The sequence below is a fragment of the Streptomyces sp. NPDC111656 genome (assembly GCF_055656965.1).
Genome location: NZ_JBVKCA010000034.1, coordinates 1 through 90,875, shown reverse-complemented (window position 1 = coordinate 90,875; position 90,875 = coordinate 1). Strand labels below are relative to the sequence as shown.

54 protein-coding genes and 4 pseudogenes are annotated in these 90,875 nt (G+C 67.8%); 36 read left to right on the top strand and 22 right to left on the bottom strand.

Annotation, left to right across the window (positions count from 1 at the left end; translation table 11 throughout):
- Window positions 1–152 precede the first annotated feature (152 nt).
- From ACZ7M3_RS48745 to ACZ7M3_RS48725, 5 genes and pseudogenes are all read right to left on the bottom strand, one after another.
- Window positions 153–446 carry a hypothetical protein gene (locus ACZ7M3_RS48745; RefSeq protein ID WP_472072705.1) on the bottom strand — a complete coding sequence of 98 codons (294 nt, stop codon included), beginning with the start codon at window positions 444–446 and terminating at the stop codon, window positions 153–155.
- Window positions 447–704: 258 nt separating this feature from the next.
- Window positions 705–1,133 (bottom strand): annotated as a pseudogene (locus ACZ7M3_RS48740) (transposase); the annotation flags it as partial.
- 53 nt (window positions 1,134–1,186) lie between these two features.
- A pseudogene (locus tag ACZ7M3_RS48735) lies at window positions 1,187–1,428 on the bottom strand (transposase); the annotation flags it as partial.
- 592 nt (window positions 1,429–2,020) lie between these two features.
- Window positions 2,021–2,641, bottom strand: a complete 621-nt coding sequence (locus tag ACZ7M3_RS48730) for a hypothetical protein (RefSeq protein WP_472072695.1) — start codon at window positions 2,639–2,641, stop codon at window positions 2,021–2,023.
- Between the two features lie 253 nt (window positions 2,642–2,894).
- Complete coding sequence (locus ACZ7M3_RS48725) at window positions 2,895–3,935, bottom strand: hypothetical protein (protein WP_472072693.1); 1,041 nt, start codon at window positions 3,933–3,935, stop codon at window positions 2,895–2,897.
- Between the two features lie 191 nt (window positions 3,936–4,126).
- Here ACZ7M3_RS48725 and ACZ7M3_RS48720 point away from each other — a divergent pair, with 191 nt between their 5' ends.
- From ACZ7M3_RS48720 to ACZ7M3_RS48660, 13 genes are all read left to right on the top strand, one after another.
- Window positions 4,127–4,390, top strand: coding sequence for a helix-turn-helix transcriptional regulator (locus ACZ7M3_RS48720; protein ID WP_472072691.1), 264 nt, complete (start codon window positions 4,127–4,129; stop codon window positions 4,388–4,390).
- Window positions 4,391–4,546: 156 nt separating this feature from the next.
- The gene (locus ACZ7M3_RS48715; protein ID WP_472072689.1) at window positions 4,547–5,413 is read left to right on the top strand and encodes a DUF6083 domain-containing protein; all 867 of its coding nucleotides are present in this window, start codon (window positions 4,547–4,549) and stop codon (window positions 5,411–5,413) included.
- Window positions 5,410–5,892, top strand: a complete 483-nt coding sequence (locus ACZ7M3_RS48710; RefSeq protein ID WP_472072687.1) for a hypothetical protein — start codon at window positions 5,410–5,412, stop codon at window positions 5,890–5,892. Before ACZ7M3_RS48715 ends, ACZ7M3_RS48710 begins: the two co-directional genes overlap by 4 nt.
- Window positions 5,889–7,367, top strand: a complete 1,479-nt coding sequence (locus ACZ7M3_RS48705) for a UvrD-helicase domain-containing protein (protein ID WP_472072701.1) — start codon at window positions 5,889–5,891, stop codon at window positions 7,365–7,367. The genes ACZ7M3_RS48710 and ACZ7M3_RS48705 overlap by 4 nt, the downstream gene beginning before the upstream one ends.
- Before the next feature lie 255 nt (window positions 7,368–7,622).
- Complete coding sequence (locus ACZ7M3_RS48700; RefSeq protein ID WP_472072685.1) at window positions 7,623–8,255, top strand: DUF6417 family protein; 633 nt, start codon at window positions 7,623–7,625, stop codon at window positions 8,253–8,255.
- A gap of 103 nt (window positions 8,256–8,358) precedes the next feature.
- On the top strand, window positions 8,359–9,051 hold the full coding sequence (locus tag ACZ7M3_RS48695) for an HNH endonuclease family protein (RefSeq protein WP_472072683.1): 693 nt from the start codon (window positions 8,359–8,361) through the stop codon (window positions 9,049–9,051).
- 264 nt (window positions 9,052–9,315) lie between these two features.
- On the top strand, window positions 9,316–9,987 hold the full coding sequence (locus ACZ7M3_RS48690; RefSeq protein WP_472072681.1) for a hypothetical protein: 672 nt from the start codon (window positions 9,316–9,318) through the stop codon (window positions 9,985–9,987).
- 912 nt (window positions 9,988–10,899) lie between these two features.
- The gene (locus ACZ7M3_RS48685) at window positions 10,900–13,380 is read left to right on the top strand and encodes an NACHT domain-containing protein (protein WP_472072679.1); all 2,481 of its coding nucleotides are present in this window, start codon (window positions 10,900–10,902) and stop codon (window positions 13,378–13,380) included.
- A 258-nt stretch (window positions 13,381–13,638) separates the two neighbouring features.
- Window positions 13,639–15,246, top strand: coding sequence for a serine/threonine-protein kinase (locus ACZ7M3_RS48680; protein ID WP_472072677.1), 1,608 nt, complete (start codon window positions 13,639–13,641; stop codon window positions 15,244–15,246).
- Complete coding sequence (locus tag ACZ7M3_RS48675) at window positions 15,243–15,953, top strand: hypothetical protein (protein WP_472072675.1); 711 nt, start codon at window positions 15,243–15,245, stop codon at window positions 15,951–15,953. The genes ACZ7M3_RS48680 and ACZ7M3_RS48675 overlap by 4 nt, the downstream gene beginning before the upstream one ends.
- Before the next feature lie 224 nt (window positions 15,954–16,177).
- On the top strand, window positions 16,178–16,645 hold the full coding sequence (locus ACZ7M3_RS48670) for a transposase (protein ID WP_472072699.1): 468 nt from the start codon (window positions 16,178–16,180) through the stop codon (window positions 16,643–16,645).
- Complete coding sequence (locus tag ACZ7M3_RS48665) at window positions 16,638–17,120, top strand: hypothetical protein (protein ID WP_472072673.1); 483 nt, start codon at window positions 16,638–16,640, stop codon at window positions 17,118–17,120. The genes ACZ7M3_RS48670 and ACZ7M3_RS48665 overlap by 8 nt, the downstream gene beginning before the upstream one ends.
- A gap of 457 nt (window positions 17,121–17,577) precedes the next feature.
- Window positions 17,578–18,285 carry an LmeA family phospholipid-binding protein gene (locus tag ACZ7M3_RS48660; RefSeq protein WP_472072671.1) on the top strand — a complete coding sequence of 236 codons (708 nt, stop codon included), beginning with the start codon at window positions 17,578–17,580 and terminating at the stop codon, window positions 18,283–18,285.
- Here the strand turns inward: ACZ7M3_RS48660 and ACZ7M3_RS48655 are convergent.
- Both ACZ7M3_RS48655 and ACZ7M3_RS48650 read right to left on the bottom strand, forming a co-directional pair.
- On the bottom strand, window positions 18,282–18,587 hold the full coding sequence (locus ACZ7M3_RS48655) for a hypothetical protein (protein ID WP_472072669.1): 306 nt from the start codon (window positions 18,585–18,587) through the stop codon (window positions 18,282–18,284). The two genes, ACZ7M3_RS48660 and ACZ7M3_RS48655, sit on opposite strands and share 4 nt — an antisense overlap.
- Window positions 18,588–18,692: 105 nt before the next feature.
- A complete protein-coding gene (locus ACZ7M3_RS48650; protein ID WP_472072703.1) occupies window positions 18,693–18,851 on the bottom strand; it encodes a hypothetical protein in 159 nt (52 codons plus the stop codon).
- A 124-nt stretch (window positions 18,852–18,975) separates the two neighbouring features.
- On the opposite strand from ACZ7M3_RS48650, the pseudogene ACZ7M3_RS48645 reads away from it, so the two are divergent.
- From ACZ7M3_RS48645 to ACZ7M3_RS48615, 7 genes and pseudogenes are all read left to right on the top strand, one after another.
- Window positions 18,976–19,203: pseudogene (locus tag ACZ7M3_RS48645) on the top strand (hypothetical protein); the annotation flags it as partial.
- Between the two features lie 160 nt (window positions 19,204–19,363).
- Entirely contained in the window at window positions 19,364–19,957 is a 594-nt protein-coding gene (locus ACZ7M3_RS48640; RefSeq protein ID WP_472072667.1) for a hypothetical protein, read from the top strand.
- On the top strand, window positions 19,954–20,616 hold the full coding sequence (locus tag ACZ7M3_RS48635) for a hypothetical protein (RefSeq protein ID WP_472072665.1): 663 nt from the start codon (window positions 19,954–19,956) through the stop codon (window positions 20,614–20,616). Before ACZ7M3_RS48640 ends, ACZ7M3_RS48635 begins: the two co-directional genes overlap by 4 nt.
- On the top strand, window positions 20,616–25,385 hold the full coding sequence (locus ACZ7M3_RS48630) for a putative T7SS-secreted protein (protein WP_472072663.1): 4,770 nt from the start codon (window positions 20,616–20,618) through the stop codon (window positions 25,383–25,385). The genes ACZ7M3_RS48635 and ACZ7M3_RS48630 overlap by 1 nt, the downstream gene beginning before the upstream one ends.
- Window positions 25,386–25,411: 26 nt before the next feature.
- Window positions 25,412–25,843, top strand: a complete 432-nt coding sequence (locus ACZ7M3_RS48625) for an SMI1/KNR4 family protein (RefSeq protein WP_472072661.1) — start codon at window positions 25,412–25,414, stop codon at window positions 25,841–25,843.
- Between the two features lie 111 nt (window positions 25,844–25,954).
- Window positions 25,955–26,131 (top strand): hypothetical protein, encoded by a 177-nt coding sequence (locus tag ACZ7M3_RS48620; protein ID WP_472072659.1) that lies wholly within the window; start codon window positions 25,955–25,957, stop codon window positions 26,129–26,131.
- A gap of 162 nt (window positions 26,132–26,293) precedes the next feature.
- A protein-coding gene (locus ACZ7M3_RS48615; RefSeq protein WP_472072697.1) for an IS5 family transposase occupies window positions 26,294–27,093 on the top strand; the annotation gives its coding sequence in 2 pieces (ribosomal slippage) (window positions 26,294–26,633 and window positions 26,633–27,093; 801 coding nt in all).
- On the opposite strand, the gene ACZ7M3_RS48610 is transcribed toward ACZ7M3_RS48615, so the two are convergent.
- Window positions 27,065–27,400, bottom strand: coding sequence for an ankyrin repeat domain-containing protein (locus tag ACZ7M3_RS48610; RefSeq protein WP_472072657.1), 336 nt, complete (start codon window positions 27,398–27,400; stop codon window positions 27,065–27,067). The two genes, ACZ7M3_RS48615 and ACZ7M3_RS48610, sit on opposite strands and share 29 nt — an antisense overlap.
- 645 nt (window positions 27,401–28,045) lie before the next feature.
- On the opposite strand from ACZ7M3_RS48610, the gene ACZ7M3_RS48605 reads away from it, so the two are divergent.
- Window positions 28,046–31,639, top strand: a complete 3,594-nt coding sequence (locus tag ACZ7M3_RS48605) for a LamG-like jellyroll fold domain-containing protein (protein ID WP_472072655.1) — start codon at window positions 28,046–28,048, stop codon at window positions 31,637–31,639.
- 70 nt (window positions 31,640–31,709) lie between these two features.
- Window positions 31,710–38,747: a polymorphic toxin-type HINT domain-containing protein gene (locus ACZ7M3_RS48600; RefSeq protein ID WP_472072653.1), complete on the top strand. Its 7,038-nt coding sequence runs from the start codon at window positions 31,710–31,712 to the stop codon at window positions 38,745–38,747.
- Between the two features lie 662 nt (window positions 38,748–39,409).
- Here ACZ7M3_RS48600 and ACZ7M3_RS48595 read toward each other — a convergent pair.
- Window positions 39,410–39,610: pseudogene (locus tag ACZ7M3_RS48595) on the bottom strand (site-specific integrase); the annotation flags it as partial.
- 908 nt (window positions 39,611–40,518) lie between these two features.
- Here ACZ7M3_RS48595 and ACZ7M3_RS48590 point away from each other — a divergent pair.
- The 6 genes from ACZ7M3_RS48590 (at window position 40,519) to ACZ7M3_RS48565 (ending at window position 52,706) form a co-directional block, all read left to right on the top strand.
- A complete protein-coding gene (locus ACZ7M3_RS48590; RefSeq protein ID WP_472072651.1) occupies window positions 40,519–42,744 on the top strand; it encodes a DUF262 domain-containing protein in 2,226 nt (741 codons plus the stop codon).
- Between the two features lie 554 nt (window positions 42,745–43,298).
- Window positions 43,299–43,583 (top strand): DUF6207 family protein, encoded by a 285-nt coding sequence (locus tag ACZ7M3_RS48585; protein WP_472072649.1) that lies wholly within the window; start codon window positions 43,299–43,301, stop codon window positions 43,581–43,583.
- Between the two features lie 313 nt (window positions 43,584–43,896).
- The gene (locus tag ACZ7M3_RS48580) at window positions 43,897–45,720 is read left to right on the top strand and encodes an ATP-dependent nuclease (protein WP_472072647.1); all 1,824 of its coding nucleotides are present in this window, start codon (window positions 43,897–43,899) and stop codon (window positions 45,718–45,720) included.
- Window positions 45,721–46,097: 377 nt separating this feature from the next.
- On the top strand, window positions 46,098–47,252 hold the full coding sequence (locus ACZ7M3_RS48575; protein ID WP_472072645.1) for an exonuclease SbcCD subunit D: 1,155 nt from the start codon (window positions 46,098–46,100) through the stop codon (window positions 47,250–47,252).
- On the top strand, window positions 47,252–50,254 hold the full coding sequence (locus ACZ7M3_RS48570) for an AAA family ATPase (RefSeq protein WP_472072643.1): 3,003 nt from the start codon (window positions 47,252–47,254) through the stop codon (window positions 50,252–50,254). Before ACZ7M3_RS48575 ends, ACZ7M3_RS48570 begins: the two co-directional genes overlap by 1 nt.
- A 199-nt stretch (window positions 50,255–50,453) precedes the next feature.
- The gene (locus tag ACZ7M3_RS48565) at window positions 50,454–52,706 is read left to right on the top strand and encodes a helicase associated domain-containing protein (protein WP_472072641.1); all 2,253 of its coding nucleotides are present in this window, start codon (window positions 50,454–50,456) and stop codon (window positions 52,704–52,706) included.
- Between the two features lie 512 nt (window positions 52,707–53,218).
- On the opposite strand, the gene ACZ7M3_RS48560 is transcribed toward ACZ7M3_RS48565, so the two are convergent.
- Together ACZ7M3_RS48560 and ACZ7M3_RS48555 are read right to left on the bottom strand one after the other, a co-directional pair.
- Window positions 53,219–54,445, bottom strand: a complete 1,227-nt coding sequence (locus ACZ7M3_RS48560) for a sugar transferase (protein WP_472072639.1) — start codon at window positions 54,443–54,445, stop codon at window positions 53,219–53,221.
- A 44-nt stretch (window positions 54,446–54,489) separates the two neighbouring features.
- The gene (locus ACZ7M3_RS48555) at window positions 54,490–54,969 is read right to left on the bottom strand and encodes an RNA polymerase sigma factor (protein ID WP_472072637.1); all 480 of its coding nucleotides are present in this window, start codon (window positions 54,967–54,969) and stop codon (window positions 54,490–54,492) included.
- 1,341 nt (window positions 54,970–56,310) lie between these two features.
- Here ACZ7M3_RS48555 and ACZ7M3_RS48550 point away from each other — a divergent pair.
- Window positions 56,311–58,116 (top strand): helix-turn-helix domain-containing protein, encoded by a 1,806-nt coding sequence (locus ACZ7M3_RS48550; RefSeq protein ID WP_472072635.1) that lies wholly within the window; start codon window positions 56,311–56,313, stop codon window positions 58,114–58,116.
- 38 nt (window positions 58,117–58,154) lie between these two features.
- On the opposite strand, the gene ACZ7M3_RS48545 is transcribed toward ACZ7M3_RS48550, so the two are convergent.
- The 7 genes from ACZ7M3_RS48545 to ACZ7M3_RS48515 all read right to left on the bottom strand — a co-directional run bounded on the left by ACZ7M3_RS48545 (window position 58,155) and on the right by ACZ7M3_RS48515 (window position 69,964).
- Window positions 58,155–60,299 (bottom strand): tetratricopeptide repeat protein, encoded by a 2,145-nt coding sequence (locus tag ACZ7M3_RS48545; protein WP_472072633.1) that lies wholly within the window; start codon window positions 60,297–60,299, stop codon window positions 58,155–58,157.
- A gap of 77 nt (window positions 60,300–60,376) precedes the next feature.
- Window positions 60,377–60,865 (bottom strand): hypothetical protein, encoded by a 489-nt coding sequence (locus tag ACZ7M3_RS48540; RefSeq protein ID WP_472072631.1) that lies wholly within the window; start codon window positions 60,863–60,865, stop codon window positions 60,377–60,379.
- A gap of 370 nt (window positions 60,866–61,235) precedes the next feature.
- Window positions 61,236–61,586, bottom strand: a complete 351-nt coding sequence (locus tag ACZ7M3_RS48535) for a hypothetical protein (protein WP_472072629.1) — start codon at window positions 61,584–61,586, stop codon at window positions 61,236–61,238.
- Between the two features lie 103 nt (window positions 61,587–61,689).
- On the bottom strand, window positions 61,690–64,533 hold the full coding sequence (locus tag ACZ7M3_RS48530) for an RNaseH domain-containing protein (RefSeq protein WP_472072627.1): 2,844 nt from the start codon (window positions 64,531–64,533) through the stop codon (window positions 61,690–61,692).
- 32 nt (window positions 64,534–64,565) lie between these two features.
- The gene (locus ACZ7M3_RS48525) at window positions 64,566–67,835 is read right to left on the bottom strand and encodes an ATP-dependent DNA helicase (RefSeq protein WP_472072625.1); all 3,270 of its coding nucleotides are present in this window, start codon (window positions 67,833–67,835) and stop codon (window positions 64,566–64,568) included.
- Window positions 67,826–69,016, bottom strand: a complete 1,191-nt coding sequence (locus ACZ7M3_RS48520) for a restriction endonuclease-related protein (protein ID WP_472072623.1) — start codon at window positions 69,014–69,016, stop codon at window positions 67,826–67,828. The genes ACZ7M3_RS48525 and ACZ7M3_RS48520 overlap by 10 nt, the downstream gene beginning before the upstream one ends.
- A 210-nt stretch (window positions 69,017–69,226) precedes the next feature.
- Window positions 69,227–69,964, bottom strand: a complete 738-nt coding sequence (locus tag ACZ7M3_RS48515) for a winged helix-turn-helix domain-containing protein (protein ID WP_472072621.1) — start codon at window positions 69,962–69,964, stop codon at window positions 69,227–69,229.
- Between the two features lie 532 nt (window positions 69,965–70,496).
- Here ACZ7M3_RS48515 and ACZ7M3_RS48510 point away from each other — a divergent pair.
- Window positions 70,497–70,886, top strand: a complete 390-nt coding sequence (locus ACZ7M3_RS48510; RefSeq protein ID WP_472072619.1) for a peptidoglycan-binding domain-containing protein — start codon at window positions 70,497–70,499, stop codon at window positions 70,884–70,886.
- 388 nt (window positions 70,887–71,274) lie between these two features.
- Here ACZ7M3_RS48510 and ACZ7M3_RS48505 read toward each other — a convergent pair whose 3' ends face one another.
- Entirely contained in the window at window positions 71,275–72,537 is a 1,263-nt protein-coding gene (locus tag ACZ7M3_RS48505; protein ID WP_472072617.1) for a helix-turn-helix domain-containing protein, read from the bottom strand.
- Between the two features lie 623 nt (window positions 72,538–73,160).
- Between ACZ7M3_RS48505 and ACZ7M3_RS48500 the strand changes: the two genes are divergently transcribed.
- Window positions 73,161–73,367, top strand: coding sequence for a hypothetical protein (locus ACZ7M3_RS48500; RefSeq protein WP_472072615.1), 207 nt, complete (start codon window positions 73,161–73,163; stop codon window positions 73,365–73,367).
- A complete protein-coding gene (locus ACZ7M3_RS48495; protein WP_472072613.1) occupies window positions 73,367–74,050 on the top strand; it encodes a restriction endonuclease in 684 nt (227 codons plus the stop codon). Before ACZ7M3_RS48500 ends, ACZ7M3_RS48495 begins: the two co-directional genes overlap by 1 nt.
- A 112-nt stretch (window positions 74,051–74,162) precedes the next feature.
- Here ACZ7M3_RS48495 and ACZ7M3_RS48490 read toward each other — a convergent pair whose 3' ends face one another.
- Complete coding sequence (locus ACZ7M3_RS48490; RefSeq protein WP_472072611.1) at window positions 74,163–77,762, bottom strand: CHAT domain-containing protein; 3,600 nt, start codon at window positions 77,760–77,762, stop codon at window positions 74,163–74,165.
- Between the two features lie 240 nt (window positions 77,763–78,002).
- Between ACZ7M3_RS48490 and ACZ7M3_RS48485 the strand changes: the two genes are divergently transcribed.
- The 4 genes from ACZ7M3_RS48485 to ACZ7M3_RS48470 are packed head-to-tail and all read left to right on the top strand — an operon-like array spanning window position 78,003 to window position 82,089.
- Window positions 78,003–78,416: a hypothetical protein gene (locus ACZ7M3_RS48485; protein ID WP_472072609.1), complete on the top strand. Its 414-nt coding sequence runs from the start codon at window positions 78,003–78,005 to the stop codon at window positions 78,414–78,416.
- A gap of 1 nt (window position 78,417) precedes the next feature.
- Window positions 78,418–79,965 (top strand): hypothetical protein, encoded by a 1,548-nt coding sequence (locus ACZ7M3_RS48480; RefSeq protein ID WP_472072607.1) that lies wholly within the window; start codon window positions 78,418–78,420, stop codon window positions 79,963–79,965.
- Entirely contained in the window at window positions 79,962–81,320 is a 1,359-nt protein-coding gene (locus tag ACZ7M3_RS48475; protein ID WP_472072605.1) for a CHAT domain-containing protein, read from the top strand. The genes ACZ7M3_RS48480 and ACZ7M3_RS48475 overlap by 4 nt, the downstream gene beginning before the upstream one ends.
- The gene (locus tag ACZ7M3_RS48470; protein WP_472072603.1) at window positions 81,310–82,089 is read left to right on the top strand and encodes a hypothetical protein; all 780 of its coding nucleotides are present in this window, start codon (window positions 81,310–81,312) and stop codon (window positions 82,087–82,089) included. The genes ACZ7M3_RS48475 and ACZ7M3_RS48470 overlap by 11 nt, the downstream gene beginning before the upstream one ends.
- A 38-nt stretch (window positions 82,090–82,127) precedes the next feature.
- Here ACZ7M3_RS48470 and ACZ7M3_RS48465 read toward each other — a convergent pair whose 3' ends face one another.
- Complete coding sequence (locus ACZ7M3_RS48465; protein ID WP_472072601.1) at window positions 82,128–86,267, bottom strand: CHAT domain-containing protein; 4,140 nt, start codon at window positions 86,265–86,267, stop codon at window positions 82,128–82,130.
- A 671-nt stretch (window positions 86,268–86,938) separates the two neighbouring features.
- Window positions 86,939–89,197: a hypothetical protein gene (locus ACZ7M3_RS48460; RefSeq protein WP_472072599.1), complete on the bottom strand. Its 2,259-nt coding sequence runs from the start codon at window positions 89,195–89,197 to the stop codon at window positions 86,939–86,941.
- Window positions 89,198–90,875 lie beyond the last annotated feature (1,678 nt).

Sequence of the window (90,875 nt, the reverse complement as noted above, 5' to 3'; positions counted from 1 at the left end):
GCGACGCCGCCATCAAGCCCAGTCCCGCACCAGCCATTACCGGCGACAAGCCGCATCCCAGACATGAAGATCACGATCTACAGTTGGAGTATTAGGACGTGCGAGGGTGTCATGCGGAGTCTGCAAGCGGCTTACGAACGGCGAGGCGGACCTCAGCGGCGGAATCCGCGCTCGGGGGAGCGCGGGGGCACGCTGAGGAAGTCCTCGAACCAGTGGTCCGGCTGCAAAGCAGCTGGGACGGGCCGGGAGTTCTGTGCGCCCTCGGACGTATCCGGGGCATCGCTGTAGCGGTCGTCGTACAGCCACAGCATATAGTGGTCCTGGAAGAAGAACTCTGAGCAGGCGTCGAAATCGTAGTCGTCGCGATGCGTGGGCAGCGCCGTGTGTGACGGGCTGTCCTCGTCGGACTCCGCATCCTCAGCTGCGTCGTCGAGAGCGAGGTGCAAGACCGTCTCCTCGGCGGCGCACGTGGGTTGCGGCCAGCTGCCACGTGCGATGTTGCCTGCCAGGTCGTCGCAGGCGCGGGCCAGCGCGCCGCCACCGCAGACTCTGGTGCCGGGCGACGCGCGGCAGGCGGGAGAAGCCCCCCACGTGCCGTAGTCGTCCTCGGTGACGGGCCGTCTCTTGAGTTCGGCGTCGTCGTAGGCCGCATCCGCCAGCCGCGCCAGTGTGCCGAACAGCCGGTCGGCCGTGCGAGGGGTGAGCTTCTTGCCCAGTCCGGAGCCGTGCGGGGCACCTCGTCGGGCGATCCTCGATGTGATGCCTCGGCCGCGAGGAAGCCTGCGGTATTTGTCGAAGTCGTAGCCGCGGTCGACGAAAGTCGGCGGGGACGATGTCGGGGGCGTCCGCGCAGGCCCCAGATGCGGGGAATGACATCGAGCAGCTGGATGAGCTGGGTGACATCATGCCGGTTCCCGCCGGTCAACGACACTGCGAGCGGGGTGCCGTGCCGGTCGATGATCAGATGATGCTTGCTGCCCGGGCGGGCCCGGTCGACCGGGACGGCCCGGTGTGAAACCCCCTTTGAGGGCGCGGACATGCGAACCGTCGATGGCACAGTCGTCCATCCCCAGCAGACCAGCCGCCCGCAGTTCGGTGAGCAGGGCTGCATGCAGTCGGGGCCAGAGGCCAGCGAACTCACGACGCGATCCCGTGGCGCGCGTGCGGTAAAACCCTCGCACTTGAAGATGCTGAACGACGCGGAGATGTAGAAGACCCGTTGGAGTCTGCGGCTGTATCGCTGAGGGCGTCGGAGGTTGCCGCTGATCCGGCCGGAGTCGCGTGGGACCGGTGCGACGCTGAAGCCGGCCCGGCGGTCAGCAGCGCCGAAGACAGTCATGTCACCGCCGGTGGCTTCTAGGAACTCGGCGCTGCGGACGATGCCCAAGCTGGCATGATGGTGATCACTTCGAAGTCGTGATGCTCGCGCTCCTCCTTCCAGCCTGCTCGCCGAGGCCTTCGGATGACACGACACCCCTCCGTGCAGCCACGCCACGTCCTGCACCCCGGGCCCACACCCGTGCAGCGAAAGCCAGCACACGCCGCGGCCCCCGGCCATGCTCAGGCTGCTCTGCCTCCTGCTTTCGAGGCGTTCTGCGTCCTGCACCGGGATTGCCCTGGACTACGCGAGCGCTCGTTTGCCCGAGAAGGACGCGCACCGCGTGGTGCGCTGCGCACTGGGCGAACTGGCTGTCAGATAGCCCCACGTCGTCAGCCATCGCAACCCCGTCGGCCGGACATGGACGCTGCTGAGCGCCTACATCCGCACTCAGCGCCCCGTTCCGCCGCCGCTCAGAGACTGCCCAGCCCTGCAGTACGACGCTGCCTGCTCGACTACAACAGCACCGCGGCCGCCGAAGTCATGGGCCAGGACCCCAGCAATATTCGCTACCTGGTCTGCTCGGCACCGTCTCAGTCCCGCACCGCCGCGCGCAGGTTGCGCCCTTCGCGCTGATCTCCCGGTCGGGGCGCGCCACTGGGGTGCGGCAAGATGGCAGCTCGTTGAGCGGCTGGAGGAAGCTCAGCCGGCCGCTGCCTCCTGCTGCGGCTCGGCCGCAGCAGGCTCCGAGGCGGCCGCGGCGGTGTAGAAGACCGACGAGCCCTGCTTGGCGCGGTGAGCGTGGCTCTTGGCGACCAGTCCTTCGAGGGTGGTGCGCACGACCGTGGTCTTCACGCTCCGGTCGGGGTGGGCCTGCGTGAGCGCGGTGGTGATCTCGGCAGCGGAACGCGGCTCGCTCTGCTGCTCCAGGTGGCCTCGGATCAGCTCGACGAGAGTCGGCTTGGCCGCTGCCGTGGATGCCTTCTCGGGTGAGGCCTGGGCGGCGGGCTTCTTGGACGCCGCCTTTTTCGCGCTGGTGGCGGACGCCTTCTTCGGCTTGCTCTGCTTGGGCTCCGCGGAGGTCTGGTGAGGCACGGACGGTGCGGCTGCCGGGGCTGCCTCGGCGGGACTTGCATTGCCGAGTGCCTGCTGCATGTTCACCAGCACGGTGTGGTCGTGCTGCAGGGCACGCAACTGTTCCTGCAGGGCTTCGATCTCCACACCGATACGTTCCTGCTCCTTGGTGTTGCGCTCAAGATCGCCCGTCACCTGGGCGACGTACTGCGAGGTCAGTTCTGTGGAGTGGGTCTGGCTTTTAGGCATGGCATGGGCCTTTCTGCAGTCCGCGGGCACGGCGGTGAAAGCAGGAGCCATGTGCGCGAACGGATGGAAGTGGGTATCGCGTCTGAGATGACCGGGTCACCTGCAGGACACAACTGCCGCAGCATGCGGCAGTTTAGAGATACTACGCACGAGGGCAACCGGATGTTCCTGTCGAGTGATGCCTCACTCTCCCTTGCAGGGTGAGCAGCCGACAGGCGCGGGGCATGTGACACAGCTGCTGACCGTTGTGCTGTCACTGCTGAACCGCCGCGCGGCCTACCCTGACCTGGAGAGACAGGCGCCAGGCGACTTCATCGGTATCCCGGCAGTAGTGCCAGGCAGCCACCGAGCGCGAAGCCACCAGCCGGTCCAGGAGCTCCTCGGCCTGGTGGGGCGAATGGCCACACAGACGTGCGAGCACCTCCATGTCGGTACTGCCGACCGCACCCGATGTGTAGGTGGCCAGGACCACTGCGGTCAGTTGAACGGCCGGGGCCCACCCGCCCGGCAGAACCAGCGGGGCGGGGCGCAGAGCCCAATGGGCGGCACGGGCTCGCACGCGACGTCCTGGTCTCTGAGCGAAGACTGCGGCATCAAGGAGCTGTGCCTCCACGTGCGGGTACCTGCAGACCGTTCGGCGGAGCCAGCCGGCGTGCTCCAGTTCCTCCCACAACTCCCTGCGGCCGCACAGGCGCATGCCGCGCAACAGGCCTCCGGGCAGCCGGACGTAAGCGTTGGTGTCGGCGCGGAGCGCGCACTGCAGGGCCAGCAGCCGGGCGGCGGGGGAGGAGAAGCGCGGCAGCACGGCGGCGAGATAGGTGAGCATTTCCCGCACACGCCGCTGCTCGTCCGGCCCGTACGGCCGCGCGCTGCGCCCGGGATCCCGCCCGCTGGAGGCGGACTTCGGGCGGTCGGCACTCAGCAGTGTGGAGGGCACGATGGCGGTGTGGCTCATGGCGGCGGCGCACGCGGCGCAGGCATCCGCCAGCCGCCACGCACGGCCGCTGCGGTCGCAGGTCAGCGCCAGGAGCACCGGCCCAGAGCAGCCGCGGTGACGGGGGTGCCAGTGGCAGCCCCGCGCCCGGCACTGACAGGTGCGAAGGTGTCCGGGCAGCGCGTCGGCGCGGGCGTGGCGCGCCAGATGGGTCAGGGCGGCCGACCGTGCGGAGGCTGCCTGCAGCTGGCGGCTGCGCGGGGTGCAGCGGGGGCAGGCCAGGGTCGGCCCGCCCGTCTGCGGGCGCAGTTCCACCGTCCAGATGCGCTGCACCGCGGCGTGCGTACGGGAAAGCCGCATGGGCCCGTCGCCCTCCCCTTCAATGTGCGCCCGGGGGCGCTGCGTGGTCCCGGCAGGCACAAGCGGGAGTCGCGCGCACCGTAGTGCAGATTCCTGCACTCGCACATCGGCGGCACCCGCAGCGCCCACCTGCACAGATAGTGCAGAAGTCTGCACTGACAGGGCAGGGTCCTGCACCGTCGGATGGTGGAGTGACGATCTTGCCGCCCGACCCCGATCTCACCGCGCTGCGCGTAACGCTCGCGCGACTGAGGAACGAGCGCGGATGGACCTTCGACGAACTCGCCAGCCGCAGCGGCCTGGCCCGGCGCACCCTCATCGACCTCGAACACGGCCGCACCACCGGCAGCGTCACCACCTGGCACGCCCTCGCCCACGCCTTCGACGTCCCCATCGAGCAGCTGCTCTCCACCCTCTGCGACGACCACACCCCGCCCGGGGCGAAGGATTCCTGACCCGCCGGGCGCCGCGCGCGAATCACCCGAACCGGCGAGCAGCCCTCAAACACCCAAGCGACTGCCCGTCCGTGCGTTTGATACTGCTGGGCCACTCGTGGGACACACCCGCCGCCGCACCACGATCAGGGCGCGCTGCCTGGCACGGTCCCCGGCATGCGCCCCAACCCCGCCTCCACCGGCCGCCACTGGGACGGCAGCCCCCGCACCACGCACCCCAGCCGCCCGCTGCGGGTGGCCGCCACCAGCCCCAGCCGCCTGCTGCGCACCGGCCAGAGCGGCCGCTGCCGCCTGTGCGGCAACCGCGTCGACTTCTACCAGCGCAGCGACCAGCGGCCCATCGTCCTGCACCCCGCCGAACTGGCAGCCGCTCACGTCCCGGTCTCCAGCCGCTGGCACCTGAGCTGCGGCATCGCCCACCCACACGGCGACGGCAGTGCATGGTGCCGCACCCCGCACACCCTGCTGTGCCCCCACCGCACCACAACTGCCCGGACCAGCCCACAAATTGAGGCGGTGCGCCGCCGACTCGCCGTGCGCTCCCGCCGCCTGATCGACACCGGCGCCTTCACCCCGCAGACCCCGCCCGCCCCCGCGTGTACGCAGCCCGCCGACGCCGGGTGCCCCGCCCTGCCCGTCGTGCAGCTGCTACTGGGCCGCTACCTCGCCGACCAGCCGCTCGAGGAGATCCGGTGTGTGGCCCAGGCCCACCAGCGCCGCCGCTGCCCCCAGCCCGTGCTCACCCCCCACGCCCCCGCAGGCCACTGGGCACTCCTGCCCGCCAGCCCACAGCGAGGCCAACTCGCCCTGCCCGCTGGGCTGATGGCCATCTACGACCTCAGCCGCCTGCCCTATGCCGAACAACTGCGCTGGCGCACCCAGCGCTGCCCCACCCATGCAGCGGCCCCCGGCACCGCCGACCTCGCGCTGGCCGGATGGAAGGTCTTCGACCCCCTCCTGCACGCCGCACAGATCCGCACCCGTCTCCCGCACACCCCGACCAGTCGCCCAGGGCAGGCGTGACGATGCCCCACCACGCCCTGGAAATCACCGTCACCCGGCCCCCCGCCCCAGCCGAACTCCACGCTGCCGCCCGCGTGCTGCCGCTCGCGGCCAACCACGACGCCACCCGCCTGATGGCCCTCGTACCCGTAAAAACCCCCAGCAGGGCCGCGCACCGCCTGCGCCAGCGCCTCGGCACACGGCTGCCCACCGACGTGATCACCACCCACTACCCGGATGCAGACGGCCAGATCCTGCTCAACCTCACCTTCCCACCCGCCCTCCATACCGCCATCCGCCACGCCGCCGACCAAGCGGGGCAGCCCCCGGAACTCTTCGTACGCCTCGCCCTCAGCCGCGCCCTGGCCCAGCACGCCAGCGACGAAGCCGACTTCCTCGATCACGCCGTACAACGCCTCCTCACCCGCACCAGCGCCCCCGGCCTCCTGACGGCCGTCGGGCACGCCCTGAGCCGCACCCCCGGAGCAGCACCATGCTGAACCCGACCGACGAGCAACGCGCCGCGGCCGACGCCTTCCACGCCGGCGACCACCTGGCCCTGCAGGCCGGAGCGGGCACCGGAAAGACGACCACCCTGGCGCTGCTCGCCTGCGCCACCAAGCGCCGCGGCCGCTACCTCGCCTACAACCGGGCCATCGCCCAAGACGCCACCACCCGCTTCCCCCCAAACGTCCTGTGCAAGACCGCCCACGCCCTGGCCTACGCCGCACTCGGCCACCGCTACGCCAGCCGCCTGAACGCCCCTCGCCGCCCCGCCTGGCAGACCGGCCACACCCTCGGCCTCACCAAAGCCGTCCGCATCGGCGAGCGCGAGGTGTCCCAGAAGACCCTCTCAAACGCGATACTGCGCACGGTGGCCCGCTTCTGCCATACCGCCGACCCCGCCATCACCGCACACCACGTACCCCGCCTGCGCGGCCTGGAAGACAACGACCAGCACACCCAACTCGCCGACCACATCATCCCGTTCGCCCGCAAAGCCTGGGCCGACCTGCAGCATCCCGACGACGGCGCGGTCCGCTTCGACCACGACCACTACCTGAAAATCTGGGCCCTCACCCAGCCGAGAATCCACACCGACTTCCTCCTGCTCGACGAGGCCCAGGACACCAACCCCGTCGTCGAACAGATCTTCCTCAACCAGCGCGACCACGCCCAACTGGTGATGGTCGGCGACTCCGCACAGGCCATCTACCACTGGCGCGGCGCCAAAGACGTAATGACCGGCTTCGACGGCACCCAGCTCACCCTGTCCCAGTCCTTCCGCTTCGGCCCCCACCTGGCCCAGGAAGCCAACCGCTGGCTGCGCATCGCCGATGCCCCCATCCGCCTCACCGGAACCGAGACCGAGCCCACCGAACTCGGCCCCGTCCCACGCCCCGACGCGGTGCTGTGCCGCACCAACGTCGGCACCATGGCCCAGGCCATGGACCAGCTGGCCGCCGGGTACCGTGTCGGGCTGGTCGGGGGAGGCGAAAGCCTGCGCGCCCTCGCCCTGGCAGCCCGCGACCTCAAAGAGGGCCGCCGCACCACCCATCCCGAACTCGTCCTGTTCCCCGCCTGGGGCGAACTGCAGGACTACGCCGCCCACGACCCGGCCGGCCGCGACCTGCAGCCCCTCGTCGACCTGGTCGACACCCACGGCACGGACGCCATCCTGGCCGCCCTCGCCCAACTCACCCCGGAACAGCAGGCCGAAGTGACTATCTCCACCGCCCACAAAGCCAAGGGCCGCGAATGGCCCTGCGTGAAAATCGCCGACGACTTCACTCCGCCCAAGGACAGTGACAGGCAAGACGACACCGGTCGTGTGCTACCTGGTCCCATCGACGACGCCGAGGCACGCCTCGCCTACGTCGCCGTCACCCGCACGCGCCGGCGACTGGACATCGGAGGCCTGTCTTGGATCCACGACCATCCCGACGGCAACCCTCTCGCTGCCGCGAGAACGTGACATGCCACGCCACCTGTGGCGACCTATCCGGAACCGTCGGCTCGAGGCGTCGAGCCCCAGCCGACCCTGTAAGTCTTGCCGCCGGTGATCCGCCTCGATCGGACCAAGTGGGCTGGCGTGGCTCCGCCCGCGACCAACGCCGACCCCTCACACTCCTCGACCCCGAGTCGCGGACGTCGATGCCGGGGCCCGCGTGGCCGCGCCGTCTCGTCTACGGTCGTCCTGCACGATCGCCGGTATGCCGCAGGGGGATGGATGAGGAGCACGGAGACGGCGCTTGCCGTTCTGGAGGCGCTGCGCGAGCGTGGGGAGGCGGCCGGGGACGGCCTGCATGGCTGGGTGCTGGATTCGGAGCTTCGCCCGCCTCAGCAGCAGAACGTGAACACTCTCGCTGGCCGGGGCCTGGTGGAGCTGGCGGGCCGGGAGGAGCGTGCGGAGTTGTCGGCGCTGGAGGGCCGGCCGGATCGCTGGGCCGCCCGGCTCACCGCGTACGGTCACGACACCCTCGCCTACGCCCGCACCCGCCCCCAGCCCGCGTCCGGGCCCAACGGACCGGGGGAGGGGCAGCAACTGATCGAGTTGATTCCCTCGCAGATGGCGGCGCTGCGTGTGTTCCTCGGCCTCGCCGCTGAACTCCGGGTGCCGCCGGCCGCCGGGCTTGCCGATCAGGTCCGGACGGCGTGGTGCGACCACGGAATGAAACGGTGGCAGCTGTATCTGACGGAGGAGCAGATCACGTCGGTGGCGTACGGGTTCTGGCTGCACCGGATGACCGGCTCCGCCGCGGAGGCCAACCGTTTCGCGCGCGAGTACGGCGCCGTCCACCAGCCGGGAACTGAGGATCCTGCGTTGCCGGGATGGCCGGGTGTTGTGTGCGGCGTGACGTGACTTACCGCTCGTGGGGGTGAGCCGGGGGTGAAGCGCCGGACGGGCCAGGGCCGGACCCACTACGAAGATCACTAACTGTCGGTGATCTTCGAAGGGATCTTCTGTGCGCCTTACCCGCTCCCAAGTCGTACTGTCCGTGCTCGTGGTCCTGCTCGCCCCCACTGCCGCTCACGCCACAGCGTCAGCCGACGCCGGCCGGATCGCTCCGGCGGCTCCGGGCGACAGCGTTACCCTGCCCGTCCGTGACGCCCTGCAGGCGCTGCCCGTGCAGGACGAGAGCCGGGCCGGCTACGAACGCTCGAAGTTCAAGCACTGGACCGATGCCGACAAGGACGGGTGCAACACTCGCGCGGAGATCCTCCTCGAGGAGGCCGTCACGGCGCCTGTGCAGGGGCCGAAGTGCGCGCTCACCGGCGGGTCCTGGTACAGCCCCTACGACGACCGGTACTTCGACAACGCCCGCCTCTTGGACGTCGACCACCTCGTGCCGCTCGCCGAAGCCTGGGACAGCGGCGCCTCCGCCTGGACGGCGAAGGAACGCGAGGCCTACGCCAACGACCTCGACGACTCCCGCGCCCTGATCGCGGTGTCCGCGGCCAGCAACCGTTCCAAGGCCGACAAGGACCCGAGCGAGTGGCTGCCCCCGTACGAGGGCTACCGCTGCCAGTACGTCACCGACTGGGTCGCCGACAAGACCCGCTACCAACTCTCCGTCGACCCGACGGAGGGAGCCGCGCTGTCCGAGGATCTGAGCCGCTGCCCGGACGTTCCGATCACCGTCACACTCGCCCGGTAGCACGCGCGAAGCACAAGGCCCCGGCATGGCGGGGGAGCCAGCCGGGGCCGTTGGCGGCCGCCTCCCGGCGGAGGGCTTCATGGCCTTCAGCTGGACGGTCGTGCCCATGGGGACGGGGGAGTCGCCCGTGGCCTTTTCCGCCGGCAGCTCCATCTTGAGAGTTCTGTCAGAACTTGTGCTTCTTCGCGCGGGCCCCTGCTCGGTGTGGTGGTACGCACGTGGGGCAGCATGTGCCCAGCCGCTGCCTGCTCGTGAGGAGCCACCATGCATTCCAGCCACCGCTCCGCCTCATCCGTGCTGCTCGTCGCGTTGTTCCTGGCGGGCTGCTCGTCCGTCTCATCCGGCGGCTCGACTGTGTCCCCGGCCGGGACGTCGGCTAGTTCATCGGGTACGGGCGCGCGGGGTGGGGGTTCCGAGCGGGAGATCGCCGTTGGGGCCGGTCCGCAGACCACATACATCGTCCAGAAGCAGCCTCCGGCGGGCAGTTGCCACTTCCGGTACGAGAAGGGGGAGCCGCTGGAGGATCCGGCGTGCACGCCGGGCGCGATCTCCCCGGCGGTCACGCAGGCGAACCTGAAGTCCACGATCTGCCGCAAGGGCGGCTACACCTCCGGCATCCGGCCTTCCACCTCCGTCACCGGCAAGGAGAAGGCGCTCAACGCCGCCTCGTACGGCTACAAGGGCCCCATGGGCGATGCCGAGTACGACCATCTGATCAGTCTGCAGCTCGGGGGTGATCCGAACGACGCGCGGAATCTGTGGGTCGAGCCGGCGGACCCGGGCCACAAGGCGGGCGGCGGGGTCAACAACCGGAAGGACCCGGTGGAGACGAAACTCCACACCGCGGTCTGCGCCGGGAAAGTCTCCCTGGCGGCCGCGCAGAAGGCCATCGTCACCGACTGGACCACGGCCCTCAGCACCCTCGGTCTCAGCTGAGAGGAGTCCCATCAGCCGCCACGTACGGCGTCGGCACATCACCGCCCCGTGCGAGCACCGGCCTGCCGTGCGGTGACCAGAGCGTGCCACCGCTCGCGGGTAGCCTGTTCGCCGGACTCCTCCGGCTGACGCGGCGCCCTCAGGAGGCTTCCAGCCGGACCTCACCGCGCCACCCCAGCCCGCCGGCGGGACACCACGGCACTCGGCGCTGCCCGTCGACCGTCCAGGCCGCACGGTCTTGTGACGAGGCTGTCGGCTTGCCCGCCCATGGAAACCGGGGTGCCGGTAAGACTCCTGTCACCGATCCTGCTGGCTTTTGCGAGCCCAGCGGGGCTGGCGGCTCGTAGGACGTCGATACCTGATGGAACGGCCACACGCTCAACCGCACCCGCCTCAGCCACCTTGCCAGCCTCGGCCTCTCCCTCGCCGCGTGGGCGAATGAGCCAGCAGGATCGTCACCAGCCGCAAACGGTTACGCTCTCGCCAATCATGCCCTTCGTCCGGGTGAACGGGGTGCCGTGCTGCAGTGGCTGTTCCATGGCTCCCCGGGGTCGGTTGAGATGCGTGCAGCGAGTGTGGGCCCGGCCTTGGCCGGACCCACACGACCATCAGTGCTGCATCCACCACCCGATGCCAGCAGCGACGAGCCCGGAGCCTGATGCCCAACAAGCACCTCGCACCAGGCTAAAGAGCGCGGCTCGCCACAGCTGACGGAAGGCGGGCTTGTTCTTTCCCATTCTCTTCCCCTCGAAGGTGATCTACGGCCCCAGCGGCCGAGTAAGGAGACGGTGCAAGCCGGGCACACGCGGTGTCCGAAAGGCCGGGCGCTGCGGGCAAACTTCTCCTACGCTCCAGGTCAGCCGTCTGCCCGCTGTGCCCGGGGCGGGCACAGCGGTGATGCGGAGGGATGAGATGCCGAAGTCGGCGAAGGCTCGCGAGCTGTACGACGCACTGCGGGCACTGGAGAAGAGGGCCGAGGCCGAAACCCGAAAGCGGAACGGTCGTCGCTACTCGCGACGGGCGGTGGCCCGTGCAGCCAGCGGCAGGGACTCATCTCTGGACAGACGCATCTGCGAATGGCTCCATGACGACTTTGACCAGGCGACGACGCCTGATCCGTCCAGCAGTGAAGAACTGGTGGCTGTGGTCCGGGTGTGGACCGAGATGGCGGGCGAGTCATATGTCGAGGGTCGCTGGAGAACCCTGATCGACGACGCCCAACCTCAGCGCTCACGCCCGGCCCACGGCACGGAGCGGGCTCTCCAGGGTGTTGCCCCCACCGATGTGGGGGATGCCGACCCGCTGGCTTCGTCCCTGCGTGTACTGGCCCACGCAGTGCGCAATCAATGGCACGAAGAGATCCGCGCGCGCGACTTGTACCATCCGTCGCCCCTGCCGGTGCCTCTGATCGCCACGTCCGGCCCTCTGTCCGGACGGACCGGCAGGGCGACTACATCGGCTGAACTCCTGGGCGCATCACCGGGCGGGCGTCTGGTAATCACCGGTCCCAGCGGATCCGGCAAGACGACCTGCGCCATGCTGCTCGTCGAAGCACTTCTAGAGGAGTCGCGCCCAGGAACACCCGTGCCAGTCCTGCTCTCCTTGTCATCCTGGGACCCGGAAGCCGAGGAGTTGCGCAATTGGGTCGCCCGTAGGGTCACCGAGGACTACCCCGGAGCCCTCACCGATATCGTGTCCGCCCGTCAACTGGCTGGAGGACGCAATCTGCTGCCCGTGCTCGACGGGCTCGAGGAGATCGCGGAGAGCAAGCGGTCACTCGCTCTTCGAAAGATCGCTGAAGCCTATGACAGCCGTGACCCGCTAGTTCTCACCTGCACGGACTCGGAGTTCAAAGCCGCGGTGGACGATGGCGGTTCGCTGACCAGCGCGTCAGTCGTGTCCATGCGCCCTGTGCCGCTCCAACACGTTGCCAACTACCTGCGCCCTGAAGCCGGGGATAATCCGTGGGACACAGTGCTGCCCGCACTCGCCGAGCGCTCGGGTATGGCGCGGATAGTGAGCAGCCCGCTGCTGGTGTCTCTGTTGCGCACGCATTTCGAGCTCCCAGGCCGAAACCCGGAGGAGCTCTTGAGCGAGAGCGAGTTCCCCGACGCGGCGGCTGTCGAGCACATGCTGCTGGACGACCTCGTCCTGGCGGCCTTCACGCCGCGTCCGGCCGGCACCCGACGCTGGGGCTGGTGGCGCCGCGCCGCCCGCACCGCAGGTGCTGACGGCGCACGGCAGCCGCGTTACTCCTGGCCCCAGCCCTTGGCCGAGCGGTGGCTCAACCAGCTGGCGCGGCGCACACCCGGCAACCAGCTGAAGTGGTGGCAACTGTACGAGTCCGTACTGGACAAGCTCCTGCACCAGGTACTGCTCGGAGCCATGGCGGGAGCGCTCTGGTTCGTCGCTGCGGCCCCCGCGGCGTGGCCTGTGCGGGAGCACGGCGTCGATCCGCTAGTCGGGCTGCTAGCCATGGCAGCGTTGTTCGTCGCTGTCACCTTCGGTATGTCGTTCGCAGCCTCTCCCGCAGCCCCTTCCCAGATGTGGCAAGGCATCGACCGCATTCCGGGGCGGCTGAGGCGGGCCCGCAGGCTTGTTGCCGTGTTCGGCAAGCACATGGCGATCGGATCGTCGAGCATCGGCTTCATCATTGCGTTGGGGTGGCTCTTGATGCACACCATTAACGGGAACTTACTTACCGCCGAGGAATGCAGACAGCAGGCCCATGACCGCGGTAGCGATACCTGCCTGATCCCGGGCATCGACTTTACAACGCAGGATGGTTCCCCCCTTGAGACCAAGCCTGAGGATGTCCCGAAACTCATTGACTGGCACGACTTCGCAGACAAGATCCCTCTTCTGATCGCTGCCTTCCTGGTAGCCGCTTTCGTAGTGTTCGTATACGGACTCCTAGCCTCGGCACCCGCCAGTGACTCCTTCGCCACGCCGCGTTCCTCCCTCGCAGGGGCCAGCAGACGGGCGCTAGGGACCATGATTCTGCAAGTTGTCGGCCTCATGGTGGCAGGCACTGTCCTGTATTCCTTCGTCCCTGCCTACTTCCGACTGTCTCGGGGCAGCCTCGGCTTCGGCACTCTCTTGATCGTGACGGTCGCGCTCTGGACGCTGTCGCGGTCGGCCTGGGGGCGATATCGCGTTGCCCACTGGTGGCTCGCCTTGCGGGGAAACGTACCCTGGCGCCTCATCACCTTCTGCGAGGACGCTCACCGGCTCAACGTGCTGCGCCAGGCTGGTTCGGCCTATGAATTCCGGCACGGGATGCTTCGGGAACACCTCGCACAGAAGCCATCGGAGCTTGAGCTGAAGGGCGGCCGTCTCACGCTTGCGGAGGCGACAACCGTGCCCCCCCGCCCTACGCAGTCAGCGGACTGACACAGGTCCGTTTGCGGCTGGTGACGATCCTGCTGGCTTATTGGGGTGTCTTTAACGATCGTGTCACCGGCCCCAATTGGGGCCGGTGACACGATCGTTAAAGACACCCCATGTTCGCGAAGGCCAGTTCCGTGCGGGTCAGGGTCGCGAAGGCCTGTCCTACCGCAACCGTGATGCCCGAAAATGTGTCTCTCATCCCGTGCTCGATGCTCCGGGGCGGGTGAGGTACCGGGGCACGGCGGCCTTGGGGGGACGGACATGAGCACTTGGGCGGTGCCGGGATATACCGAGTCGCTGGAACTCGGTTCGGGGGCGAGCGGACGGGTCGTGCTCGCCGTTCATGTGGAGACCGGGGTTCCGGTCGCGGTGAAGTACCTCAGCGACTCCTTGCGCACCCAGCCGGGCTTCGTGCAGGGGTTCCGCTCGGAGGCGCGGCTGCTGGGCGGGTTGGAGAGTCCGTACGTCGTCGGCCTGTATGAGTACGTCGAGAGCCCCGGCGGGGCCGCGATCGTGATGGAGCTGGTCGACGGCATCTCGCTGCGCACCCTGCTGATCAGGCAGGGCCCGCTGGTGCCGGAGGCGGCGCTCACCGTCCTCAAGGGCTCGCTGCTGGGGCTGGCCGACGCGCACCGGGTCGGTGTCGTCCACCGCGACTACAAGCCGGAGAACGTCCTGGTCGGCACGGACGGGTCCTCCCGCCTCGTCGACTTCGGCATCGCGGTGGACTCCGGCGTCAGCGCGGGCATCGCCGGGACCCCGGCCTATATGGCGCCGGAACAATGGACCGGCGCGCCCGCCTCGCCCGCCGCCGATGTGTACGCGGCCACGGCCACCTTCTTCGAGTGCCTGACCCGCCGTAAGCCGTACCAGGGCGAGAACTTCGCCGAGCTGGCACTACGGCACCTGGACGCGCCGATTCCGGTGGAGCAGGTGCCGGAGGCGGTACGGGGTCTGGTGGCGCGGGGCCTGGCGAAGAACCCGGCGGAGCGGCCCGCACACGCCGAGGAGTTCGTGCGGGAGCTGGAGGTGGTGGCGGGGGCGGCGTACGGGTCCGACTGGGAGGAGCGCGGCCGCGAGGCGCTCGCTGTGCTGGTTGCGCTGCTGCCCCTGCTGTTGCCGTCGGGGCGTACGTCCCTGGCCTCCACGACGGACTTCGCCCTGACGGTGCTGCGTCAGCCCTCCGCGGGAGGTCGGCTGCGGCCGTGGCTGCCGGGCCGGACGGGACTGGTGCTGTCGATGGCCCTGGTGCTGCTGGGCGTACTTTTGGCCTACGGTGTCCAGTCGGCCCCGGCCGTTTTCCCGCGCGAGGCGGCGCGGGCGCTGGCGACGAGCAGCGTGGGCCCCGGGGCCGACCACGTCGCGGAGTTGAGCGAGACGCCCACGCCGTCGGCCACCACGACCGCCCCAACGGCCCCCGAGTCACCCACCGATCCGGCCACGTCGTCGACCTCGCCTCCGCCGGTCGATCCGCCGCCCCCGGTGACCACGACCCCGACCACCCCCGACGTCGATCCCCCGCCGGTCGACCCCCCGCCGGCCGTCAAGGACATCGCGGCAGACCTCCAGACGACCAGCCCCACGACCGCCACGGCGACGTTGACGATCACCACGGACGGCCCCGGGCCGCTGACCCTCACCGTCGAGTGGTTCACCAGCGGCGAGCCCGGCGGGCCGCTCACGCCCGACGGCCCGCCGGATAAATTCAAGCGCAGCGGCGCGAGCAGCTACACCGTCACCGTCGAGCACGCCTTCCAGATGGATTACTGCTACTGGTGGACCGTGAAGGCGACCACCGACCCAGCGTCCGCTGACGGCGGCGCGACCGCGCAGTCGCAGCTACGTGTGTGTATGGCGGTGCCGCAATGACCACCCCCGAAGACCAGGCTCCCGAGGAGCCCACCCCCAAACTCCGCCCCACCGAGGCCGAGTACAGCGCGACGGTGCTGGCCAGCCACTGGTTCACGGGCCCGGACCAGGTGGGGGCCACGGCGACGGGGCCGGAGCAGGGGGAGCCCTCCGTGACGGTGCCGGTCGGGGGGTTCACAGGCCCGCGGTGGCAGGTGTCCCCCGCGACGGTGCCGGACCGCGTGGAGGGCACCGTCCTGCGCTTCGGCCCCGGTGTCACGGCGGCGGCCCACCGTATCCACAGCACGCTGCCCGTCACGCCCCCGCCCGGCCCACGCAGCAGCCTGCGCCGCTACGCGCTCCCGGCGCTGGTCTTCCTCTGCGTCCTAGCCTTCCTAGCGTGGCAGCGGCTCGGCCCCTCGGTGGAGGTACGCGACGTGTCGGTCACCGCCCGCCCGGCAAAGCTGGGCTGCGGCGAGACGGCGCAGATCCTTGCCCAGGTCACGACGAACGGCCGCCCGGGCACGTTCACCTACCGCTGGTTCCGCAGCGACGGCACGTCCTCGGACGTCCTGCGCGAACGCCTGCCCCGCGGCCAACGTCACGCCACCCTCAGCCTCCACTGGACCTTCAAGGGCAAGGGCCACCACGCCGGCCGAGCGGAACTCCGCGTCCTCACGCCGTCGATGCACACGGCGGTCACGAGGCTGACCTACGACTGCCGATGACCTCGCGGTGGCCAGTTCGGCCGAAGTGGCCACCGCAGTGGGCATGTTCGGGGCGTTTCCCAGATAGGGGTGCTTTTAACGATCGTGTCACCGGCCCCCAATTGGGGCCGGTGACACGATCGTTAAAAGCACCCCTTATTGCGTAGCCCGGTCGGCTGACCACTCGTTGTCCAGTCCAGCGGTCGCGTTTCCGTCCCCGACCGCAGGTGGGGTGTGAGGTGTCGATGCAGCCGCGGTCGTGGCCGCAGGTTCCGGAGTTGACCGCGCGGGTGGCGCGGGCAGTGGCGGCAAGAGGGCCGTATCCGTTGGCGATGCGGGTTCGTGATGAGCTTGGCGAGCTGTTCGCGGATGCCGAGTTCGCCGAGGCGTTCGGGGTGCGGGGGCGGCCGGGCTGGTCACCGGGGCAGCTGGCGCTGGTGACGGTTCTGCAGTTCGCGGAGAAACTCACGGACCGGGCGGCGGCGCATCGGGTGCGGTTCGGCATGGACTTCAAGTATGCCCTCGGCACGGAGCTGGACGATCCCGGCTTTGACGCCTCGGTGCTGTCCGAGTTCCGCACGCGTCTGGTCGGGCACGGCCTGGAGGAGAAGACGCTGGACCTGCTGCTGACGGCGTTGAAGGACCGGGGCCCTGGTGAAGGCGGCCGGGAAACAGCGGACCGACTCGACCCGTGTGCTGGCTGCGGTGCGTGATCTGAACCGGCTGGAGCTGGCTGGGGAGACCCTGCGGGCCGCGTTGGAGACATTGGCCTGCGCGGCACCGGACTGGCTCGCCGACGCCGTACCCCTGCGGCAGTGGGCCGAGCGGTACGGGCCGCGAATCGACTCGTGGCAGCTCCCTTCCACCAAGCCCAAGCGCGAGGAGTTGGCCCTGGTCTACGGCCGGGACGGCATCACACTGCTGGAAGCACTGCACACCCCACACGCACCGGCCTGGCTGCGGCAGCTCCTCGCCGTGCAGACACTGCGGACGGTGTGGCTGCAGAACTACCACCGCACCGTGACCGAGGCGGGGGCGGAGGTGACACGGCGGGAGAGCAAGGATCTCCCGCCGGGCAGGCTCCGGCTGGCCTCCCCCTACGACCTCGACGCGCGCCACGGCCTCAAGCGTCGACGATCTGCCGCAAGGGTGGCTACACCTCCGGTGTGCGTCCGTCCGCGTACGTGACGGGCAAGGAGAAGCGGCTCAACGCCGCCTTGTACGGCTACACCGGCAGCATGCGCGATGCCGAGTACGACCACTTGCTATCCGGCGTTGTAGCGACAGCGTGATCTGTCTGACCTTGTCAAACGTCAGCGGCATGCCGCTGACGTGAGGTCATGGGAGGCACCTCAGCATGGCACGGGAGGGTCATCTCGAAGCGGTGCTGGGTGGCAGAGATGACGGTGAGGCCGGAAATAGCGGCGCCGGGGGAGCGGAACCCTCCCCGGCAAGATCAACATGGAGATCATCCCACGCCGCTCAGCCAACGTGATTGTGACGACGCCGCTCCAGGCACCCCCTCGGTCTCGATTCCATGACGCTCCGGCTGCTCGGAGTAGCCTGCCCGCTGGACTGTCGGCGCGAGCTGGCGGCGTTGCCGGGGTCCAGCGGGGGTCTGGCGCGAACAGGGGGGTACGGGGAAATGAAGCGGCGCTGGATCAAGGTCACCACGATCACCACGGTGATACTGGCGGGTGTGGGCATCGCGGCGGACCGGGTCGCGGTGCACTACGCCGAGCAGGAGGCGGTCAGTCTCGTGCAGGAGAAGTACGGCTACGGCTCGGGATCCACCGATGGCTTCACGAACGTCGACATCCACGGCTTCCCGTTCCTGACCCAGGCAGCCGGCCGTGATTTCGACCACGTCACAGTGACCGCCGGGAGCTTCACGCTCAACACGAGTGCCAACGCTGCGGGCGACTACCTCAACGTGCAAGAACTCAGCCTCGACCTGCGCGGCGTGACCGCGACCTCGTTCACCGCCCGTAGTGCCGAGGCGAATCTGGTCACCGGACACCTGACGCTCTCTTACAAGGATCTGTCCGGCGTCATCACCCGGCTGCTCGGCAAGGGCGGCGCCCTCACCGTCTCCCCGGCACCAGGCGCCTCGCACGGGCAGGAGACTCGGCTCCAGATCACCGGCACCTGGGACGGCCGCCCTCTGAAGACCACTGGGGCCCTTCTCGCCCAGGGCAACGAAATCCAGGTCGCCGCCCCCGACATCGCCACCACCCCCTACGCCTGGCGCGTCGCCCTCCCCCAGAACACCGGATTCACCACAGCCCGTACCACCCCCAGCGGCGTCGACCTCGAGCTGACCGGACACCAGGTCATACTCGGCACCTCCTAGGACCACTCCCGGGTCTCCAGCTTGCGTCGGAGGCTGAGTAATTCGCCGTGGGCTGCGGCGATGGCGGCTTGCAGCTGCGCAAGTTCTTCGCGGTGCTTGCGGCGTTCGGTGGCGAGTTGCTGGGTGAGCCGACGAACCAGGGTGCTGGCCGCTGCTTCGGTGTCGGGATCGTGAAGAGCACCGCTGACTGCGGCGTTGCGTCGTGCTCGGCGGAGATCTTCGACTTGGGTGCGGAGGGTGGGGTGTCGGTTGATGAAGTCGGTGGATACGCCCGCCGCCCGGGCGATGGAGGCGACGCTCACGGGCTGCTGCGACGCGCGGGCGTGGCGCAGTGCTTTCTCGACGGCGGTCTCGGCTCGCTTGTGTCGCTGTTTGCCCGGCCTTTGCAAGGGCCTCGACGCTGCGGTTCATGGCGCCTCGGGTGTCGTCGTCAAAGTCTTCTTGAAGGCGTTTTTGCGGGGCGCGGGACCCCGGACGGCCGTGGTGGTGCCGTCGCTGTGGCGGATGCGCTCGATCGCCAGCAGGACGCCGTCCAGGGCGGCGATCTCTTCGCCGCGGCCGCGCATCCATCGTCGTCGGCGTCACCGTCGCGGGCGAACTGCGCTGGATAGTGCCAGCGCCAGGGGCGCTGAGCCAGTACCTTGCACGCCGCCAGCGACGTCAGCGGCACTCAATTGCAACCCCAGATGTCACTTGATCAGCCTGCAGCTCGGGGGAGATCCCAACGATCCCCGCAATCTGTGGGTCGAGCCGCCGGACCCCGGCCACAAGTCCGGCGGTGGGGTCAACAACCGCAAGGACCCCGTGGAGACGAAACTGCACACCGCGGTCTGCGCCGGGAAGGTCTCCCTGACGGCCGCGCAGAAGGCCATCGTCACCGACTGGACCACGGCCCTCAGCACCCTCGGCCTCGGCTGATCACCATGAGCTGAGGCCTGGACGCCGGTGTCAACGTCCCGCCGCCGGGGACGTTTTCGCCGACTGCCGTCGGTAAGGTCCCAGGCCCTGACGCGACCTGCGCTTTCTGTTGTTGCAGGGGTGATACGCGTGCTGTTGCGGTGCACCGTGTGCAGTTGTGATGATGGGCTGCATGCCTGAGCACGGGGGTGCGGCAGACGAGCCGCAGCGGATACCAAGGTCACGCCTTGCGGACTACACAGAGATGATGACGGGCCAGCCCGGCGAATCGGCGCCGGTGCGGGGGCCTTCGCAGGAGCATCGGGAGCTGGCCGCGCCGGATAGTATGCGGGTGAGGGCTCCGGAGCCCGCTCTCGATGACCCCGAAGTGGTGGCGCGTCGGCGTGAGTTCGCGGCGTTGCTGGGGGAGTTCCGGCGTACGGCGGTCCTGGTACCGCTCGGGGACGGGCCCGGCCCGGACGGCGAACGCGGCCTCCTGACCGCGGACTTGGGCGGCATCCGCTTCATCCTCGCCTTCTCTGACGAGCAGGCCCTGGCCCGCTATGCGCAGGTCCGCGGCGAGTACCGGCGCGAGTGGACCTATCAGACGATCCTCGGCGCACGCCTGCTGGACGTGGCGGTTCCGGCGGCCGGAGTGCCGTGCGGGGTGGCCCTGGACTGCGCGGACGGGGAGGACGGCATGGTCTTCCCGCCGGTGCGCGGCATCGTGCCCGACGATGCGGCCGTAGACCACAAGGAGGGGGAAGCGACATGACCGGCGACGGCGGCAAGGACCTGAAGACCGACGGACTCGGCCTGATCGCGAAGGGCCTGACCGAGGCCCTCAGCGAGCTGAAGGAACTCGGCATGGTCGGCACGGCCGGGGCCGGACGCGGCTTCGGTGACATCGCCCTCTCCGGCCTGGAACTCGGGCACGAGGGGCTGACGGGGGAGTTCAAGTCGTTCTGCGAGCGCTGGGAGTGGGGCGTGCGGTCGCTGATCAACGAGGGCAACGGATTCGCCGTCAAGACCGGCCTGGCCGCGGGCACGTACTACGAGACCGAGCAGTACGTCGAAGGCAGCTTCAAGATCGTCACCAACGCTGCGATCGGCAACCCGTACGCCTCCGAGGAGGAGGTCACCCGGCAGGGCTGGGGCGACATCGCCACTTCGGGCGCCCTCGGCGGCGTCGACTACAGCAAGGAGTCCTTCGACCGGGCGATGGACAACAGCGCCCAGGGCTGGAAGGACGCCGGCCGTGACGTCATGACCTCGCACACCGTGGGCCCGCTGGGCCTCAACCCCGAAAACCTCCACAGCGCCGCGGGCATGTCCGACGCCGAGTACAACAAGATGCTCGACGACACCTTCGGACCGTCCCCCGAGGCCCGCGCCCAAGCCGCCCAGCAACAGCAGGGTGGGGGCGAGGGCTGATGGGCGCCTTCGGAGAAATAGGCGATGGCCTCAAGGACCTCGGCGGCGACATCAAGGACGGCGTCAACGACGGCCTGGGCAAGGTCGAAGACGGCGTCGACTACGGCAAGAAGAAACTCGGCGAGGGCGTCGACTGGGGCACCAACAAGATCGGCGACGGCCTCGACTACGTCGGCCTGCACGACGCCGCCGACGCCGTCGAGGACTGGGGCGACGACGTCGCCTCCGACCTCGGCGCCACGCCCGGTGAACAGCAGCTCGGCCAGACCGAGGACGCCAACGAACTGCTCCACGGCAACCCGGCGAAGATCCGCGAGAGCGCCAAGCACCTCAAGGACTTCCACACCGCCTTCGACCATGTTAGCCAGGGCATGAAGAAGGTCGACTCCGGCGGCTGGAAGGGCGAGGGCGGCGACGCCTTCCGCGAGAAGTTCGGCCTCCACCCCACCAAATGGGCTCAGGCCGCAGACGCCTGCGACACCGCCGCCGGCGCCCTGGAGTCGTACGCCGACACCGTCAAGTGGGCCCAGGGCAAAGCCCAGGACGCCATCGACCTGTACAAGAAGGGCAAGCACTCCTCCGACGAAGCCGTCAAGGCGTACAACAAACGCGTCGACGCCTACAACGCCAAAATCAAGGCGAACCAGGACCCGGGACCGAAACCCGAGCCCTTCCAGGACCCCGGCAAGGCCGACGTCAAGAAGGCGCACGAGACCCTCGCCGAGGCCCGCAAGCAGCGCAACACCGCCGCCTCCGACGCCCAGACCAAGGTCAGGGCCGCCCTCGCCCACGCCCCCGCCGAACCCCCGCCGCTAAACCGCCTCGGCCACGACCTCATCGACGGCTACCAGGCGGTGAACACCGAGCTCACCCACGTCGTCGGCGGCGCCCTCAAAGGCACCGCAGGCCTGCTCAACTTCGCCCGCGGCCTCAATCCGACGGACCCGTACAACCTGACGCACCCAGCCGACTACCTGCAGAACGTCTCCATGACGCTCTCCGGGCTCGTCTCCACCGCCGCCCACCCCGAACGCGTCGTCCAGGCCGCCGTCGACGGCTTCAAGAAGGACCCCTCCGAGTTCATCGGCCGCCTCATCCCCGAACTCATCGGCACCAAAGGCGCCGGCCTCGCCCGAGGCGGGCTGCGGCTCGGGCTCAAGAAGGGCCTGGAGGAAGGGGCCGAGAACGCCGTGCGCCGGGAAGCCCGCGACGCGGCTGAACACAACCCGCACGCCACGTCGCGGCAGCCGGGTGAGCGGACCTGTGAAAAGGACCCGGTAGATGTTGCTACAGGCTGCGTGCTGCTCTCCCAGACCGATATCAGCCTGCCCGCGGTGCTGCCCCTTGTCTTCAAGCGTGAGTTCGCTTCGTCCTACCGCGCGGGCCGGTGGTTCGGCCCCTCGTGGTCCTCGACGATCGACCAGCGCCTCGAGATCGACTCAGAGGGAATCGTCTATGTCGGTGAAGACGGACTCCTGCTGACGTACCCGCACCCCGCCCCGGGCGTACCGACTTTGCCCACCCACGGCAGCATGCGCTGGCCGCTGGATCGCACCGACACCGGCTATCTGCTCACCGACCCGGACAGCGGACGCGTGTGGCACTTCGCGGACAACGGCGACGACCTCGCACTGCTCGAGCAGATCGACGACCGCAACGGGAACTGGACCCTCTTCGAGTACAACGACGAGGGTGCTCCACGCGCCCTCGTCCACAGCAGCGGCTACCGCCTCTCCCTCACCTGCGCGGCAGGACGCGTCCGTGCGCTCTCCCTGGCCGGAGCAGGCCCCGACGGAGCCGACCAGGAGGTACTGCGCTACGCCTACTCCGGCGAAGGCCATCTGACCGAAGTCACCAACTCCTGCGGCCAGCCCACGCGGTTCGGCTACGACGAGAAGGGGCGCATCACCTCCTGGACCGACACCAACAACCAATCCTACGCCTACGCCTACGACGAGCACGATCGCTGCACCCACCAGTCCGGTGAAGCCGGACACCAGTGTTCAGATTTCACCTACAGCCCCGCTGACGCAGCCACGGGGCAGCGCACGACCACCATCACCGACTCCTTTGGCCATGACACCCGGTTCGTTATCAATGAACGGGCGCAGGTGATCGCCAGAATCGATCCTCTCGGCGCCGCCACCCGCTTCGTGCGCGACCGCTGCAACCGGCTCCAACAGCACACGGATCCGCTCGGCCACACGATGAGGCTGGAGTACGACGTGCTCGGACGTCTCATCACCGTGACCCGCCCCGACGGACGCGCGGCACGCGCCGAGTACAACCATCTCGGTCTCCCCGTGAAGGTGGTCAACCCCGACGGCACCGTCATCCGGCAGAGCTACGACGACCGAGGCAACTGCACGGCGATCAGCAGTCCATCCGGCCAGATCACCCGCTATGCCCACGACGAGGCAGGTCGGCTCACCTCGGTTACCGACCCGATGGGCCACACCACGACCATCGCCAACGACCCTGCTGGCCTGCCCAGGGAAGTCACCGACCCGGCAGGGGCGGTGACCTGCTATGAGAGGGATGCATTCGGCCGACTCACCATGATCACGGACCCGGTCGGCGCCGTGAGCCGTCTGGAGTGGACACTCGAAGGCCACCTTGCCCGCCACGTCGCGCCCGACGGCTCGGTCGAGTCCTGGACGTACGACGGCGAAGGAAACTGCACCAGCCACACCGACCCCTTGGGCGGCATATCCCGGTATGAGTACACCCACTTCGACTTGCTGGCTGCGCATAGGGGGCCAGACGGAGCCCGCTACGAGTTCCGTCATGATACGGAACTGCGTCTGACCAGCGTCGTCAACCCACAAGGGCTGGACTGGAGTTATGAGTACGATCCGGTCGGCAACCTGACGGCCGAGACCGACTTTGACGGCCGTCGACTCGCCTATACGTACGACGCCGCAGGCAACCTCGCATCCCGCACCAACGCGATGGGCCAGGCCATCCGATTCGAGCGGGACTTTCTGGGGCAGCTGACCCGTAAGGATGCCGAAGGCCACATCACCGAGTACGCCTATGACCTCACCGACCAGCTGGCCCAGGCGGCCAGTCCCGAGTGCACCCTGACCCTGCTGCGCGATCGCTTCGGCCGCCTCCGCTCCGAAACCGTCAACGGCCGCACCCTTACCCACACCTACGACGAGTGGGGGCGGCGCATCAGCCGCACCACCCCGACCGGAGCCACCACCAGCTGGAGTTACGACGCAGCAGGGCGCCCTGCCCAGATGCTCACTGCAGGCCGCAGCATTGAATTCGCCTACGACGCCGCGGGCCGGGAGATATCACGCCGCATTGGTAGTGTCCTCACCTGGACCAACGCGTTCGACGCGGCCGGACGGCTCACAGCCCAGAGCGTTGTGGAAGGAGCCCGTCGCCAGGCGATCCAGCAGCGCACCTACTCGTATCGCGCCGACGGCAACGTCGTCGGCATCGACGATCACGTCGCCGGCCCACGCCGTATCACCCTGGACGCATCCGGCCGCGTCACCGCTGTGCAAGCAGCCAACTGGAGCGAAACGTACGCTTACGACGAAGCCGGGAACCAGGTCTTCGCCTCGTGGCCCCCGAACCATCCCGGGCACGAGGCCGCCGGTCCCCGCGCCTACACCGGCACCCGCATTACCACAGCCGGCACGGTCCGCTACGAACACGACTCTCTGGGCCGCATTACCCTGAGGCAAAAGACCCGGCTGTCCCGCAAACCCGACACGTGGCGCTACGAATGGGATGCCGAGGACCGCCTGGTCGCTGCAGTCACTCCGGACGGGACCCGATGGCGCTACACCTACGACCCCCTCGGCCGCCGCATCAGAAAGCTCCGCCTGGCCGACGACGGGGAAACAGTCCTTGAGCACACCGAGTTCACCTGGGACGGCGCCACACTGTGCGAACAGACCACCGTGTCAGCGCAGGTCCCTAATCCCGTCACGCTCACCTGGGACCACCACGGACTGCATCCGATCACGCAGACCGAAAGAATCACCGGCCCCGACACCTCGCAAAGCGAGATCGACTCCCGCTTCTTTGCCATCATCACCGACCTCGTCGGCACACCCAGCACACTCGTCGACGAGCACGGCGATGTCGCCTGGCAGACGCGGAGCACGCTGTGGGGGACCACCGCATGGGCCACCAGCAGCTCGACCTACACCCCCTTGCGGTTCCCGGGACAGTACTTCGACCCGGAGACCGGCCTGCACTACAACTACGCCCGCTACTACGACCCGGAAACAGCCCGCTACCTCTCCCCAGACCCGCTGGGGCTCGCGCCTGCCCCCAACCCGTCGTCCTACGTCCACAATCCGCACCTGTGGGCCGATCCACTGGGCCTCACTCCCTGTGAGGACGCTGCCAAGAACGCCAAGGACAACAAGACAACTCCGCTCGGCAAGGAAATCCCCACACGCGAGGAAGGCTCCGTCGGCAGCACAACCAACCACAAGTACAAGCAGACGTTCTTCGACGAACATCCAGGGCTCAAAGGCAAGGTCGTGGTCCACCACGCCATCGAGCAGCAGGTCCTCAAACGGTACCCGGGACTGTTCTCTGCAGACGAGATCCACTCCCTTGAAAACCTGCGCGGAATACCCAAGGGTGATATCAACAGCAGAGTTCACCTCAGTGAAATCCGTGTGTCCTGGAATGAGTTCTACAGAACTCACCCCAACCCCACACGGCAAGAGGTGCTCAATCAGGTAACTCACGTGGATGATATGCTTGGAAACTGGTTCAACCCCCGCATCAGATAGCCCCCAGGGAACGGAGAACGGGTCGCATGTGGCGCGAACTCGCCTCAGAATTTCCAGACGTAGAGTTGCAGGAGCCGGCAGACCCTGACGCCCTGACCGCCATCGAGGAGCAACTCGGCCAGACGCTGCCAGGACCCTTGCGTGAACTGCTGCTGGAGACAGACGGGATCGAAGCCGACTTCGGAACAGAGACCGTCTGGACGGCAGAGAAAATCCTCGAAGAAAACACCTCCTTCCGCAGCAACGAACAGTTCCGCAGCCTGTACATGCCGTTCGACGCCCTCATGTTCTTCGGCGACAACGGCGGCGGCGACCAGTTCGCATTCGTACGTACCCCGGACCGGGACGAAATCTTCGTATGGGACCACGAAACGGACAGCCGTACCTGGGTCGCACCGTCTCTGGAAAACTATCTCCGCAATACTCTGGGGAGCGACGGAGACGACTGGTACCGCTGACTTTCGCCCAGCCCCCCATCCGGCCAATCCGGCTGTGAATGAAGCAGACTGACGTCACCTCAGCGCGCTGTTGCTCAAATCGTCCCGGAGTAGCAGGCGGAGGTGAGCGTGTTGACCGTCCACAAAGCCAAGGGGCGTGAACGAGCGCGGGTGAAGATTGCCGACGACTTCACCCTGCCCCAGGACAGCGGCCGGTTGGACGTCACCAGACGGGCGAGTCCCGGCCCGATCGACGACGGCGAGGCCCGCCCCGCATACGTCCGTCATCCGTACCCGCCGCCGTCCTGACGGTGGAGGTCTGTCCTGGATTGGGTATCACCCTGCCACGCCCCTGCCACCGTCACCGCGGGCAAGGGACGGGCACACGTAGACCTTGCCTCACGGGGCGAGGCTGAATCAGAACTTAGACGTCATCTCATTTGGTTCGGTAGGCTGCCGGTCGTGGTCTCGATCGTTGAGCGGCTGGTGCCGGATGAGTTGTGGGAACTGTTCCAGCGGGTGGTCCCGGAGGCGCCGTCGCGGCCTCAGGGCGGTGGCCGGCGTCGGCACGGTGACCGGGAGGTGCTGGCTGCGATCGTGTTCGTGGCCACGTCGGGCTGTACGTGGCAGCAGTTGCCGTCCGCGTCGTTCGGCCCGTCGGGGGCGACCGCTCACCGGCGCTTCGCCGAGTGGACGAAGGCCAGGGTGTGGGCCAAGCTCCACCGGGTGGTCCTCGACGAACTCGGCGCCCGCGGCGAGCTGGACTGGTCCCGCTGCGCGATCGACTCGGTGAACATGCGGGCCCTGAAAAGGGGGAGCTGACAGGTCCGAATCCTGTAGACCGGGGCAAGTACGGCTCGAAGATCCACTTGATTACCGAGCGGACCGGTCTGCCCCTGTCCGCCGGAATCTCCGGAGCGAATCTGCACGACAGCCAGGCCCTGGTCCTTCTCGTGAAGGGCATCCCGCCGGTCCGGTCCCGCCGAGGCCCCCGGCGTCGCAAGCCCGGCAAGCTCCACGCCGACAAGGGCTACGACTACGCCCACCTGCGGCGATGGTTAAGCAGCCGAGGTATCCAACACCGCATCGTTCGCAAGGGAGTTGAGAGCTCACAGCGGCTGGGGCGCCACCGTTGGACCATCGAGCGCACCATGTCCTGGCTGGCCGGCTGCCGTCGCCTCCACCGTCGCTACGAGCGCAAGGCCGAGCACTTCCTCGCCTTTACAAGCATCGCCTGCACCCTCATCTGTTACCGGCGGCTCGCCCGCTGATGTGGGCTTGCAGAAGCTTCACCGCCAGGTCGTGGCCGTAGTGATTGGCCATGTCCATGGGGGTGTGACCGTCGGGATCCGCCAGCTGCGGGTCAGCCCCGAAGGCCAGCAGCACAGCGGTGGTATGCACAGTCAACGCCTGGCCGCTCTGCAGGGAGCCGTCGCCCTCGACGTCGATCGCGTGGGTCAGCAGTGTCATGTTGCTGAAGACCTCATCGGGATCGGAACCGTCGGCCAGCAACCGGGCCAGAGTCTCCGCATCCTCGTGCTCGACCGCGTGATGGGCGGGTGTCCAGTAGTCACTCACCGACGCATTCAACCGCCACCACAGCACGTCTGCCAGCCACTATCCACGCCACCAGTCGCCAATTGAGATGACTTCTTACGGGACATCGCTTATCTCGCCCCGTGACTCCGTGCTCTGCAGATGAGGGGGTCCGGGACCTTGTGCACGCCCGGATCGACGGCAGTGGCCCCAGGCTTCCTCGCCTGGGGCCACTGCGCGGACTTCGTCATGACCTGGGGCTGCTCCTACCCCTCACACTCGGGCGTCCTCGAGGCTCATGCATGCCTGCGGGATATGGGGACTGAGGCATGAGGGTATCCGGCATGAGGGTCTGAACGTAAGGAAAAGCATGTAGCGCTGACTTTCCGTCATGTCGCGACATCAGAACGACGTTCGACTGGCTACAAACAGCTTTCCCTACTTTTTCGACCGTTTCATGGACGTCTTGCCTTCGGTCCTGGTTCACCTCTTCTTTGTTTGACCGGGCCGCATACCTACTGTGTGATCTTCAGATACACATTATGAAGATCAGGTAAGAAGTCTGGGGTGGGGGATATGGGTCGGGGCGCTTTGCGCTGCCCGGGTGGCGGACGGGCCCGGCTGAGGGAGCGTATCGCCTCAGTCGCCGCGGTGACCGGGCTGTTGGCGGCTTTGCCCGTGCTGGGGGTGTCCGGCGCAGTGGCCGAGGCCCGTCCGTCGGACGGGACGGGCGCTGCGGCCGCGCTACGCGAGGCCGCAGCGTCGGGGGAGCGGGTGGAGGTCCTCGACGAGCGTGCGGAGTACTCCACGACCTACGCGAACCCGGACGGTTACACGCTCACGTTGGAGCAGTCGGTTGTGCCGGTGCGTGTGGCGCGGCCTGACGGTTCGTGGGCGTCACCGGATGCGACGTTGGAGCGGCGCGCTGACGGTGCGATCGCGCCCAGGGCGGCCGTCGCCGGCATCGCCCTGTCGCCCGGGGGCGGCAGTGACCCGCTGGTCACGCTGTCCGAGGACAAGCGGTCCCTGAGCCTGGGCTGGGCCGGGACGCTACCGAAGCCGGTCCTCGACGGCTCCTCCGCCACATACCCGGAGGTGCTGCCCGGGGTGGACCTGCGGATGACGGCCACCGTCGAGGGTGTGCGCCAGGTACTGATCGTCAAGAACGCGCAGGCCGCGGCGAATCCTGAACTGAGCAAGATCGAGTTCTCTCTCAAGACGGACGGCCTGACGGTCGCCACCCGCGCGGGCGGCGGCCTGGACGCGGTGGACGAGGACGGCAACACCGTCTTCCGCTCCCCGGCCGCCCTGATGTGGGACTCCTCCGGCGATGCTGCGGCCGTCCAGCCGATGCGCGCCGCGAACGAGGACGTCCCAGTGAAGGACGGCGACGGCGCCTCGTCCACGGACCAGGCCGCCGGCCCCAGCGACGGAGATGCCTCCGCGATGGTTCCCGTCACCGTCGACGGGAACACGGTCGCCGTCCAGCCCGATGCGGGCCTGCTCAGCGGCGAGGACACGGTCTACCCCCTCTACATCGACCCCGACGTCGGGCTGGGGGAGGACGAACGCACCGTGCTGTCCTCCGACGGCGACACCTTCTACAACTTCCCCGGCGGCGACGACGGCGAGGGCGTCGGCTACTGCGACACCTACGTGAGCGGCGGCTACGCCTACTACTGCGGCTCGGGCTACAAGCAGCGGATGTACTTTGAGTTCTCGCCGAGCAAGCTGGCCGGCAAGCACGTCCTGGACGCCACGTTCCGGGTGACGGAGCGGTGGTCGATGTCGTGCTCGAAGACGACCGTCGACCTGGTGCGCACCGGCAACATCTCCTCCTCGACACGGTGGCCGGGACCGACCTCCAACTGGGACACGATGGGCGACCGGACGGTCGCCGCGGGACGCGGCACGCTGTGTGACCCCGACCAGCCGGACGCCCCGATCGAATTCCACGACGACCCCTCGCAGAGTTACGAGAATCTGACGTCGACGGTGAAGAGCTTCGCCGACGGTGACATCTCCCGGCTGACACTGATGCTGAAGGCGCACAACGAGTCCGACCCCAACGGCTGGAAGCGCTTCGACGACGACGCCAACCTCTCGGTCACCTATGTCGGCGTTCCGGCCGTGCCGACCAACGCGGGTGTCGTCCACGGAAGCGGCATCACGTGCCGCCCGGCCACTGACCCTGACATCGTCGCCGACCCCACCCCGACGCTCAGCGCCCGACCGCAGACCGCCGCAGGCGGTGAGAGCGGCGCCCACCTGCGCGCCCACTTCTACGTCCAGAAGCAGGTCGGCAGCAGCTGGGAGTTGGCGACGGAACCGGTACGCCCCTCGCAGGGGGCCGGCACTGTGGGCGACAACGGCCTGGTCCAGTACCCTTCGCCGATCTCGCTGACCGACGGGGCGACGTACCGGCTGGCCGTGTTCACGCAGTCGCTGTACGGCAGCAACGACACCAGCCACCTGGAATCCCACAGCACGGTTACCACACAGGACTGGTGCTATTTCAAAATCGACACGACAGCCCCGCAGGGCGTGAACATCACCTTCGGCGCCCCCTACACCGAGTGCACCGACCACGCCTGCGCGCCCGCCGGCGGGCCGGGGACGAAGGCGCAGTTCACCTTCGAGCCACTGGCCGAGGACAAGGGCACGGTGACCAGCTACCAGTACCGGCTGTCGACCGACAAGGCATGGTCGACACCGATCAAGGGTGGGACGGTCAAGGAGTGGATTGTTCCCCGTCTGGCCGGGCTGCAGCAGTTGCACGTGCGGGCCAATGACGCCAACGGCTGGGGGGCCGAAAGCGTCGTCGAGTTCAAGGTCGACGAGGGCAGGGACGCAGTCGGACGCTGGCACTTCGACGACGCGGCGCCGAACTCGCCGGAGACGATCGCGGCCGACACCGGGACCGAAGGCGCCCGGCATCCTGCGACCCTCTACACCACGGGTGCAGGCTGGTCCTCGCTGGCCCGACGCGGTGACGGCGACCGGTCGCTGTGGCTGAACGACATCTCAGACCCCAACCGGCAGTCCGGTTACGCGGCGACCTCCGAGTCGGTGGTCAACACCCATTCCTCGTTCACCGTTTCGGCCTGGACCTACCTGTCGGACTCCTCTGACTTCCGCACCGTTGTGTCGGAGACGGGAAGTGACGAGTCCCACTCCGGGTTCTCCCTGTACTACTCGCCGGGTGTGCAGCGCTGGGTGTTCCTGTGGAGTTGGTACGAGGGAGGGATCCGCAAGTACCAGGGCGTCAACGCGGACGCCGCGGGGGTGCCGCTGAAGACGTGGACCCACCTGGCTGGCTCCTACGACGCCGACTCGAAGACGATCCGTCTCTACGTCAACGGACAGCTTCAGGCCACTACGGCCGTCCTGCCCGACGCGGCAGTCGCCGGATCCTCGGACGGGGCCCTGCAGTTCGGCCGGGTCTCCTACACCCCGGGCGTCTACCAGAACTACTGGCGCGGTCGGGTTGACGAGGTGGCCCTCTGGCAGCAGAAGTTGAGCGACGAACGGATCGTCAACGAAGCCCGTCTGTTGGAAGCAGACAACACGCCGGACGTTGAACTCGTTGCGGACTGGAACCCGGCCGGTGCGAGCGGCACTACCCTCGCCGACACCCTGACCGGGTACGGGCACAACCTCACACTCACCGGTGGGGCGAGTCTCGACGGTGAGGCCGTCGTCCTCGACGGCAAGAACGGCGCGGCCACGGCCGCCGGTCCGATCGTTGACGAGTCCGGTTCGTTCACCGTCATGGCGGGAGTGGAACTCGACACCGCGGCCATGGCCGCCAAGCCCGACGGGTATGTGGCCCAGGTCGCCGGCCAGCGCGGCACGGGCGGAGGTGCCGCGTGGGGCCTGTGGTTCGAGAAGACCGGGAGCATTCAGGATCCCGAGACCGACGCCCAGACCCCGGTCGGCGTCTGGCGTTTTGGCCGGCTGAACGCGGATGGCACGTGGACTGCCGTGGTCTCCGATCATGACACTCCCGTGTCGTCCAACAGCGTGACTCAGCTGACCGGTGTCTTCGAAGTCCGTGACGGTTCCACCAGCACCATCACCCTGCACCTCGGCGGCAACCGTAGCGGCGACGGCCTCACCTACACGGCCATCGCTGGTTCCGGTGAGTTCGCGCTCGGCGAGGCTTTTGTGAAATCCGCGTGGGGTCACTACCTCGAAGGCCGTATCACCAGAGTGCGGGTTTGGGCCGGAGCCATGTCGGACCAGCAGATCAACGACTACACAGGCGGCTCTGGTGCCTGACCGGGGTCTGTCCCGCTTCCTGTCTCACCGTTCCACTTCTGTCCGCAGTGATCATTTGGGGAGTCGTGTCATGAGTACCGGCAGCAGGGCCCGCTGGGTCACACGTTCCGTCAGGCGAAGATTCCTGCCGGCCCTGGTCCTGGCGCTCATCGCGCCTGGTGTCGTCGCCGTCCCCGCCCAGGCAGCCGAGAGGGGTGGCCTTGGCCGCCCCGCCACGCCGAAGCAGGAAGTCAGCAAGGTCCGCGCCGTCACCGGACTCGGCGCGAAAGCGGCACGTGATCGGGTAGCCGCCGCCCGCGCCGCCAACACCCGCCAGGCTCACAACGCCCGTGCGCAGCAGACCGCGTTCTGGCCCGCACCCGCATCGGACACCGCGGAGATAGCCGAACGGGGCAAGACCGCTCGTCTCGATGTCGGCGGCCTTCCCGTCACGATCACCGCAGCCTCCGATCACGCTCCGGACACCACTCATATATCGGTCCAGAGCCGAGCGGAAACGCAGGCCGCTGGTATCAAGGGCGTTCTGCTCACGGCGACGGCCGGCCAGCCGGGCGCCGCGAAGATCGGCATCGACTACACCCGCTTCGCCTCTGCCTATGGCGGCGGCTGGTCCGGCCGCCTGCAGCTCTTCCAACTCCCGGCCTGCGCCCTGACCACCCCGGAGAAGGCGTCCTGCCGCACGCGCACTCCGCTTCCCTCCCACAACGACATCTCCGCCCACACCGTCACCGCCAGCACACCGATCAGCGCACCGGACACCCGGGCCAAGCAGCCAGCGCCGGTCACCGTGCTGGCGCTGGCCGCCACCACGGGGGCCTCCGCCTCCGGTTCCGGTGACTACACCGCGAGCCCGCTCGCGCCGTCGTCGACCTGGGAGGCAGGCCGCTCATCCGGCGCCTTCACCTGGTCCTACGGCATGACGGTGCCGCCTCCGGCAGCGGGTCCGGCTCCTTCGGTGTCCCTGTCGTACGACTCGGGCAGCATCGACGGCCGCACCGCCTCCACCAACAACCAGGGCAGCCAGGTCGGCGAAGGTTTCGACCTGTCCTCCTCCTCGTACATCGACCGTTCCTACGGGTCGTGCGACAAGGACGGCCAGGAGGACAAGTTCGACCTGTGCTGGAAGTACGACAACGCTTCCCTCGTCCTCAACGGCAAGTCGAGCGAACTCGTCAAGGACGACACGTCCGGTGAGTGGCACCTGAAGAACGACGACGCCTCCACCGTCACACACTCCACCGGCGCCGACAACGGCGACGGCAACGGCGAGTACTGGACCGTCACCGCTGGCAACGGCACCCAGTACGTCTTCGGCCTCAACAAACTCCCCGGAGCCGGCACCGACGACGCCACCAACTCGGTGTGGACGGTCCCCGTCTACGGCGACGACTCCGGCGAACCCGGCTACGACCAGGGCACCGCTTTCGCCGACCGGTCCGCCACCCAGGCGTGGCGCTGGAACCTCGACTACGTCGTCGACCTCCACGGCAACGCCATGACCTACCAGTACACGCCGGAGACCAACTACTACGCCAAGAACGGCGCCGCCACCGCCACCACCAAATACACCCGCGGCGGCTACCTCACCAAGATCCTCTACGGGCAGCAGAAAGACACCCTGTTCTCCGGCGTGACCTCCGACCAGGTCACCTTCGACTACGCCGAGCGCTGCACCGCTTCCGACTGCACCGACCTGAAGGAATCCACCGCCACCCGCTGGCCCGATGTCCCCTTCGACTCCATCTGCGCCTCAGACGCGGACTGCGACGCGACCGGCCCCGCCTTCTTCACCCGTAAACGCCTCACCAACATCACCACCCACGCCTGGTCCGCCACCGCCAGCAAGTTCACCGACGTCGACTCCTGGGACCTGACCCAGGAATTCCTCGACGGCGGCGACATCGGCGACACCACCGACCAGAGCCTCACCCTGCAGTCGCTGCGCCATACCGGCAAGAACGGCACCGCGATCGCCCTCGACCCGGTCGCCTTCACCTACGAGATGCGCCCCAACCGGGTCGACGCCACTGACAACATCCTGCCGCTCACCCGGCCCCGGATGCGGACGATCACCTCCGAGACCGGAGCGCTCACCACCGTCAACTACTCCGGGCCCGAGTGTGTGCGCGGCTCGAACATGCCGGCCGCCGAGGACGACAACAACCTGTCGTGCTACCCGCAGTACTGGAACATCAACGGCGCCCAGGACGCCTCCTTGGACTGGTTCCACAAGTACCGCGTCACCGCCGTCAACACCGCCGACCCCACCGGCCACAACGCCAACACCGAGAACGCCTACAGCTATGCCGACCCGGCCTGGCACCACAACGACAACCCGCTGGTCCCCGAGGACGAGCGCACTTGGTCCGAATGGCGCGGCTACGGCAAGGTCACCGTCACCAAGGGCGTGGCCGGCACCACCCAGTCCAAGACCGTCTCCCTCTACCTCCAGGGCATGGACGGCGACAAGCGCAAAGGCACCACTGCCCCCCGGCCCGTGAGCGTCAAGGGCATCGACGTCAACGGTCTGGCCGTCGCCGACCAGACCGACAGGGACGAGTACGCCGGATCACTGCGCGAGCAGATCACCTACGACGGTGCCACCCCGGTCACCGTCACCGTGAACGACCCCTGGTCACGCCGCACCGCCACCCAGCACAAGTCCTACGCGGACACCGAGGCGTACTACACCGGCACGCAGAAGACCGCCACGCACACGTATCTGACCGCGAAGCCGGGCTGGCGCACCCGCACCACCTCCACCACCGCATGGGACGACTACGGCAAGCCCCTGACGGTGTATGACGATGGCGACGCCGCCGTCACTGGCGACGAGACCTGCACCCGCACCTGGTACGCCGCCAACACCAAACTCGGTATCAACTCCCTGCCCACCCGTACCCGCATCGTCGGCCGCGCCTGCACCATCGCAGAGACCGGCCTGTCCCTGCCCACCTCCGTAGCCACCCGTGGCGACGTTCTCTCCGACACGGCCACCGTCTACGACGGCCCCGCCACCACCACTGCCTGGACCCCGGACCAGACACCCACCCTCGTCGAGGCCACCTGGACCGGCCGCGCCTCTGCCTATCCCGCCACCGCCACCAGCGGCGAACGCAACCCCACCAGCTGGCAGACCCTCAGCCGAACCACCTACGACAAGCCCATGGGCCGCGTGGCCAGTTCCACCGACGCCGCCGGTAACGCCACCACCACGACCTACACCCCGCTCACCGCCGGCCCGCTGACCAAGACCAAGGTCACCAACGCCAAGACGCAGAGCACCTACACCTACAGCGACTACGCCCGCGGCCTGCCGGTCATGGTCTACGACGTCAACAACAAGATCACCGAGACGACGTACGACGCCCTCGGCCGCAGCACCGCGATCTGGCTTCCCAACCGTTCCCGCGCCTCGAACTACAGCCCCAACTACACCTACGACTACTCCGTCAGCAGCAACGCCCCGTCCTGGTCCTCCACCTCGAAGATCAAGGCCGACGGTACGACGTACAACACCTCCTACACGGTCTACGACTCGCTGCTGCGGACGCTGCAGACCCAGGCGCCCACCCCCCTGGGCGGGCGCCTGCTCACCGACACCCGCTACGACGCCCGCGGCCTCGCCTACGAGACCTTCGCCGACGTCTACGATTCCACCACCGCACCATCGGGCACCTACACGCGCGCCGAATACGGCCACGCCCCCAAGCAGACCGAGACCGTCTTCGACGGCGCCGAACGCCCCACCACCAGCACCTTCCTCGTCAACGGCGTGAGCAAGTGGAGCACCACCACCACCTACACCGGTGACTCCACCGCCACCACCGCGGCGGAAGGCGGCTCTGCGAGCCGCACCATCGTCGATGCTCTCGGCCGCACCACCGAAACCCGGGAATACGCCGGCACCAGCACTGCCGACACGGCTTACGGGGCTACGGTCGGTGCGTCCTACACCTCGACGAAGTTCGCCTACACCCGAGACGGCAAACAGGACAGCATCACCGGGCCGGACAGCACCTGGTCCTACGGCTACGACCTCTACGGCCGCCAGACCTCCGCAACCGACCCCGACAAGGGCACCTCAACCACCGGCTACACCAGTCTCGACCAGGTCTCCTGGACCAAGGACGCCGCCGGACGCGTCATCATCAGCGCCTACGACGTCCTCGGCCGTCCCACCGGCACCTGGTCCGCACCATCCACCGCCGACCTGACCTCCACCACCGAGGAACAGGTCGACGCCAACAAACTCACCGCCTACACCTACGACGGCGTCACCAACGCCAAGGGCCAACTGGACTCCTCCACGCGCTACGTCGGCGGAGCCACCACCAGCGGCAGCGCCTACACCCGCAAGGTCACCGCCTACGACAGCCTCTACCGGCCCGCCACCACCCAGCTCCTGCTGCCCGCCAGCGATCCCCTCGTCACCTCGAAGGCCGTCGCCTCGACCCTGACGTCTTCCACGTACTACAACATCGACGGCACCCAGCAGAACATCACCGAGCCCGCCGCCGGCGGCCTGCCGTCAGAGTTCATCACCTACAAGTACAACGGTCTCGGCCAGAACACCCAGACCACCGGCACCACCGGCTACCTGCTGGGCACCAGCTACTCCGCCCTCGGCCAGCCCGAAGTCCTCACCCTGGGTACCTCAGAGGCGGCAGGCACCAAGAACGCGTACATCAGCAACCTGTACGAGACCGGGACCGACCGCCTGACCAAGTCGTCGGTGACCGACGACACCCACTCCGACAAGCTGCAGGACCTCCAGTACGCCTACGACAAGGCCGGTAACGTCACCGCCGTCACCGACCCGACCACCCTGGCCGGCAGCGGCAAGGCAGACAACCAGTGCTTCACCTACGACGGCCACGGCCGCTTGACCGAAGCCTGGACCCCTACCACAGCAGACTGCGCCACCTCCGGCCGCACCACGGCCAACCTCGGTGGCGCCGCCCCGTACTGGACCTCGTACGCCTACAAGGACTCCGGACTCCGCTCGACGGAAACCACACACACGGCGAGCGCGACCACGACCCACACCTACTGCTACGACAGCACGAAGGTTCACCGGCTCAATGTCACCACCACCGGTGCCAGTTGCACCGGTGTCCCGGTCGCCTACAGCTACGACACCACCGGCAACACCACCACCCGGCCCGACGGCAGCGCCAGCCAGACCCTGACCTGGTCCCAGGAAGGCCGCCTCGACACCCTCAACGAAGCCACCAGCACCACCGGCTACGTCTACAACCCCGACGGAAGCCTCCTCATCCGCCGCAACACCAAGGGCGAAACCGTCCTCTACCTCGGCACCACCGAGGTCCACCTCGACACGACCACCTCCACCGCCAAGTACTGGGCCCAGCGCTACTACACCGGCGCCGGATCCACGATCGCCCTGCGCAGCAACAAAACCGGCACCTCCACACTGACCTGGCTCGCCGCCGACCAACACGGCACCAGCAGCCTCGCCGTCGACGCCACTACCCAGGCCGTCACCAAGCGCTACACCACACCTTTCGGCGCCCCCCGGGCCGGCGGCAGCGGAGCCTGGCCCGACGACAAAGCCTTCCTCGGCGCCTCCGCCGACACGGCAAGCGGCCTGACCCACCTCGGCGCCCGCGAATACGACCCCACCACCGGCCGCTTCGTCAGCGTCGACCCCGTCCTTAGCGTCGATCAGCACCAGTCCCTCAACGGCTACACCTACGCCAACAACAACCCCACCACCGGGAGCGACCCCACCGGCCTTTGGCTCGACGACGGAACCGGCCACAGCGAACCACGCAGCGGCGCCGGACCGGCAAGCCCCACCCCTGGAATCCCCGCAGGCGCCACCGGTAACGGCAGCGGCGGCACTTCCTCCTCGGACAGTCAGGGAGACGTCCAGAGTGGCAATGACTGCGGCTTCTTTTCGACCTGCGGCTGGTCGCACGCGGTCGATGCCGGGGTAAATTTTGTCAAAGAGCACAAGGTCGTAATCGCCACGACCATCACTGAAGTCGTAGCGGGAGGAACCTGCCTCTCAGCAGCAGGCGGCGCAGGCTTGGTCACCGGCGGCGCGGGATTCGCTACTGCCGCCGGATGCGGGGCCGTAGCCTCAGCGGCGGGCAACGCGGTAGGAAACGCGCTTGACGACAACGCCGATCACAGCGTGTCCGGCCAGCTAACAAACCAGGCCGAAGCCGCCATCTGGGGCGCAGCAGCAGGCGTTGTCGGATTCGGACTCGGCAACGCAGCCAAACTCCTCGGCAAGTGCCACAGCTTCCTCCCCGGAACCAAAGTCCTCCAGGCTGACGGCACACACAAAGCCATCGAGGACGTCGAAGTCGGCGACACGGTCGTCACTACCGACACCAACACGGGAAAAACAGTCCACAAAAAGGTTTCCTCCACCATCACCACGGAGGGCGACAAAGACTTCACCAACATCACCATCTCCGACGACGGCAACCACTCAAGCATCGTCGCAACCGACACCCACCCTTTCTGGGAACCTAAACTCAAGAAATGGCTGAAAGCCGGAGACCTCCACCCCGGACAGTGGCTGCGCACCAGTGCTGGCGCATACGTCCAGATCACCGAGGTCGCCCACTACACCAAGCGCCAGCGCACCCACGACCTGACCATCCAGGACGTGCACGCGTACTATGTGCTGGCGGGGGCCACGCCAGTCCTCGTTCACAATTGCGGCGGTGCTCTGCTTAACCGGGCCCGTGAGCTTTATGGAACGCGGGCCGACGAGGCGTCGACAGTTGCAGTTGCTCGAGTTCGGAACGTGAACAATCCGGACATGGTCGAAACGTGGGTAGCGACTGAACGCACTGGTCTCCCTGACGAATGGAAGGGAGGCAATGCGCCGCTGCGTGGGGAGCGCTATATTCCCGGGCAGGGTCATGCCGAGGCTACGATCATGAATCGTTTGGGGAGTGACTGGCAGATCGAAGGGATGGCTTCATCGACTAGGATGTGCCCTGCGTGCTTCGCGCAAGCGACAGGTCCAGGCATGGGCCTCACAGGGAGCCGGATCGGCAAGGGCCTCGGGGTGTCAAGTGCTGGAAATACGCAATGGCGAGTGGTTCTAGGGGGCGGCGGCTGATGGACTTGTGGAGCCTGACAGGAGGGCTGTCTCTCGCTAGGATGCGGCCCATCCTTGAGGTTGCCGGGGCCTCGCGCCTGGCAGAGATCGATGACGTAGTCGCTGGGTGCAGTGCTCCTGAGGTTCCTGGAGACGCAGAGAAGATAGCTTCGCTCAGGAGCTGGCGAACTGAGATCGGCGCTCTAGAGGACTCGTCCACCCCGACCTATTTTCAATCGACAGCTGCTGGCGTAGCGATTCTGGTCGCGTCGCAAGATCTGCCTGCACGTGATCGCGAGTGGAGGATCAGGTCAAGCGTGGGGAACTTTTGGGATTCCTGTGATGACCTGTTGCATGCCGGCGGTGGATACTCTAGGGCAGAGTTTCAGGGAATTAAGACGACTCTGCGGGGAGTTGAGGACATCTGGCGCGATGGAGATATCCGCCTGTTGTCCGATGAGAGAGTCGATGTCGCGGAAGTATATGCGGAACGCCTGTCTAGGGTTCGCTCCAATTACCCGAAGCGTCGGCAGGTTGCGCGAGTCGTAGCGGAGTGCGCCGGGTGGAATATGATGACCACTTCTCCTTAATCTCGGACTGGGTTACCGAAATCTGGTAGCAGTGCGACGGAGCCTTCATCGACAGTGATGTCGATGAAGGCTCTGCGACGTTTGACGGCAACGTCAGCGGACGGCGGCTGTGGCGGGCGGGTCGCCAGGGTCGTTTTCGGTCGGATCAAGTGCGCTGCCAAGGACGTCGATGGCTTGGCGTGGGAGGCGGAGTGGTGCGTGGGCGTAGACGGCGGCGGTGACGCCGATGTGGGCGTGAACCAACAGCTCCTTGATCACAACGAGATCAACTCCCTGTTCCAGAAGCAGGGTGGCGTATCCCAACAGGCGCCACCGGTAACGACAGCGACAAGGGCGGCATCTCCTCCTCGGGCAATCAGGGAAACGTCCAGAGTGGCAACGGCTACAACGGCAGCTGCGCCCGGGCGTTGAACTCTCCCGGAAAGCAGTGTTGTAGGGGCCCAGGTCGTGAATGACAGACCACAGGATGCCGCCCGGCGAGCGGACTGGCTTGGGTCGCGTTGTGTAGAGCCCGCGCGAGGACGGCGGCCGCCGCGACCTGCGCATCGGACCACGGGCGGAGCCGGTGCGGAACCCACCCCGGAACGAAGCTGAGGATTCCCCGACGCGAGGCGTCCCAGCCGCGGTAGCGCGGTGCCCCCGCATACCCGCGCTCTTCCAGCAGGCCGAGCAGCGCGGCGACGAACGGCGATACCGGGCGCCGGACAGCGTCCCCGATCCGCACGACACCCGGAGTGATACGGCCGCCCCCAAGGGGATGGCACCCTTGTTCGGGTCGGCCTCCACGGCGTTCTCATCCGCCAGTGCAACAGCCTTTTTTGTTCTGCGCACCCGTCTGGCGGCCAGCTCCTGCGGGCTTCCGCGACGGTTTGTTCCGAACAGCCGTGGGCCCATCACGCTGCGCCGGGACCGGCCCACGGCGTGATCGACTATTCCGCATCCAGACGGTCCGAGGACACAAGCCGGGCCGCCATCGGTGGTCGCGTTTCCACGTCGGGGCCACCGCCCCCACCGCCGACGACGTACCGGTGATGCTTCTCGTCCGCGTCGTGAGCGAGGCGGAGTGACAGCGGCAAGCCCGCCGACGACCGGCCGCAGAGCCGCTCATCGGTCTGCCCAGGCGTTGTACGCGGCGCCTACCCGACTCCGCCGTCTGTACTGCACGGCGTCCAGTTGGGAGCATGACGGGGTGAGTCCGGCAGGTGAGGGGTGGTTGCGTGGGGGCGGACGAGATCAGGTCTCAGGGCTTCAGCCTGAATGAACTGTTCCGTGATGTGACCTACGAGATTGACTACTATCAGCGTGACTACACCTGGGGCGAGGAAGAGGTCCGCACTCTGCTGCGGGACTTGTGCGATTCGTTTCGGACCTGGTCGGCCGACTCCGCCTATCTGCGCCGCCCGCACACCGCGCCGCAGTACTTCCTTGGCCCCTTCGTCTACCACGAGCCGTCGAAGAACCGCCGCTACCTTGTCGACGGTCAGCAACGGTTTGTCACCCTGCACCTGCTCTTCCTGCAACTGCGACTGTGGGCCCAGGATGCCGGAGACCCGCAAACGGTCGACCAGCTCAACCGCGTGATCACGATCGACGGGCAGCACTTCTGCGTCGGCATTACCGACCACGACCCTGTCCTGCTGGCCATCAGCGAGGGCCGCAAGTACGAGACGGGCGCGGGGGACTCCCTCTCACGCCGCAACGTGTGGGCACGAAGCCAGCAGATGGAATCCCAACTCGTCGAAGAGCTCGACGCCGAAAAACTCCGCCACTTCACCGAGTGGCTCCTGAAGCGGGTGGTCATGGTCGGCATTCGTGCGGCTGGCGCAGACCACGGCTACCGCATGTTCGAGACGATGAACGACCGCGGCGCCCGCCTCACCGCAGTCGACCTCCTCAAGAGCCACCTGTTGTCCAACGTCGGCTCGGGCGAGGATCAGCTCAACACCCAGTGGCACGAGATGGTGCGGGAACTCTCCACCGACCGCGAGGATGCCCAGGCGGCATCCCGCTTCATCAAGGCCTACCTCCTCGCCCGCTGCGCACGCGAGGGCCACGACGACGACCGCCGCCAGATCGCCATCAACCTCAACGTGTGGGTGCGCCAGAACGCCACGCACCTCGGCTTGGTCCCGGAACGCCCTGACAATTTCCTGCGCTTCGTCCAGGACCTGCTGAAGTCGGCCCGGCTGTACCGGCCCGTTCTCGCCGCCAGCCGCACCCTGAAGAAGGCCGAAGACCGCCTGGAGGCGGTGCTCTACAACGAACGCAACGGCCTCGGTGCCCAGTCCGTCGCCGTCCTCGCCGCCATCGACCCCGACGACCAGCCCACCGACGCCAAGGACAAAGGCCGCCTTGTCGCCGCCTACATCGACCGCTGGTACGCCCTGCGGATCCTGCAGGACCTGCCCGTCCAGTCCGCCGACGCCGACGCTCTGGTCCACGCCACTCTCGTCCGTCTCCTGCGTGGATGCCACACGGTGGTCGACGTAGCCTCGGTGCTGGGCGACCTCGTACGCCAGGACGGGGATCCGATACGTGAAGCGGTCACCCTGGGACTGCGAGGCAACAACGCCCACCAGATCCGCTATCTCCTGGCCCGGGCCACCGCCTACGTCGAGGAGGCCTGCCAAAGACCGCCCGACGTCCTTGCCTACCTCGACCGCGACCAGTTCCACATCGAACACTTGTGGGCCAACCACCACCACCGGGTGGCAGACCACATCCCTGACCCGGTCGTCTTCCGCAGCCGACGCAGCCAACTCGGCGGCCTCGGCCTGCTCAGGGGCCGCGAGAACTCAAGCATCAACGACATGCCCTTCCACGACAAAGCCGGCCTCTACGCCCGCAGCAACGTCCTGCTGGGCGTCATCGCCCCCGCATACGACCGCCGCAACCCCGTCCTGCGCGATTTCATCAGGACGCACCAGCTCGATAGATTCCTCAGATCCTTCGGGCCGACGGAGACGATGACCTCGGTCGTCGAGACCCGGCAGCAGCTGTACCTACGTCTGTTCGAACACATCTGGAAACCCGAACGCCTGGGCCTGCTCGCCTCCGCCGCGGCCCCATCTGCTGACTACAGGCAGCCGACCGCCCACCCGCGCCGGGCCGCTCCGCGCCGCAGACCGGCTTCTGGCCGGCGCACGGACGTGGCCAGGATGGTCGACGCCCAGGTCCTCAAGGCCGGTACGCGGATTGTGCTCAACTACCGCTCCACCGATCACTGGGCCACCATCGACGCCAATGGCGGCATCGTCCTTGCCGTGACCGGAGGTACCCCTTACGGCAGGGTCGACGAGGCCGGGGCCGTCGCCCGCGGCACCAAGACCTGCCAGGGCATGAACGAATGGCACATCGAGGACGAGAACGGAGTGCGTGTCAGCCTGCGCACCGTGCGCGATCACGCGGTGGCGTCAGGTGTCCTGTAGCCAGGCAGGCGGTCTCGTCAGCGAGCGCCCTACTGGCGGCGAGACAGCTGGTGAAGGCGACACAGCCCCGGACGCTTGTCCCCTGCTGGAAGCTCATCGACCGGGCGGCCTGCGATGGACCATCGTGAGCCTGGCGTTGGTGGTCCAAGGAAAGACGTGCTTCCTGCGGGGAGATGCAGGTGCAAGGCCTGTCCGGCGCTCCACGTAGTCCTGCCTCCGAAACTCCGGAGGCAGGACTTGCTTTCTACGCCCGCTGCCTCACCCCGCAGGTTCCCCGCTGCCCTGATCCCAGGGCACCGCCTGCGGACGCCCGCAGCGCGGCGTCGAGAGTTTCCAGCCGTACGCGGGTGCGGCCGCCCTTCCCCGCCCGGAGCGGTGGCTGTGGCGGGCGCTGGAATTCCGGACCAGTTCCAGATCCTCCCGGTGCTGATGCGCGGTCGGCACCGGGATTCCTTAGCCCTGCTGACGCTCCCCGGCACCACGAGGGGACCCCGTTTTGTCTGACCGCTCGCACCGGTCCGCGGGGCACCTCACAACCGCCTACACCCGGTCGAGTGAAGATCACGCCGCAACGCAACTCCTCGGAACGCTTGGACGTGATGGCGTACATGGACCCGATCAATGAAAATCACGTGGGGGAGCGGGGGCTCATCGTCCTCGACGTGGCGGCCGCCGACGATGCAACCGCCTTCGCCTTCCAGCAGTCACTTGCCGACCGGTGGGCCACAGCGACCGCGCAACAGACAACACGAGACGCGGGTGAACCGGGAGTGCGGCTTCGCTGCTATGTGGATCTGCGTCAGAAACTCGCCCCCTGCGCGTGTGCCAGCACAGGTTGAGCCTGCGGAAGGCACACCCCTCGCAGTCACCGGCACCACCGCGACCCGCGAGGGCAGGCCGCGCAAAACCCTGTCACCGCACCGGTGAAGACCGTCGGAGACACCTCTGGCCGCCGTGCCACACCGGGTCTGGCCGGAGGCATTCTTGCCCCGGCCCGCACGGGTCAAATGACTTAAACCGCACGGCCGTTGCCCATGCCGCCTCTAGGATGGCGGCTTCCGCAACGGGAACCCATCAGCCTCACCCGCGCGCGAACGACTCGCACGTCCCACCCTCCTCCGTCCGGAGAGGGAGATTCGGAGCAACTAGACCGTGTACCTCACCCGTTTCTCCGCGTACGGATTCCGCTCCCTGGCCCACGTGGAGGATGTTCCGGTCAGTAGTCCGACGATCCTGGCCGGCCGCAACGACGGCGGGAAGAGCGCGATACTGACCGCCCTGTCCTTCCTACTCGGCCGCTACCGCCTGATGGAGGAAGACCGTACCTACGCGCTCGGCGAGGGCACCGTGGGAGACCGCTGTGCCGAGACGTGGGTGGAGGGTGTCTTCACTCTCGACGCCGGCGAGCAGGCCGTTGCCGCACTGCCAAAGAGCGTGCGGATCCGCCGCATCGCCGAGGGCGGACAAGCAGCTTCGTGGCAGTACTTCGGCTCCCAGCCGGCCGACAGCCGGCTGCACGATGTGGACCGGCTGCTGAAGGACGATCTAGCCGAACTGGTAACCGAGTTCGGTCTGTCGCCGGACGGCCCTCTGAAGGGCGATCTCCTGCAGGCCGTCAAGGCCTACGCCGCCACGGCACCGCAGAGGGACCAGTGGAAGCCGCTGCCCAGGGAGCTCCATGAGCGTCTGCCGCGTCTGCTGCCGTTCGGAGGCAAGGACGAGAGCCCCGACGACGCCGTGCGCACCGCGCTGAACAGCTGCTATGAGACTCTCCTGGAGGACGACACACTGCAGGGCAGGGTACGGGAGATCGAAGCGGAGGTCACCCAGCGGCTGGAGAAGGAAGCCGACTCCCTGTGCCAGCACATCCGCCAGCACTGCAGCGACTTCGTCGGCGTGCAGGTAAAGCCCGAGGTGTCCTTCAAGGGCGGCTTCAAGCGCGCCCCGCTGGAGGTCTCCAAGGCCGACGGAGAACCGGTCGACCTCAGCCGTTCCGGGCAGGGCAGCAACCGCCGGATCGCGCTGGCCGTATGGGAGTGGACCAGCAACCTGCTGGAACACAGCGAACTCGCCGCCACGGCAGAGGGCGAGGAGCGGGAGCCGACACAGACCATCGTCGTCTACGACGAGCCCGACACCCACCTCGACTACCGCCACCAGCGCACCGTCATGGACATCATCCGCAAGCAGTGCGCCCTGCCCCACGTCAGCGTCGTGGTCGCCACGCACTCGATGAACCTCATCGACGGTGTCGACATCGCTGATGTCGTTCACCTCAAGCTCAGCGACAACGGCCGAACAGTCGTCGAACGCCTCCAGGACGACACGCACAACGGAATCGACGTCCACCTCGGACAGATTGCCGCTGCCGTGGGTCTGCGCAACTCCGTCCTGCTGCACGAGCGCTGCTTCCTGGCCGTCGAAGGGCCCACCGAGCAGGAGAGTGTGCCCCTGCTCTTCCGCCTCTCCCAGGGACTGTCCCTGCAGGCTGCCGGTATCGCCCTGTGGGCCTGCGGCAACAACGAAGGAGCCCTGCACCTGGCCGGCTACCTCGTCAAGCACCACCGCACGGTGATGCTCATGGTCGATGCAGACAGCCGCAGCAACAAGCACTTCAAGACCGAAAAACTCATCAGGGCAGGTCTCGACCTGGCGAAGCAGGTCTCCTATGTCGGCGAGGCCGACGGCCTCAACGAGCTTGAAGAACTTTTCACGGACGGGCAATGGGCCGCTGCCGCCAACGCCCACTGGCCCCGCGAACCGGGAAATCCCTGGACAGCCGACGACTTCACGGCCCATCGCGGCGGAAAGTTCAGCAGTCTCATCCTCGCCATGATCAAACAGCAGGCCCAGGAGAACAGTCCGAACGGGAAGACCGACATGGTCTACGGGCTGGTCACGACCCTGACCACCGCCGAGGACGTGCCGCACCAGCTGCAGGAGATCTTCACCGAGGTCCAGGCCCTGGCTTCCTGACCTGGCCGCTTTGCGCGCGCCGCCGCTGCATGCGCTCCTTGCGCTGCTCGGCGGTCGGCGCCACCCACGCGTGCCAGCCGACCTCCGGCAGCCATTGACGGCCATGGCCGCGGGCTTCGATTCCGCACCAGCGGCACCCCCCGGGCGCCACGGCGCGATCAGACGCAGAACGCGATAACGACATCACATCCTCCTTCCCCCACTGCTTATCTTGCCTCCTGCCACTGACAATCACCCTGCGAGCCGCCACCCGCCCGGACCTCAGGCGCCGCAGATGCAGAAACCTTCCTCCCATCTGCCCCGATGTCCCCTCAAACATGACCGTTTATCGGGAAAGCCACCCGCACCTGCCACCACCGTGGTTACGGTCTGTGCTCATGAGGATCCTGCACACCTCGGACTGGCACCTGGGCCGCCAACTCCATCGCACGCCGCTGCTGGCCCAACAACACGCCTTCCTGAAGCACCTGCTGGACACGGTCCAGCACGAACACGTGGAAGCCGTGGTCGTCGCCGGCGACGTCTTCGACCGCGCCATCCCACCGCTGGACGCGATGGACCAGTTCAAATGGATCCTTGAGGAACTCGCTACCCTCCAGGTCCCGCTGATCATGATCAGCGGGAACCACGACTCGCCGCGCCGGCTGGGAGTCAACTCCCGCCTGATCGAGCATGCGGGGATCCATCTGCGCACCGATGTGAAGGACTGTGCCCGCCCGGTCATCCTGGAGGACGAACACGGACCAGTGGCCTTCTACGGCCTCCCCTACCTCGAGCCCGGCCTGGTCCACGCCCACTTCGGCACAGAGCGCGCCAGCCATCATGCGGTACTCAGTGCGGCCATGGACCAGGTCCGGACAGACCTGGCCACCCGGCCTTCCGGAACCCGGTCGGTGGTCCTCGCCCACGCGTTCGTCACCGGAGCGGACACCAGCGACAGCGAGCGCGACATTACCGCCGGTGGTGTTCCCTCCGTGCCCGCCTCCGTTTTCGACGAAGCCGACTACGTGGCGCTGGGGCACCTCCACCGCTGCCAGAAGATCAGCGAGCGCATCCGATACAGCGGATCTCCGCTGGCCTACTCGTTCTCCGAAGGCGACCACCCCAAGGCCATGTGGCTGGTCGACCTGGGCCCCGGCACCACCATCACGACACGCAAGCTCCTGTGCCCGGTCCCGTACTCCCTGCGCCAGGTGACCGGCACCCTGCAGGACATGCTGACCAGCGCCGAGTACACCAAGGACGAGAAGAGCTGGCTGCACATCACCCTCACCGACCCGGACCGGCCGCACATGGCCATGGAACGCCTGAACGAGCGATTCCGCCACGTCTTGAAACTGAGCTTCGCCCAGCAGCCCCAGCCCGACGCCGACTCCTACCGTTCCCGCGTACAGGGCCGCACCGATCACGAGATCACCCTGGGCTTCCTCCACCACGTCACCGGCATCCCGGCCACCCGCGCCGAACAGGACCTGCTGCAAGAAGGACTGGAAAAGGTCCGCACCGAAGCCGCCGCGCGAGAGGCCAGCTGATGTATCTCCACCATTTGACCGTCCAGGCGTTCGGCCCGTTCGCCCGCACCGAAGACGTCGACTTCGATGCCCTGACCAGCGCCGGCCTGTTCCTCCTGCGAGGCGACACCGGGGCGGGGAAGACCAGCATCCTGGACGCGGTCTGCTTCGCGCTCTATGGCACCGTTCCCGGCATCCGCCCCACCCACCGCCTGCGCAGCGACCATGCCCCCGTAGGCACACGCACTCAGGTCGTCCTCGAGTTCAGCGCCGCCGGCCGCCGCCTGAGGATCACACGGACGCCCAAGCAGACCTATCCCAGCACACGCGCCAAAAGCGGCACAGCCACCGCCGAAGCCACCGCCCAGCTGCACGAACGGACCGGCAGCGCGGACGACTCCACCGCCTGGGAGCCGGTCTGCGCGAAACCCGAGGAAGCCGGCAGAGAAATCGAGGCAGTGCTGGGACTGTCCAAGGAACAGTTCTGCCAGGTCGTTCTCCTGCCCCAGGGAGACTTCGCGAAATTCCTGCGGGCCGATGCCAAGGACCGCGCCTCGCTGCTGCGCAGACTCTTCGACACCGGACGCTTCCAAGAGCTGCAGAACTGGCTCACCACGCGCAGCAAGACCACGAAAAAGGACCTCGACGAAGTCGTCACCGCAGTACAGCAGCTCAGCGAACGCATCGACCAGGCCGCCGGCCCCTCCCCGGGCCAGTCTGTCCGCCCCGACGCCGAGCATCCCGCCGACGCACTCTCCTGGGCCCAGGAACTGCTCACCCGCGCCCACACTGCCCAAGCCGCCGCCCTGGCAGACGAAGACCGCAGCGACAAAGCCCACCAAGAGGCCAAGCAGGACCACCAGGACGCCATCGACCTCGAGACCCGCCAGCACCAGCACCGCCAAGCCCTCGCAAAGCGGGTCCTCCTGGACCACAAGGCCGCCGACCACCCGCAACTGCGCGAACAGCTCGAGAAGGGCCTACGGGCCGAACCGCTGCGCCCCTTGCTGGACGGCCTCGAACGCAGCGCTCTCGCCCTCCAGAAGGCCCAAAACGCAGAGGAAGACGTCCGCACGCTTCTGGAAGACGCCCACGCCGAGATCCCCCAATTGCAGCTGGCCCTGGAACAGCACCACGCCGAGCGAGGCCGCCTCCAAGGCCTTCTGCCGGACGAGGAACGCTCTGCCCAACTGGGAATCCAGATGGGTGAGTTGAGCAAGAAGGAAGATCAGGCGCAAGCGGACTGCGACGACGCCGCACAATGGCTGCAGACATGGCCCGCACTGGAGGCCGAGCACACAGGCCGCGTCGAGGCCATGGGCAAAGCAGCAGACCAGGTACCCCAACTCGACCGAGACATCCAGTCCCTGGACAAGCAGCTGACAGCGGCCCGCACACGCGACAGCCTCGCCGCCCAGCTGGCCACGGCCGAGGAGACCGAGACAAAACGCGAAGCGGCGGCACTGCACGCCAAGAAGGACTGGCTCGACCTGCGTGAACGCCGCCTCGACGGGATGGCCGGTGAACTGGCCGCCGAGCTCACGGACGGACAAGCATGCTCGGTATGCGGTTCATCCGTCCACCCGGCCCCGGCACAACTGCGCCCCGACCAGCCCACGCGTGAAGACGAAGAGAAAGCCCGCGCCGTCCACGAACAGGCCGAAACCGCGCACAGCCAGGCCAGCCGCGCCCGCAGCGACCTCGCCGAACAGCACGCACAAGCGCTCGGAACAGCCGGACCGACCCCGCCCGACCAGCTGGAGCTGCTCCTCCAGACTGCGCGCGCAGCCCACCAGAGCGCCTGCGAACAGGCCGGCAAACTGTCCTCCGCCCAAGAAGAACTGGCCCGGCTCCGACACGAGTGCGACACCCGCACCCAGCAACACCAAGAGGCCCAAAGCCGCCTCACCGAATGCCAGACACGGCACAAAGCCCTCGCACAGCAGCAGGACACCATCGCCCTCGCCCTGGACGCCGCACGCGGCAGCGCCGCAACCATCGGCGACCGGATGACCGAGCTCACCCAAGCCGCAGAACACCTCGCACGCGCCATCGAAGCCGCGCAGAATACAGCCACCACAGCCGACCGTCACCGTGACGCCCGCACCGCCACCGACGGCGCAGCCCTGGACGCAGGATTCTCCACACGAGAGGAAGCCGCCGCTCTCCTGCAGCCCGCCGCCCTCCTGCAGCAGTGGCGCGAAGAACTGCAGCAGTGGGACAAGGACAACGCCGTCGTCACCGACACCCTGAACACGCCAGCCCTGCTCGAAGCCGCCGCCCAGCCCCCCGCAGACCCGCAAGCCACCGGCGGCGTGCTCCTGCAAGCCGAAGCACGCGTGAAGAACACCGCAGGCGCATCCCGGCAAGCCAACGACCGCACCACCGCATTGACCAGCCTCGTCGCCGACCTTGAGAACCACCTGGCCGACCTCAAACCGCTACAGGCCCGCTACGCCCTCGTCGACCGTCTGGCAGGCATTGCATCGGCCACCATCGCGTCCAACACACGCAGCATGGAACTGGAGGCATACGTCCTCGCAGCCCGCCTCGAAGAGATCGCGGACGCAGCCAACATCCGACTGCAGGCCATGAGCTCGGACCGCTACCTCCTCGTGCACAGCGACGAGAAGGACGCCGGCCGCCGCGGACGTCTCAAGGCCGGACTGGGACTACGGATCCTGGACACCTGGACGGGTACCGAACGCGAAACCTCCACCCTGTCCGGCGGCGAGACCTTCACAGCCTCCCTCGCCCTGGCCCTTGGACTGGCCGATGTGGTCACCCAGGAAGCCGGTGGCCGCTCCCTGGGAACCCTGTTCATCGACGAAGGCTTCGGCTCGCTCGACGAGCAGAACCTGCAGGACGTGATGGACGTACTCGACCAACTGCGTGCCGGGAACCGGGCGGTCGGGATCGTCAGCCACGTCCCCGAACTCGGCCGCCGCATCCCAAGCCAGCTCAGCGTGATGAAACACCGCAACGGCTCCACGCTGCGCCCCCTGGCCCCCGCCGACCTGTGACCCCCGGCCATCCACGCTGCCCGAACCCGTCTCCCACAGCAACGAACCCCGCAGGCCCCCGTTCCCGCCCGTCCACACAACGCTGGAGACACACAAGGATCAGCAACCGGCCAGCGACGCCAACCCGTCGAGGAAGATAGGCCACAGACAACGCGACACACACCTCGTAACCACACCCCGCACCCCACGGCAGGAGAGCATGCCGAGTACCGACATCGAACTCCGCCCACACCAGAAGGAAGCCGTCGCCGCCACGACCGCCACACTCCGCGATCACGCCCGCGCGAGTGTGATCGCCGCGTGCGGCACCGGCAAGACCCTCATCGCCGCCCGCACCACCGCCCGCGTCGCTCCGCGCGGCCGTGTTCTAGTGCTCCTGCCGACGCTGGACCTGCTGTCCCAGACGATCCGCTCCTGGCGCCTGGCCGGACGCAAAGGCACCGCGATCGCGGTCTGTTCACAACGCCAGGCCCTCGACCACGAACCGCTCGGCGCGGACATTCCCTTCACCACCGACCCGGGGGAACTCGCCGCCCTCATCACCGCTTCCCGCTCCGGACCGGTCACCGCGTACGCCACCTACGCTTCCCTGCCCGCAGTCGTTGCAGCCCACCGCGATCACCAACTGCCCTCCTGGGATCTGGTGGTCGTCGACGAGGCCCACCGCACGGCCGGCCGTCTCGGCAAGGCCTGGGCTGCCGTCCACCACGACGACCAGGTCCCCGCCACCCGCCGCCTCTACCTGACCGCGACCCCCCGCATCTGGGACCCCGAAGACGACCCGGACACCGACGGGGCAGAGACCGTGGCCTCCATGGACGACGAAGCCATCTTCGGCCCCGTCGCCTACCGGCTCACCCTCTCCGACGCCATCGATCTGGGCCTGCTAGCCGACTACCAGATCCTCGTCCCCGTCGTCGACAACACCGATCTGCGGGACTGGCTCGCCACCGGCCCCGGAGCCGGCGTCGACGGACTGCGCCTGGCCGGTCGCCAGGTCGCCGTCCTGCGCGCCGTTCACGACCACCGACTGCGCCGCATCCTGACCTTCCACCATCGCGTCGCTGACGCTCGCGCCTTTGCCACCACTCTCGAAGAGACCGCCGCCACCCTCCCCGCCACGCTGCGCCCGCCCGGACTGTGGGCAGACTGGATCAGCGGCGGCCACCCCTCCCAGGTCCGCCGGCGTCTCCTGCTGGAATTCGCTTCTCACACCGACCCGCACGCCCCCGCGGTCCTCTCCAACGCCCGCGTCCTGGGCGAGGGCATCGATGTGCCCTCCATCGACGCCGTCGTCTTCGCCGACCCCAAGAACAGCCCGGTCGACACCGTCCAAGCCGTCGGCCGCGCCCTGCGCCAGGCCCCCGGCGCAGGCAAGAAAGCCACCCTCATCGTCCCCGTCTACCTGACCCCCGGCGAAGACCCCGACGATCTCCTCTGCGCGGACGCCTACACCCCGCTGTGGCGCACCGTGCAGGCACTGCGCGCCCACGACGACCGCCTCGACGCCCGCCTCGCCGACCCACGCACCGACCGGCCCACCATGCCGCCCGAGGATCCCGAGGCCTGGCTGCACTTCGACCGCCCCACCCAGACCGAGGAAGTCGCACTCGCCCTGTCCCTGCGGGTACTGGCTCCCAAGAGCGCCGAATGGCGCCGCGGCCTCACCGCAGCCCGCCGCTACCACCGTGCCCACCACCACCTCGACGTCCCCCAGACCTACGAAGACCCGGACGGCTACCCCCTGGGCCGCTGGCTGACCTGGCAGCGCCACCTCCACACCAGAGGCGCACTCGACCAGGCCCGCACCCACGCCCTGGAACGCCTCGGCATCATCTGGGACCCCCGCCAGCAGGCCTTCGACCGTGGCCTGGCCCACGCCACCGCCTACGCGGCCCGCCACGGCCACCTCGCCGTCCCCGTCGACGAGACCAACGACGCCTACCCGCTGGGGCGCTGGCTAGCGACACAACGCACCCGCGCCGACCACCTCACAGCAGAGCGCACCGCAGCTCTCACAGCCCTGGACCCGTGGTGGAATCCACCCTGGCCGACCACCTGGCAACGGGCTTACCACGATGCGCGCCGGAACCTGGAAGGAGGCGGAGCAGCGAAGGCAGGGGAGTGGCTCGAAACCCAACGGGCCCGCGCCGACGACCTGCACCCCGACCAGCTTGGCCTCCTCTCCCGACTGGGACTCCACCTGGCACGTACGGCCGACTCCCCAACGAAACACAGCCAGCAGCCCGCGCGTGAACGCGCATTCCAACGCGGGTTGGGCGCCGCACGGGCCTTTCTCGAACGAGAAGGCCACCTCGACGTGCCCCAACGGCACATCGAGACCTTCGACGGCGACCTGGTACGCCTGGGACAGTGGCTGAGCAACGTGCGACGCCGCCGTTGCGCTCTCAGCCCCCAACGGCAGGCGGCCCTCGCCGAGCTCGGCCTGTGAGCGGACACAGACAAGCCCGTGCTACGCAGAGACGAAGCGGTGTGCCCTCGCCGACCGCGGCCGGTGAGAGGGTTGCCGCGGGTGGCGTCGTGCAGAGCCCGCGCGAGGCCGGCGGCCGCCGCGATCTGCGCATCGGACCACGGGCGGAGCCGGCGCGGAACCCACCCCGGCACAAAACTGAAAATGTCCCGCTCCGAGGCGTCCCGGCCAAGATAGCGCGGTCCCCCCGGATATCCGCGCTCCTCCAGCAGGCTGAGCAGCGCGGCGACGAACGGCGACGCCGACGAGGTCGGCCGCCGGACGGTGTCCCCGACCGCACGACGCCTGGCGTGACACGGCCGCCCCCCAAGGGGATGGCGCCCTTGTCTGGGCCGGTCTCCACGGTGTCCTTCCCTCTGCGGTGAAACAGCTCCATGTCATGCGCTGGGGTACGAGGCTGTTGAGCAGGGGAAAGGAGACCGTGGTGAAAGCCTGGTAGCAGGCAGGCGCTGGTGTGGCCGCCCCTATCGTGCTCAGGCCAGGGCCTGACCGATCTCGTGTCGGCACCACTTGGTGACCTGGATGATCTGCGGCTCCTGCTCGTCGTGGAGGGACATCTCAGGGCTGCTGGCAGCTGGGTCCGAGGTGACAGGTGGAGTGGGTTGCCTGCTCTGGGATCCGCTGTGCCTCAGGCAGGCGTTCTCGACGATGATCGGCTGCAGCAGCAGCACGATCGCGCGCAGCATGATGCGCAGCCGCCGGCCCGGGCTCATGGCGATGAAGTTTCTGTCGAACCACGCCTGTACAGGAACGACCAGCGTCAGGTACTTGGCTGCGTCGGACTGATACTGCACCATCCAGTCCCGGAAGCCCTTGCTCACAGGGCCGGTCAGGCCTGGGCGGTACTCGAACACCCAGCGGCAGGACCGTGGGTACTGGACGGCGATCGCCGGATTCTCCGGCTTGGGGCCTACCAGGGTGAGGTCTCCGACCAGGAGATTCCACAAACGAGGCAGATGCTCGATGCCCGAGCGGATCAGGATCCGGTCCGTCGGAGTGGCCGGCGTGCCGTCTCTGTTCCTGCGGACGTACAGCGTGTACCGCGTGAAAATCTCGCCACCCTGTCCGACGTGTGGCTGACGATCCCACGCCGGGCCGCGCCGCAGCACTGCCACGGCAAGAGCGGCCAGCATGGTGGGAGCCGTCAGTAGCAGAGCAGCGAAGGCGAATCCGATGTCGACGGCACGCGTGAAGTGCCCGGGGCGCTTGCTGTCCAGCTGGTCCGCCATGGCGCGCATCCGTTCATGCCACCACGGCGGGTCGGACAGCGGACCGGCAGCCTTCCTCCTGTACTGGCGGCCTTTGTGCCAGGAGTCTGCCCACAGGACGGCAATGACGACGACGCTGCTGAGGATTCCGGTTACCGCCTTGACGGAACCGGAAGCCAGCATGAAAGTGAGCGATGCGACCGTACCGAACAGCCAGAGCGACATGATGTCGCCGACGAAGTTCGCCACTTTGCGTGCTGCCACGCCTTCGTCCCCGGCGCGCCGCCGTACTGCGTGGTGCGCCGATGCTGCTCGATGCGCGTGGATCGTCTGTCTGCGTGAGACTTCCACTTTCGAAGCCAGAAGCCTTCTCTCGACTTCGTCGCTGGAAATGAGCTGTGGTGTGACCTCGTGAAGGCGCGCAATGTAGGCGTCCACACGGTCATCGGCTTCCAGCGGCGCCCGAGTGTCGTAGGTGTCGTTCCCAGGCATCTCTCCTCCCGGTTCCTTGGTCCTCCATTTCGACTCCATTGCCATTACATTCCCCCCCTATGGGTCCCCCTGGACGAGAGCGCCAGCTCTGGGTGTTCACTTTCCAGCGCGGCGGCCAACTTTTTCCGTGCGTGTCGTAGATGTGAACGTACGGTCTGGGGGTCCTTGTTCAATTCACGGGCAATCTCCTGCGGTTCATACCCGTCGATGTGCAGGGCCATGACGAGGCGCTGAGCACCTTTCAGATGCCGGTCGACGAAGTCGATGACGAAGTCCCACTCTTCGTACTCTGATCCGAGAGATCGGGCGTCGTCGGACCTTCGTTGCCGGAAGTCCTGCTGAGCCTTGCGGACTCCGTCGTTCAGCCGCGCGTCACTGCGCAGGTAGTAGTGGATCGCAGCTATGCGGCACCAGGCTTTGGGGCGTTCCACGTTCCGCCAATGCTGCAGAACGTCGGTCAGGGCATCCTGAACCGCATCAGCGGCTTCCTCCGAGGAGGCGCCGAGGAAGATGACGTGTCGCATCAACGACGGGAACACCTCGCGGAAAAAGTCGTCGTAGACCGCCTGTTCCTCAGGACTCAGCGGAGGCCCATCCGCTGCAGAGCTGACCGACGGCGCCAGAGCGCCACTCGGTGAGGCATGGCGGTGCTGTCTACGCCACCGCACGATGCATCCTCATCGACGTTCTGTTCATACTCGTCAGGGGAGCGGGGCCTGCGGAACGTGCAACGCCCTGGCAAGATTTTTTCAGCACACGGCGAAAGCTACGCCGAGTTGGGCGTAGGAGCCGTGCAGTCCGGCGTGCTGCGAATCGTGCCGTGATGGTGTACGTCCCGCCGGCCTCCTGCCTATGGCACTGAGCCGGGCAACTACCAGTGCTCACACGCGCCTTGCACGGCCAAGATCACGGACCGCTTCCCGCGCGCCGAAGTGTTGGATGGCTGAGCAACCTGGAGGACCCCAGCCCGCGGAGAATTAATGATCTTGCGGGACGTTGCACGCGCGGACCCTCTTGATGCCCCTGAGGTACATGAGTACAACCTCGGCCATGGCATCACGGCGTGATGTCGGTCTCCGAACAGGGCGCGCACTGCTCAGTGTGCGCCCCCCCGAGTGATTCCGAACGCTCATTGCGTGAGAGGCGCTTCTCGCCAATCGAAAAAATGTGAAAGTAATAGAACTTCAAGTGCCGTCGTACTGTGCTCTTTTACGGAAATCGGCAGGCCGGAGTGTGTCGACGGCGTATGCCCGGGCGGCCTGGCGGTGGGAGCTTACTTTCGCTGTGAACTGCGGTTTCTCGCGCCCAGCAGCCCCGAAGGGTATCCGCGTTCACAGCTGTCACGGGTGCGTTATAGGGTGACCCTCGCCTCTGGTTGATTGACGACCTTCGCCATCAATCGAAGGGAGGTGCAACAAGAGGATGAAGTGTTCCCCGCCTACAGGGCCTGCAGGGCCGCCTACGGGCACGCAAGGGCCCAGAGACGGGGACCAACGCACCACTAGGGCATAGGGCTTTGCCGCTCGGCAACCGGGGCCCCGGGAGCCGATGAACCGGATCTGCTGCTATCAGGCCGGTTCTGGGTGTTGCTTGGTTCCGCTTCTGTCGTGAGATCTCATGATCCCGCTCCGCACCCAGCGGATGCGGGGTTATGAGTCTCGATGCGTGTGCAACACTCCACGGACTGGCTGGCGGCCAGCCCGTGAGGAATTAATCTCCCCGGTCTGCACACGCGTCGCGCCACCATGCAGAGGTGAAATCCTCAAGGAACCAGCTCATGCCCCAGGGCGCATACGCAAGTTAGGCCTTTCACACCTGTCCGCTTGCTTCTAAACTGTACCCCGACGTCAAGGGGGGACATTGTCATGACGCGCGGAGCACAGACACCGTTTGACGGTCCGTCACTGCGCAGGGCGCGAGCCTGCGCCAACCAGGGCCGCGGTTTCAGCGCAGAGGAGCTGGCCCGGCGGGTCAAGGCGACCAAGGCGCAGATCCTGGCCTACGAAAATGGCAGGTACAGCCCTGATCCACCCCGCATCCGGGAGCTGACGCGCGTCTTGGGTGTCTCTCCGCTGGACCTGACGGATCGTGACTCGAAGCAGCTATGGACTCTGGCGGAACTGCGCAGAGCCAGCGGGTTCCGGGTCGTCGACGTCGTCGCTGAATTACCCGTCTCCTACACCAACTACCGCCGCCTGGAGAACGAGGGGCTAGTCACCCCGCGCAGCTATGCCCTGGTTCCGGCGGTCGCCAACCTGTTCGGCATCCCCGTCGCCGGGCTGGAGACCCATCTGGCCAACATCCCCGCGTCGAAGGAACGTGTAGCCCAGGCACGCCCGCTGCTGACCATTGTGCAGGAGGGCTACGTCGTCCCCGGAGGGTTGGCACTGCCTGGACCCGACGATCCCTCGGTCCAGCGTCTTGCCGAAATCTTCTGCAGGCCGCCGCTGACCCTCGCCCGTCTGTTAGGGCAGGAGATCGGGCGTATCCGCTTTGCCAAGCGCCGTTTGGCGGGTTATGAGGCCACTGCGCACTATGGCGCTTCCGCCGATGAGCAGGCCGCTGCCCATCGCGCTGCGGAAGCCGAACGCCGTCGGCTGGCCCACCTCACAGCGAGTCTCCCCGGCCGGCTGGATGCATTCTTCCGCTGCGCACTGCCCAAAGACTCTTGGCGGGCCCTCGCCCTGCTCCACCTCGTCGGCCGGTTCGGCTTGTGGCTGTCGCCCGCACAACTACAGGAGAGCGAAGCGAGCGTGCTGAGCATCCCCTCCAGCATGTGCCGCTCGCTGCCGAGTCCGGAGGGCGCCTCAGGCCTCCACCAGATCTCCGATGAAGGAGACGACCACTGCCAGACCTACCGCGCGTGGTACGACGCCCTGCATCCGGGCGTCAGCAGGCTCCTGCACCAAAGGGAGTCGCAGCTGTCCGGACACGTTCCGGCCAGAGAACTGCGCGAGTACTTCGCCTCGGCTCACGCCGTACTCTTCAGCTTTGACGGGCTGCTGTGTCGCTTGTTTGCCACAAACGTGGAAGCCGTATCCCAGAGCCTGGTCCACGAAGCCCACTCCCTGCGCCTGTCGACGGGAGCGCGCACCCCCACAGACCCAGTCGGCCTTCTACGGGCGCTGCTCCCCTCCGCCAGTCCCTCCCAGATACGCCGCCTCGATCACACACTGACGGCGCATGAGACCGAAGCCGCACGCCAGGCCACGCCTCTGCCAGGCGTCCTGCAGCTGTTCCGCGTCCTGACCGCGGGCCGATGGCAACTCGGAGTTGTGACCGATCACTCCACAAACTCGGTCGAAGCGTTCTTGGACGACCTGGCTCCCTTGGTCGACAGCCAGCGGCTCAGTGTCTTCGGCCGGCCTCAGGATCCGCGCCTGATGAAACCCAATCCCCACGGCGTTGCTCTGGCGTCCGCTTCTTTGGGGTCATCGCGCGACCGTACACTCCTGCTGGGCGAGTCAGTCGCCGACGCCCTGGCCGCGCAGGCGGCCGGTGTCCGGTTCATTGGTGTGGCCAGCACGCCCGATCAGGCAATGATGCTCAAGCGAGCGGGAGCGAAGACCACGGTTCGTTCCTTGCGTGAAATCACCGCAGTAGTCAGGTCGTTGACCACCTATCCACCACGGTCATCCCGCCAGGACAGGACAGCCCCCAGCGGACCTTGACATTCCTTGCGGCACAGGAAGTGGGGCCGGAAACGACGTCAGGACTCGACCGTTGGTGCCGGGTCGCAGCCCCAGGCACGCAGAGCATCCGCGATTCGGGCCGTCTGCGGATGCGAAGCCCCCAAAATCATTGTGCTCACCTGCAGGGTGACGGTCATCAGTTCCATTGCCTGCGCGCCGTCACCCAGATCGCGAAGAACAAGGGCAGTCTTGTATTGGGTCTGCAGGGTCCGCGGATGCTTTTCTCCCAGCACACTCCGGCGTCCGGTGAGCGCTGCCCGATACTCCATCAGAGCTTGCTGCAGCCGGCCTTGATCGTGAAGCACGGCTGCCAGGTTGTGCTGCGCCGTCAGGGCGCCCGGGTGCGCGGCACCGAACTCTTCCCGTCTGATCTTGAGGATCGCCTCGTACTCGGCCCTCGCCTCTGCCAGTCGGCCTCGATCGTGCAGAACGCGGGCCACCTCATGGCGGGCCGTGAGCGTGTAGGGGTTTCTGGGGCCGTGAAGTTGGCTGCTCGAGGTAAACACCCGCACCAAGTGCTCGTGTGCTTCCTCCAGATGCCCCTGATCGTGCAGCACCCGGCCCAGTTCGTGGCGGGCCGTGAGGGTGTCCGTGTGCTCCTCACCGCGTACGCGGCCACTGATCTCCCACACTGCCTGGAAGCCGGCGCGCGCCAGAGGCAGGTCGCCGAGGTCGTGGATGGCACTGGCCAGCAAGTGACGGCAGTCCAGCGTGGCGGGATCCTCATCGCCCTGCAGGGCCCTGCGTACGGAGAGTACGGCTTCGTACCGCTGCCGGGCCTGCTCGAATAGCCCCAGGGCCTGCAGATGACGGGCCGCCATCTGAGCCATGTCTGCGCTGGCCAGCTGGGTCTGCGGGTCCATCTCCGCGCAGCTTGCGACCTGGTCGGCCAGCTCCAGGGCATGCGGAGTCAGCGCCTGCCAGGCTGCCCAGCGCTCGGGATCCTCCGGCGAACCGAGATCCTCCAGCTCAAGAGCAGCCGATACGAGCCGGACGGCTGCCGTCAACGCGGCAGCCGTCCGGCTGAGATCACGGATAAGCGGGTGCAGCCGTACGGCCACCACGTCGTCGGGGGAGTGGGCCGAGGACACCAGGTCAAGCAGCCCCAGGGACGCCAGTTCCTTCAGCATGCGCCACAACATCGGCCCGTTGATCTGGGAGAAAACGTCGACGGCCGAGGCGAGAGCGGCGGGACGCAGCAGCAGCGTATGAGGGATGGGCGCGTCAGAGAAGGCAGCCAGAACTTCCAGCAGGCGATCAGTTTCGGTGAATCCGCGGCGCCGCATCAGTTCGATCGACATACGCCATGTCTCGGCGACCGCCTGCTGGGCGTCCGCCGGTGCGGATCCCCCCTCCATCGCCCGCACATACGCCGCGAATGTACCGGGAGTCTCCGGGCCCTTGAACGCGTCCGGCATTCCCATCACCTCAGCTAGATACGACCCAGCCACGTGCAGGGCCAGCGGCAACCCGCCCAGGCGCCGGGCTAGTTCGCGGGCGTCCACCGTTGGCCCCGCGGCGTCACCCGTGTGGTCGAGCAGCACCTCTGCCGCCTTGTCGGCCTGCAGTGATTTCACCGGCAGTAGTAGTGCCCCGGTACCCCAGGACGGGTCTCCGCCGTTGCGAGTGGTAACGATGACGACCCCACTTGGGCACGCCTGCGGCCGGATCCAACTGGTACCCGAAGCCAGGTGGCCCGGACCGTCCAGAAGAGCCGTATCGTCCACACCGTCCAGGACCAGCAGCCACCTGTCCGCCAGCAGACTCAACTGGTTCCACAGCACGTCGGCCGCATCAGGGCCCCAGGCGCTGTCTGTCTGGAGACCGGTCTGACGTGCCACGGCACGCAGGCCTGCCAACAGGCCCTCCTCATGCCGCGCATCGATCCACCACACGGTTCTCCGGCACGCGGGGCAGCACTCCTGGGTGCGCGAGATTGCTTCCAAGGCCACAGCTGTCTTGCCGCTCCCGCCCAGACCGTGCAGAACAATCAGCTTTCCTCCGCCGCCGGTGTGACACAGGCCCACCACGTGCTCCAGCAGGGCTTCGCGGCCGCGCAGCGGGTAGCGAGGATCCCGCTCACCCATCGGCGGGGCCAGCGTCACCAGGATTCCCCGGTCGGGGAGCTCCGGAACCCGCAGCACCAGCTGACCGATTTCCATCCGGCCTGCCGCCACACCCCCCAGCTGAGCCAACACCTCACGCGTCGGCGGTCCAGCAGGACCGTGGGGAGGTATGGCTACTGCGGCCGCGGGCGGCCTTCGAAAGGGTCTGTCAGCGAGATGCCCCCTTCCACGGTAACCACACCGCCGGCCAGCGAGCCGGATTCCGCGGTGATGGAGACGTCACCGCCCACAACCATGCCGTGATCGTTGGCGGAAACGTTAGTCAACCCGGCATGCCGATGGGCGAGGCTGACCATCTGAGCCAATTCTTGCGCGGTTGCAGGCAGGTCAGCCTCGGGGAGAGAGTCCAGCAGCATTTCCCACCGAGCCCGCCAGGACGACTCCCACCGCACCAGGACGGTCCCCGGGTCTGTCCGGTCTGACAGGTCACGGGCGGTTTCCTCCAGCCGCGCCAGCTCCGCCGTACGCCTGCCTGCATCGCCTCGGGCAAACAGACGCGCGGTACGGTCGCGGACTGCCTCCCAAGCGTCTGTGCCAACGGCCTGAACCACCGCGGTACCTCCCGCCGCGGCGAGAGCGACCAGCGACTCCGACAGCATCATCGTCCCCCGAGATGTTGTGCTGTACCTGCCTGCCGTCTCCGGCCCGTGATCGACCGGTTTGCTTACTCTGCCCCGAATAAGCGCATGGCGCAGCCAGACAGTTGGCTTTGGCTTGTTCCTGACCGTGCATGAGTCAAAACGTGGACTGCCGCGCACTTGAACCGCAAGAAGCGGAGCTCGCATGGCGGTCGGCCGCCCAGGTTCGACCCGAGGATTACAAGACTCGGCACGCTATCGAACGTTGCATCAAACGTCCCGAGCAATGGCGCGGCCTGGCCACCCGCTGTGAGAAGACCGCCACGGTCCACCGCGCCGGTCTCCTCATCGCAGGCATCTTCCTCTGGTCCGTCCGCTGAGAACCACAGGCAGTTCACGGCTGGAGGCATTCCCCCTGCGGATCGAAGCAGACGAGTCCGCGCTCGCGAGCCAGCGCAGCGGCGTACTCAGACACTTCCTCAGCCTTGCCATAGGACATGAGCAGGTACACGATCGGCCCCGATGCCTCATCGATGACCGGTGACGACGCCCATACGACACAGCGCTCGGCGTCGTCCGGGTATCGCGCAACGAGCGCTTCCACGTAGGCCACGATGCGCGGGGCCGGAGGCACGACGACATCGTCCGACTCCAGGTAGCGCTCGTACAGCTCGTCGTAGGTCAAGCCCGCCTGGTGGTTGTCGAGTGGACGTTCTCCGTCCCACACCGCAAGGTCATAGCTCACAGGCGAATCGTCGCAGGTAGCAGTTCCGCCGGACCCACAGGCCCTGAGATCGAGCCACCCACCAAGTGATCCGTAAGAGAACTCCTAATGCCCCATGCTGGTCTCAGAGTTGTTCATCGGGCGCGGCATCGTCCTGGGTCCCGTTGGTTTCTCCGACCTCGGTAGCTGTCTGATCGTCTTTGAGAGCGGTGCGCCGGTATTGGGGGTGGTCGAGGTCCATCTGCTGGGCTGAGTGGAGAGGTACGGGATAGCGGGTGCGGTTTGCCCAGGCCAGGGGCTGGTGGCAGAGCCGGGCGGCGGCCAGGGCGAGGGCCTGCGGCTCGATCGTGGTGCCGTTCTCGCAGTCGTCCTTGCTGGTGTCGGTGGTGATGATCGGGTAGATCTCGGTCGCGGTCATGCTGTACCAGTTCTGCCGGACCTCGTTCTTCTGCCGGTTCTCGGGGTCGTTGGAACCATGGCTGGCGGTCCAGCGCGTACTGGCCTCGCCCAGGCGGCCGGCCCCGGCGCCGTCGAACTGGTTGGGGACCGTGGCCAGCAGCCAGCTGGGGCTGCCGAAGTCGGGCTCGACCTGGTACAGCAGGTTGGTGACCTTGTTGGTGCGCACCGCCATGCCGTCGCCGCCGACGTGGCTGACCTGGACGGGGCGCGGGACTTCGTCCATGTCTTTGTTGATGCGGATGACGGCCAGGGGACGTTCGTGGGCGGCGAGGGTGCTGGCGGGAAGCCAGGTACTGCCGGGCTGGGCCTGCTCTCCCTGGCGCCGGTTGTGCAGCCCCAGCCACAAGCGGCGCGTGCCGACGCCGTCGACGGTGACGGTGTAGGGCGTGCCTTCGAGGTAGTCGGCGAGGTCGGACAGGGCCTGGTCGATCTGCTTGGCGACCTTCTTGTAGCCCTGGTTGTCGTCTTCGAACTCGGTCATCTTGCCGGTCGGATACGCGGCGGCGTGGAAGGCAGCCTGTGCCCGGTGGTAGGGCTGCCACTCGGGGGCGGTGTAGCTCCAGCCGTGCAGTGTCCAGGCCTCTCCCGTGTCGGAGGGTGGTTTGAGGACGCTGGCGGTGATGCAGATCTTGGCCTTGCGGTCTTTGCCCTGGCGGCTCTGGCGGCGCACATGGATGCCGCAGTGGGCGACCTGATCGGCCCCGTGCGGGCCGATCTGATCGACCATCACCTGGTCGATGCGCCGGTCGATGATTCCCAGGCTGCGGCACAGGTCCAACAGCGACAGGATGACTTGGTGGTCGGCCTGTTTGCCGTCCTGCTTCGGCTTCTTCTTGGATGTCTTCCGCTCGGCGGTGAACTGGGAGACGATGCCGAGCCTGGCCAGGGTGCGCCGTGCCTGGTGTTTGGCGTCTTCGTCCTCGCGGAGCCTGCCCTGGGACTCTTGGCCGGAGCCGTCTTGCGGCTCGGGTTCTTCCTCCTCGCTGCCGGCGTCGAACTCCGTTTCCGCCCATACGCCGACGAGGGTGTCCGGCGCGTTCTTGAGGGAGGTGATGTGGGCGATGCTTGCCGTCTGGCCGGCGTTCGGCCCGTGGGTGAGGAAATCGGGGACGCAGTGGAAGACGGCGCTGATCCGGCCGCCGTTGAGGGGGAGGGGAACGCCGTCGGCGGGGTCGAGTGTGGCGGGGTCGAGACCGAAGACGCCGGCCAGACCGTGGATCATGCGGGTGCGGTTCTCGTCCCGGTACCACAGGCACACGATGCGCAGGTGCTCGTAGGCCATGGCGTCGAGGGAGCGGATGATGTCGTCCGGCCGGACGGACAGCTCGGCTTGCCTGAGCTGTTTGAAGCCGCGGGCGCGGGTGTCCTGGAAGATCTGCACGGTAGCGGGGTTGAGGACCTCGCGGATGTGGCGGTCGAGCTCCCTCAGGTGATGCATGCCGACGCCGCGGCCGACGGGGAACCTGTAGTTCTTGCTGTGCAGAGGGCGGATGGGGCCGAGCCCGGCGGCCGGTTTTGGCACGGCAGCACCGCCTTCGCCTTCCGCCGCTGCTGCGGTATCGGTTCCGGCTTCTGCCTGGGCGTCGGTTTCCTGTTCGTGGTCGACGCGTTGCTGGATACCGTGCAGGACGGACTGGTCCATGCCCAGGCGTGCGAGGGTCTGCAGGGACATGCGGTGAACGCGGCGGATGCGGCCCCGCCCGGCCATCTCGACTTCGATGATGGGCAGCGCCACATCGGCCTGTTCGGCCAGCACGGTGCGCGCGTAGGCCATGCGGCTGCTGACACGGGTTGCCTGTGAGGACACCAGAACGACCGGGTCGGCCACGTTGGGCAGTGTCTTCAGGGCCAGACGCACGCGCGCGAATGCGTGCGCGGTGCCCGACTTGTTCGGCCAGGCCTGGTGCCAGGCCACCAGGCCGCCGCTGCTGTCCGGCCGCAGAGTGACCTCCTGGCTGTCCACGTTCCACACCTGCTGGGCGAGGCGGTGGGCCAGGTCCCAGGCCACCGTGCGGTACACCCAGTTCGCCGCGTCCGGCTGCTTGTTCCCCGGAGCCTCGGAAGCGGGCAGCTTTCCGCGGGGGTCCTTCAGGTAGTCGGCCAGCAGCCGCTCCTCCTGCGGCGTCTGGGCGATGCGTTCGGCGAGCGTGCTGGGGCGGTTCAGGTCGATGTCGTCGGGATGCTGTCCCAGCACGAGGCCGTGCATGAGGGTGAATGCGTCACGCAGGGTGTCGTCGTCCACCTGGTGCCGGGTGGCCAGGAGCCCCTGCTTGGGGTCGAAGAACACGTATCCGCCGGTTAAGCAGCGCAGCGCGTTGGTGAGGACGGAGTGCGGGGCCTGGGCCTCTTCCCGTTGGACCAGCTCCTTGTACTGGCGGTCCAGCAGGGTCCACAGCGATGTGACGCTGGTGGGGAAGTCCCGCAGGTGAACGGTGGCGCCGTCCAGTAGGGCGGGGGTGCATCGGTAGGCGAGGGTGTCCAGGCGGGGCCGGGTCTTCGGCACGGGCATGTAAGGGGTCCTTTTCCGGTCGGAGGGCGTGATCAGTGGTCGGCCGGGTCGATTCCGGCGTAGGCGAGGAAGGCGGCGAGGGCTTCGCGGTAGATGGCGTTCATCTGGCGCCGCACGTCAGGGCTCCAGCTGCCGTGCATGCGGCGCAGGATGCCTGCGAGGTCGGACTGCCAGGAGTCCTCGTGGAAGGCGTAGTCGACGAGGTGCAGGGTCATGTCGGTGCCGCCGCGGCGGGCGCGCCCGGCGAGCTGGATCATGTCGACGACCATGCCGGCGACGATCTCCTCCTGCAGGGCGTGGGCGGTGCTGATGAACCCGGGCGCTGAGCGCATGATCATGCCGAGGCGTGCCCAGGCGGCGGCCCTGGCCTCCCGCAGGTCGGTGACGGGAGCGCCGGTGGGGGAGTGCGGCAGCGCGGCGAGGCCGGCCGCGTTGACGCTTGCGTACATCTCGGCGGGATCGGTCAGCAGTGCCAGGGGCCGCGTGCACAGGTAGACCGGGGTGATGGCGGACTTGGTGCCGATGACGATGTTCAGCCCGCGGGCGATACGGGCCATGGGCACGACCAGGATCGTTCCCCGGCTGGGGAAGTCCTCGAACTCCTCGGGGGTCAGTTCCGTGATGCCGGGCGGCAGCGGAGGCAGCTTCTCCCGCCAGTGCCGGTCCGGAGGCACGGCCACGCACAGGCCGCCGGTGTACTGGCCTGCGGAGTGGATGCCCAGGGCGACGTGGCGGCAGTGCTCGTAGGAGTTGACGACGACGGCTGCGTGGGCGCGGTCCGGATCGGTGCGGGCGATCCGCGCGAGCTCCTTGTGGATCACAGTGTCGTAGAGGCGGTCGCCGAGCTTGATCAGCGCCTCGCGTTTGAGGTGCTGGGGGATGCCGGAGATCTGGATGGCCCGGTTGGTGACCGAGTCGGTGATCATGTGGCGTTTGGCGCGGATGCTGTCGGGGGCGGCGTCGGTCATCCACCACTTCACGGGCGCGTGGACGTGCTCGCGTACGGCCTGGGGGAAGTAGGCGGTGGCCGACAGGCCCATGACCGGGCGTTCGACGCCGGCCAGGGCGAGAGAGACGATGCTGCCCAGCTGGGCGGTGTAGGTGTGCGGGTCTCCGCTGATGCTCTGGGCGGTGAGCACCGCGTTCTTACCGGGGTCGTCGAGGCCGGTGACCCGGTATCCCACGATCGCCTTGCCGAGCATGCCGCAGGGCAGGATGCCCGCCGCCACGCCGGTTTCCAGGCGCTGGGCGAGTTTGCGGGCCGAGCGTAGCCCGACCGAGCGGAGCTGGCCCGTCTTGTTGCGCAGCAGGGCGAGAGTGTCGTCGAGTTCCGCCAGCCACATGCGCACGATCAGCAGTTCGACGGCCTCGCTGCGGTCGTGGGCGTCCTTGACGATGTCCTCCAGCGCCTCGTGGAGGTCGAGCCGGACGGAGGCGAGGAGGTCCTCTCCGCGCGGTGCGAGCAGGTCTCCGAGCAGTTCACGCACCCGCAGCAGGTGGGACGGCAGGTCAGATGTCTCCTCTGCCGGGCTGCCGTCCTCGCTGCTGCCCGGGTGCGCCGGGCGCAGCGCGTTGAGCGTGGCGAACAGCCCGGCGGGGATCTCCTGGTCGCCGGCGATGCCCTCGTCGGGGAACAGCAGTGAGATCAGGCGGCGGTCCCGGCTGCCGGCGAGGTGCCAGCCGGTGCTGTTGACACCGGGCCGGTCCCGGGAGGGCCCGTGCCCCTCGTAGTGCCGCAGGTGCAGCTGGTTCTCGCAGATGCTCGCCAGCAGGAATTCCGACAGATAGCGGGCGTGTGTGATCGTCGGGCACAGTGCCTTGACCGCCTCGGCCGGCAGCCTGGCCTTGTCCTCGTCCAGCTCCCGCAGCGGCACGACCTGGCTGCGGCGGGAATCCAGGACGAGTTCGCTGGAGCACAGGTCGAGCGCGACCGACTGGAACTGGTCGACCTCATCGATCATAAGGGTGTGCGAGCGGCGGAAGGCGAACTCCGCGACCGACAGGTCCGCCACCCGGCGTCCGTCGAGCCGCACCCCGAGGTGGAAGCGGCCGGCCATGAAATTGTGATGGTTGGTCACCACGACCGACGCCGTGCAGGCCTGGCGGTGCTGCTCGTACTTGCCGCACGTCGCCATCCACGGACACGCCGCAAGGCCGGAGGCCGGGGGCAGCGGGAACAGAGGACGGCAGGGCTCCTCACCGGGCGGGTAAGGGTGGCTGGACTGCGTGTGATGCCCCAGTGCGCATCCGTACGACAGCTGGTCGAGCTTCCACAGCGTCTTCTCCTGCTGCTCCAGCAAGGTGCCCTCGATGCGGGCCGCAGCCTTCATCGCCCGCTCGTGCAGCCGTGAGGGCGACATCAGCGGGGTACAGGTCTCCGCCCGCCCCAGGTGTTTCAGGTCCTGGGTGATGTCCCAGGCCGCCGAGAGCGTGGCCTCGACCGTGGGAAGCACGATGGTGATGTTCATGCCGTTGACCGCATACCAGGAAGCGGCCACCCGCACCAGCACGCTCTTGCCGGTGCCGGTGGGGGCGTTGAGGATTTCCATCGGCCCGGACAGCAGCCGGATCAGATCCTGCGCGGCGATCGTGTCAGTGGTGCTCAGCTGCTGGAACAGCCCGTCCAAAACGGTGTGTACGTAGCGGTCCTGCGGCAGGTAGCGCTCGTCGATCCGGCGGGCGAGCTCGAGGAGCTCGTCGGTGGGGAGGGCGACCTCGGGCTGATACGGCACGGTGCGGACCTCGGGCAGGTCGTCCTCGCCGGCAGGATCCGCAGCGAAGACGGGAATGGTGGTCCGCCCCTGGATCAGCCCCGCCCCGTGGGCGTACTGCGTACGCGGCAGCCAGATTCCCGCCGTGGCCGGCTTGCCGGGCCTGCGCCGCGGATGGTCCCGGCGCAGCCGGGCCAGCATGCGGTCGACATAGCCCAGCAGATCACCTCCCACGAGGGGGACAGCGGCCTCGGCACGGCCGGCCGCCTCGCCGGCCGCCCGAAACGGCAGCGCGCCCGGCTCGCCCTCCACGAAGTCGAGCAGCGTACGGGCCCGGGAGGTGAACACCCCCAGGGAGGCGAGTTCTTCGGGAGCGAACGCGACGACCTCGCCGATCCGCTGCTTCTCCTCGTGCGGCAGTTCCCGCCAGCGGGCCCACTTGTCGACCTGGCCGCCCAGGAAGAACGCGGAGTCCCGAAAACCCGCCAGGCCGGTGCCGGACGCGTCCTCGTGCGGAAAGTAGTGCGCCGCCAGAGCCAGAGCCGCCCCTACCGCACCGGCCGACTTGGACAGACGCTTGGTCACTGCCATGCCACCCCCGCTTTCCGGCAGATCAGCGCACCGATCCCGCCCGCCGTCGCCGCCTTCATCCCGAACTCCCGGCTCACCGAGGTGAGCAGCTCAAGGCTGGAGGCCCGGTAATCAGGCACCACCAGCCACTCGGCTCCGCCCTTGTCCCCGCCGTCCGCCTGCACCTTCTTGGCCAGCAAAATCGCCGAGGTGTAGTCCTTGACGTCGATCCGGAACTCCGCTGCTTCCCTGCCCCGGCCCACCTCGACGTGCAGGTCGTAGGCGTCCAACTCCGGCCACAGCACCGGCGAAAGCCCGCGCGCAGCCAAGGCGTCGTACAGAGCGATTTCCACCAGGCCGGGCACCGTCGTCCAGCGCCACACCCCCCGCGTCAGCGCCTTGTGCCCCTCCACCGGGACCGGCTCGGGCACCTTCCCCCCGAGGTCCGGGAAGAGCACCGCCTGCTCACCGGCGGGCCGTACCGGCACGGAGAGCGGAACCAGCGCGGGAGGCCTGCCCAGGTCAGGGATTTTGAAGGTGAAGTCGGCCCCCCACGCAGCGTGCGGCCGGTGGAAGCAGCGCACGCTGCCCGTCCTTGCTCCGCCCCGGCCTGCATGCAGGGTGACCCGCATGGGCCATCGGCAGACCGGACAGGCGAACCACCACCGGTCCCAGACGGAGTCGAAGGCCACCGGACGGTAGAACTCCGCGACACTGCTGGGCAGGTTCAGCCGCCGCAGCTCCTTGTCCGGCCCCGCTGGCGTGCGGATCAGCGAGGAACGCCCGTGGACGTAGGCATCCTGGTCCATGCGTTTGCGCAGCGCGGAAAAGACCCGGTCCTGGTCCATCTCCGCTTCCAGGATCTGCGTGCTGGTGGGCCGTCCGTCCCGGGTGGTCTTCGCCAGAGCCCGCAGAACGACCCGCTGCTCGATTTCGAGGTCGAAGAAATCTTCTTCGAAAGCCCCGTCCGGCGTGATCAGCCGGACACCTTCCATTTCTTCTGCCGGGACCGTCTCGGGCAGCAGCCGGGACAGGTCTCCCGACAGCAGCTCACGGAACACCGTGAACGTCAGGGGCCTTCCCGGCGCCCGGGCGGCCAGGATCCGGCCATGCGCGTCCATCAGGGTCCGCAGCCGTCCCTCGGGAGGCTGTTCTGTATCGGTCAGGGCTTTGGCCGCCATGGCCGCTGCGGCCATCACCATGTGCCGCACGGTCGCATCCGAAAGCCCGGCGCCTGCCGGGGAGTTCGATAATTCCACGGCAGGCACGATAGAGGGCGGCACTGACAATCGGCTGCCCGCTCAGATAGATTCACTCATGTGTGCGAATTCAATTCTTCTGTGCACACTCAAAAGTGTGACCGCCATGGATGGCCAGAGACGATCGGGAGTCCGCTTGCGAGCGTCCGGTACTCAACGGTGGTTGGCCGTTTTGTTCACAGAATGACCGGTTCCTTTCGGAGAGTTCAGAAGGGCCGTGCCCAGATTGGTAGGGCTGTGAAGCACCGCATTGCGGTACCTCACGGTGCGGATCAGTCCCGCCTCGCGCAGGACAGTGGCGTGTTCACTGGCGCTGGCCGGTGCGAGGCTCGTGAGGGCGGCAAGCTCCTTGGTGGAGCAGCCAGGGTGCTCGGCGATGGCAGCGAGGACCACAGCTCGGGTGCGGCCCAGTAGAGGCGCCAGTGACGAGGTGCCATCTGGCACGGTCGGCCGTTCGGGCGCGGCGAACAGGGGAAGCTTGCGTGAGTGCTGATCCGTCCCCGCCGGATAGGCAAGTATTGGCTGAGGCTCGGTATCGAGGTCGAGAATGGGCAGGCCGGTGCCGAATACCTGAGGGACGAGGAGCAGTCCACGACCCTGGAGCTGCACGTCAACCTCGGGGCACGAGGGTGGTCTCAGGATTTCGAGCACGGGTGGCTTCCAGCAGATCCACCGAGGGTTCAACGAGGCGAACAGCCCTTCCACTCCGCCGGTGAGCACCTGTCGCGCGCGTGCTCCGCGGTCGGCCGCTGTAATGCTGGTGATCTCATTCCAGTACGGGCTCAGCAACCTGTTGAACACGTGCTCCAGACTGTCGAAGAACTGGCGCAGTAGGTCGCGGTCGTCACCTAAGTGGTGGGCCCATGACGGGAGTTGTTGCTGCTCTGCCACTGAAGCCAGGTCCTTGAAGATCTCCGACCGGGGTAGAGACCGTGCCTGCTCGAACACCTCCTGCGGGTCACCGGCTGTCGGGGCGCCTAGGAAAGTGGGGGTCCAGCCGGCGGCTGGGATTAGGTCGAGGACCATACGGGCCTGGGGCAGCAGCCCCGCAAGGGCTTGGCGCCTCCAGGCGCCGTATCGCACCGACTGGTTGTGTTCTTGCAAGGTCCTCACGGCCGCGCTCAGCTCCCCCAGGGGCCGCGGCCTCTCCGCGACATGCGTACGCGCCAGATCTTCAACCGTGAAATGGATGCGGAAGACCATGCGCCCCCTTCGACTGATCACCGCGCGTCATCATTCCGGAATGCCGCTGTTCGGCCTAGACCGAATCACGTCGAGTGACGAGCCGCGCGAAGCGGAACCTAGGACCGCAAGGACCGCACCGGCCGGTGGGCGAGCGCCCCCTCACCGGTGGACCAGGATGGCGCCTGGCCTTGGACACTCGGGCCGGGGGCTGACGCAACGACACGATCAGGAGAAGAAAGTGCGACTGACCGGTATCGGCAAGGCGGTGGGATCCATCGCCGCAAGTGCGCTTCTCGCGGTGGGCGGATTCACCGCCCAGGCCCAGGCATCTCCCTCCGCCGGCTACATCGGAGACGGGTACGGCAACAACGCACATGGCGTGTGGTGTGTGCAGCACCTGGTCAACGACGTGGCACAGTCCAAAGGCAAGGGTCGGCCCCTGGATGAGGACGGAGCGTGGGGGCCCCAGACCAAGTCGTGGGTCAAGTGGTACCAGGGGAACTCCGGGCACAGCCTGACCGCCGACGGCATCGTGGGCAAGGGCACCGGAGGATGGCTCCTCCTCGACGGCGACTCGTACTACGGCCGTTACAACTACTGCTACACCTACGTTCCGTCGTACTTCTAGCCGGCGCCCGCCTGAACCAGTAGGCATCGCAGGCGCCACCGTTAGCGGGTGTGCGACCACCATTCATGGCAACGACTCGAGGCCGACTGGGGAAACCGCGGCGTAGCTGCAGCGTGGAGACCAGAGGCCTCCGGTACACCGGCCGGAGGCAGGACCGTCGGCTCCCGGGCACCGGGGCCACGTCCGGTGCCCCGGTGCCCGGGGGCGGGGTGGGCCCCAGAGGGGGAGGGGCCCACCCCGCGCGGTCGGGTACGCCCGGGTGTCCATCGGGGGTGGGTTGCGACTGTGGAAGTGGTATACGGGTTCGACTTGATCCGGGGGATTGTTCCGGATTTTGGCTGATCATCCAGCACGGGACACGCAGTTGGACTCCAACATAGGTGGTCACCTATCGGCGAACGTCACAAAAAGCCCGGGCGGCCGGCACGTCCGCATACAACTCCTGGTACGCCGCGGCATTCTCCGCGATGTGCGCGCGCCCGGCATCGGTCAGCACCCAGCGCAAGGGCCGCTCCTGCAATGGCCCGTGACTCTCCTCCCCGCCGGGCAGACAGTCGATGTACCCGCGGCTCAGCGCCCTGCCCGGCCGGTACCCCGTTCCCAGATAGAACTTGGCCCTGCCCCACAGGGCGTCCTCCGGCAGCCCACCGGGACCTGCTTCGGCGACCCTGACCAGCGTCCGCCACAGCCACTGCGACAGAAGGTCTCCCGGCGGACGCCGCGGCGGGCTCTCACCCAGACCCGCGCGGGCGCACGCGCGCCCCGAACGCGTCAGCTCGACCACGACTCGCGGCACGAAACCGATCGGGAACACCTCGACCTGGTCCTCGCTGATCCGCAGCAGCCCCCGCCGGGCCAGCGCGTGGAGAGTCGCACCCGCCCCGGCGTCGTGCCAGCCCTCCGCACGCAGACGCTCCTGGACCCCCGTATAACCGGTGAACGCGGAGTCGGCCTTCACGCTGAAAGGGACACGCCGCCACTGCGCAGCAGGACCGGCGTCCTGCCCGGCGGCGCGTTGGCGCCGCGCCGCGTCCTCGGCATGCTGGTCCTCGCGGAAGCAGGCCGCCAGATAGGCGCGCTGACGACGGCTGAGGCCGTTCCAGGTGCCTGCCGCCGGATCAGGTCTCCTGCTGTCCGACCGGGCCCGGGCCGGCCGTTTCGGACGCAGCAGGTGGGCCTGCTCGGGGAACGCTCTGAACCAGCTGCGCCTGACGGTGCGGGACGATACACCGTAGATGCCGGCCATGGCTGCAACGACGCTCTCAAGAACGGATGCCTCCAGCCAGGCTGATACGGGCCGACCGGATTCGAGAGCCTGCAATTTCCACTCGGTGGCCCTGACAGGTCCCTCCGGCAGCGACCGGGCCAGCAGGCGGACGGCCTCCACGCGGTCGAGGCCGGCGAACCGCCGCAGATCCGCCAGCGACTCCTCGCCCTCCGGGACCCCGGCCAGAACCTGGGGCGAGGTCTGCAGCACATGCGCCATCCTGCGCAGATGGTGAGGAGAGGGGGAATTGCACCCCTGCTCATAGCTGGCGATCTGCCGAGCAGACACGCCCACCTCGGCGGCGAGCCGGGTCTGAGTCAGTCCCGCTTCCTGCCGGAGGAGGGACAGGGAACCGGATGCGAAGGGTTCGATCCGTCTGGGCATGAGGCCATTATAGACTTCGTGAAGTCTATAATGGCCTCCGGGCGAACGGAACATGCAACAAGAGCCTGGCGAACGCCGACAGCGGGCGCCCCAACAGCCGCAGCCATCCCCGACTGCTGCAGCGCGGCAACAGGTTGGCCGGACCTAGCCCCATGGGCAGGCGGGATCGCACCTGCCCCGAAACGCCGCCGCGCCCGGGCGAGATGCACTCTTTGCGGGAAAGAACTGCACCAGCCTTCCGAAACATCCCCGCCTGCGCAGCCCCAGCACCAGAGCTGCTCTGCCTCAACCGGACCTCATCGAACACCAGCCGCATTTCGCCATTTCCGACGGTGCTCGAAGGGACAGGGCGGCACTCCTGTGCAGCCAGATCCGCGCACCCGGCCCTCACCTCCGCCCCAGCCGTTGCCGACTTGGTGACGAGCACCGCTCTTTCTGCAGCCCCGGGCACGCGCGTCAGCCAGATTCGAACACGACCGGATGCGAACGGTCCCGGCGGCGTGTTTCAGCTGGAAGACAGCGGCTGCCGCTGATCGTCCGGGCAGTTTTGTCAGTCCTCGCTGCTACACCAATTCCTGAGACCCAGGCCGCAGTCGGCGGCCTGTCGAACAGGGGAGGAAGCAGTGGCGAAGCCACCCGAGGGATACCACGCTGTCCGCAGTCACATCCGGCGCAACCCGCGCACGAACGGGAAGAAACTGAGCGGCTGGACGATCGCCGCGCTGATCGCGGCAGTGTGGTTATGGAGCCAGCTCGTCGGTTTCGGTGAGGCCAGCCCGGCACAGACGGACACGCCGCAGCCGTCCGTGTCCGCGAGCGCGGTGCGCTGATGGGCCGCCGAACCCTCCGGCTGCGCAAACCCCACGGCAGCGGCGAGCAGGCCGCCGCCGTGGTTGTCGCCTGCGCCGTACTGTGGCTGCTGGCCACCATGGCCGCGGCCGCCTGGCATGCGGCCACCCGGGCCTGGCCGTGGCTTGCCGCCCTCATCGCCGCCACTGCCGTGTACGGGGCGTGGCGCATGCTGCGTAGAGCCCGCGTCCTGCGGGTGCGCGCCCAGACGCTGGCCCGACTGCGGCTCACGCTGGCCGAGATCGACGCGATGGACGACCAGGCCTTCGAGTTCGCGCTGCGGGACCTGCTCATCCGGGACGGCTGGACGGCCCACAGGGTCGGCCAGCAGGGAGACCAGGCCGCCGACGTCATCGGGCAGGGCCGGCAGCGGGGCAGGATCGTCCTGCAAGCCAAGCACACCAGAGTCGCCGGCAAAGTGGGCTCGGCAGTGATGTATCAGGTCAAGGGAACTGCCGGCCCGGTCCATGGTGCGGACATCGCGGTCGTGGTGACCAACGGCTCCTTCACCCGCGACGCCAGGGCCTGGGGCGATCGCCACCACGTGTACTGGGTCGACCGGGACCGGCTGCGCAGATGGGCCGAGGACGGCACCCCGCTGCAGGACCTGCTCCGTCTGCCCAACCGGACCGCACGCCGGGCGGCCTTCCGCCGGGCCGCCTGAAACACGTACTCGCCTTTGAAGGGGGATAGGCGTACGACGATGGATTGCTCGACCCGTTGGTGAAGTTCGCGCTCGGCGTGGGTGCTGGTGTGGTCGCGGCTCCTGGGGTCTGTCAGGGACCGAAATGCACGAAGGGAGCCCACCGCACGAGGACTGTGGGGTCCTCGTCCCGCAACGCCAGGACCGCTCGGTGCAGGGCTCGTGCCGCCCGCTCGGGGTGCAGGCCGGCGCCGTCGCCGACGGCGCCGTAGAAATCGTCTGTCACCTGAGCGGCCACCTTGTCGTCCACGTTCCACAACGTACCCACCACGTGCCGGTATCCCGCCAGCTGCAAGGCCGCCGCCAGGTGCACGGACTCATCCGGCACGTGGGCGCCCTGGGCGGCGGTGCGGCAAGCGGGGACGAAGGCGAACTCGCCGTCGGGCAGTCGCATGCGGGCGATCTCCGGGATCCGCAAGGGACCGTCGTGCAGGTGCAGGGCACCGTGCGAGGGGTCGGCCAGGTCCTGGCTGCCGTGGCAGGCGAAGTGTACCCAGCGGTGCTGGGGGAGAGCCTGCAGGACACCTTCCCGGGTGGCCTGGTCACCCTCCCGGACGGTGGCGGAGACGCCGAAGCGGTGGTGCAGGGAGGCTGCCTCCCGCGCGGCCCCCGACAGGGGCTCTCGTCCTGGGGCCTCGGCCACCGAGGCCACCAGAAGTCGGCCGGGCCGCGGGTCGGCAAGCGGCTTCCGGGCCTCGCGCAGACTGCGCACCGTGGTCGCGTACGACGAGACGACCCGGTCGAGGACGGTCCGGCCTTTCTCCTTCGCGCGGTGGTAACCGGCCGCGTGCACGGGCAGGAGCGCAAGTGGACCGGTCGGGCACCACCACAGCCGAGGCAGGGGCTCCCCTTGAACTGGCGGTGGCAGAGTGTCCAGAATCGGCTGGGCGACCGCATCCCACAGCCACTCGGCCAGTTCGTGCGCGGCCTTCTGGAGTGCCAGCACGGAGCGCAGGCTGTGACCGCCGCCGTGTTCTGCGAGCGAGCCCAGCCATGCGCTCGCGACCTGGCCGGCTGTTGCGCTGTCGGCTGCGGGCAGGGCCACGGCGCGCACGACGCCGTCGCCGCTGAGGAGGGCGGTGCCGCCCCTGGTAGCCACGACGAGCGTGACCAAAGGGCCATCCTGCAGGTCGGCATCGCGCAACGGCGGCGGGCTCAGGAAGTCTTCGAACCCTTCCTGCGCCCGTACTTCCGTCAGGATCCGCTCCCATGCCCAGGCCGCAGACATGTGCTCGTCGACAGTACGCTCTCCTGCCTCCAGCGAGTCGAGCGGTGTGAGCGGGTCGGGCAAGAGCGGTGATGCAGGCGGTAGGGACGACGTCGCCGACGAGTCGGCAGCCGGGGCACTGGCCGCAGAGCCCGCGGCGTCTGCTCCGGTTATCCCGGACAGCAGCATCCCCAACGGGTTGACCGGAGTATCCAGCCGGGCACGTGCCTCCTCCAGCTGCCGGGCCAGGACGGGGTGGACTTGAGCGAGTTCGGCCAGACTGCCTCGGGTCTGCAGGAGCTGCGTCCACAGGATTTCGCGCCCCAGATCCAGGATCTCCAGCGCCCGCCGCGTCTCCCCAGCCCCCGCGAGCCACGCCGCTGCCTCGCGGGCGAGAGGTCCGTGCTCGGCCAGCAGCCGTTCCTGATGGCGTCGTTGGGCGCCGCGCCAGGCGACGAGAGGCAGCAACTCGACGGCCGTGCTGAAACCGGCCGCGGCCTCGGTCGTGTCACCCGCCACGACCGCTGTCTCCGCCCAGCGCCGGGCCGCGGCGATCCGAGTCTCGGCGTCACCTGCGTCGGCCCGCGACACGGACTTCCACAAACGGATGGCTTCTTCGGCGTCCACCGGGTTCCAGACGTTCAGGTACCGGTAGCACAGAGCGTTGGCCAGCTGGTCTTGCTGCAGGATGGTGGTCGCGTGGTGGGGTGGAGCATCACGCAGCCCCTCCCGCAGGGCGTCGACGCCTCCATCGACGTCTGCCATCTGCAACCGGGCTCGGCCAAGCGTTCCGTACGCCCACACGCGGACCAGCCCCCGTTCGGGTGCCATTGCCATGGCCTGCTCCGCGGCGTGCAGGCTGTCCGCCACGGCGCGTTCGGCTTCCGCGTCATCCGGCGTGGTCTCCGCGCGCAGAGCGTAGGCGGAGCTGAGAGCGAGGTAGAAGATGGGACGGTAGAGGTGGCCGTCGGGCAGCTGCGCGACGGCCACCTCTACGACAGCGCTCACCTCGACCATGTCGGCTGCCTCAGTGGCCTCGGCCGAATCGCTCTGAAGCTTGCCGTGCATGGCGGACAGCACCAGCACAAACGCCAGCGCCAGATCTGCCTGCGGCCGCAGTACGTGCTCTGGTGGCATCAGCCGGACGGCCTCGCGACTGACGGAGACAGCCTCGTCGAGGTCCGAGGCCTCAAGGTGGGTGATGAAGCGGACCATGAGCGCCTGCCCGAGTGCCACGAGCGCTCCTGCGTACTCCTCGCCGGTACGCTCCTCCTGTGGTATCGACCTGCACACCCCGCGGAGGGTCCTGATCGTCGTATCCATCTCCGCGGTGTCCGCGTGGTGCCCGAACCGCAGCAGGTGCGCCTCACTCAACACCGTCCCAGCCAACACAGCGTCCGGCGACCCGGACGGCAAGAGGTCCAGGGCCTCGCCGAGCAGGCGTGTCGATTCGTCCAAGTCCGTCGGGTCCCAAGCCACTTCGTAGCGCTTGCGCAGCGCGACACCGAGGGCGGCCACGGGGCGTGCACGCTCTGGATGCCCCTGAGGGACAAGCTGCTCGGCCTCACGCAGCCGTGCCACCGCCTCGTCCAGGCCGCCCTCTCGATCACCTCTCTCGAACAGGTCGAGGAGCGATCCTGCGTACTCCGCCAGTGCACTGGCGCGCGCCCCGGCATCCGCTGCCCAGCCCCCGTCATCAAGCAGCGCCACGCAGTCCCGGCGAAGTGCGAAAGCGCGTTCGGCATCCGCAACGTCACCGTACCGGTGGTAGCGCTGCGCCAGCGTGTTGGCCAGAAGACCCAGAGCCTGCGCCCAGCCGTCGGGATCGGCACCCGGTGCGCGTCCGTCCTGCTCAACCTCCGCAAGCGCCTTGTCCAGGTCATCCCGGGAACCCGTCAGATCGTGACGTACCGTCAGTGCGAGTATGAGCGTGATGCGGCAGGATTCCTCGGCATCCGCGTCGTCGAGCCGGCCGGAGGCGGCACGCAACGCGGTCACCGCCTCGTCCAACTCCCTCTCATCCTCCGACTCCGCGAACCTGTCGAGGCGCAACTTCCCCAACAGCAGACGCACCATGGCCTCATCCTCAAGGCCAGCCACCGACAGCGCGGTACAAAGCGCGGACAACTCCAGATCCGCCTCCGCCGCGCCTCCGCCGACGGCGTGGGCTATCCGCCAGCTCATTGCCAGGTCCACCCACGGCTCGGCCGCGCTGGCGGCCTGCACATCGAGCACCATGACCGCCGTCCGACCCAGGGCGAGCGCCTCCGCCACGTCGTCGAGCGAACTCCCGGCCACGGCGCGGTCCATAAGCGTTTGCCGTAAAAGGCTCAGATAGGGTGCGGCCAAGTGACCCTCACGAGCCGCCTGTTCGAGCGCCCTCGCGGCCATGGCGGCGCGCTTTGGGGCAGGGCCATCTCCAGCAAGGGCGGTCAGAGCGTGCGTGTACCACTGTGTGGCGGTCATGTCGCCTCCCCCCCGGGTGCCCCCAATACGGCTCCCTCGCGGCACGAACGGGGACAGCATCTCTATACCCGCCGCTGCCTCTCACGCACCCGGAATGACACGTTTCGAAATATTGTGAGTGTGCCCTTCCCGCAGTGAGAGTCGACCGAACCGCTGCGTCATCGGGCCTGAGACCCCATCATGGACCACACCTCCACGGCGCAGGTGCCCGGAGGGCGTCCACAACCGGGGGTGGGACCTATGCCCGAACACGCGGACGTGCCGGGAGACTGGGCCGTACTGGTGGAACCAGTGCCCGAGGCCGGGGCGGGTCTGGTGCTCGACGTCCCCACAGGCACAGACCTCGGTGAACTGGCCGACCTGGTGCAGGCGGCCTACACGCTCGCCCCGGACCTGCAGGCTTGCAGCATCGTCATGGACGGTCACCTCATTGGCGGGGTGACCCGGCGGCGACTCGACCGGCTCGGCTTCGGGACCATCTCCAGGTCCGGGGACGAGCCGGTATTCGCAGGCCAGGCGGGACAGTTTGAACTGCTGACCTACACCTGCCAGGTCTGTGGCCAGCGGACCGTGCGTCTGCTTCACGACGAACGACACCCGCCCACCTGCCCCGATCTCAATCACCCAGGCACCCTCATGCGGCTGGAGCAGTGACATGGGCGGCACGGGCCGCCCCGGGGCGGGACGGCTGATCTGGGCCGGTGTATTGCCCCTGAGCGTGGTCACCGCGTTCCTGGGACTGCTGCTGCTCAGCCAGGGTGAGCAGGATGGATTATCGCTGGCCCTTGCACTACGACGCGTCGGGGAACTGAGCACGACTCAACTGGTCCTGCTGGGACTTGCCGTGGTGACGACGGCAGGCATCCTGCGCCCGTACCAGGCGTCGTATCTGCGGCTCCTCACCGGCGAAAACTGGCCCTCGCTACTCGCCTCCTACGGCGAGAACCGACAGACCCGTCGCAGGTTCCGGCTGGAGGACCAACTGGGCAGGATGGAGCAGGATCTGGGAACTTTGATGGGCAGGGACGGCACACAAGTCCCTTCTGCCACCATGGTGCGCAAAGCGGGTGAGGCCGCCTTGGAACTCCGTGCCCGGTTTCCCCCGCACAGCGAGCGCACCCGCCCGACCGCGCTCGGCAATGCACTCGCCGTTGCCGAGGAAAGTGCTGGCCAGGAGTACGGATTTGACCCCGTAGTCGCTTGGCCGCGCCTGTATGCCTTGCTCAGTCCGCAACTGCGGCGGACCGTCGACGACCGCCGCACCATCCTGGACGCTGCCGCCGCAATGTGTGTCCACGCTACGATCGCAACCTTCATTGCGCTGCCCATCCTCGCCGCCCACAGCCCGGATCCGGGACTGGCACTGGCCCTGCTCCCCGCCGCCCTTGCCCAAGCCTCCTACCGGGCGGCGGCGAACTACACGCTGTCCTACGCCACCGCCCGCCGCACGGCCTTCGACCTGCACCGCTTTGACCTCTACACGGTCCTTCACCTGCCCCTGCCACGCGACCGAGACGAGGAACGGGCCATGAACCGTGCCCTGTGCCTGGAATGGCGGCAGGGCGTCCCCCTGCGAACGCGCTACGACGTCCCGGGCCCACCTCAGTACACGACAGTGACAGGCGAAGCACCGCCCGAGACGGTGACCCGGCGCACGTACGAGCATCCTCGCGAGGCCGAGGCTGGCGAGGAGGTCCTGCGGCGGGTCGAGGAAGGCGTACGGGAAGCGCTCATCCCACCCACACCCGCGGCCTTCCGCGGTGCCTGCGGAGCAGGCTTCATCGACCTGAGGCCGGTCACCGACGAGGACGGGACATCGCTGTGGCGGCTGTCCGTCGGGAAGTCCTACACGCTGGTGACTGCGCTGGCGTTAGGTTTGCCCGCGTATGAGGACCCCGGCATCGTCAGCGCTCTTCTGCCAGTGGGTGCGGTGACCGATGGCCTGCTCGTCACAGCCGGGCAGGTGCAGCCGATCATCGACATCGACGTGGAGATTGAGGCGCCCTTCACCTCGGTACGGCGCCCACGCCACGCCGTACGGCTGGGCGTCGGCAACGACACGGCCCGCTTGACATCCGTGATCAGAGTCGACGAGCCCGGTGAACTCGATCTGCGCATCGCCATCTACACCGACGGCCGACTTGTTCAGGTCCTCCTCCTCGACCTCCACGCCATCGACGGCGAAGGCGAGCCAACCCTGTGACAGCCCACCGCCTGCCCCTCGCCATGGAGGGGGCGGCCTCCCGTCAGGCATCGAGCCCGAATGCCACGATCCGCACGAGAAGCGACGGCCGTCAACTGGTGCTCACCCGGCACCACAAGAGACACGGCACAGACGAACTACGCCTGGACATCGTCGCGGAAGACGTCACCCGCCAACTACACCTCCTCTTCAATCAAAACCTGGAAAAGATCCGCCGCCGATGGAGTAGCGCCGAGGCACTGGACCCCAGACAAGCCGGCGACGGCCTCATCCAACTGGCCAAAGCAGGACGCCAGTTCCTGTGGAAGGTCTTGCGCGACCCACTGGCCTCCTACGAGGAACTGCAGCAGCGGTTACGCGCCTGGTGCCCGACCTGGAACATCGACGGCGCCCCCGTACCACTCCTCCAGGTCGTCGCGGACAGCGCCGCGTATTTCCCGTGGGAAGTCCTGCCTCTGTTCGACGTCTACTGGCAGGGACCGGTGGACGATCCAGCATCCCTGTTCGACGCATGCCGCGTCTTTCCGGCTTTCAGCGCAGTCGTCGAGCGCCAGCCCGCCACCGCAGTACTGCCAGACCAGGTATTGGATGTCTCCTCAGGAGCGCTGCCCGTGCGTTTCGTCTGGCACAGCAAATACAACGGCGCGCAAAGAGAACTGCAGTTCCTACGGAGCCGCTCAGACATCCGCCTGGAAGGCCCATACCCCCAGGAGGGAAGCACCACCCCCTCGACGGCCCCACCTCTGTGGGACCAACTGGCAAACCCGTCGCTGGGAGTGGACGGCCGCCACCTCGACCACCCCGACCAGGTCCTGCACCTGTCCTGCCACGGCGCGGCACAGCTTGACCAAGGATCGATGAACTTCGAGCTCCACCTCCAAGGCGGGGACGGCCAACTTGTCGTGGTCAGCCACGACACACTGGACGCCGAACTGCCAGCCGCAGACCACCGCACGCGCACAGCACACGGAGCACGCCCCTCGCGGCCCATGGTGCTACTCAACGCCTGCGAGACCGCCGTCTACGACCCGGCCACAGTCGGCTCGCTCCTCACCCCCTTCGAGAAGAACTACAACAGAGCAGTGATCGCCACTGCAGCCCGGCTCCCCGACCGGCTCGCCGCCCGCTTCTCCGCGCACTTCTACCGAGCCCTACTCTCCGGGGCCACCGCCGGCGAGAGCCTGCATACCGCCAAATGGCGCCTGGTCGAGAAAGAGGCCAACCCCTTGGGGCTCCTCTACATGCTCCACGGCAGCAGCCGCCTCCAAACCGCCCCCCTCACCGACAGCCGCCCCACGACACACTCAGCCCACACACCCCGGCGCCCTGACGAAAGCAGGACACATGACGCATGAGGACGACTCGCTGTTCGACGCCTTCTGGAACGAGTTCCACGGCCGCTTCGAGCGACTGCCTGTCTGGCTGCCCGGCACGCCCATGAAACTAGGCGATGTCGGCACGATCACGTCACGCGGCTGGGTCAAAGAGACCAGTCTCGAAGCCTTGCAGATCGAGGCCAAGCCTGATGACCCGGGGGTGAGCAGCGAAATCGACTACGCCTCACGCGGAGGTGCCAGTAGGAAGGGCGGAACCACCCGAGCCGGCGTACAAGCCACGGTGGCCGACGCAACCGCAGACATCACGTACGAGTTCAACCGTGCCGGGGCCTTCGTTCTGCGCACCGGAGAGACCACCGTGCACCCCCTCGCTGACCTGCGCGGCCTACGGCAGGCCGCCCTGGCCCGGTATCAGGACCGGAACCTGGACTGGGACCGCCGCTGGATCGTGGTGACGGAGATCGTGACCGCACGCCCCGCACTCGTGCTGATAGCCCGGGAGCAGGGAGCCCAAGCCACGCTACGCATGCGCGCCCAAGCCCAACTCGGCCCCGCCCTCACAGCCGGAGCAGCCCCCTTTTTCGACCTACTCCACTGGAGCGGGCTTGAAGCCCGGCTGGCGACCGAGGACACCACCACCGTCATGTGGCGTGGCCACCACGTCCTCGACCCGCCGCTGCGCCGGGCCCGCTTCGAGGTGCGCGGTGACCCAGACGACACCGACGCCCCGGACACGGCGCCCGCACCCACCTTCGTCGAGATCGAAAGCCCAGACGACGTGCGCTGACAGACACAGCAGGACCCGCCACGGACGGTATTCGCCGGTTAGGCGCCCGCGTGCAGATACGCGGCCCACAGATCGGGCCGGAAGGGGTTGGCGTCACGCAGTTCGAGCAGGGCCCCACGCAGCGCCGCAGCAATCCGCGCCGGGTCTGCAGTCCTCTCGTCACCGACGGCTCGCGCGTAGATCGCGGCCGCGACGTCCGGCGCGACCGCGTCCTGAATCTCCCACATCGTGCCAATCACGCTGGCAAGCCCGGCGAGTTGAAAGGCCGACGTGAGGTGGATCGACTCGTCGAGCAGCGCCTCGTGGTCAGTCACTGCGGTCTGGCAGGCCGAGAGGAACGCCATCCTCGGCGCCACGACCTGCACCGTCGAGATCCGTGCCACGGTCAGGGGCTTGCTCTCGTGGTCGTCGAGCAACAGCGCACTGAGCGAAGGAGAGCGAGTATCGAGCACACCGTGGCAGGCGAAGTGCACTACGTCGTGAGCGCCGAGGTGGTGCAGGACCGCTTCTGCAGTGGCCGGGCCATCGACACGAAGGCCGTCCGCCTGCCCGGCTGTCAGCACGGTGTGCCGAGGGAAGAACCCTGCGACGAGCTGCGCCTCCTGCAGCGCGAACCGCAACGCGTCGGCGTTCGGTGTCTGTGGCATCGCCACGATGAGTGCACCCGCGGCGGGTGGCTGTGCCCCCGCACGACTGCGTGCGTGCTCCAGCGCGCGCACCGTCGGCGTGTACGAGACGACGGCTCGATCCAGCACAGTACGGCGCACCGTACCGGATGCGCGGTGGTGACCGGCGGCGTGCAAGGGCAGGCGGCCGAGCAGCCCGCCCGGACACAGCCAGACACGCGACGGTTCATCGCACGGGCCCAGATTGTCGAGCACAGGCGCCATGACGTTGTCGTAGAGCCATTCAAGAAGCTGGCTCAAGGATTGCAGCGCCTGGATGCGGCTGCGCAGGCTGGATGCCGAATTCCGCAGGATCGCGAGGGTCGCGGTGAGCTCCTCGACGCGACGACGCACCACGTGCTGGCTGGCCCCGGGCAAGGGGATGAAGGCGATGCGGCTGCTCGTCACGACGAGGGCGTCGCTACGGACGTCCGTGATGTTGAAGCAGACGATGGGGCCCGAGCCGGCCATGCGCTGTAACTCATCCTCATCCGGCGGCGCGAGGAACGTCGCGAAGCCGGGAAGGCGCCGGATTTCCAGGATGATCGACTCAAGGTTGTTGGCGACGTCGACGCGGTGGGGTCCGACCGTAGCTGGCTCGGGCAGCGCGGAGAGCTGCTGCCGCGCGATCTCAAATCGTTCGGCGAGCCCGGGGTGGGCAACACGGAGGTCGGACACATCGGTGCGGGTGGCGAGTGCCTGGCTCAGCAAGACGGCGCGGCCGGACTCCAACACCTGGACGGCTCGCAACGCCGGGGCTGAGGTGGCGAGGACGAGCGCGGCCGCGAGCCCAGCGATGCCGGCGAACCCGGACAGGGCTGTCTCCTGGTCATCACGAGCCAGTTCCCGGGGCGCGATACGCGGCAGTAGATGTATGGCCGTCTCGGCCAGGTCGGCCGCTCGGCGGATATCGCTGCCCGCGAGAAAGGACGCGGCGATGTGCGCGGCACGTGTCCGTAGGTGGGCTGCAGTGTGTTCATCGTCCGCCGCAACAGTCAGGGCATCGATGCCTTCGTGAAGGTCGGCGTGACCTCCCGCCAGGACACTCTTCACGAGCGCGAGGCCGAGGTTGTACTGGATGAAGCCCCGAAACGCTCCGTGCAGGCGCGAGACACGCACCGCGCTGCGATGAGCCTCGACCGCTTCTTCGAGGTCGGCCATGTCGCCGTACATCTCGAACCGGCGCACCAGCGCCGTACCCGTGCTGGTCCAGTTCAGTGCCGAGTCCTCCGGGGCCAGTGTCGCCGCGGAGGCCGCCTCTCGGAACAGGTCGACCGCCTGATCCAGGTCCGGCCGGTGTCGGTAGGCAAGATGCCGGCGCAGCAACGCTCCAGCGACCGCGGGAAGCAGCCGTGCCGTATCCGGCCGACCGGCCGCACAGGCGGATGAAACCGCAGCCCGCGCCGCGGTGATGGCCTCGTCGATGTCGCTCTGCCGCCCGGTTCGGGCGAAGCGGGCCTGCAAGGCATGCGCGAGATTGGCCAGGTATTGCGGGCGTTCGGCGTCGACTGCGCGGGCGGTACGGGTCGCCGAACGACCATGCTCGACGGATTCGTCCAGGTCTGCGAGGGCTCCTGTCCACTCGAACCGCCTCCGCAGCCCGAGGCAGAGGTTGGCATGGAACCGGCCACGGTAGGGATGCCCCGATGGCGTAGCTGCGATCGAGGCCCGGTCGAGCCGGATAGCCTCATTCGCATCGTCAGGATTGCCGTATCGCTCGAACCGGGTCATCAGCGCTGCAGCCAGATTGGTTTCTGCCAACCACCCGGTGGACAGGGCTGACTCGTCCGCTGCCCTGACAAGCTCAACAGACGCGTCCAGGTCCGCCAGCGCACCGCCGAACTCGTACCGCTGGCGCAGCTGACCACTGAGCGTGGCGCCCAGCCTGCTTCGCTCCCACGGATCCAGTGCCTCGGTCAACAGATCTTGCGTGATTGCGACGGCTTCATGCAGGTCGTCGAGATCAGCGTAAGCCCGGCCCCGCGTGGCCAGAGCGGCAGCCAAGGCATCCAGCACAGCCGGATCGGCGGTGGCACGTCCGGCAGCGACGGCCGCGTCGATGTGCGCTCGATCGCCGCTGAGTTCGTAGCGCACTCGATGCAGCGTCGCGGAGACGGCGGCGCCGCGGCTGCCGTCGGGATCGTAGGCCATCAGCCACGCGTGGGCCTTCTGAGTGGCGCGGAGATCGGCCTCTTCACCATGGACCAGGAATCGCTCCAGCAGTGCCAACGCAAGGTTGTAATAAGCAGTGCAGCGCCATGAGCTGCCAATAGCAGAAGCTGACAAGGCCGTGTGAGCGGCCGCGACCGCAGCGTCCAAGTCGCCGTGCTCGCCCGTCACTTTGTACGTGCGAAGCCATGCGTCCACGAGGACACCCAGCACGAGCACTCGATCTTCCCAGCTCAGATCTGGGCGTCCCAGCAGGTCCTGGCCGGAGACGATCACGAGGCGCACGTTGGGGGCCGTCGGCATCAGAGCGACCAACTGCAATCGGGCCTGGAACAACTGCTGCTCGACCGTAGTCCGTTCGGCGCCGTCGGCTGGATAAGTCTGCAGTGCTTCACCCGCGGCAACGACGGCGGCCTGTGCGTCGGTCGCAGAGGACGTCGCCGCTGCCCGGTCACGCAACGCTGAGCCGAGATTCATCAGTAGGAGTGCTCGCGCACGAGGGTCTGGGCCGACCGCACCGCAGGCCCGAGTGAACAGATCGATCGCCTCATCCATGGCAGCGCCACCACGGTGCCTGCCGAATTGCTCACTGAGCACGCTGCCGAGCAGACCCAGACGGCCAGCGTACTCCGGGTGGTCCTTGGGCGTGCCGACGAGAGCTTCCCGGCACCACGCCTCGAGGGCATCGAGGTCGCCTTCGAGGGTGAATCGCCGCAACTCCAACGAGAACATCACCAAGTTGGCGATCCGATCGGCGCGCAACTGAAGATCGACATCGGCAGGCGTGAGCCCTACGACCTTTTGCCCGGCGTCCACTGCCATCCGCAGAAACCGTAAGTCGCCGGAGCGCTGGAACAGCTGGTACGCCGCGTAGCTGAGGCGCCCGAACGACCACGCGGTGCCGGGGTCCTCCGGCAGCGCCGCTTCGGCGATGCGCTGCCAAAGGCGGACTACCCAGGGCAACAGATCAGGCTCGTCCTCGATCGCACGCTGGTGCAATACATCCGCTTGAGACCGGCTCGCCGCGGCCACCGCTGGCAATACGGAGTTGGGCATGCTACCGACTCGGGCGAGAAAGCCGAACGCGAACGCCTGGACGGAGATCTCAAACTCAGCAGCATCGATCCTGTCACCGGAGTGCGCGCGGCCGAAGTGGTACCAGCCGATGGCTTCCATCAGGTAGCCGCGTTCCTCGAGCGGGCAGTCGGCAGCGATGCCCTGACGAACGGTAGCGATGGCCGTGGCTACCTCAGACCCGGTCATCACGGACAGTTCAAGCGAGCCTCGCACATCGACGATCCGAGCCCGCAAGAGCGCTAACGCCGCCGCGTAGTCGCCACTCATGAGGCCTGCTCGACCTCTGCGCTGCAGGTGACAGGGACAGGGATGCCAGAACGATGCAGCGGATCGCAATGCGGTGTTCCGGAGTGCAGCACATCGCCGGTCCGACCGACCGCAGTCAGCGCGGTCAACACCCCGCACGAGTCCAGGATCGTCATGAGCCCCCTCGCTAGTCAGCCGCCGTGTTGCCCATAATCATTGACACAGGCTTGCTCTGACACCCCGACATACGTTCGATGGAGCAGGCTCCACCCGGCAGGCACAGCAGCCCTGCAACGCCTCGAACTTCAGCTATGCCTCTGCCGGCCCAGGCCAGGCAAGCAAGAGCCGCGGATCATACACCACGGCTGGTGAATACGATGAAGCGGCCGAGGCATCTCAACATGATTGTGAGGTCTCATCGACCCACTCCCCCCAGGCGGGTTCCACAGTGGCGGGAGCTGGAGCGCGCACTGCTGCCAGAACGGTGAAGAACCTTCACCAGCGGTCGCTACGCTGGCTGTCCGTGCGAGACCGAGCAGTCAGGCGGGTGCGTATCACTGTCGGCACGGCGAGGACACGAGCGGGCTGTAAGGCTGGGCACGGGGGATCCCGTAGCAGTGCCCGAGAGCCGGTGCGGGCTACAGGCTGCGCCGGAAGGGGCACCGCTGCGGCAGGGCGACAGGCTGCCCAGGTCACGCCGATCCTGCCGGCGAAGGCAGCTCACGCAACAGGCGGTCCACGGTGTGCTGCCACTGGCGGGCTCCCTCCCGCGAGGGGAACCACGACTCGGTGATCTGCCGGTCCAGGCCGGTGAACTCCTGTAGTGCTGCTGCCAGTTCAGGCCTGCCCGTGCCGCCATTGCGGGCCACAGTGTGCACCTTCTGCGCAAGATCGTGCAGCCGGTGCGCGGCGCGGTAGTAGGCGACCTGGTCCTGGCTGAGGCGGCGTACGGCATAGCCGCCGCACTTGCTGCACGGGTCGAAGCCCTTGCTGTCCATCAGCTCCTCGACGGTCACCAAGTCGTCGTCGCGGCCGACGCCGTGCTCCGGGCGCCGGTGTTTGCAGCCGGGGGAGTGGGCCCGGCCCTGGTACTCGCCGGCCGCGTCGGAGGTGTAGGCCTGCACCTGGGCGAGCACGCCCAGCGGCAGCCCCGACCCACGCCGCCATTCGGTGCCGGTGTCGGCTGCGAAGGGCTCCAGGTCCAGTTGTTCCATGGCCAGCAGACCGTGCCAGACCGCGGACGCGAAGGGGCGACGCGGAAATCCCCGGTCGTCGCACCCGGCAGCCTCCAGCTCGCGCAGGTCGGCCACGCCGCGTGCCAGGGCCAGCGACCGCAGCGCGTGGCCAGCATCCCGGCGTCCCGCGCACAGCCGCACCAGCACCCTTTCGCCTTCCGCCGTGCCCAAACGGCGGCCGAACGCCTCGTGGTGGGGATCGTGAATATGCTCCGGCCAGATCTCCTCGTCCTCCGGAACGTCCTGGCCGGGGGCGCAGTGCCCGGCTTCGAAGAGGGCGTCGGGCAGGTCACTGGCTCCCGCGATGAGGACCCCCTGCCATCCCGCAGTGCAGCGCTGCTCCAGGACGCTCAGTGCCACGATCTCAAGCCCGGCATCGGCGGAGAAGACCACGTACAACTGTTCCGCATCCCGCATGGCGGCGCGCAGCGCGCGCAGGTGCTCGCGGGTGAGCAGACGCCTGCTGTGGACCGGAGTGTCGTCGAACACCCCCGGCCCGAAAAGCGATGCGCCCTTGGAGTACCGATCTGCCAGGGTCTCAGCCGCTGCCGGTTCAGCCTCGGCTGTCTCCGGCTCGCTGTAGGAGAGTCCGTGATGCTGGGCCAGCAGGCGCGCGGCCACGGGCTCCGGCACGTGCACGGTGATGACGGACCGCGGTTGCCAAGCGGTGTCGACCGTGTACGAGGCGAGAACGCCCAGCTCCCACTCATCCAGCCGGGCAAGGAGCGACCTGCGAGAGTCGCACTCCGTCGCCGCGTCGTGGGGAAGGCGCGCGACCAGGATCCGCTTGTCGTGCTTCCCGCCGGCCGCCGATCGGGCGGCGGCCTCCCAATCGGCCAGCACGGCCCGGGCACGCTCAAGCACCTGATCGCGTCCTTTGCGGCGGCTGCTCATCCCCTCTGTCAGATGGTGGACGAGGTAGGCCTGTTCCCGCGGGTGATCCCAGCTGTCCTCGACCGCCCGTTGCCACCGCCGCCACTGCGACAGCAGCTGCCTGTTCACCTCGGCAGGAGTGCCCAGCGGCGCGAACGCCGGGTCGTCGGCGGGGACATGAGGCTCCTCCATGGCGGCTACCGCGGCCGCCGCCAGCAGCGCGTCCGCAGTGACCAGGAGCCGGGCCTGGGCCTGCAACGTGCGCAGTCGGCCCGCCTTCAGCTCCACCGCAGCCTCGGCCCACGACTTCAGCCACGGGAACAGCTCCAGCTGCTGGTGCGCGCGGTGCATGCTCGCCAGTGCGCCGCGCCATTCACCGAACACCGTCTCGCGCACACGCCTGGCCTCCTGCAGCTCCTCCCACGCGTCGTCCTCGTCGCCCTCCGCCTCGCCCTGCGGGGCGGTGCCCGCCGGGCCGTCGGACGCAGGCCGGTGAAGCAGGGCGGCCGCCTGCCGGAGCTCTTCGTCACTTGAGGCGTCCTCGTCCGCGTCGCGGAAGCTGTCCAGCTCATACAGAAGCCCCAGGCCGGTCAGCATGTCCAGGAAGACGGCCAGACCCGTCCCGAGACGGGCCCAGGAGCTGTAGGTCCCGCACTGGGGGCACATCCGGCCGACCACAGAGGCATCCAGCTGCACCACCCGCTCGGTGGCGCGGGCGGAGCGCAGATAGGAACACGACGATGTGGCATGCAGTCTGGCCTGCTTGCCCTGAGTCGACCACACGGTGACTGGCGTGCCCTCGAACGGGCCGAGCGGTACATCCGGCGTCAGCAGACCGTACATCACGAAAAACCTCCCCCTTGACCGGTTCTGAAGCCTAGCCACGGGCACTGACAGTGGCGGGCGGGCGCGGTCAACTGGCTTGAACGGACGGCCAGAAGGCCGGCGCTGGTGAGACCGACCGGGGAGAAGGAGAGCGGTCGCGGCGCTGGGATATGGCATGGGCCGGTGGTCACCACGGAGCAGCGGGCACGCCCTCTGCGGTCAGACCATTCGACAGCAGCGCCTGCCACTGGCGGTCGGCATCGTCGTCTGGTCGCGGTGTTGATCCCCGCCGCTGCGCAGCTGCGAAAGGAGACGACGGCTACGGCGGCAGCCTCGAACCGCCCCAACCGCCCCTGAAACCCCAGGAAGCCGCGGAACCTGGCGGGGACTACCCGCACGTCACGGTGGCCGGAGTGGGTGACGAACCTGTCGTCCCCGCCCCCATGCGGCAACGGTGGAGAACCTCTGGGACACCGCGGACGCCGAAGCGGTGGACAGGGCCATGGCCCGGGACGGTACGTGCGGTCACCGGATCGGTCGCGCTGATGATGCAGGAGTTCCGTGCCGCCTCCGCGGCACGGGGAGCCGCGCAGTGAAGAGGGAACGCGCCACACAACTGCTCAGCGACCCGATCGACCGGCTAGAGAAGGGCGATTGGCCTGCCAGCCTGGTTCGGGAGGTGTACGTACGGCCCCGGTCGGCAGCTGGAGGCGGTCTCGCCGGTGCGGTGAGGCGCAGGCCGATGAGAACGACGGCTTGGGGATAGGCGACCAGTTCGATCCTGGCCTTGGAGGCACGGTGGGGATCACCGAACTGGTCCCTCGCCCAGCACGTCGAGTCAGCCAACCGACGCTTGCCGCGTACACATTTAGCCTCCCGAGCCGCTCAATCCGACACGGCACGCACGCGCGCCGCACCAGCAAGCCCGTCCCTACGCCGTCCTTGGCCGTCGACAACAGGCCGCTACGTCCGGCACCGCTCAAAGCCCCGACCGCTCACCGAAGATGACTACCCGATCGTCGCAACGTGCCTCGGGCGAAGGCGAGTTGGCCCCATCCATGAGTGACACGATGCAATGCCGCCCATCACCTGCTGACAACTCACCGTGCAAGCAAAAAAATTGGTACCGGCCCCTCGCCTCCCGGCTGCCAGTGGATAGGCGAACAGTCAAAAACCCGATACCCCAGACGACAACCGTCCAAGCTTCCTGACGCCGCCAGGCGTCATCTCACCTGCAGAGAGACGAGAGACAGACATGTACCGCCGCATGCCGCCACACGCAGAGCGCGAGAATCACAACACGTGCTGTATCAAAGGAAACTGACACTCACTCATTCCTATCACTCAAGCTCCCCGGCAGGGGAGCGCAGGCAACTCAAATATCTGCGCAACCACCCCGTTATGACATCACCGGCGCCGACAGGCGCCGGCAACCAGATTCCCACCCTTCCCTCCCCGCCAGGGGAGGGGGCTTCACTTTTCCTCGTCCTGCCGCCAGGCAGGACAGCATTCCCCCTGCCGAGCGGGCCGCCAGGCCCGCCAACTCCCAGAGAAACCAACCGAGTTGGCCCGCCAGGGCCAACCCCGCACTTCGACACACAGTCGTGCCGCCAGGCACGACGACAGCACCTAACGGGCCGTCAGGCCCGTAGTTGGCCGTCAGGCCAACTGAAGAGCCCCCCGGCTCTCCGCCCCC

What these genes read in the sequence shown, in the direction of transcription:
- ACZ7M3_RS48730 (WP_472072695.1), bottom strand. Translation starts at nt 2,641, where the DNA reads ATGCCTAAAAGCCAGACCCACTCCACAGAACTGACCTCGCAGTACGTC.
- ACZ7M3_RS48725 (WP_472072693.1), bottom strand. Translation starts at nt 3,935, where the DNA reads ATGCGGCTTTCCCGTACGCACGCCGCGGTGCAGCGCATCTGGACGGTG.
- ACZ7M3_RS48715 (WP_472072689.1), top strand. Translation starts at nt 4,547, where the DNA reads ATGCGCCCCAACCCCGCCTCCACCGGCCGCCACTGGGACGGCAGCCCC.
- ACZ7M3_RS48700 (WP_472072685.1), top strand. Translation starts at nt 7,623, where the DNA reads ATGAGGAGCACGGAGACGGCGCTTGCCGTTCTGGAGGCGCTGCGCGAG.
- ACZ7M3_RS48690 (WP_472072681.1), top strand. Translation starts at nt 9,316, where the DNA reads ATGCATTCCAGCCACCGCTCCGCCTCATCCGTGCTGCTCGTCGCGTTG.
- ACZ7M3_RS48685 (WP_472072679.1), top strand. Translation starts at nt 10,900, where the DNA reads ATGCCGAAGTCGGCGAAGGCTCGCGAGCTGTACGACGCACTGCGGGCA.
- ACZ7M3_RS48680 (WP_472072677.1), top strand. Translation starts at nt 13,639, where the DNA reads ATGAGCACTTGGGCGGTGCCGGGATATACCGAGTCGCTGGAACTCGGT.
- ACZ7M3_RS48675 (WP_472072675.1), top strand. Translation starts at nt 15,243, where the DNA reads ATGACCACCCCCGAAGACCAGGCTCCCGAGGAGCCCACCCCCAAACTC.
- ACZ7M3_RS48670 (WP_472072699.1), top strand. Translation starts at nt 16,178, where the DNA reads ATGCAGCCGCGGTCGTGGCCGCAGGTTCCGGAGTTGACCGCGCGGGTG.
- ACZ7M3_RS48660 (WP_472072671.1), top strand. Translation starts at nt 17,578, where the DNA reads ATGAAGCGGCGCTGGATCAAGGTCACCACGATCACCACGGTGATACTG.
- ACZ7M3_RS48650 (WP_472072703.1), bottom strand. Translation starts at nt 18,851, where the DNA reads ATGCGCGGCCGCGGCGAAGAGATCGCCGCCCTGGACGGCGTCCTGCTG.
- ACZ7M3_RS48640 (WP_472072667.1), top strand. Translation starts at nt 19,364, where the DNA reads ATGATGGGCTGCATGCCTGAGCACGGGGGTGCGGCAGACGAGCCGCAG.
- ACZ7M3_RS48635 (WP_472072665.1), top strand. Translation starts at nt 19,954, where the DNA reads ATGACCGGCGACGGCGGCAAGGACCTGAAGACCGACGGACTCGGCCTG.
- ACZ7M3_RS48630 (WP_472072663.1), top strand. Translation starts at nt 20,616, where the DNA reads ATGGGCGCCTTCGGAGAAATAGGCGATGGCCTCAAGGACCTCGGCGGC.
- ACZ7M3_RS48625 (WP_472072661.1), top strand. Translation starts at nt 25,412, where the DNA reads ATGTGGCGCGAACTCGCCTCAGAATTTCCAGACGTAGAGTTGCAGGAG.
- ACZ7M3_RS48600 (WP_472072653.1), top strand. Translation starts at nt 31,710, where the DNA reads ATGAGTACCGGCAGCAGGGCCCGCTGGGTCACACGTTCCGTCAGGCGA.
- ACZ7M3_RS48575 (WP_472072645.1), top strand. Translation starts at nt 46,098, where the DNA reads ATGAGGATCCTGCACACCTCGGACTGGCACCTGGGCCGCCAACTCCAT.
- ACZ7M3_RS48570 (WP_472072643.1), top strand. Translation starts at nt 47,252, where the DNA reads ATGTATCTCCACCATTTGACCGTCCAGGCGTTCGGCCCGTTCGCCCGC.
- ACZ7M3_RS48565 (WP_472072641.1), top strand. Translation starts at nt 50,454, where the DNA reads ATGCCGAGTACCGACATCGAACTCCGCCCACACCAGAAGGAAGCCGTC.
- ACZ7M3_RS48560 (WP_472072639.1), bottom strand. Translation starts at nt 54,445, where the DNA reads ATGCCTGGGAACGACACCTACGACACTCGGGCGCCGCTGGAAGCCGAT.
- ACZ7M3_RS48555 (WP_472072637.1), bottom strand. Translation starts at nt 54,969, where the DNA reads ATGCGACACGTCATCTTCCTCGGCGCCTCCTCGGAGGAAGCCGCTGAT.
- ACZ7M3_RS48550 (WP_472072635.1), top strand. Translation starts at nt 56,311, where the DNA reads ATGACGCGCGGAGCACAGACACCGTTTGACGGTCCGTCACTGCGCAGG.
- ACZ7M3_RS48545 (WP_472072633.1), bottom strand. Translation starts at nt 60,299, where the DNA reads ATGGAAATCGGTCAGCTGGTGCTGCGGGTTCCGGAGCTCCCCGACCGG.
- ACZ7M3_RS48540 (WP_472072631.1), bottom strand. Translation starts at nt 60,865, where the DNA reads ATGATGCTGTCGGAGTCGCTGGTCGCTCTCGCCGCGGCGGGAGGTACC.
- ACZ7M3_RS48530 (WP_472072627.1), bottom strand. Translation starts at nt 64,533, where the DNA reads ATGCCCGTGCCGAAGACCCGGCCCCGCCTGGACACCCTCGCCTACCGA.
- ACZ7M3_RS48525 (WP_472072625.1), bottom strand. Translation starts at nt 67,835, where the DNA reads ATGGCAGTGACCAAGCGTCTGTCCAAGTCGGCCGGTGCGGTAGGGGCG.
- ACZ7M3_RS48520 (WP_472072623.1), bottom strand. Translation starts at nt 69,016, where the DNA reads ATGGTGATGGCCGCAGCGGCCATGGCGGCCAAAGCCCTGACCGATACA.
- ACZ7M3_RS48505 (WP_472072617.1), bottom strand. Translation starts at nt 72,537, where the DNA reads ATGCCCAGACGGATCGAACCCTTCGCATCCGGTTCCCTGTCCCTCCTC.
- ACZ7M3_RS48495 (WP_472072613.1), top strand. Translation starts at nt 73,367, where the DNA reads ATGGGCCGCCGAACCCTCCGGCTGCGCAAACCCCACGGCAGCGGCGAG.
- ACZ7M3_RS48490 (WP_472072611.1), bottom strand. Translation starts at nt 77,762, where the DNA reads ATGACCGCCACACAGTGGTACACGCACGCTCTGACCGCCCTTGCTGGA.
- ACZ7M3_RS48485 (WP_472072609.1), top strand. Translation starts at nt 78,003, where the DNA reads ATGCCCGAACACGCGGACGTGCCGGGAGACTGGGCCGTACTGGTGGAA.
- ACZ7M3_RS48480 (WP_472072607.1), top strand. Translation starts at nt 78,418, where the DNA reads ATGGGCGGCACGGGCCGCCCCGGGGCGGGACGGCTGATCTGGGCCGGT.
- ACZ7M3_RS48470 (WP_472072603.1), top strand. Translation starts at nt 81,310, where the DNA reads ATGACGCATGAGGACGACTCGCTGTTCGACGCCTTCTGGAACGAGTTC.
- ACZ7M3_RS48465 (WP_472072601.1), bottom strand. Translation starts at nt 86,267, where the DNA reads ATGAGTGGCGACTACGCGGCGGCGTTAGCGCTCTTGCGGGCTCGGATC.
- ACZ7M3_RS48460 (WP_472072599.1), bottom strand. Translation starts at nt 89,197, where the DNA reads ATGTACGGTCTGCTGACGCCGGATGTACCGCTCGGCCCGTTCGAGGGC.